Source organism: Streptomyces sp. NBC_00286 (genome assembly GCF_036173125.1).
GTDB lineage: Bacteria > Actinomycetota > Actinomycetes > Streptomycetales > Streptomycetaceae > Streptomyces.
This window is the reverse complement of the sequence record NZ_CP108054.1, coordinates 3,091,616-3,205,525: the sequence shown is the minus strand read 5'-3', so window position 1 is coordinate 3,205,525 and position 113,910 is coordinate 3,091,616. Positions and strand designations below refer to the sequence as shown.

Annotated in this window: 104 protein-coding genes, 1 tRNA gene and 10 pseudogenes (1 of these 115 running past the window's edge); 75 read left to right on the top strand and 40 right to left on the bottom strand. The window is 69.2% G+C overall.

Annotated elements, in window-relative coordinates; translation table 11 throughout:
- Positions 1–397: the 5' portion of a TetR/AcrR family transcriptional regulator gene (locus OHT21_RS14360; protein WP_328768675.1), read on the bottom strand. 329 nt of this gene lie to the left of the window's left edge; the window shows 397 of its 726 coding nt (coding positions 1–397); it begins with the start codon at positions 395–397; the stop codon falls past the left edge of the window.
- Between the two features lie 977 nt (positions 398–1,374).
- On the bottom strand, positions 1,375–2,313 hold the full coding sequence (locus OHT21_RS14355) for an AurF N-oxygenase family protein (RefSeq protein ID WP_328768674.1): 939 nt from the start codon (positions 2,311–2,313) through the stop codon (positions 1,375–1,377).
- A gap of 143 nt (positions 2,314–2,456) precedes the next feature.
- On the opposite strand from OHT21_RS14355, the gene OHT21_RS14350 reads away from it, so the two are divergent.
- Together OHT21_RS14350 and OHT21_RS14345 are read left to right on the top strand one after the other, a co-directional pair.
- Entirely contained in the window at positions 2,457–3,563 is a 1,107-nt protein-coding gene (locus OHT21_RS14350; RefSeq protein WP_328768673.1) for a ferritin-like domain-containing protein, read from the top strand.
- A 106-nt stretch (positions 3,564–3,669) separates the two neighbouring features.
- Complete coding sequence (locus tag OHT21_RS14345; RefSeq protein WP_328768671.1) at positions 3,670–4,269, top strand: Uma2 family endonuclease; 600 nt, start codon at positions 3,670–3,672, stop codon at positions 4,267–4,269.
- On the opposite strand, the gene OHT21_RS14340 is transcribed toward OHT21_RS14345, so the two are convergent.
- The gene (locus OHT21_RS14340) at positions 4,266–4,772 is read right to left on the bottom strand and encodes a DUF3291 domain-containing protein (RefSeq protein ID WP_328768670.1); all 507 of its coding nucleotides are present in this window, start codon (positions 4,770–4,772) and stop codon (positions 4,266–4,268) included. The two genes, OHT21_RS14345 and OHT21_RS14340, sit on opposite strands and share 4 nt — an antisense overlap.
- Before the next feature lie 205 nt (positions 4,773–4,977).
- Between OHT21_RS14340 and OHT21_RS14335 the strand changes: the two genes are divergently transcribed.
- Positions 4,978–6,939 (top strand): sensor histidine kinase, encoded by a 1,962-nt coding sequence (locus OHT21_RS14335; RefSeq protein ID WP_328768669.1) that lies wholly within the window; start codon positions 4,978–4,980, stop codon positions 6,937–6,939.
- A 30-nt stretch (positions 6,940–6,969) separates the two neighbouring features.
- Here OHT21_RS14335 and OHT21_RS14330 read toward each other — a convergent pair whose 3' ends face one another.
- Both OHT21_RS14330 and OHT21_RS14325 read right to left on the bottom strand, forming a co-directional pair.
- Positions 6,970–7,851: an SH3 domain-containing protein gene (locus tag OHT21_RS14330; protein ID WP_328768668.1), complete on the bottom strand. Its 882-nt coding sequence runs from the start codon at positions 7,849–7,851 to the stop codon at positions 6,970–6,972.
- A gap of 156 nt (positions 7,852–8,007) precedes the next feature.
- Complete coding sequence (locus tag OHT21_RS14325) at positions 8,008–8,439, bottom strand: protein-tyrosine phosphatase family protein (protein WP_443050634.1); 432 nt, start codon at positions 8,437–8,439, stop codon at positions 8,008–8,010.
- A 164-nt stretch (positions 8,440–8,603) separates the two neighbouring features.
- Here OHT21_RS14325 and OHT21_RS14320 point away from each other — a divergent pair, with 164 nt between their 5' ends.
- A complete protein-coding gene (locus OHT21_RS14320) occupies positions 8,604–9,407 on the top strand; it encodes a nuclease-related domain-containing protein (protein WP_328768666.1) in 804 nt (267 codons plus the stop codon).
- 19 nt (positions 9,408–9,426) lie between these two features.
- On the opposite strand, the gene OHT21_RS14315 is transcribed toward OHT21_RS14320, so the two are convergent.
- Complete coding sequence (locus OHT21_RS14315) at positions 9,427–10,635, bottom strand: erythromycin esterase family protein (protein ID WP_328768665.1); 1,209 nt, start codon at positions 10,633–10,635, stop codon at positions 9,427–9,429.
- A gap of 58 nt (positions 10,636–10,693) precedes the next feature.
- On the opposite strand from OHT21_RS14315, the gene OHT21_RS14310 reads away from it, so the two are divergent.
- Positions 10,694–11,401, top strand: a complete 708-nt coding sequence (locus OHT21_RS14310; RefSeq protein WP_328768664.1) for a TioE family transcriptional regulator — start codon at positions 10,694–10,696, stop codon at positions 11,399–11,401.
- Here the strand turns inward: OHT21_RS14310 and ligD are convergent.
- A complete protein-coding gene (gene ligD / locus OHT21_RS14305; RefSeq protein WP_328768663.1) occupies positions 11,398–12,279 on the bottom strand; it encodes a non-homologous end-joining DNA ligase in 882 nt (293 codons plus the stop codon). The genes OHT21_RS14310 and ligD overlap by 4 nt on opposite strands.
- A gap of 50 nt (positions 12,280–12,329) precedes the next feature.
- Here ligD and ku point away from each other — a divergent pair, with 50 nt between their 5' ends.
- The 7 genes and pseudogenes from ku (at position 12,330) to OHT21_RS14270 (ending at position 16,862) form a co-directional block, all read left to right on the top strand.
- On the top strand, positions 12,330–13,343 hold the full coding sequence (ku, locus tag OHT21_RS14300) for a non-homologous end joining protein Ku (RefSeq protein ID WP_443050364.1): 1,014 nt from the start codon (positions 12,330–12,332) through the stop codon (positions 13,341–13,343).
- 595 nt (positions 13,344–13,938) lie between these two features.
- Positions 13,939–14,097: pseudogene (locus OHT21_RS14295) on the top strand (potassium-transporting ATPase subunit KdpA); the annotation flags it as partial.
- Between the two features lie 64 nt (positions 14,098–14,161).
- A pseudogene (locus OHT21_RS14290) lies at positions 14,162–14,575 on the top strand (potassium-transporting ATPase subunit B); the annotation flags it as partial.
- Positions 14,576–14,579: 4 nt separating this feature from the next.
- Positions 14,580–15,212, top strand: coding sequence for a potassium-transporting ATPase subunit C (locus OHT21_RS14285; RefSeq protein WP_328768661.1), 633 nt, complete (start codon positions 14,580–14,582; stop codon positions 15,210–15,212).
- A 77-nt stretch (positions 15,213–15,289) separates the two neighbouring features.
- Positions 15,290–15,970: a response regulator gene (locus tag OHT21_RS14280; protein WP_328768660.1), complete on the top strand. Its 681-nt coding sequence runs from the start codon at positions 15,290–15,292 to the stop codon at positions 15,968–15,970.
- 56 nt (positions 15,971–16,026) lie between these two features.
- Positions 16,027–16,641: pseudogene (locus OHT21_RS14275) on the top strand (histidine kinase); the annotation flags it as partial.
- Positions 16,642–16,682: 41 nt separating this feature from the next.
- The gene (locus OHT21_RS14270) at positions 16,683–16,862 is read left to right on the top strand and encodes an ATP-binding protein (RefSeq protein ID WP_328768659.1); all 180 of its coding nucleotides are present in this window, start codon (positions 16,683–16,685) and stop codon (positions 16,860–16,862) included.
- 223 nt (positions 16,863–17,085) lie between these two features.
- Here the strand turns inward: OHT21_RS14270 and OHT21_RS14265 are convergent.
- Positions 17,086–18,231, bottom strand: a pseudogene (locus OHT21_RS14265) (PP2C family protein-serine/threonine phosphatase); the annotation flags it as partial.
- Between the two features lie 125 nt (positions 18,232–18,356).
- The gene (locus OHT21_RS14260; protein ID WP_328768657.1) at positions 18,357–19,115 is read right to left on the bottom strand and encodes an IclR family transcriptional regulator; all 759 of its coding nucleotides are present in this window, start codon (positions 19,113–19,115) and stop codon (positions 18,357–18,359) included.
- A 917-nt stretch (positions 19,116–20,032) separates the two neighbouring features.
- Here OHT21_RS14260 and OHT21_RS14255 point away from each other — a divergent pair.
- Positions 20,033–21,277 (top strand): globin domain-containing protein, encoded by a 1,245-nt coding sequence (locus OHT21_RS14255; protein WP_328768656.1) that lies wholly within the window; start codon positions 20,033–20,035, stop codon positions 21,275–21,277.
- Positions 21,278–21,283: 6 nt separating this feature from the next.
- Here OHT21_RS14255 and OHT21_RS14250 read toward each other — a convergent pair whose 3' ends face one another.
- Entirely contained in the window at positions 21,284–22,513 is a 1,230-nt protein-coding gene (locus OHT21_RS14250; protein ID WP_328768655.1) for a PP2C family protein-serine/threonine phosphatase, read from the bottom strand.
- A 559-nt stretch (positions 22,514–23,072) separates the two neighbouring features.
- Between OHT21_RS14250 and OHT21_RS14245 the strand changes: the two are divergent.
- Together OHT21_RS14245 and OHT21_RS14240 are read left to right on the top strand one after the other, a co-directional pair.
- A pseudogene (locus OHT21_RS14245) lies at positions 23,073–24,416 on the top strand (RNA-guided endonuclease InsQ/TnpB family protein).
- Positions 24,417–24,688: 272 nt separating this feature from the next.
- Positions 24,689–25,471 carry a polysaccharide lyase family 7 protein gene (locus OHT21_RS14240; RefSeq protein ID WP_328768654.1) on the top strand — a complete coding sequence of 261 codons (783 nt, stop codon included), beginning with the start codon at positions 24,689–24,691 and terminating at the stop codon, positions 25,469–25,471.
- Between the two features lie 81 nt (positions 25,472–25,552).
- Here OHT21_RS14240 and OHT21_RS14235 read toward each other — a convergent pair whose 3' ends face one another.
- Complete coding sequence (locus OHT21_RS14235) at positions 25,553–25,969, bottom strand: arsenate reductase ArsC (protein ID WP_328768653.1); 417 nt, start codon at positions 25,967–25,969, stop codon at positions 25,553–25,555.
- Between the two features lie 112 nt (positions 25,970–26,081).
- Here OHT21_RS14235 and OHT21_RS14230 point away from each other — a divergent pair, with 112 nt between their 5' ends.
- Together OHT21_RS14230 and OHT21_RS14225 are read left to right on the top strand one after the other, a co-directional pair.
- A complete protein-coding gene (locus OHT21_RS14230) occupies positions 26,082–26,390 on the top strand; it encodes an ArsR/SmtB family transcription factor (protein ID WP_328768652.1) in 309 nt (102 codons plus the stop codon).
- Positions 26,387–27,166, top strand: coding sequence for an aquaporin (locus OHT21_RS14225; RefSeq protein WP_328768651.1), 780 nt, complete (start codon positions 26,387–26,389; stop codon positions 27,164–27,166). The genes OHT21_RS14230 and OHT21_RS14225 overlap by 4 nt, the downstream gene beginning before the upstream one ends.
- 24 nt (positions 27,167–27,190) lie before the next feature.
- On the opposite strand, the gene OHT21_RS14220 is transcribed toward OHT21_RS14225, so the two are convergent.
- Positions 27,191–27,568: an ArsR/SmtB family transcription factor gene (locus OHT21_RS14220; protein ID WP_328768650.1), complete on the bottom strand. Its 378-nt coding sequence runs from the start codon at positions 27,566–27,568 to the stop codon at positions 27,191–27,193.
- 257 nt (positions 27,569–27,825) lie between these two features.
- On the opposite strand from OHT21_RS14220, the gene OHT21_RS14215 reads away from it, so the two are divergent.
- A complete protein-coding gene (locus tag OHT21_RS14215; RefSeq protein WP_328768649.1) occupies positions 27,826–29,208 on the top strand; it encodes an NAD(P)-binding domain-containing protein in 1,383 nt (460 codons plus the stop codon).
- 28 nt (positions 29,209–29,236) lie between these two features.
- On the top strand, positions 29,237–29,641 hold the full coding sequence (locus tag OHT21_RS14210) for an ArsI/CadI family heavy metal resistance metalloenzyme (protein WP_328768648.1): 405 nt from the start codon (positions 29,237–29,239) through the stop codon (positions 29,639–29,641).
- A gap of 18 nt (positions 29,642–29,659) precedes the next feature.
- On the opposite strand, the gene OHT21_RS14205 is transcribed toward OHT21_RS14210, so the two are convergent.
- The 8 genes from OHT21_RS14205 to OHT21_RS14170 all read right to left on the bottom strand — a co-directional run bounded on the left by OHT21_RS14205 (position 29,660) and on the right by OHT21_RS14170 (position 36,911).
- Complete coding sequence (locus OHT21_RS14205; RefSeq protein WP_328768647.1) at positions 29,660–30,073, bottom strand: PIN domain-containing protein; 414 nt, start codon at positions 30,071–30,073, stop codon at positions 29,660–29,662.
- Positions 30,070–30,333: a CopG family transcriptional regulator gene (locus tag OHT21_RS14200; protein ID WP_328768646.1), complete on the bottom strand. Its 264-nt coding sequence runs from the start codon at positions 30,331–30,333 to the stop codon at positions 30,070–30,072. Before OHT21_RS14200 ends, OHT21_RS14205 begins: the two co-directional genes overlap by 4 nt.
- A gap of 10 nt (positions 30,334–30,343) precedes the next feature.
- On the bottom strand, positions 30,344–31,408 hold the full coding sequence (locus tag OHT21_RS14195; RefSeq protein WP_328768645.1) for a LacI family DNA-binding transcriptional regulator: 1,065 nt from the start codon (positions 31,406–31,408) through the stop codon (positions 30,344–30,346).
- Between the two features lie 72 nt (positions 31,409–31,480).
- Complete coding sequence (locus OHT21_RS14190) at positions 31,481–32,998, bottom strand: alpha-N-arabinofuranosidase (RefSeq protein ID WP_328768644.1); 1,518 nt, start codon at positions 32,996–32,998, stop codon at positions 31,481–31,483.
- Between the two features lie 170 nt (positions 32,999–33,168).
- Positions 33,169–34,257 (bottom strand): ankyrin repeat domain-containing protein, encoded by a 1,089-nt coding sequence (locus OHT21_RS14185; protein ID WP_328768642.1) that lies wholly within the window; start codon positions 34,255–34,257, stop codon positions 33,169–33,171.
- A 57-nt stretch (positions 34,258–34,314) separates the two neighbouring features.
- Positions 34,315–34,932 (bottom strand): hypothetical protein, encoded by a 618-nt coding sequence (locus OHT21_RS14180; protein ID WP_328768641.1) that lies wholly within the window; start codon positions 34,930–34,932, stop codon positions 34,315–34,317.
- A 177-nt stretch (positions 34,933–35,109) separates the two neighbouring features.
- Positions 35,110–35,766, bottom strand: coding sequence for a response regulator transcription factor (locus tag OHT21_RS14175; RefSeq protein ID WP_328768640.1), 657 nt, complete (start codon positions 35,764–35,766; stop codon positions 35,110–35,112).
- 2 nt (positions 35,767–35,768) lie between these two features.
- The gene (locus OHT21_RS14170) at positions 35,769–36,911 is read right to left on the bottom strand and encodes a sensor histidine kinase (RefSeq protein ID WP_328768639.1); all 1,143 of its coding nucleotides are present in this window, start codon (positions 36,909–36,911) and stop codon (positions 35,769–35,771) included.
- 254 nt (positions 36,912–37,165) lie between these two features.
- On the opposite strand from OHT21_RS14170, the gene OHT21_RS14165 reads away from it, so the two are divergent.
- Complete coding sequence (locus OHT21_RS14165; RefSeq protein ID WP_328768638.1) at positions 37,166–37,810, top strand: hypothetical protein; 645 nt, start codon at positions 37,166–37,168, stop codon at positions 37,808–37,810.
- On the opposite strand, the gene OHT21_RS14160 is transcribed toward OHT21_RS14165, so the two are convergent.
- The 3 genes from OHT21_RS14160 to OHT21_RS14150 all read right to left on the bottom strand — a co-directional run bounded on the left by OHT21_RS14160 (position 37,801) and on the right by OHT21_RS14150 (position 40,336).
- Positions 37,801–38,694 carry a hypothetical protein gene (locus OHT21_RS14160; protein ID WP_328768637.1) on the bottom strand — a complete coding sequence of 298 codons (894 nt, stop codon included), beginning with the start codon at positions 38,692–38,694 and terminating at the stop codon, positions 37,801–37,803. The two genes, OHT21_RS14165 and OHT21_RS14160, sit on opposite strands and share 10 nt — an antisense overlap.
- 387 nt (positions 38,695–39,081) lie before the next feature.
- The gene (locus OHT21_RS14155) at positions 39,082–39,819 is read right to left on the bottom strand and encodes a DUF1963 domain-containing protein (RefSeq protein WP_328768636.1); all 738 of its coding nucleotides are present in this window, start codon (positions 39,817–39,819) and stop codon (positions 39,082–39,084) included.
- Positions 39,820–39,946: 127 nt separating this feature from the next.
- A complete protein-coding gene (locus tag OHT21_RS14150; protein ID WP_328768635.1) occupies positions 39,947–40,336 on the bottom strand; it encodes an AQJ64_40280 family protein in 390 nt (129 codons plus the stop codon).
- Between the two features lie 526 nt (positions 40,337–40,862).
- On the opposite strand from OHT21_RS14150, the gene OHT21_RS14145 reads away from it, so the two are divergent.
- The gene (locus OHT21_RS14145) at positions 40,863–41,570 is read left to right on the top strand and encodes a potassium transporter TrkG (protein ID WP_328768634.1); all 708 of its coding nucleotides are present in this window, start codon (positions 40,863–40,865) and stop codon (positions 41,568–41,570) included.
- Positions 41,462–42,001 carry a potassium transporter TrkG gene (locus tag OHT21_RS14140; protein WP_328768633.1) on the top strand — a complete coding sequence of 180 codons (540 nt, stop codon included), beginning with the start codon at positions 41,462–41,464 and terminating at the stop codon, positions 41,999–42,001. Before OHT21_RS14145 ends, OHT21_RS14140 begins: the two co-directional genes overlap by 109 nt.
- 170 nt (positions 42,002–42,171) lie before the next feature.
- Here the strand turns inward: OHT21_RS14140 and OHT21_RS14135 are convergent, their stop codons facing one another.
- Together OHT21_RS14135 and OHT21_RS14125 are read right to left on the bottom strand one after the other, a co-directional pair.
- A complete protein-coding gene (locus OHT21_RS14135) occupies positions 42,172–42,732 on the bottom strand; it encodes a hypothetical protein (protein ID WP_328768632.1) in 561 nt (186 codons plus the stop codon).
- Between the two features lie 932 nt (positions 42,733–43,664).
- Entirely contained in the window at positions 43,665–45,182 is a 1,518-nt protein-coding gene (locus OHT21_RS14125) for an AAA family ATPase (RefSeq protein ID WP_328768631.1), read from the bottom strand.
- Between the two features lie 452 nt (positions 45,183–45,634).
- On the opposite strand from OHT21_RS14125, the pseudogene OHT21_RS14120 reads away from it, so the two are divergent.
- Positions 45,635–46,367, top strand: a pseudogene (locus tag OHT21_RS14120) (SWIM zinc finger family protein); the annotation flags it as partial.
- A 1,562-nt stretch (positions 46,368–47,929) separates the two neighbouring features.
- Positions 47,930–49,840 (top strand): P-loop ATPase, Sll1717 family, encoded by a 1,911-nt coding sequence (locus OHT21_RS14115; protein WP_328768630.1) that lies wholly within the window; start codon positions 47,930–47,932, stop codon positions 49,838–49,840.
- A gap of 841 nt (positions 49,841–50,681) precedes the next feature.
- Here OHT21_RS14115 and OHT21_RS14110 read toward each other — a convergent pair.
- The 3 genes from OHT21_RS14110 to OHT21_RS14100 form a co-directional block, all read right to left on the bottom strand.
- Positions 50,682–51,167, bottom strand: coding sequence for an NUDIX hydrolase (locus tag OHT21_RS14110; protein WP_328768629.1), 486 nt, complete (start codon positions 51,165–51,167; stop codon positions 50,682–50,684).
- Positions 51,168–51,186: 19 nt separating this feature from the next.
- Entirely contained in the window at positions 51,187–52,407 is a 1,221-nt protein-coding gene (locus OHT21_RS14105) for a helix-turn-helix domain-containing protein (protein ID WP_328768628.1), read from the bottom strand.
- A 235-nt stretch (positions 52,408–52,642) separates the two neighbouring features.
- Entirely contained in the window at positions 52,643–53,008 is a 366-nt protein-coding gene (locus OHT21_RS14100; RefSeq protein ID WP_328768627.1) for a winged helix-turn-helix domain-containing protein, read from the bottom strand.
- Positions 53,009–53,161: 153 nt separating this feature from the next.
- Here OHT21_RS14100 and OHT21_RS14095 point away from each other — a divergent pair, with 153 nt between their 5' ends.
- The 14 genes from OHT21_RS14095 to OHT21_RS14030 all read left to right on the top strand — a co-directional run bounded on the left by OHT21_RS14095 (position 53,162) and on the right by OHT21_RS14030 (position 61,149).
- On the top strand, positions 53,162–53,518 hold the full coding sequence (locus tag OHT21_RS14095) for an SCO3933 family regulatory protein (protein WP_328768626.1): 357 nt from the start codon (positions 53,162–53,164) through the stop codon (positions 53,516–53,518).
- Between the two features lie 2 nt (positions 53,519–53,520).
- The gene (locus OHT21_RS14090; RefSeq protein ID WP_328768625.1) at positions 53,521–54,858 is read left to right on the top strand and encodes an FtsK/SpoIIIE domain-containing protein; all 1,338 of its coding nucleotides are present in this window, start codon (positions 53,521–53,523) and stop codon (positions 54,856–54,858) included.
- Positions 54,859–54,940: 82 nt separating this feature from the next.
- Entirely contained in the window at positions 54,941–55,420 is a 480-nt protein-coding gene (locus tag OHT21_RS14085; protein ID WP_328768624.1) for a hypothetical protein, read from the top strand.
- Positions 55,413–55,613, top strand: coding sequence for a hypothetical protein (locus tag OHT21_RS14080; protein WP_328768623.1), 201 nt, complete (start codon positions 55,413–55,415; stop codon positions 55,611–55,613). Before OHT21_RS14085 ends, OHT21_RS14080 begins: the two co-directional genes overlap by 8 nt.
- A gap of 2 nt (positions 55,614–55,615) precedes the next feature.
- The gene (locus tag OHT21_RS14075; RefSeq protein WP_328768622.1) at positions 55,616–55,789 is read left to right on the top strand and encodes a hypothetical protein; all 174 of its coding nucleotides are present in this window, start codon (positions 55,616–55,618) and stop codon (positions 55,787–55,789) included.
- Positions 55,790–55,866: 77 nt separating this feature from the next.
- Positions 55,867–56,529 (top strand): DUF2637 domain-containing protein, encoded by a 663-nt coding sequence (locus OHT21_RS14070; protein ID WP_328768621.1) that lies wholly within the window; start codon positions 55,867–55,869, stop codon positions 56,527–56,529.
- Between the two features lie 20 nt (positions 56,530–56,549).
- Positions 56,550–56,741 carry a mobile element transfer protein gene (locus tag OHT21_RS14065; protein ID WP_328768620.1) on the top strand — a complete coding sequence of 64 codons (192 nt, stop codon included), beginning with the start codon at positions 56,550–56,552 and terminating at the stop codon, positions 56,739–56,741.
- Positions 56,742–56,755: 14 nt separating this feature from the next.
- Complete coding sequence (locus OHT21_RS14060) at positions 56,756–56,911, top strand: hypothetical protein (RefSeq protein ID WP_328768619.1); 156 nt, start codon at positions 56,756–56,758, stop codon at positions 56,909–56,911.
- Positions 56,912–56,936: 25 nt separating this feature from the next.
- Positions 56,937–57,272, top strand: coding sequence for a SpdD-like protein (locus tag OHT21_RS14055; protein WP_328768618.1), 336 nt, complete (start codon positions 56,937–56,939; stop codon positions 57,270–57,272).
- 90 nt (positions 57,273–57,362) lie between these two features.
- A complete protein-coding gene (locus OHT21_RS14050; RefSeq protein WP_328768617.1) occupies positions 57,363–57,557 on the top strand; it encodes a hypothetical protein in 195 nt (64 codons plus the stop codon).
- Positions 57,550–58,206 (top strand): SAM-dependent methyltransferase, encoded by a 657-nt coding sequence (locus OHT21_RS14045; RefSeq protein WP_328768616.1) that lies wholly within the window; start codon positions 57,550–57,552, stop codon positions 58,204–58,206. The genes OHT21_RS14050 and OHT21_RS14045 overlap by 8 nt, the downstream gene beginning before the upstream one ends.
- A complete protein-coding gene (gene repSA, locus OHT21_RS14040) occupies positions 58,203–59,594 on the top strand; it encodes a replication initiator protein RepSA (RefSeq protein WP_328768615.1) in 1,392 nt (463 codons plus the stop codon). The genes OHT21_RS14045 and repSA overlap by 4 nt, the downstream gene beginning before the upstream one ends.
- A gap of 11 nt (positions 59,595–59,605) precedes the next feature.
- A complete protein-coding gene (locus OHT21_RS14035; protein ID WP_328774078.1) occupies positions 59,606–59,779 on the top strand; it encodes a helix-turn-helix transcriptional regulator in 174 nt (57 codons plus the stop codon).
- Positions 59,776–61,149: a tyrosine-type recombinase/integrase gene (locus tag OHT21_RS14030; RefSeq protein ID WP_328768614.1), complete on the top strand. Its 1,374-nt coding sequence runs from the start codon at positions 59,776–59,778 to the stop codon at positions 61,147–61,149. The genes OHT21_RS14035 and OHT21_RS14030 overlap by 4 nt, the downstream gene beginning before the upstream one ends.
- Positions 61,150–61,381: 232 nt before the next feature.
- Here the strand turns inward: OHT21_RS14030 and OHT21_RS14025 are convergent.
- A tRNA-Arg gene (locus tag OHT21_RS14025) sits at positions 61,382–61,453 on the bottom strand.
- 154 nt (positions 61,454–61,607) lie between these two features.
- Here OHT21_RS14025 and OHT21_RS14020 point away from each other — a divergent pair.
- The 29 genes and pseudogenes from OHT21_RS14020 to OHT21_RS13880 all read left to right on the top strand — a co-directional run bounded on the left by OHT21_RS14020 (position 61,608) and on the right by OHT21_RS13880 (position 93,487).
- Positions 61,608–62,090, top strand: coding sequence for a response regulator (locus OHT21_RS14020; RefSeq protein ID WP_443050363.1), 483 nt, complete (start codon positions 61,608–61,610; stop codon positions 62,088–62,090).
- Between the two features lie 167 nt (positions 62,091–62,257).
- Complete coding sequence (gene nrtL / locus OHT21_RS14015; protein ID WP_328768612.1) at positions 62,258–63,562, top strand: ArgS-related anticodon-binding protein NrtL; 1,305 nt, start codon at positions 62,258–62,260, stop codon at positions 63,560–63,562.
- A 22-nt stretch (positions 63,563–63,584) separates the two neighbouring features.
- Positions 63,585–64,976 (top strand): diaminopimelate decarboxylase, encoded by a 1,392-nt coding sequence (gene lysA / locus OHT21_RS14010; RefSeq protein WP_328768611.1) that lies wholly within the window; start codon positions 63,585–63,587, stop codon positions 64,974–64,976.
- A 178-nt stretch (positions 64,977–65,154) separates the two neighbouring features.
- Positions 65,155–66,447, top strand: coding sequence for a homoserine dehydrogenase (locus OHT21_RS14005; RefSeq protein ID WP_328768610.1), 1,293 nt, complete (start codon positions 65,155–65,157; stop codon positions 66,445–66,447).
- 6 nt (positions 66,448–66,453) lie between these two features.
- Complete coding sequence (gene thrC, locus OHT21_RS14000; protein WP_328768609.1) at positions 66,454–67,512, top strand: threonine synthase; 1,059 nt, start codon at positions 66,454–66,456, stop codon at positions 67,510–67,512.
- 263 nt (positions 67,513–67,775) lie between these two features.
- Positions 67,776–68,693, top strand: a complete 918-nt coding sequence (thrB, locus tag OHT21_RS13995) for a homoserine kinase (RefSeq protein WP_328768607.1) — start codon at positions 67,776–67,778, stop codon at positions 68,691–68,693.
- Positions 68,694–69,079: 386 nt separating this feature from the next.
- A complete protein-coding gene (gene rho, locus OHT21_RS13990) occupies positions 69,080–71,131 on the top strand; it encodes a transcription termination factor Rho (RefSeq protein WP_328768606.1) in 2,052 nt (683 codons plus the stop codon).
- A gap of 409 nt (positions 71,132–71,540) precedes the next feature.
- Complete coding sequence (locus tag OHT21_RS13985; RefSeq protein ID WP_328768605.1) at positions 71,541–72,674, top strand: LCP family protein; 1,134 nt, start codon at positions 71,541–71,543, stop codon at positions 72,672–72,674.
- Positions 72,675–72,941: 267 nt separating this feature from the next.
- The gene (gene rpmE / locus OHT21_RS13980) at positions 72,942–73,163 is read left to right on the top strand and encodes a 50S ribosomal protein L31 (RefSeq protein WP_151478101.1); all 222 of its coding nucleotides are present in this window, start codon (positions 72,942–72,944) and stop codon (positions 73,161–73,163) included.
- Positions 73,164–73,264: 101 nt separating this feature from the next.
- Positions 73,265–74,341 (top strand): peptide chain release factor 1, encoded by a 1,077-nt coding sequence (gene prfA, locus OHT21_RS13975; RefSeq protein WP_328768603.1) that lies wholly within the window; start codon positions 73,265–73,267, stop codon positions 74,339–74,341.
- A gap of 97 nt (positions 74,342–74,438) precedes the next feature.
- Positions 74,439–75,278, top strand: a complete 840-nt coding sequence (prmC, locus tag OHT21_RS13970) for a peptide chain release factor N(5)-glutamine methyltransferase (protein WP_328768602.1) — start codon at positions 74,439–74,441, stop codon at positions 75,276–75,278.
- Between the two features lie 80 nt (positions 75,279–75,358).
- Positions 75,359–76,006, top strand: a complete 648-nt coding sequence (locus OHT21_RS13965) for an L-threonylcarbamoyladenylate synthase (RefSeq protein WP_328768601.1) — start codon at positions 75,359–75,361, stop codon at positions 76,004–76,006.
- A complete protein-coding gene (locus tag OHT21_RS13960) occupies positions 76,003–76,698 on the top strand; it encodes an arsenate reductase/protein-tyrosine-phosphatase family protein (RefSeq protein ID WP_328768600.1) in 696 nt (231 codons plus the stop codon). Before OHT21_RS13965 ends, OHT21_RS13960 begins: the two co-directional genes overlap by 4 nt.
- A gap of 106 nt (positions 76,699–76,804) precedes the next feature.
- Positions 76,805–77,032: pseudogene (locus tag OHT21_RS13955) on the top strand (protein-tyrosine-phosphatase); the annotation flags it as partial.
- Between the two features lie 311 nt (positions 77,033–77,343).
- Positions 77,344–78,594 (top strand): serine hydroxymethyltransferase, encoded by a 1,251-nt coding sequence (gene glyA, locus OHT21_RS13950; RefSeq protein WP_328768599.1) that lies wholly within the window; start codon positions 77,344–77,346, stop codon positions 78,592–78,594.
- Between the two features lie 130 nt (positions 78,595–78,724).
- Positions 78,725–80,134, top strand: coding sequence for an MraY family glycosyltransferase (locus OHT21_RS13945; RefSeq protein ID WP_328768598.1), 1,410 nt, complete (start codon positions 78,725–78,727; stop codon positions 80,132–80,134).
- Between the two features lie 258 nt (positions 80,135–80,392).
- The gene (locus tag OHT21_RS13940) at positions 80,393–80,830 is read left to right on the top strand and encodes a hypothetical protein (protein ID WP_328768597.1); all 438 of its coding nucleotides are present in this window, start codon (positions 80,393–80,395) and stop codon (positions 80,828–80,830) included.
- A gap of 273 nt (positions 80,831–81,103) precedes the next feature.
- Positions 81,104–81,874 carry a F0F1 ATP synthase subunit A gene (gene atpB, locus OHT21_RS13935; RefSeq protein WP_328774077.1) on the top strand — a complete coding sequence of 257 codons (771 nt, stop codon included), beginning with the start codon at positions 81,104–81,106 and terminating at the stop codon, positions 81,872–81,874.
- Between the two features lie 78 nt (positions 81,875–81,952).
- On the top strand, positions 81,953–82,183 hold the full coding sequence (gene atpE / locus OHT21_RS13930) for an ATP synthase F0 subunit C (RefSeq protein ID WP_165265056.1): 231 nt from the start codon (positions 81,953–81,955) through the stop codon (positions 82,181–82,183).
- 44 nt (positions 82,184–82,227) lie between these two features.
- A complete protein-coding gene (locus tag OHT21_RS13925; RefSeq protein WP_328768595.1) occupies positions 82,228–82,776 on the top strand; it encodes a F0F1 ATP synthase subunit B in 549 nt (182 codons plus the stop codon).
- Positions 82,773–83,594, top strand: coding sequence for a F0F1 ATP synthase subunit delta (locus tag OHT21_RS13920; RefSeq protein ID WP_033323861.1), 822 nt, complete (start codon positions 82,773–82,775; stop codon positions 83,592–83,594). Before OHT21_RS13925 ends, OHT21_RS13920 begins: the two co-directional genes overlap by 4 nt.
- A gap of 147 nt (positions 83,595–83,741) precedes the next feature.
- Positions 83,742–85,334: a F0F1 ATP synthase subunit alpha gene (gene atpA, locus OHT21_RS13915; RefSeq protein ID WP_328768594.1), complete on the top strand. Its 1,593-nt coding sequence runs from the start codon at positions 83,742–83,744 to the stop codon at positions 85,332–85,334.
- Between the two features lie 20 nt (positions 85,335–85,354).
- Entirely contained in the window at positions 85,355–86,272 is a 918-nt protein-coding gene (locus OHT21_RS13910; protein ID WP_328768593.1) for a F0F1 ATP synthase subunit gamma, read from the top strand.
- Entirely contained in the window at positions 86,272–87,708 is a 1,437-nt protein-coding gene (gene atpD / locus OHT21_RS13905; protein ID WP_328768592.1) for a F0F1 ATP synthase subunit beta, read from the top strand. The genes OHT21_RS13910 and atpD overlap by 1 nt, the downstream gene beginning before the upstream one ends.
- Positions 87,709–87,901: 193 nt before the next feature.
- The gene (locus OHT21_RS13900; RefSeq protein WP_328768591.1) at positions 87,902–88,276 is read left to right on the top strand and encodes a F0F1 ATP synthase subunit epsilon; all 375 of its coding nucleotides are present in this window, start codon (positions 87,902–87,904) and stop codon (positions 88,274–88,276) included.
- A gap of 129 nt (positions 88,277–88,405) precedes the next feature.
- On the top strand, positions 88,406–88,852 hold the full coding sequence (locus OHT21_RS13895; protein ID WP_328768590.1) for a DUF2550 domain-containing protein: 447 nt from the start codon (positions 88,406–88,408) through the stop codon (positions 88,850–88,852).
- Between the two features lie 619 nt (positions 88,853–89,471).
- Positions 89,472–90,581 carry a right-handed parallel beta-helix repeat-containing protein gene (locus OHT21_RS13890; protein WP_328768589.1) on the top strand — a complete coding sequence of 370 codons (1,110 nt, stop codon included), beginning with the start codon at positions 89,472–89,474 and terminating at the stop codon, positions 90,579–90,581.
- 473 nt (positions 90,582–91,054) lie between these two features.
- Entirely contained in the window at positions 91,055–91,801 is a 747-nt protein-coding gene (locus OHT21_RS13885; RefSeq protein ID WP_328768588.1) for an IPT/TIG domain-containing protein, read from the top strand.
- 150 nt (positions 91,802–91,951) lie between these two features.
- Entirely contained in the window at positions 91,952–93,487 is a 1,536-nt protein-coding gene (locus OHT21_RS13880; protein ID WP_328768587.1) for an IPT/TIG domain-containing protein, read from the top strand.
- A gap of 76 nt (positions 93,488–93,563) precedes the next feature.
- On the opposite strand, the pseudogene OHT21_RS13875 reads toward OHT21_RS13880, so the two are convergent.
- The 3 genes and pseudogenes from OHT21_RS13875 to OHT21_RS13865 all read right to left on the bottom strand — a co-directional run.
- Positions 93,564–94,682, bottom strand: a pseudogene (locus OHT21_RS13875) (glycoside hydrolase family 18 protein); the annotation flags it as partial.
- A gap of 273 nt (positions 94,683–94,955) precedes the next feature.
- A complete protein-coding gene (locus OHT21_RS13870) occupies positions 94,956–95,597 on the bottom strand; it encodes a response regulator transcription factor (RefSeq protein WP_328768586.1) in 642 nt (213 codons plus the stop codon).
- Positions 95,594–96,832, bottom strand: a complete 1,239-nt coding sequence (locus OHT21_RS13865; RefSeq protein WP_328768585.1) for a sensor histidine kinase — start codon at positions 96,830–96,832, stop codon at positions 95,594–95,596. The genes OHT21_RS13870 and OHT21_RS13865 overlap by 4 nt, the downstream gene beginning before the upstream one ends.
- Positions 96,833–96,984: 152 nt before the next feature.
- On the opposite strand from OHT21_RS13865, the gene OHT21_RS13860 reads away from it, so the two are divergent.
- Both OHT21_RS13860 and OHT21_RS13855 read left to right on the top strand, forming a co-directional pair.
- Positions 96,985–97,572, top strand: a complete 588-nt coding sequence (locus OHT21_RS13860) for a hypothetical protein (RefSeq protein ID WP_328768583.1) — start codon at positions 96,985–96,987, stop codon at positions 97,570–97,572.
- Positions 97,569–97,766: a DUF5708 family protein gene (locus OHT21_RS13855; RefSeq protein ID WP_328768582.1), complete on the top strand. Its 198-nt coding sequence runs from the start codon at positions 97,569–97,571 to the stop codon at positions 97,764–97,766. Before OHT21_RS13860 ends, OHT21_RS13855 begins: the two co-directional genes overlap by 4 nt.
- A 7-nt stretch (positions 97,767–97,773) precedes the next feature.
- Here the strand turns inward: OHT21_RS13855 and OHT21_RS13850 are convergent, their stop codons facing one another.
- Positions 97,774–98,346: a cob(I)yrinic acid a,c-diamide adenosyltransferase gene (locus tag OHT21_RS13850; protein WP_328768581.1), complete on the bottom strand. Its 573-nt coding sequence runs from the start codon at positions 98,344–98,346 to the stop codon at positions 97,774–97,776.
- A 13-nt stretch (positions 98,347–98,359) separates the two neighbouring features.
- Positions 98,360–98,491: pseudogene (locus OHT21_RS44660) on the bottom strand (ABC transporter permease); the annotation flags it as partial.
- 8 nt (positions 98,492–98,499) lie between these two features.
- On the opposite strand from OHT21_RS44660, the pseudogene OHT21_RS13845 reads away from it, so the two are divergent.
- From OHT21_RS13845 to OHT21_RS13830, 4 genes and pseudogenes are all read left to right on the top strand, one after another.
- Positions 98,500–98,892 (top strand): annotated as a pseudogene (locus OHT21_RS13845) (TetR/AcrR family transcriptional regulator); the annotation flags it as partial.
- 134 nt (positions 98,893–99,026) lie between these two features.
- On the top strand, positions 99,027–99,875 hold the full coding sequence (locus OHT21_RS13840; RefSeq protein ID WP_328768580.1) for a 3-hydroxyacyl-CoA dehydrogenase family protein: 849 nt from the start codon (positions 99,027–99,029) through the stop codon (positions 99,873–99,875).
- 165 nt (positions 99,876–100,040) lie between these two features.
- Positions 100,041–100,364, top strand: coding sequence for an STAS domain-containing protein (locus tag OHT21_RS13835; protein ID WP_165340644.1), 324 nt, complete (start codon positions 100,041–100,043; stop codon positions 100,362–100,364).
- A 295-nt stretch (positions 100,365–100,659) separates the two neighbouring features.
- Positions 100,660–103,239, top strand: coding sequence for an ATP-binding protein (locus tag OHT21_RS13830; protein WP_328768579.1), 2,580 nt, complete (start codon positions 100,660–100,662; stop codon positions 103,237–103,239).
- 130 nt (positions 103,240–103,369) lie between these two features.
- On the opposite strand, the gene nucS is transcribed toward OHT21_RS13830, so the two are convergent.
- The gene (gene nucS, locus OHT21_RS13825) at positions 103,370–104,041 is read right to left on the bottom strand and encodes an endonuclease NucS (RefSeq protein ID WP_328768578.1); all 672 of its coding nucleotides are present in this window, start codon (positions 104,039–104,041) and stop codon (positions 103,370–103,372) included.
- A gap of 280 nt (positions 104,042–104,321) precedes the next feature.
- Here nucS and OHT21_RS13820 point away from each other — a divergent pair, with 280 nt between their 5' ends.
- Positions 104,322–104,714, top strand: coding sequence for an SCO5389 family protein (locus tag OHT21_RS13820; protein WP_165340641.1), 393 nt, complete (start codon positions 104,322–104,324; stop codon positions 104,712–104,714).
- 151 nt (positions 104,715–104,865) lie between these two features.
- Here the strand turns inward: OHT21_RS13820 and OHT21_RS13815 are convergent, their stop codons facing one another.
- Positions 104,866–105,894 (bottom strand): LLM class flavin-dependent oxidoreductase, encoded by a 1,029-nt coding sequence (locus OHT21_RS13815; RefSeq protein WP_328768577.1) that lies wholly within the window; start codon positions 105,892–105,894, stop codon positions 104,866–104,868.
- 238 nt (positions 105,895–106,132) lie between these two features.
- Between OHT21_RS13815 and OHT21_RS13810 the strand changes: the two genes are divergently transcribed.
- The gene (locus OHT21_RS13810) at positions 106,133–106,462 is read left to right on the top strand and encodes an ATP/GTP-binding protein (protein ID WP_328768576.1); all 330 of its coding nucleotides are present in this window, start codon (positions 106,133–106,135) and stop codon (positions 106,460–106,462) included.
- 29 nt (positions 106,463–106,491) lie between these two features.
- Here the strand turns inward: OHT21_RS13810 and OHT21_RS13805 are convergent, their stop codons facing one another.
- The 4 genes from OHT21_RS13805 to scy form a co-directional block, all read right to left on the bottom strand.
- On the bottom strand, positions 106,492–107,355 hold the full coding sequence (locus OHT21_RS13805) for an ABC transporter permease subunit (protein ID WP_328768575.1): 864 nt from the start codon (positions 107,353–107,355) through the stop codon (positions 106,492–106,494).
- Positions 107,352–108,539 carry an ABC transporter ATP-binding protein gene (locus tag OHT21_RS13800; protein ID WP_328768574.1) on the bottom strand — a complete coding sequence of 396 codons (1,188 nt, stop codon included), beginning with the start codon at positions 108,537–108,539 and terminating at the stop codon, positions 107,352–107,354. Before OHT21_RS13800 ends, OHT21_RS13805 begins: the two co-directional genes overlap by 4 nt.
- 266 nt (positions 108,540–108,805) lie before the next feature.
- Complete coding sequence (locus tag OHT21_RS13795) at positions 108,806–109,741, bottom strand: cellulose-binding protein (protein WP_165340636.1); 936 nt, start codon at positions 109,739–109,741, stop codon at positions 108,806–108,808.
- A gap of 184 nt (positions 109,742–109,925) precedes the next feature.
- A complete protein-coding gene (gene scy / locus OHT21_RS13790) occupies positions 109,926–113,687 on the bottom strand; it encodes a polarized growth protein Scy (RefSeq protein ID WP_328768573.1) in 3,762 nt (1,253 codons plus the stop codon).
- Positions 113,688–113,910: the final 223 nt, after the last annotated feature.

Here is a 113,910-nt window from a genome sequence, read left to right as displayed (position 1 = left end):
CGCGGCGGACTCCGTCCACGATGGCGGTGGTCCTTGACGTCTCGATGACGCTTCCGCCCTGGAGGAGGGCGCTGAATCCCGCGTCGTGCTCGTCCACGAAGGCGAGGTAGCGGTCGAGCGCGCTCGCCAGTCTCTTCGTCAGCGGGCCCTCCGGGGGCTCGGCGAAGCAGTGCTCGAGCTCTTCGGCGGCGGAGCGTAGGGCGGCCTCGTACAGCTGCGGTTTGCCGCCCGGGAAGTACCGGTACACGAGGGGCCGCGACACCCCCGCGGCCTCCGCCACATCGTCGAGCGACACGTCCTCCGGGACCTGCCGGGCGAACAGCTCCAAGGCCGCGTCCAGCAGCTGGCCGCGCCGCTGCTCGACGGTGAGCCGCCGGTATGTGCGGGCGGTGGTCATATCGGTCAGGGTACTGGGTTCGTTGTCGGCTGCGGGTTGCCTCCGGCGGTTGGGCGGTTGGGTTCGTTGTCGGCTGACGGCGCCGTTGTGGCTGGTCGCGCCCACGCGGGGTGCCTCCGGCGGTTGGGCGGCTGACGGTTCGTCGTGGCTGGTCGCGGCCACGCGGGGGAGCCGCATATGTCACAGCCTCGCGCCGCTTGGGTGGGTGGTGGGTGCGGGGCCGCGTCGGGGGTGTCCGTCCTCGGACCGGCGCGCGTTGCTGTTGGCTGGTAGGGGGTGCCGGTGTTGGCGCGCCGGCCGCTGCGGGCGCACACCCCCGCCCCGTCCCCTTGCCGCCGTGGGCGGCTGCGGGGCCATGGGGGCGCGGGCTCCCCCCCCGGCGGCCTTTCCGGACCGCGGGCATGCTCGGGACGCAGGCGCCTTCCGGGCACGGGCTGCCCGGGTGCGGGCGCCTTCCGCGCACGGGCTGCTCGGGCGCGGGCGCCTTCCGGGGTGCGAACTATTTCGGGTCGCTTGCTCGTCGGGATGCCGGCAGTCGCAGGCTTTTCAGGGGCGCGGGGAACTGCGCGACCAGCCCCAACGCACCCGCAGCCGCGACACGAAGTGTCACCAACCACCCCCTGGCGGGGGCCTGGGGCGCAGCCCCCCACGCGGCGGAGCCGCAAATTGTTACAGCCGGGAAGGGGCGGGACTGGGGAACAGCGCGAAGCCACGACGCACCCGCAGTCGCCAACGAACCGAACCCACCCACCCGGTAGGCACCCCACCCACCCGGTAGGCACCCCACCCACCCGCGGTAGGCACCCCACCCACCCGCGGGAGGGCCCCACCCACCCGCGGGAGGGCCCCACCCACCCCACAAACCCGCCGAAGGCGCCGGGGCCTGGGGGCGCAGCCTCCCCACGCGGCGGAGCCGCACATTGTTACAGCCGGGAAGGGGCAGGGCTGGGGAAAGGAAACGCCTGGCCCGCGCCGCGTCACGGCAGCAACCCGGACGACCTCCACAAGCGCCGCCCGGCACCTCGCAACACCCCGATGTCATCGAGAAAGTCCGTCAACCGCCGAGCCCCCGTCTGCATGACCTCCCGCCGATGCGCACTGGCCCGCACCTGAGTCAACGCCTCGCGACGATCGAGCCCGACGTTCGTATAGACGTCGGGATTGACGAACGCGACAGAGAAGACGCGCGCGAACTCCCCGGAGGAGACACGCGTGAACTCCCGCGACCAGCGCGGCGCGGTCACCATCTGGCGCCGGAGCTCCTCACGGGCGTAGCGCACGTGACGGGACTCCTCGACGACGTGGATGCGGGTGACGCCGCGGATCAGGGGCTGGACGCGTTCGTCCGGGAACGTCAGGCGCTGCATCCAGTCGAGGACCTCCTCGCCGAGCAGCGTCGCCGTAAAGGAACCGGGGGTGGTGGAGATCGTCTTGAAGAGGCGCCCGAGGTTCTGGTGGACGCGGCTCACCGGGTAGTAAGGGGTGCCGCCCCGGCTGATGAGGCGGGCGAACATCTTCGAGTGACGGCACTCGTCCTCGATCTCGGTCAGCGCATAGCGCACATGCGCGCTGGTCGCCGCCTTGTCATAGATATGCCGTACGAGCAACTGCATCAGGATGATCTCGAACCAGATCCCCAACGAGGCCAGCGCCGCCGCCTCATGCCGGGAGAGCAGGAAGCGCTGCTCCTCGGACATCCGCCGCCACAGAGGCGTGTCGTACAAAGACACCAGCTCAGGCGGCCAGAACCACTTGCCGTCCTCGAAGGGCGCGTCCCAGTCCAGCTCCTCGTCGGGGTCGAAGGAGTGCTTCGCGGACGCGTCGAGCAGTCGTGCGGCCACCTGTTCCCGGTCCCTGAGCAGGCCGAGGGCATCGCGCACCCCTTCGAGCGCGTCGGCTTCCGTCACGGTCGTCATGGCCGAGCCACCTCTTCGAAGATCCGGACAGGCAACGGGAGTTACCGGTGGTCAACGCTTATGAGACCGCCTGTCAGCAAGCGCGTCAATCCCTTGCGTGAGACTTGTTGACACTTCGTCTAGCACGCGGGAGCCTGCGCACCATGCCGACGTATGACCTCTATGCCCAGGACCCGGGAGACCCCCTCTGGCAGGTGCCCGCGAGCGGTGCGGCACGGTTCAGCTGGGAGTACGACGACGGACGCGAACGGCTGCTCGCCCTGTATCAGAAGGGCAAGGACAAGCAGTGGGACGGACAGCGACGTATCGAGTGGGACCTGGAGGTGGACCCGTACGACCCGCTCGGTATCCCCGACGAGTCACTCACCCTCTACGGCACGCGGCACTGGGCGAAGATGACGGAGCGGGACAAGGGCGAGTTGCGCAAGCACTACGCCTCCTGGCAGTTCAGCCAGTTTCTGCACGGCGAGCAGGGCGCGATGGTGTGCGCGGCGCGGATCGTCGAGTCCGTGCCCGACCTGGACGCCAAGTTCTACTCCGCGACCCAGACGATGGACGAGGCCCGGCACGCGGAGATCTACGGACGTTTCCTGCACGAGAAGATCGGGCTGGTCTACCCGGTCAACGACAACCTCCAGTCCCTGCTCGGCGACACTCTGCGCGACTCGCGCTGGGACATGCCGTACCTCGGAATGCAGGTCCTGATCGAGGGCCTCGCTCTTGCCGCCTTCGGCATGATCAGGGACACGACCGACAAGCCGCTGCCGCGGCAGATCCTCGCGTACGTCATGCAGGACGAGGCCCGTCATGTGGCCTTCGGCCGCATGGCGCTGCGCGACTACTACAAGCAGCTCTCCGACGCCGAACTGCGCGAACGCGAGGAGTTCGTCATCGAGGGCTGCTACCTGATGCGCGACCGGCTGCGCGGCGTCGAGGTCCTGGAGAACTTCGGCATCCCCAAGGCGGAAGCCGAGGAGTACAGCGAACAGTCCGAATTCCTCGCCCTCTTCCGCCAGTTGCTCTTCAGCCGCATCGTCCCCTGCGTCAAGGACATCGGTCTGTGGGGCAAACGCCTGCAACAGGCCTACGTCGACATGGGCGTCTTCGAGATGGGCAACTCGAATCTGGATCTGCTGATGGCGCAGGACGAGGAGATCGCAGAAAAACTGGACGCGGAACGCTTCGCGACGGAGGAGCGGGAGCGGGTGGCGGAGGTGGAGGGGGCGATCGAGGCGGGGGCGGACGGCTGAGGCGGGTCAACGCCGCGCGGGCTGATCACTCGAGCGTCGGGCGAATCGGCATATTCCCCCGAGTACGCTGACTGTGCCCGGCAGACTCCGTCACATGGGAGCGATCATGAGCGCCGCACGCGACTACGGGGTGGACGACGACTACGAGTGGGTCCGTCCGCCGCAGGGTGGCTGGACGGCCGACGACCTGGACGAGCTTCCCAACCTTCCTCCGCACACGGAGCTGATCGACGGGAGCCTTGTCTTCGTGAGTCCGCAGACGTCGTTTCACATGCGCACGATTCGAATGCTGGACAATGCACTGCTCGACCAGGCACCGGACGAGTTCGACGTCTACCGTGAATTCACCGTCACCCTCGGTCGCCACAACCGCCCGGAGCCGGACGTCCTGGTGGCCCGCGCCGGCGCTGATACCGGGCCCAAGGACACGCGGCTTCTGCCGGAGGATGTCGTCCTCGCCGTCGAGGTCGTGTCCGAGGACTCCGAGGAGCGCGACCGTGAGACCAAGCCCCGGAAATACGCCAAGGCCGGCATCAGTAACTACTGGCGGATCGAGCAGAACGACGGACTCCCCGTGGTCTACGTCTACGAACTCGACCCCGCTACCACAACGTACGTCCCGACCGGCATCTTCCACGACAAACTCGAACTGACCGTCCCCTTCCCCGTCGAAATCGACCTCACCGCCATCAACCGCCGTCGCTAGACCGAGCAGCCCAACCCCTCCGGTACCTCGCCGAGGACCGGCTCCGAGGCTCCCGGTGAGAACGACGTCCGGAGAGTGAATGCGTAGGGCGTGGGGCCGTGTGTCCGCAGGTGGAGTAGGCGGGACTCTGCTTCCGCGACCGTCGGGCGGTGGCCGGCCGGGACCCACCACAGGGCCGTGACCGCTTCCTGAAGCCGCTCGAACCACTCGCGGCGGCGGGACAGCAACTCACGGTGCCGGCCCTGGTACATGAAGGCCGTGAGGGCGTTGGTGTCGCGCCATACCGACATGTTGACGATGAGCCAGTCGTCGCCGAAGACGGGGACGTCCGTCGCGTTGCCCGAGTCGCTCTGCAGGCGCCAGACGAAGCCGTCCGAGGTGTCGGCGACCGCGTTCACCGGGTCGAGGGCGTCGACGAAGTCCTTCAACTGCGGGGAATCCAGCGGGGCCTTGAGACGGGCGATGTTGACCTGGGCGAGTTCGTACGCGGCGGGTTCAGGCATGGACCGAACGTTAGGTCGGCTCGGCGGTGCGCTCAAGGCCTGTCTCAACCCTTGAAAGCGGAACCCGTGCTGCCGGGGGCCGCGCCTCCCGTCCCCTTACCTCCGCTTCTCACAACTGCCGCTGGCGCAGGGTGAGTTCCTGTGCACCGATGTCTTACGGGTGGGAAACCACCGCCTCACCGGCCCGTCCGTAGCCTCGCGGGGCATGACGGGGAACGTGCTGACCAAACTTCCCACCCTTCCAGCCCTTCCCGGCTGGAACTCCATCCGTGGGCGCATGGCCATCGTGCTGGCCGTGCCGACTTGCCTGCTGCTCGTTCTGACGGGGCTCGGCGTCGCCGACCGCGCCGCCGACTGGTCCGCCGCTCAGGAGACCGAGGCGCAGGTGGGCGTGCTGCTGCGGGTGCAGGATCTCGTACGGGAACTGCAACGCGAACGCGGGCTCACCAACGGGCTGTTGGGCGGTGCGGAGGAGTACCAGGACGACGTACGGAACCAGCGGGACCGTACCGACGACGCCTCCGCCGCACTGCGAGCGGTGCTCTCGGAGGAGAGCGGTGATCTGCCAGGTGCCGCCGCCTCCGCCCTCGACGATGCCCAAGTGCCCCTCGTCGATCTCGCCGTCACCCGTGCCGAGGTCGACGGCGGTACCGCCGACCGGGCCGGCACCCTCGCCTACTACACCAAGGCCGTCACCGCCCTCATCGACGCCGAGTCCGCGGGCGCGGCACACGGCGAGCGCCGTATCACCGAGGGCGTCCAGGCCCTGCAGGCCCTGGCCCGCGCCACCGAGGCCGTGGCCCTCGAACGCGGCTCGCTCAACGGGGTGTTCGCGGCCGGGCGCTTCCGCGGTGGCGAGTACCTCGACTTCACAGAGATCCGCGCCACCCGCCTCGCCGCGCTCGGCCAGTTCCGCCAACTCGCCACGCCCGCCCAGCGGTCCGACCTCGACGCGGCCTTCAAGACGGCCGCCGCCCGGCGCGTCAGCGGCTACGAGACGCTGGCCGAGCGCGGGGCGGACGGCTCACGGCTGGACGTCGCCCCGGCCCGTTGGTGGCGGGACATGACGACCCTCGTCGACGATCTGCACGACGCACAGCGCACCGTTGGCGACGACGTACGCGCCGACGCCGACGACAGCGGCGCCGCCGCCACCCTCGAGCTCGGCGGCTTCCTCGGCCTGGGCGCGCTGATCGTCGTCGTGGCCACCGCGCTCGCCGTCATCTCCGCGCGCTCCATCACCCGTCCCCTCGGCGCCCTCGCCGACGAGGCCGACGCGGTCGCGGGCACTCGGCTGCCGACGGTCGTCAAACGCATCCAGGAGGCGGACCCGGACACGTCCCATCTGGACGGTCCCGACGATCCACGTCGGCCCCAACTCCCGGGCACCGCACGGGAGATCACCCGCTTGGCCGCCGCCCTGCGCAACGTCGAGCACACCGCCGTGGGTCTCGCCGCCGAACAGGCCGTTCTGCGCCGTAACAGCACCGAGTCCCTGGCCAGTCTCGGTCGCCGCAACCAGACGCTGCTCAGGCGGCAGCTCGGCCTGATCACCACCCTGGAGAGCCAGGAACTCGACCCGGACGCCCTCGCCGAGCTCTTCGAGCTCGACCATCTGGCCACGCGGATGCGTCGCAACGCCGAGTCCCTGCTCGTTCTCGCCGGCGAGGAGGCTCCCGCCCGGTCCCTGCCGGGCATGGTCACCGTCGCCGAGGTGGTGCAGTCGGCCGTTTCGGAGGTCGAGCAGTACCGCCGGGTGGCGGCCGTCGACGTCGAGGCCTGCCGCATCCGCGGCCATGCCGTCGCCGAGCTGTCCCATCTGCTGGCCGAACTCGTCGAGAACGCCCTGATGTTCAGCCCGTCCCAGCAGGCGGTCGAGGTCTACGGCTGGCGGGACGGCGCCGAGTACTGCCTGGCGATCGTCGACCGCGGTATCGGCATGACCCAGGAACGTATGGCCGAGGCCAACGCCCTGCTGTCCGGCAGCGGTTCCTTCCTCACGGCACCCACGCGCTTCCTCGGCCACCATGTGGTGGGTGCGCTCGCCTCCCGTCTCGGCGCCCATGTGGAGTTGCGGCCGACTGCCGGTTCAGGTGTCACGGCGTACGTGGCGCTGCCTGCCGCGCTTGTCCGGGAGCCGTCGTCAACGGCCGTGGTGAGCGGGTGAGTCGGGCACCGTTGTCCCGTTGGGCCGGGCTCAGCAGGAGCGGGGCTCGTGGCCGAAGGTGTCGATGTAGCGGGCGGAGCCCCAGGCCCAGACGCCGTCGGCGAGGAGGTACCAGAAGCGGTTGCCGTCGACGGTGGCTCCCGGCGTCTGGCAGAAGATGCGTACGGTCGAGCTCTGGGGGGCGAAGCCGATCTGCCTGCTGTCGGCGGTCGGCCTGTCGCGGAGGGTCAGCCCGCCGGCCGCGGTGACACGGCCCTCGGTGAACTCTTGGTTGCTGTCGGGGCGGCCGGAGTTGTTTGCGTTGTTGTCGGGGCGGTTCCAGTTGCCGTTGTCGGGGCGGCCCGAGCTGTTGGTGTTGTTGGTGGGACGGCCCGAGCTGTTGGTGTTGTTGTCGGGGCGGTTCCAGTTGCCGTTGTCCGGGCGGCCCCAGTTGTTGCCATTGTTGTTCGGGCGGCCGGTGTTGGTGCCGTTGTTGTCGGGACGGCCCCAGTTATTGCCGTTGTTGTTGGGGCGACCTGGGTTGTTCGTGTTGTTGGAGTTGTTGTTGGGCTGATCCGTGTTGTTCGCGTTGTTGTCCGGGCGACCCCAATTGTTGCCGTTGCTGTTGGGCCGACCTGTGCTGTTCGCGTTGTTGCCGGGGCTGTCCGTGTTGGTGCCGTTGTTGTTGGGGCGCCCCCAGTTATTGCCGTTGTTGTTGGGGCGGCCCATGTTGTTCGGGTTGTTGGAGGTGTTGTTGTTGGGCCGGTCCGTATTGCCGGCGTTGTTGTCGGGGTTGTCCTGGCGGCTTTGCCGGCCGCCCCAGTCGTTGCCGTTGTCATCGCCGGTCGCGAAGGCGGGGGCGGGGGCTGTGAGGGCGAGGGTGACGGCGGCGGTGGCTATGCCGAGGCGGGTTGCAGTGGAACGCAGGGACATGGCGGGGTCCTCCTGAACGGTGCAGGGGTGACTGTTGGTGACTGATCGCCACGCTATGAGTCGACCTTGGGGAGTCGCCTCTCCTGCTGCGCCATCGGGGTGCGTTCCGGTATCAGCCCGTCGTTCAGCCGGTCGTTCAGCCGGTCGTTCGGCTGCTCATTCGGCCAGCTCTTCGAGGACTCGGACCGTGTCGAGGCCGGTTCTCAGGTACTCCACGAAGAGATCGTTGTGCAGCGCCCACCGGGAACGGCGGCTGCGGATCAGACGGATCGCCTCGTCGGCGGTGTGGCCCGCGCGGATCAGGGCGTGGGCGACGACCAGGCCCGAGCGGTTGTAGCCGTGGTAGCAGCGGACCAGGACCCGGCGGCCCTGCGTCAGCCCCTCGCCGGCGGTCCGTGCGAGCCGCAGGACGCCGGCGAGCTGCGTACCGTCGAGAGGGCCGTCCGGGATCGGCCATACGTGGTGTTCCACGTGGTCGTCAGGGCCGTGGCCGGGTAGTCGGAGCAAGGTCAGGACGAGGTCGAACTCGTCGCGTACGACGGCAAATTTCAGCCCGCCGGAGCCGTCCGCGTACTCGTGGCCGCCCATCCACAGGCCGGGCACGATCTCACTCCACGGGTCGTCCGGAGCCGGCGCATCGGGTCGCTTGCTAGTGGGCCGCAACGGCACCTCCCGCTCAAGTCGTGACAAAGGTAACCGGGTTCTTGCCCCTGGAGTACCCCGCCTGTTCCCATGGTCTGGGGTGATGGTGCATGAGCGGACTGCGCGTTGTACCGACCTGGCGGCACGGTCAGGAACGGCTGTACGTCTGTCACACCGACGGCAGGAACGTCGCCTGGTACGACAGGGATGCGGGCCGGGTCAACCTGCTCAGCGACGACCGGCGCGAGGACGTTCTCGACGCGCTCGGTCCGTTTCTGACCGGCCCGGTGACCGTGGGGCCGCCGCCGGTCCCCACCCCCGCGGAGCTCGCCCGGCTCACCCTGCACCCGGACGACGACCTCGCCCCCAACCGGCCCGGTGAGGCCCTCCAGATCGCCCTGGACCGCGATCCCGCCGCCCCGCACCGGCTGCGTCCCGATCCCCGGCGGCGGGCGCTCGCCGCGGAGCTGGCGGTGGGGGAGGCGCTGGACGAGCTGGAGGGGGCGGGGTGGCATGCGCTGCATTCCGTTCCGCTTCCTGGAGGCGACCGGCTGCACCACCTGGTGATCGGGCCGGGTGGCTTGTTCGCCGTCCATTCGCTGTACGCCCGTAAGCAGCGGGTACTGGTGGCCGATCCCATGGTGACGGTGGGCCGCCGGGAGCCGTCGCCGTTGCTGCGCCGGGTCCGGTCCGTCGCGGACCGGGCGTCGTACGCGCTGACGGCGGAGGTGCATCCGGTGCTGGCCCTGTTCGGGCCGTCGAAGGTTTCGGTCGAGCCCCCGCCGCGCGAGGTACGCGTCCTCCAGGACACGGACGTCTCGTCCCTGGCCCGTACGGGAGGTGTGCTCAAGCCCGCGGACGTCGAGGCGCTCCATGCGATGGCGCGGGCCCGGGGGACCTGGGGGCGGGTCTAGGGCTTGGTCTAGGACAGCTCTAGGCCTGGCTTCGCTGGGCGTCCTTGACGAACACGATGCCGTCGGTGCCGGTCAGGTGTGCCGGGTTCAGCGGGGCGTAGCCGTACCAGGGGGACTCGCGGGGAGCGGGCGGTGCGTCGGCGAGCGTGGTGGCCAGTTCGCGGGGGTCGACCAGGCAACGCTGCTGGGGGAGTGCGTACAGCAGTCCCTCGACGGTGTCCGGAGGTGGGGTGTCCACCCCTTGGTGGCGGATCGTGCCGAGGGCCGTGGCCAGGAAGGCGTATGACTCTCCCAGCCGGGCGCTGACCATCGCGCCGGCGCTCCACCATTCGCCCGGCAGGTCGCCCATCCGCATCGAGCCCTCGCGCTGGAGGTGGCTGTTGTGGGCGTTGACCAGGGTCGGGCCTCGTTCGGCGAGGGCGAGCAGGTTGGCGGCCATCATCGAATCCCGTAGGCCTCCCAGCCGGGCCATGCGATTCGGGGATGTGTCGGCCATCCAGTAGTGGTAGCGCAGCAGGCCGGTGGCGGTACGGGCGTACAGGCGTGCCCGGTGCCAGTCCTCCCGCGTGGACGTCGCGATCAGGTGCGGCGTCTGCGCGTCGAGGAGGGCCACCAAGTCATCCGCGAGCAGCCGCAGTTGCTTGGCCTCGGGCGTCCGGCCCAGGGACTGGGACGGGTCCGTCATGGCGGCGGGGTTGGTCCAGCGGTCGTCGGCGCCGAGCAGGCGGTCGAGCGTTTCCGCGGTGCAGGGAAGCAGGTCGGCGTCCACTCGGGCGGCGAGGTAGGCGTGGAGTGCGGTGAGGGACTGGCGGGGGCTCTCTGCGTGGGTCATCTCCAGTGGGGCGTCGAAACCGGCGAAGCGGAGCCGTTCGGACGGGGGCCGGCCGTCGTTGTACGCGCGCATCCAGCGCACCAGCTCGCGGTTGGCGGCGGATGCGTTGAACCACTCGTGGCTGAAGCCGCGCTTCATGACCTCGTCGAGGGTGCCGGTGCCCGAGGTGACGTAGTCGTCCACGACCAGGCCCATCAGGCAGTCGCTCTCGATCGCGATGGTCCGGTAGCCCTCCTGCTCGACGAGTTGCCGGAAGAGGCCGTTGCGCAGGTCGAGGAGGGTGTCCTCGCCGTGGGTGGGTTCGCCCAGGGCGAGTAGGCGTGGCTTGGCGGGGAGCAGCCCCATGACGGTTGCGGGGTCGACGGCACGGGCGGCGGCTGTGACATCAGCAGGCATGCCTTCAACGGTATCGTTGAACCAACGGTGGAAACTTCTCGTCGATATCGGCAGGACAGTGCGGCAAAACCTTCAAAGCGGTGGTCGGCTCAGGCCGGTCGACCTGGCGCGAGCGCACGGACTGTCCACGCAGGCGGTCCGCAATTACGAGGACGCCGGGATCCTTCCGGCCGCGGAACGCACCTCGCACGGCTACCGCGCCTACACGCCCCGGCACGCGCAAGCCCTGCGTGCGTTCCTCGCTCTCGTGCCCGGACACGGCCACCAGACGGCCACGGCGATCATGCAGGCGGTCAACCGGGACGCCACCGAGGACGCACTGCGGCTCATCGACGAAAGTCACGCCCAACTGCTCGACGACCGCCGCACCCTCCAGTCGGTCGAAGCCGCCCTGCGCGACCTCGAGCCCGTACCGCAGGAACGCGGCGAGATGTTCGTCGGCCCCCTGGCGAGAAGGCTCGGCATCCGCCCGGCCACCCTGCGCAAATGGGAACGCGCCGGCCTGGTCCGGCCGCGCCGTGACCCACAGACGGGCTACCGCGTCTACAGCGCGGCCGACGTACGCGACGCCCTCCTGGTCCACCAGCTCCGACGGGGCGGCTACCTGCTCGAACAGGTCGCCCCGCTGATCGCCCAGGTCCGTTCCGCCGGAGGCATCGCGCCGCTCGAGTCGGCGCTGGACGACTGGCACGCCCGCCTCTCGGCCCGTAGCCGCGCCATGCTCAGCGGCGCCGCCGCGCTGGATGCCTACCTCACCGATGGCTAAGGAAGCGGGTGGGCCTGGGCCGGGTCGAACAGCGGGGACAGCAGGTCGCCGTGCTCATCCAGCCGGGCGGCCAGGTCCGGGGCGTGGAACGTCAGGTCGGCGGGGCGGGTGCAGTTCGTGACTTCCGGCCAGGTCACCGGCGTGGAGACCGTGGGTGCCTGGCGGGCCCGGAGGGTGTACGGGGTCGCCGTGGTCTTGCGGGCGGCGTTCTGGCTGAAGTCGACGAAGACCTTCCTGGGGCGAAGGCTCCGCGTCATGCGATGCGTGACCAGAGGGGCAAGCTCCGCCTCGGCTTCCACCGCCAGCGACTTGGCGTATGACGTGACCTCGGAGGACGGCGTCGGCTCCAGCGCGGCGAGGAGGTGCAGGCCCTTGGAGCCGGAGGTCTTCGCGTAGGCCTGCAAGCCGTCCGCTGCCAGGCGGTCCCGGAGCCACAGGGCCACCCGGCAGCACTCGACGATCGTGGCGGGCGCGCCCGGGTCGAGGTCGAAGACCAGACGGTCCGCGAGGTGAGGGGAGTCCGCACGCCACTGGGGGGTGTGGAACTCCGTGACCAGGTTCGCCGCCCACATCAACGAGGCGAGGTTCTGTATCAGGACCATACGGGCCGCCCCCTCCGACCGGGGCACCTCCGTCGTACCGACCCACTCGGGCGTACCCGGCGGAACGTTCTTGGCGAAGAAGACCTGGCCGTCGGGTCCGTCGGGGTAGCGCAGGAAGGAGAGGGGGCGGTCGCGGAGGTGGGCGAGCAGCGGGTCCGCCACCGTCGCGTAGTAGTGCAGCACCTCGCCCTTGGTGAAACCGGTCGCCGGATAGAGCACCTTCCCCAGGTTGCTCAGCGCGAGCTTTCGCCCCTCCACCTCCGTGATCGGCGTCATACGATGAGAATCCCACGTATCGGGACAAAACGACCTGAAAGGTGACGGACGTGAGATCCATCTGGAACGGCGCCATCTCCTTCGGCCTGGTCAGCATCCCGATCAAGCTGGTGAACGCCACGGAGCATCACTCGGTCTCCTTCCGCCAGATCCACACCGAGGACGGCGGCCGTATCCGCTACCGCAAGGTGTGTGAGCTGGAGGAACGGGAGGTCGCGTCCGACGAGATCGGCAAGGGCTACGAGGAGCCGGACGGCACGATCATCCCGATCACCGACGACGATCTGGCCGCGCTGCCCCTGCCGACCGCGAAGACGATCGACATCGTGGGGTTCATCCCGGCCGAGCGCATCGATCCGCTCCAGATGGACGCGGCGTACTACCTGATGGCGAACGGAGTTCCCGCCGCCAAGCCCTACACCCTGCTGCGTGAGGCGCTGAAGCGGAGCGGGCGGGTCGCCATCGCCAAGTTCGCGCTGCGGGGTAGGGAGCGGCTCGGGATGCTGCGGGTCGTCGACGACGTCATCGCCATGCACGGGCTGCTGTGGCCGGACGAGGTCCGCGCGCCGGAGTCCGCGACGCCGGATGCGAGCGTCACCGTCCGCGACAAGGAACTCGACCTCGCGGACGCCCTGATGGACACCCTCGGCGAGGTCGACCTCGAGGAGCTCCACGACGACTATCGCGAGGCCGTCGAGGAACTCATCGCCGCGAAGGCCTCCGGCGAGAAGATCCCCGCCGCGCCTGCCGCCGACCGGGGCGGCAAGGTCATCGACCTCATGTCCGCGCTCGAGTCCAGCGTCCGCGAGGCCCGCGCCTCGCGCGGCGAGGAGGGGGAGGCAGGCGAGGAGGCCGAGATCAGTCGGCTCTCCGCCCGCCGGACCGGCGCCCGTAAGACGGCCCGTACGTCTCCCAAGGAGACGGGCGGCAAGAAGTCGACCTCGACGGAGAAGAAGCCCGCGTCCGCCTCCGGCGAGAAGGCGGCAGCCAAGAAGACCACCGCCAAGAAGGCGGCCACGAAGAAGACAGCCGCCAAGAAGACGACGGCTCGCAAGCGGGCTTGAGGGGTGTCGGCTCCGGCGCCGTCGTGGCTGGTCGCGCAGTTCCCCGCGGGGTGCCTCCGGCGGTTGGGCGGGTGCGGGTTGTGTGTGGCTGTTCGCGCAGTTCCCCGCGCCCCTAAAAACCTGCGATTGCCCGCGCCCCGAAGAACAAGCGAACCGAAATGGCCCGCGCCCCGTACCCGCCCGCGCGGAAAAACCAGCGCCCGGGGGGAGCCCGCACCCCGACGAAACCGGCACTCTCCCTCCGGGGGGAGGGGACGTGGGCCGGTGCGTCCTATGCCCGTCGCTTAGCTCCGGTCTGGGCACACCAGAACCCCGTGCAAGCAAGGGGCCGTATGCCCCGTTGGCGACGGGCTGACGCACCGGCCCGCGGCCCCGCACCCACCAACCACCCAAGGGGCGCGGGGAACTGCGCGAGCAACCACAACCCACCCGCAGCCGCCCCACCGCCGGAGGCACCCCGCGGGCTGCGCGACCAGCCACGACGTGCCCGCAGTCGAAAACGAACCCAACGGCCCAAGCGAACGCAGTGCCGCCGTAAGAGAAGCGTCAAAGGCGCACGCCCCCGCGTAAGGGACCCGTCAACGGCGGCCGCATCCTCGCCGAGCAGACGCCGGTGCCGGCCACGGCAGGCACCCTGCGGACCGAAAAGCCGCTGTTCACCGGGCTGTTGGTGGGCGCGATCCTGATCATCACCGGTCTGACCTACTTCCCGGCACTCGCGCTGGGCCCGCTCGCCGAGGGGCTGGCGACATGACCACCGACATCACGAAGCAAGAAATCAAGGAGGCAAGAAGAGGACTCGATGTCCACAGCCACTCAACATGGTCGACCTCGACTCCAACCCGACCAAGTTCATCGAGATCGTCGAGATCGGCAAGCAACTCCTCATCACCCGGGGCGCGTTGACGACCTTCTCGATCGCCAACGACGTGGCGAAGTACTTCGCGATCATCCCCGCGCTGTTCGCGGCGGTCTACCCGGGCCTGGACAAGCTCAACATCATGGGCCTGGCCTCGCCGGACTCCGCGATCCTCTCCGCGGTCATCTTCAACGCGCTGATCATCATCGCGCTCGTGCCGCTCGCCCTGCGCGGGGTGCAGTACCGGCCGATGAGCGCGGACAAGATGCTCCGCCGCAACCTCGGGATCTACGGCCTCGGCGGGCTGATCGCCCCGTTCATCGGCATCAAGATCATCGACCTGCTCATCTCCCTCATCCCAGGAATCGGCTGACCCCATGAACAACTCGGTTACGAACACTGCCCGGTTGCTGGGGGCAGGCCTGCGGGCGCTGCTCGTACTGACGCTGGTGTGCGGTGTGCTCTACCCGCTGGCCGTCACCGGTGTCGCCCAGGCGCTGTTCAACGACAAGGCGAACGGCTCGGAGATCAAGGCGGACGGCAAGGTCGTCGGCTCCTCGCTGATCGGCCAGCAGGGCTACAGCCTCGACTACTTCCAGCCCCGGCCGGCCAACGGGCTCGGTGAGAACTCGGTCAACACCCAGTACAAGCTGATCCTGTCCGGCGCCACCAACCGTGCCGGCGACAACGCCGAACTCATCAAGTGGGTACGGGAGGCCAAGGCCGAGGTCGTCAAGGACAACTCGACCGCGGACTACAAGGTGAAGCCCTCCCAGGTCCCCGCCGACGCCGTCACCTCATCCGGCTCCGGCCTCGACCCGGACATCTCCCCGGCGTACGCGAACCTCCAGGTCCACCGCATCGCCGAGCGGAACGGGCTGTCCGTCGCCCAGGTCCAGAAGCTCGTCGACGAGCACACGGAGGGCCGCACCCTCGGCTTCATGGGCGAGCCCCGCGTCAACGTCCTCGAACTCAACATCACGCTCAAGGAACTCGTAACGAAGAGCTGACACCCAACTCCCCATGGAAAAGCCCCCGATAGCCCCAGATGCGTAAGCCCCTGATACGAGAGGAAGGGCGTACGCCGATGACGCGGGTACTGGTGGTCGAGGACGACCCACAGCTCGTACGCGCCCTCGTGATCAACATGCAGGCCCGCCAGTACGGCGTCGACCCGGCCCCCGACGGCGCCACCGCCCTCCGGCTCGCCGCCATGCGCCGGCCCGACGTGGTCGTACTCGATCTGGGGCTGCCCGACATGGACGGCGTGGACGTCATCAAGGCCCTGCGCGGCTGGACCCGCGTACCCATCCTGGTGCTGTCCGCGCGCCGTGCCTCCGACGAGAAGGTCGCCGCGCTGGACGCGGGCGCCGACGACTACATGACCAAGCCGTTCAGCATGGACGAGCTGCCGGCGCGGCTGCGGGCCGCCGTCCGCCGTACGGAGGCCGTGGCGCCCGAGACCGTCGAGGTGATCACGGAGGACTTCACCATCGACCTCGTCGCGAAGACGGCGATGCGCGCGCCGGGCGTTTACGTACGGCTGACGCCCACGGAGTGGCATCTGCTGGAGATCCTGGTCAGCAATCCGGGACGTCTCATCACGCAGAAGCAGCTGCTTCAGGAGGTGTGGGGCGCCTCGCAGAGCAACAAGACCAATTACCTACGTGTCTATATGGCCCAACTCCGGCGGAAGTTGGAGTCCGATCCCGCGCATCCCCGCCATCTCATCACCGAACCCGGCATGGGTTACCGCTTCGAGCGCTGAGACTTCGCGACACCGAGACCTCGCGAGACCGAGACTTCGAGAACTGAGACGACACCATGGCACGCGGCAGACTTCGGATTTACCTCGGTGCGGCGCCGGGCGTCGGCAAGACGTACGCGATGCTCTCCGAGGCGCACCGCCGCGTCGAGCGGGGCACGGACTGCGTGGTCGCCTTCGTCGAGCACCACGCCCGGCCGCGCACCGAGGTGATGCTGCACGGCCTGGAGGAGATCCCGCGCAAGGAGTTGGAGTACCGGGGCTCGTCCTTCACCGAGATGGACGTGGACGCGGTGCTGGCCCGGCGCCCCCAGGTGGCGCTCGTCGACGAGCTCGCCCACACCAACATCCCCGGCTCCCGCAACGACAAGCGCTGGCAGGACGTCGAGGAACTGCTCGCGGCCGGCATCGATGTCGTCTCGACGGTCAACATCCAGCACCTGGAGTCGCTGGGTGACGTGGTCGAGTCGATAACGGGCGTACGGCAGAAGGAGACCGTGCCGGACGAAGTCGTCCGGCGGGCGGATCAGATCGAGTTGGTCGACATGTCGCCGCAGGCGCTGCGGCGGCGGATGGCACACGGCAACATCTACAAGCCGGACAAGGTCGACGCGGCCCTGTCCAACTACTTCCGGCCCGGCAACCTCACCGCCCTGCGCGAACTGGCGCTGCTCTGAGTCGCCGACCGGGTCGCGACACCCCGCGCGGCGCCGGCGTGGGCCTCGGGCTCGCGGTCGCCCGCGGCTTCGCCGAGGCCATGGGCGGCACGCTCGACGCCGAGGACACCCCGGGCGGAGGCCTGACGATGGTGCTTACGTTGCCGACGGCGCCGGTGGCGGTGGGCGCGACCGGAGCGACGGTGGAGGGGGACGTATCGGCGGCGATCACGTCGTAGCGGTGTCGGTGCTGCGGCCCGCGCCCTCGTCCGCGCCCTCGTCCGCGCCCTCGTTCTCGGCGGAGGACCGGGCGTGAGGCGGGACGGTGCGCGAGGTGCTCTCGGCGTGCGAGGTGGAGGCTGCCAACTGGGGAGCCGTGGCCGTCTCGGGAGCCGTGGCCGTCTCGGGAGCCGTGGCCGTCTCGGGAGCCGTGGCCGTCTCGGCAGGCTTTTCGGTGGCGGTGGCCTTCTCGGCAGCCGTCGGCTTGCGGAGCAGCAGCAAGGCCGCGTCGTCGTGCAGTCGGCCGCCCACGTGGGTCAGTAGTTCCTGGTGGAGGGCGGTGAGGGTGCGGTCCGGGTTCTCGGTCAGGTGCCGTTCCAGGCCCTTGGCCACGGGATAGAAGTCGCGGTTGTGGTCGCGGGCCTCCGTGACACCGTCGGTGTAGAGGAGCAGTTGGTCGCCGTCCGTGAAGGGCAGGACCTGGAGGGTGGGGGCCTCGCCGGTGAGGGCGCGCAGGCCCAGGGGCGGTGTCGGGTGCGTGGGCTCGGCCGGGACGGCTTTGCGGTCGCGTACCAACAGGGGAGGCGCGTGGCCGCAGTTGACCACCTCCAGGCGGCCTTCGCGGGGGTAGCCGGCGACGACGGCGGTGACGAAGTCGTCGCCGCCGAGGTTCCGGGCCAGGCTCCGCTCGATCCTGTCGACGACGGCGAGGAGATCGGGTTCGTCGTAGGCGGCCTCGCGGAAGATGCCGACGACGAGGGAGGCGGTGCCCACGGCCGGCAGGCCTTTGCCCCGCACATCGCCGACGATCAGACGCACCCCGTACGGCGTCGGCACCAGCGCGTAGAGGTCCCCGCCGATACGGGCCTCCGCCGCCGCGGCGCTGTAGCGGACGGCCGTCTGGAACGGCCCGACCGTCGCCGGCACGGGCTTGAGCAACGCATGCTGCGCGGCCTCCGCCACCGAGCGAACGGCGGCGAGCACCTTCTCCCGGCGCCCGCGCAACGCGCTGGCCAGCCCGCTCGCCAGCGTGACGGCCGCCAGGGCGGACAGCACGACCACCAACTCATGGCTCGGCACACCGTCACGGACGCCGAGTGCGGTGCCAAGACCCACGGCGAGCAGCCCGACACCCAGGACCCCCAGCGGCCCACTGGTGGTGGCGGCCAGCGCGGGCCCGACGGCCAGCAGCGGCAGCCAGATCATCCCCGAGCCGCCGAGCAGATCGACGAGCACGATGACGAAGACGACGAGTACAGGCAGTACGGCCGTACTGGCGACTACGTGCGCGGCGGTACGTAGCCGGGCCCTCGCCCCAGGACTTCCCACTCGCTTGCTGAACGGCCGTATCGGCCAGTGGTCGCCACCGTGGTGTCGGGCCTGAATCATGTGGTGTCCGCACTCCTCACCTGTCGTGGGGTCGCCCCCAGGAATGTCCGGTTCATCCAGGAAACGGGCTGGATGGGGGCTGCCGCAAGGAGTGCGTTTTCAGATGATGAGCAAAGGGTCCACGGTCACGTGGTGAGCGAAAGCCCCCTGGTCACCCGGCTCGCCGTCGGGATCAGCCGCGCCCGGATCTCCTCGAGCTTGGAGAGCCGGTCCTTCGGCAGAGAGACGCCGAGTGAGCCGAGCGTGTTCCCGCTGTAGACGGGCACCGCGACGCAGACGGTGCCGAGGGTGTACTCCTCCAGATCCGTGACGGCCGGCGCCACGGGCGAGGAGTCGACGCGCCGGAGCAGTTCCGGAGGGCTGGTGATGGTACGGGGCGTGAGGTCGGACATGGTGTGCCGGGACAGGTAGTCCTTGCGTGACTCGTCGTCCAGTTCACGCAGTACGGACTTGCCGAGCGCGGTGGCATGCCCGGCGTCCTCGAACCCCACCCAGAGATCCACCCGGGGCGCCCGAGGTCCGTCGACGATCTCGGCAACCCGGATCTCGCCGTCCTCATAAAAGGTGAGGTAGGCGGCAGTAGAAAACTCATCCCGCAACGCCGCAAGCGTCGGCCGAACCCGACTGAGCAGAGCCTGCCCGCGCCCAGCGGTATGCAACGTCTTCAGCTTGTCGCCCAGGATGTACCCGCCGTCATCCAGTTTCCGCACGTACCCGTCATGCACCAACGTCCGCAACAGGTGATAAGCGGTAGCCAACGGCAACTCAGTCTCCCGAGCCAACTGCTTGGCAGGCGCCCCATTCTCATGCGCACCAACAGCCTCCAGCAGCCGCAAAGCCCGCTGTACGGAGTTGATGAGGGTAGGCCCTTCGCCTCCAGCCATAAGCCCAGCGTGCGCCTGGCACACGGCACAGGCAAACGTCGGGCCACGTAAAGGGCGCCCCGTAAGGGGCGCGGGGCTGTGACATTTGCGGCTCCGCCGCGCGGGCGCGACCAGCCACAACGCACCCGCAGCCGCGACACGACTGTCACCTCCCACCCCGGTAGGCGCCCCACCCACCCGCCGAAGGCGCCCCACCACCCCAAGAACCCACCCACCCGCCGAAAGCGCCCACCCACCCGCGGTAGGCGCCCATCCCCCCCGCAGGCGCCCCACCCACCCCAAGAACCCATCCACCCGCCGAAAGCGCCCCACCCACCCGCGGTAGGCGCCCACCCCCCCCGCAGGCGCCCCACCCACCCCAAGAACCCACCCACTCGCCGAAAGCGCCCACCCACCCCGGTAGGCACCCCACCCACTCGCCGCAGGCGCCCCACCACCCCAAGAACCCACCCACTCGCCGCAGGCGCCCCACCACCCCAAGAACCCACCCACTCGCCGAAAGCGCCCCACCCACCTTCGCGGTAGGCGCCCACCCCCGCAGGCACCCCGCCCACCTCGCAAACCCACCCACCCGCCGAAAGCGCCCACCCACCCGCCGGAGGCAGGGGGCCTGGGGGCGTAGCCCCCAGTTTCGGGAAGGGGCGGGGCTGGGGAAGGAACCCCCCTGCCCGACCGCCGGAGGCAAGTCGCTGTCCAGGGCCAGTCGGCCCTGATCCGCACCGTCCCCTTGGGCCGGAGGCCCTCACTCCCGGGGCCGGTGGTCCCCGCTTGGGGCGCGGGGCCCCGTTACCCCGCGAAACGGCACCCTCCGCTTGCTATACAGGATCAGCGGACGCCAAGTCGGCGACACCGCAGCCGAGTTCACCCTCAGCTTCGCGAACCCCCTCATCCAACCCACCCCGCCGCCGGGAGGCTTCATGCTGTCCGAAGAGTCCGCCGCCGTCATACGCGCCACCCTCCCCGTGGTGGCCGAGCACCTCGACGAGATCACCACCCGCTTCTACGGCGCCATGTTCCGCGACCGCCCCGAACTGCTGGACGGCATGTTCAACCGAAGCAACCAGGCCAGCGGAGCACAGCGCCGGGCCCTGGCCGGCTCCATCGCGGGCTTTGCGACCGCCCTCCTCGCGGACCCCGAGGCCCGCCCCGACGCCCTGCTGGCCCGCATCGCCCACAAGCACACCGCAGTCGGCGTCACCGAGGACCAGTACGTGATCGTGCACAAGTACCTGTTCGGCGCGATCGCCGAGGTACTGGGCGACGCGGTCACCCCCGAGGTCGCGGCCGCCTGGGACGAGGTGTACTGGCTGATGGCCGGCGCGCTCATCGCCCGCGAGACCCTGCTGTACCAGGAGGCAGGCGTACAGCCGGGCGAGATCTGGCGGCAGTGGACGGTCGTCGAACGTCACGAGGAGACGGCAGACGTGGCCTCCTTCCTCCTCCGCCCCGCCGACGGCGAGCCCGCTCCCCGGGCCCGCGCGGGCCAGTACGTCAGTGTCCGCGTGCGCATGCCGGACGGAGTGCGCCAGCTGCGCCAGTACAGCCTGTCCTCCGACCCGGGCGGCGACCTGCGCCGTATCACCGTCAAACGCGTGGCGGGCGCCGACGGCACCCCGGACGGCGAGGTCTCCACGCTGCTGCACGAACGCATACGGCCCGGTGACGAACTCACCCTCTCCGCCCCGTGCGGCGACGTGGTGCTCGACGAGGACGACACCCCGGTCGTCCTGGTCTCCGCGGGTATCGGCTGCACCCCGATGGTGGGCATGCTCGACCGGCTCGCCGCGACCGGTTCCGAGAGGCCCGTACTGGTCCTGCACGCCGACCGCTCCCCGGCCGAGCACGCGCTGCGCGCCCAGACCCGGTCGCTGGCCGCCCGGCTGCCGCGGGCGAGCACCCGCTTCTGGTACGAGCAGCCGGGTCCTGGCAACACGGCCCCCGGTGACCGTTCCGGCCTCATGGACCTCGCCGACGTCGACATCCCGGCCGACGCCACGGTCTATCTGTGCGGCCCGCTGCCGTTCATGCGCTCCGTACGTACGCAACTCCTGCGCGCCGGAGTCCCGGCCCGCAACATCCGTTACGAGGTCTTCGGCCCGGACCTGTGGCTGCCCGGCACCGCGGAGCCGGCCGACACTGCAGGTACGGCCGACGCTGCTTGAGCCTGCCTAGAGGCGGATGACGACCAGGGCCGTGTCGTCCGTGCTGCCCGTGGACGGGAGCAGGTCCGCCAAGAGTGCGTCGGCCAGGGGCTCGGGGTCGGACTTGCGATGGCGGGTCAGGGAGTCGGCGAGGCGGGCCAGGCCGGTGTCGATGTCCTCGGTGCGGCGTTCGACCAGGCCGTCCGTGTACAGGACCAGGGTGGCGCCTTCGGCGAAGGGCAGGTCGGCCTGGGGGCGGGGGACATGTTCGGGTCTGGCGCCGAGCGGCGGGTCGGTGGCCCCGTCGAGGAAGGTCACGGTGCCGTCGGGGTGGAGCAGGGCCGGGGGCAGGTGACCGGCACTGCTGTAGGTGATGGTGTGGCTGTCCCAGTCGACGTAGGCCTTCACCGCGGTGGTCGACTCGGCTCCGTCCACGAATCGGGCGTACAGGCTGAGGACCTCCAGTGCCTGCGCCGGGCCGTCGGCGACTCGGGAGGCCGCGCTGAGCGCACTGCGCAGCTGTCCCATCACACAGGCTGCCGCGAGCCCGTGGCCGACGACGTCGCCCACGGCGACCGAGATGCGGTTGCTGGGCAGTTCGACCAGGTCGTACCAGTCGCCGCACACGTTCAGGGCCCCGATGGCGGGCCGGTAGCGCACGGCCGCTCGGTGGTTCCCGAGCGGGCGGGGAGTGGGCAGCAACGCCGCCTGCAGGGCCAGAGCGACCTCACGTTCGCGGGCGTGCGCCCTGCGGAGGCGTTCGTTGACCTCCTGCAGTTCACGGGAACGGGTGTAGAGCTCGGCCTCCAGCACACGGGCCTGCGGGTCGCCGCCCGGGCCGCCGCGGGCGCGGATGAGTTCGGTGACCTCCTCCACCCGGTGCACGATCAGCACTACGTTCCCGTCGGGGCCGTGGACGGGTGCGTTGACCGGGCTCCAGTAGTGCTCCTGCCAGTGGCCGGGGCGCTCGGGGTCCTCGATGTCGTAGCGGAGCAGCGCCATGGTGTCGCGCTCCCCGGTTTCCACCACCCGCAGCATCGACTCCCTGGTCTCCCGCATACCGGCCGCCGCCGGATCGTTCGGGTTCTCCGGGAAGACGTCGAAGATATAGCGGCCCAGCAACTGCTCACGGGTACGCCCGGCCAGCCGCAGAAAGTCCTCGTTGGCGTCGACATACACAAGGTCCGGCGTAAGCAGCGCCACCATGCCGGGAAGCGCCCGGAAAACGGCCGCGTAATCGATCTGCGGTTCCCTCATGAGCTGCCCGCCTCGACGCCGACCGTTCAGTGTGCTTCCACGATAGAAGCGAACACTGCGAGCGGCCCGGTCACGGCAGCGGACGGTTCCACCGGCTACCGCTGTGGGCAATCGTTCCGCAGGGCGATGGGGGTCCCCCCGCTCGAGCGAAGCCGAGAGTGGGGGAGGGTGGGCACAGCACACCAGCACCGGTGACCGGTGCCAAGTCCGGTGCGGTACGGCGCCCTCTGGGGGCGCGGGGAACTGCGCGACCAGCCACAACGGACCCGCAGCTTAGGCCGCTCCGGCGAGTCCGGGTCGTACCTGCGAACTACGCCCCGGAACGCGCGTACGGCGACCGAAGCAGCCCAGTACCAGCACAGGCACGACGACGCGAGGCCCCCGCACGGGGAGCCTGAGGCGGCATGAGAACCCGTACCCAGCTCACCCTGGCGGCAGCCATCTCGTGCGCGGGGCTCGTCCGGTCGAGGCGTCGACGTACGGCCTGCGTGTCACTCGTTCAGGTGGTCGACTTCGAACGTACGGTTCTGCCTCGCGCAGGTGTGTACTTTCGGTGCTTGTGAAGCTGGTGGTGCAGGTCAAGCTGCTGCCGACGCCCGTGCAGGCGGCGGCACTCGAGGCGACCCTGCACGCCTGCAACCAGGCCGCCACCTGGGTGAGTGGGGTGGCCTTCGAGCACGAGGAGTTCAAGAACTTCCCCTTGCGCAGCCGTGTCTACGGCGAGGTCAAGTCCCGCTGGGGCCTGGGAGCGCAGGCTGCCCAGCACGTCATCAAGAAGACCTGCGACGCGTACACCACGCTCAGGGCGAACCGGAAGGCCGGAAATCTGGGCCGGCCCGGCTCCAAGCGCTACCGCCGGGCGACCGAGAAGCCGATCGCCTTCCGCCCTCAGGGCGCGCAGCCGTACGACGACCGCATGCTGTCCTGGCAGATTCCGGATCGGACGGTGTCGATCTGGACGGTCTCCGGGCGGGTCAAGGGCGTGGCGTTCACCGCCTCGCCCGAGCAGCTGGCCACTCTGGCGCTGTACCGCAAGGGCGAGTCCGACCTGCTGGAGCGGGACGGCATGTGGTTCCTGAACGCGACCTGCGAGGTCCCCGAGGCCGAGCCGAACACCGACCCGGTGGACTTCCTCGGGATCGATCTGGGCATCGTGAACATCGCCACCACCTCGGACGGCGAGATCATGGCCGGACGTGAACTCAACCGCGTCCGGGTCCGGGAACGCGGCTTGCGCACCAAGCTGCAGAAGAAGAACACCCCGTCCGCCAAGCGCCGGTTGAAGAAGCGGCGGCGCAAGGAGGCCAGGCGGGCGAAGGACATCAACCACAAGATCGCGAAACATGTGGTGGCCGAGGCGATGGGGGCACCTCCCGCGCGAGCGAAGCCGAGCGTGGGGGAGCACCGGTCGCGGGATCGCCCTGGAAGACCTCACAGGCATCCGCGAGCGGGTACGGCTTCGCAAGCCTGGGGGCACCTCCCACGCCCTTGAGGCAGTGGGGGAGGGCCACCCTGCACAGCTGGTCCTTTCATCAGCTGGGACAGTTCATCGCGTACAAGGCACGCAAGGCCGGGGTACCGGTGGTGCACGTCGATCCGGCGTACACCTCCCGCACCTGCGCCGAGTGCGGCCACATCGACAAGGCGAACCGGGTGAGTCAGGCCTGGTTCGCGTGCCGGAACTGCGGATTCGTTGATCACGCGGACCGATGGGGGCACCTCCCGCTCGAGCGAAGCCGAGAGTGGGGGAGGCTCCCGCAACATCCGCGCACGCGCGTGGGAGTTGTGGCGACGCGGGGCCCAGTCAACGGCCCCTGCCCTACCCCGGACACCCCGGGGTGGGACCGGACGCAAACGCAGCATCACACCCAGTGATGCCCGTTGTGCAAGCCCAGCGCTTTAGCGATGCTTTAGCGACGGGTAGTTGACTAGCCGCAGTCGCAGTAGCCGCACAACGATGAGCCGGTCCCTGCGGGGACAGCCTTGGTGGGCCGCCCGCGACCGCGCCCAACTCGTCGTCATCGCCTACCAGACGGGCCTCGTACGACCTGAATCGTCCAGGTTCTGACGTGAGTTGACGGTCTGTAGGGCAGGGGTTCGGGGACCGGTCCCGGGCGCGACGGCTTAGGGTGCGCGTCGGCGCGTACCGAAGTCCCCGACCGTGAGGAACCCTTCATGCCCAGCACCCGGACGCTCGTACTGGCGGGCATCACCGCGGCCGTCTCGACCGCCGCGTTCACGCTGTCCGCGCAAGCCGCCACGTCGCCCTCGTACGAGCCGGCCGGCGCCCGGTGCGCGTACCCGGCGGACGTCCTCGACCTGACGAACTGGAAGCTGACCCTGCCCACCGGCGAGGACGAGGACCCCACCGAGATCACCCAGCCCAAGCTGGCGACCTTCTCCGCCAAGCCCTGGTTCCGGGTCGAGGACGGCTGTGACGCGGTCCTGTTCCGGGCCGCCGTCAACGGTGTGACGACCGGAGGCTCCAGTTACCCGCGCTCCGAGCTGCGGGAGATGACCGACAACGGGGCGGACGAGGTCGAGTGGTCCACCACGGAGGGCAAGCACACGCTCGTGGTCAACGAGGCGTTCATGAAGCTGCCCAAGGAGAAGCCGCAGCTGGTCGGTGCGCAGGTGCACGGCGGGGACGACGACGTCACGGTCTTCCGTCTCGACGGTAAGAAGCTCTACATCACCGACGGCGACGACAGCCGCCACCACCTCGTCACCGAGAGCTACCAACTGGGCACCGAGTTCGAGGCCAAGTTCGTGGCGCAGGACGGGGAGATCGACGTGTACTACAACGGCAAGCTGGAGACCACGATCGAGCACGACGGCGACACCAACTACTTCAAGGCCGGCGCCTACACCCAGGCCAACTGCGACAACTCCGACCCGTGTGCCAAGGGGAACTACGGCGAGGTCCGCATCTCCGACATCAAGGTCACCCACTCCTGACGGACGGACGCACGGGAGGGCGGACAGACGGGCGGACGGGAGGGAGGGCGGACGCGGCGGTGGGGTCCGTCTCGCCGCCGCTCAGGCCGTCTTCTGCTCCGGGGCGATCTCCTCGATCAGGCCCTGGATGAGCTTCTTGATCTCGTCACGGATGGGCCGTACGGCCTCGACGCCCTGGCCCGCCGGGTCCTCGAGCTCCCAGTCCAGGTACCGCTTGCCGGGGAAGACCGGGCAGGTGTCGCCGCAGCCCATGGTGATGCAGACGTCCGACTCCTTGACGGCGTCGACGGTGAGCATCTTGGGGACCTCGGCGGAGATGTCGATGCCGACCTCGCGCATGGCTTCGACGGCGGCCGGGTTGACCTGGGCGCCCGGGTTGGAACCGGCGGAGCGGACCTCGACACGGTCCCCGGCCAGGTGGGTCAGCCACGCGGCGGCCATCTGGGAACGGCCGGCGTTGTGGACACAGACGAAGAGCACGGAGGGCTTGTCGGACATCAGGAGGTCTCTCTTGTCTCTTGTTCTCTTGTCTTGTCTCGCGTCGACATCAGGCGAGGCTGACATCAGCACCTGGTGGTGTCAGCCCCCGCTGATGTGACAGTATCAGCCCATGATGACGTCAGTCGACACTGACCTGATCCGGGTGCTGGCCGACCCGCTCAGGCTCCGGATCGTGACCCTGCTCGCCAAAGAGACGCTGTGCACCACGCACCTCGTGGAGGAGACCGGTGCCCGGCAGACCAACCTCTCCAACCACCTGAGAGTGCTGCGTGAGGCCGGGGTCGTCGAGACGGAGCCGTGCGGCCGGTTCACCTACTACCGGCTCAAGCCCGACGTCATCGCCCAGCTCGCCGGTCGGTTCGCCGACCTGGCCGAGTCCGCGCGCAGCGCCGCTCAGAACAAGCGGGCCTGCCCGTGACCGCCGCTGAGGCCGCCACGAACGCGGAGGCCGCGACGCCCGCCGCCGACGCCGCCTCTGTCGCGCCCGCGCCGGGTGCCACCCCGCCCCGTAACCCCTTGGTGTCCCGGGCGGCCGCCGAACTCGTAGGAACGGCGCTGCTGGTGGCGATCGTGGTCGGCTCCGGCATCCAGGCCGCGGACCTGACCGACGACGTCGGCCTCCAACTCCTGGCCAACTCCACGGCCACCGTCTTCGGCCTCGGCATCCTGATCCTCCTGCTCGGCCCGGTCTCCGGCGCACACTTCAACCCGGTGGTCACGCTGGCCGAGTGGTGGACGGCGCGACGCGGCGGCGCCGGCGTCACGCCGCGCGAGGTTGCCGTGTACGTACCCGCGCAGATCACTGGCGCGATCGCGGGCGCGATCCTGGCGGACGCGATGTTCGGCGAGCCGCTGGTGAAGTGGTCCACGCACGACCGCTCGGCGGGCCATCTGCTGCTGGGCGAGGTCGTCGCCACGACCGGCCTGATCCTGCTGATCTTCGGCCTGGCCCGCGCCGGCCGGCTGCAGTACGCCCCCGTGGCCGTCGCCTCCTACATCGGCGCCGCGTACTGGTTCACCTCGTCGACGTCCTTCGCCAACCCGGCCGTGACGATAGGCCGCGCCTTCACCGACACGTTCGCGGGCATCGCGCCCGGCTCGGTCGCGGGGTTCGTCGCGATGCAGGTCGTCGGGGCGGTGGTCGGGCTGGCGCTGGTGGCGCTCATCTTCATGCCCGGACGCTCGGCTGAATGAGCCGCAGAACGCGGGGTGGGTGGGTCAGGCCATGGGGGCGGCCGCGGTCAGCATCTGCCCCATCGCGGCCATGACCGACGGCTCCACCCGGTAGTACACCCAGGTGCCGCGCCGCTCGGAGGTGAGCAGTCCGGCTTCCTTGAGCTTCTTCAGGTGATGGGACACGGTCGGCTGGGAAACGCCGACGTCAGAGATGTCGCATACGCACGCCTCGCCACCCTCGTGCGAGGCGACGAGCGAGAACAGGCGAAGGCGGACGGGGTCGCCGAGCGCCTTGAACATCGCGGCGGTCCGCTCGGCTTCCTCGGCCGTCAGGGGCCGCTCGGTGAGCGGCGGACAGCACGGCACGACACCCTCGGCGACCACGGGGTCCAGCAGCGGCAGCGCCTTGACGTTCGACATGCGTCTATGTTGACACATGTCGAACCAGGCACCCAGCTGGCCCTTTCGAAGTCCGGTGCGATGCAGCGCCCCGTTAGGGGCGCGGGGCTGTGTCAATTTGCGGCTCCGTCGCGCGGGCGCGACAAGCCACGACGGACTCGCAGCTTCGATCCGGCCCTCCGGTGGCACTGCTTCGATGGCTGTCTATGTTGACGCTCATCGAACCCGGTGCCATGCTGGGCACAAGAGATTGACACCTATCGATATAGGGGAACCCCGTGCCTGCGCCCACCAGCAACGCGCCAAGCGCCGACCAGCTGCCCGTCGCGATCATCGGCGCCGGCCCCATCGGCCTGGCCGCCGCCGCCCACCTCGTGGAGCGCGGCATCGAACCCCTCGTCCTGGAAGCCGGCCCCGCCGCGGCAAGTGCCGTACGGGAGTGGTCGCACGTGCGGCTCTTCTCGACCTGGGGCGAACTCGTCGACCCGGCCGCCGAGAAGCTGCTCGCCCCGACCGGCTGGGTCCGCCCCGACGCCGCGGCCTACCCGACCGGCGGCGACTGGGCCGAGCGCTACCTCCAGCCGCTCGCCGACCTCCTGGGCGACAGGGTCCGTTACGGCGCCACGGTGACCGGCGTCGCCCGGGCCGGCCGGGACCGCATCGTCGACGCGGGCCGCGACGAGCAGCCGTACACGGTGCACGTCCGGGCCGCCGACGGCGCCGAGGCGCGGCTCACCGCCCGCGCCGTCATCGACGCTTCCGGCACCTGGGCGGTCCCGAGCCCCGTCGGCGCGAACGGCCTGCCCGCCCTCGGCGAGAAGGCGGCCGCCGACCGCATCTCGTACCGAGTCCCGGACCTCAACGACCCATCCGTACGCACCCGTTACGCGGGCAAGCGCACCGCCGTCATCGGCTCCGGTGCCTCGGCCTTCACCGCGCTCGCCCTCCTTGCCGACCTGGCCGGCGAGGAGGCGGGGACACATGCGGTGTGGATCCTGCGCCGGGGCCTCAGCGCGAGCACGTACGGCGGCGGCGAGGCCGACGAACTCCCCGCTCGCGGCGCCCTCGGCCTGCGCGCCAAGGCGGCGGTGGAGGCCGGCCACGCGAGCGCGGCCACGGGATTCCGTACGCAGGCCGTGGAGCGGGAGGACGACCGGCTCGTCCTCGTCGCCGAGGACGGCCGCCGTCTCGACCCGGTCGACGAGGTGATCGTCCTGACCGGCTTCCGCCCCGACCTCTCCTTCCTCTCCGAGGTCCGCCTCGGCCTCGACGAACGCCTCCAGGCCCCGACCGCCCTCGCCCCGCTGATCGACCCGAACGTCCACTCCTGCGGCACGGTCTACCCACACGGGGTGCGCGAGCTCTCCCACCCGGACCAGGGCGTCTACCTGGTCGGGATGAAGTCGTACGGCCGTGCCCCCACGTTTCTCGCGATGACCGGCTACGAGCAGGTCCGCTCCATCGCGGCGTCCATCGCCGGCGACCAGGAGGCCGCCGAGCGCGTCGAACTCACCCTCCCCGAGACCGGAGTGTGCGGTGGCGCGGGCCTCTTCGACGAGCCGGAGAACACCGAACAGTCCGGCGGCGGCTGCTGCGCCCCGGCCCCCGCCACCCTCCAGATCGGCCTCGGCGCCCCGGCCGCAACCACCGGTGGCTGCTGAACTCCCCGCCCACGCCAGGAGGTTCGTCATGACGTCCCGCGTACAGCTCGCCCTCCGTGTCCCCGACCTCGCCGAATCCGTCGCCTTCTACAGCAAGCTCTTCGGCACCGAGCCCGCCAAACTCCGCGACGGCTACGCCAACTTCGCCATCGCCGAGCCCCCGCTCAAGCTCGTCCTGATCGAAGGAACGGCGGGCGAGGCGACCCGCATGGACCACCTCGGCGTCGAGGTCGAGACGACCGAAGCGGTCCACGCCGCCACCGCCCGCCTGAGCGAGGCGGGCCTGCCCACCGCCGAGGAGAACGACACCACCTGCTGCTACGCCCTCCAGGACAAGGTCTGGGTCCACGGCCCCGGCCAGGAACCCTGGGAGGTGTACGTGGTCAAGGCGGACGCCGGCTCTCTGGCCAAGCAGGTCACGGACCGGCCTTGATCGCCTTTAGCGTCAGAGTCAGATCTTGATCACCGTTACGCGTGCGCCGCACAGGGAGGTGAGGTCCTCGGGGTCGGAGCTGAGGATCGTGACGGGGCCCGGGGCGGCCAGGGCGGTCGCGCTGAGCATTGCGTCGATGGCGTACTTGTGGCCGTGCAGTCCGGCGTCGGCGAGGAGGGCGGCCGCGTGGCGGGCGATCGGCTCGGTGACCGGTTCGACGACGAGGCGGGACAGCGTCCATTCCAAGGCCGGCCGGTTGATCCGAGGGTGTATCACCTCGACCAGTGTGGCCGCGGACGTGATCACCCGTAGGTCGTCGGCGCGTGCGAGGGCGAGCCAGCCGGTGACTGTGCGATCGCGTAGCACGGCCTTGGCCAAGCCTTCGCTGTCGAGGACAAGGGTGCCGCCGGGAACGGCAGGGGACCGGGTCACGCGGCGTTCGCCCCACCTTGTGTCTGCTGCCGCCGGGCCTGGTGGAGCTGGTCACGCAGAGCCTGGACCTCTTCGTCCGTGATGGGTCCGTGCTCGGCCTCGGCGACCTGGATGAGTTCGTTGAGGTTGTCGCGTTCGATCTGGCGGGCGACGGCGGCGGCAACGTAGGCGGACATGCCAGAGGGCCCGCCGCGGGCCTTGGCGGCTTCGGCGATGTCGCGCGGCATGGTGATCGAATACTTCCCGGTAGGCTCACTCATGCCACCAATCCTACCTTCTATCCTCCCACTCGGTCGGGTTGTTGCCGCCCGTCGACTCCCGTACCACCACGGAGAAGTGGCTCACGAACTCCTCGCGGCCCGCCCCCGGCTCCCCGGGCTCCGTCTGCTCGATCCGGCCGGCCAGCAGCTCGACCGCTCGTCGTGCCATCGTGTCGTGGTCCGGATCGATCGTGGACAGCGAGGGGATCAGGAACTCGCTCTCCTGGACGTTGTCGAAGCCGATCACCTTCACCTGCTCCGGCACCCGCACGCCGGTGTCGGCCAGCCCGCGCAGTACGCCCATCGCCACGGTGTCCGTCACGCAGAACACCCCGTCGAAGTCGAGCCCACTCCGCACCATCTCCCGCGCACACAGCGCACCCGCGCGCATCGTGAGCGTCTCCAGGCTCTGTACGAGGCCGGGGTCCGCGGGCAGGCCGGCGCTCCGCAGCGCCCGCTGATGGCCCGTGAAGCGGAGGCTGGACACATCGACTTCCTCTTCCCCTTCCCCCGAGTCTCCCCCCGGCCCCCTCACGATCGCGATGCGGCGGCAGCCCCGCTCGATCAGATGGCGGGTGGCCGCCTCCGACGCGTCGACGTTCGGCATGGCCACGTGGTCGACGGGACCGCCGAAGATCCGCTCGCCCAGGATGACCACCGGGTAGTCCACCTTGAGCAGTTCGACATCGGCCGGTCCCATGCCGACCGTGCTGAGGATGAGCCCGTCGTAGAGCCGGTTGCGCGACAGGGACAGCGCGTCCAGTTCGTTCTCCCGCGAGGCGCCGGTCTGCTCGATGCACACCCGCAGGCTGTGCCGCTCGGCGGCGGTGATGATGGCGGCGGCCAGGCGACCGTAGTAGGGGCTGTTCACCTCTGGGACGGCCAGACCGACCGTGCCGGTGCGGCCCTTGCGCAGATTGCGGGCCGCGACGTTGACGCGGTAGTCGAGCCGGGCCATCGCGGCGAGGACCTTGTCCCGCGTCGCCTTGCGCACATTGGGATGGTCGTTGATGACGTTGGAGACGGTCATCGCCGAGACTCCGGCCGCCTTCGCCACGTCCTGAATCGTTGCCACGCTCACCCCAGGTCTGCGGTACGCCCCCACCGGGCCCCATTACACCGCAGACCTGGTCACTCGCCGCCGGGGTCAGACCAGCGGAGCCTGGACGGTGAGGAACGAGTGGGGCGGCAGCGTCAGCGTGAGACCCCCGTCGGTGACCTTCAGAGAGTCGTACGGGCGTGGGCAGACCGCTTCCGGCGCCTCCGCGGTGTTGTGGTCCTGGAGCCGGTCGGCCGTCAGGATGCGGGCGGTCGCCTCCCCGACGGAGCGGCCGCGCAGGTCGAGCGTCACCTCGGCGGGCTCCTCGGCGTCGAGGTTGGACAGCGAGATCAGTACCGTTCCGTCCTTGACGCTGGCCGAGGCGGACAGGGTCTCCAACTCGGCGTCCCCGACCGGGCGGCGGGCGTCCTCCGTACGCAGATGGACGCCGAGCGAAGCGGCGTCCTGGTGCCCCTTGTTCATCTCGAACACGTGGTAGGTCGGAGTGAGGACCAGGGCGTCGCCTTCGGTGAGGACCATCGCCTGAAGGACGTTGACGGTCTGGGCGATGTTCGCCATGTACAGGCGCTCGGCATGCCGGTGGAAGATGTCGAAGTGCGTGCCCGCCACGAGCGCGTCACGCATGGTGTTCTGCTGGAACAGGAAGCCCGGGTTGGTGCCCGGCTCGACGTCCCACCAGGTGCCCCACTCGTCCAGGACGAGGCCGACCTTTCGGCCAGGGTCGTAGATGTCCATGACGGTGGAGTGGCCGGTGAGGATGCGGTCGATCTGCCGGGCGGAGAGCATCGTCCGGTAGTAGTCGTCCGTGTCGAAGCCGGTGGCGCTGCCCTTCGCCTCCCAGGACCCGGTCATCGTGTAGTGGTGGACGGAGATTCCCTGGAAGAAGGTGCGCGGGGTGGCTTCGCAGCCGAAGCAGTTGATCTGCTCCATCAGCGTCCGGGTCCACTGGTAGTCGTCGCCGGACGCGCCCGAGGCGATGCGGTACAGCTTGTTGTCGCCATGATCGCGGCAGTACGTGGCGTACTGCCGGGCCAGGTCCGCGGAGTACTCGGCGCGCATGTTGCCGCCGCAGCCCCAGGTCTCGTTGCCGATACCCCAGAACTTCACGCGCCACGGCTCCTCGCGGCCGTTGGCCTTGCGCAGCCGCACCATGGGGCTGTCGCCGTCACGGGTCAGGTACTCGACCCACTCGCTCATCTCCTGCACGGTGCCGCTGCCGACGTTTCCGCTGATGTACGGCTCGGCGTCGAGCAGTTCGCACAGGGCCATGAACTCGTGGGTGCCGAAGTGGTTGTTCTCCTCGACGTTGCCCCAGTGCGTGTTCACCATGCGGGGCCGCTGGTCCCGCGGGCCGATGCCGTCCTTCCAGTGGTACTCGTCGGCGAAACAGCCGCCCGGCCAGCGCAGGTTGGGGATGTTCAGAGCGCGCAGGGCCTCGACGACGTCGAGACGGATACCGCCCTCGTTGGGAATCGTCGAGTCCTCGCCGACCCAGAAGCCGCCGTAGATACAGCGGCCGAGGTGCTCGGCGAAGTGACCGTAGACATGACGGTTGATCTTCGGGCCCTCGATGTCGAGGTTGATGATCGCGGTGGCGTTGGCCACGGGGGTACTCCCGGGGGGATGGTGGGCGCTGGGTAAGTTTGTATCGATAAAAAGCTGCCTCCTGTGCGGCATGAGTGTCAAGAGAGGTGCGGGAACTGTCTGGGCGTCACGTCGTCGTGGCGGCGCGACGGATTCCGACGCGAGCGTGAGCAACGACTGAAGGAAGTCACTCAGCGCTGAAGCCCCGCAGGCAGTGGCACCCAGCGGCGTGGGGCGCGGCGGTCTGCCGCTTTCCGGCCGTCGCTGATCCGCAGGCCGGCCGCGGCGCAGGCATAGGCGAAGGTGTCGGCGTCGTGGGGGAAGGGGTGCTTGCGCTGCCAGAAGCGGAAGTGCCAGTGGGCGGGTGGATCCGGCTCGTACGGCGGGAGGCCGATCTCCTCGCTCTCGACGACCTCTCCGTCGCGGGCCAGGGTGCCGAACGTCCCGCCCTTGGCGTTGAAGCAGATGCCGTACGCGCTGGTGTCCGCCGTGATCGCCCGCAGCACGGCGTCGTCGCTCGGCGTGTAACCCTCCTGTGTGATCACGCAGCCGCCGGGGTCGCCGGGCACGCTTGTCACGCCCACATAGCGGAGGGACTCGTCGTACTCGTTCAGGTCGAAGGGCGCGTCCTCGAGCTCTGCTCTCGGGCACTGCGCGGGATCGGCGCCCAGCCGTCGGATCACCTCGTCCTCGCTCAGCCCTCGCACGAAGGCGATGCCAAGCCCTTCCGTCCACATTTCCTGGTCGCCGAAGGCCGCTATGAGCGCGTCCGCCGCCCGGAAGGCGGCGGCCTCCTCGGCGGGCAGCTCCACTGCCCCCGGCAGGCCGGCGACGAGCGGCGCGAGCGGCGTGGTCAGCAGCAGCCGGCCCGGTGACCAGGGCCCTGTCTGTGGCGTCCACACATCGGCCCCGGCGTCGATCAGCGCGCGGACGCTGCCCTCGTCCGCGTTACAGGCGGCGTACCACAGCGGTGTGTGCTCCTCTTCGTCGCGCGCGTCGGGCTCCGCGTGGTGCGACAGGAGCGCGGCCACCGCCTCCGCCGATCCTTGTTCCGCCGCCAGGTGCAGTGGGGTGGTGCCGGGCCATCTGATGACGGCGTCGGGTGGCGCACCCCCGTCGAGCCGGGCCCTGATCAGCGCCGCGTCTCCCCAGTCGCGGTAACCGATGTGCTCCCAGTCGGCCCGCGGCACGTAGCGCAGGCGCTCTTCCTCCTGACGGCGCAGCATCTCGCGCTGGCGCCGGGACAGCGGCGGCGCCAGAAAGTCGGGCGGCCCGCTCATCCCCAGGACCGCGAAGGAACTGGGCTGCTCCGACGGATCGGGTGGCCCGATCCCCGGTCAGACCTCGAGTGACCGTGCCGACGCGGCATGCAGTGCCGCCACGTCGATCGGGGTGCGCGTCTCGGATATGCCCTCGTCCGGCCACTCGACGACCAACTGGGCCTCACCGGGCGGTGGGAGTTCCGCCAGATACAGGTCGACGTCGGTTTTGAAGAGGGACCAGCGGGCCCCGCGTGACTGGTGCAGCCGCGGATCCAGCGGAATCAGCCCGACCGCCTGCCGCGTCGACGCCTCGGCCACCCGCCCCGAGGGCGTCGTGTACTGCACCCCCCGCTGCACCGTGCCGTCCAACGAGGTCACCCGGCGGCCGTCGGAGAACAGCAGGCCGACCCGCAGCCCGGACTGCCGACGCGAGTCCTGGCTCTGCCAGCGGGTCTTGCGGAAGACCGACAGATGCAAGGTGGCCGTACGCGGCCACAGCGACCACCCCGTCAGCAGCACCCGCGTGTCCGGACCGGCCCCGGCCACCCCGAGCTGCGACAGCAGCACCGGCGCAAACCTGTCGACGGGCGGCTCGTACTTCCCGTCGTCTTCCCCCGGCGGTCCCAGCCGGACCAACACGGCCCGCTCAGCGACCGGCTCCTCCGGCAAGACCAGATCATCGAAGAATCCCATGCGCCGATCGTGGCAGAGGGGTCTGACATCGCCTCGGCCACTGATTGCTCCGGGGCGTTCGGCCCCGTGGCCGGACACAGATTCACCCGGCGTCGCCTCCCTCAGGTGGGCTCCGGCCGAGCCCGTCAGCCTTTGCGATCCGCGCCGCTTCTGTGCAGGCCGGGGCAGGCCAGGGCCTCACAGCAGGCCCAGGTCCCGGGCGCGGAGTGCCGCCTGGGTGCGGTCGCGCAGGGAGAGGCGGGTGAGGATGCGGGAGACGTGGTTCTTGACCGTGCCCTCGCTGAGGTACAGCCGCGCGGCGATCTCCCGGTTGGTGTGGCCCTGTGCCACGAGCCGCAGGATGTCCGTCTCGCGCGGGCTCAGGACGACAGCCGGGGACTCGGTGGGGCGTGGCGTCGGAAGAGCGGCGGTGAGGTGGCGGGCCACCGAGGAGTCGAGCTGGGTGACGCCCGCGTGTGCCAGGCGGACCGCGTGCGCGAGTTCCTCGGCCGGCAGGTCCTTCAGCAGGTAGCCGTGGGCGCCGGCCCGCAGCGCCTGTACGACGTACTCCTCGTCGTCGAACGTCGTCAGCATCACCACCCTGCACTCCGGCGCCCGGCCCCGCAGGACGGCCACCGCTTCGACCCCGTCCATCTCCGGCATCCGTACATCCATGAGCACGACGTCCGGGCCCAGTTCGAGCGTTTTCGCCACGGCGTCCCGGCCGTCCACGGCCGTGCCGATGACCACGATGCCCGGCCGGATGGAGAGCAGGGAGGCGATGCCGTCCCGGATGAGCCGCTGGTCGTCCACCACCAGCACCCGTACCGGCGGCACCGGCTCCTGATCGTCCATGGTCATCTTTCCCCCGTCTTCCCGCGCGGAACGGTCACCGTCAGCCGGGTGCCGGAGTCCGGGCCGCTGTCGATGTCCATGCTCCCCGCCACCAGGTGCACCCGCTCCCTCATCCCGAGCAGCCCGAACCCGGTGACGGTCGCGTCCCGCGCGAAGCCGCGGCCGTCGTCGGTCACTTCCAGCCGCGCGGCGTCCTCGGCCAGGCGGACGGCCACCGTCACCCGCGTGGCCCGCGCATGGCGGCGCGCGTTGGTCACGCCCTCCTGCGCGGCCCGGTACAGGGCGGTCAGCTCGGCCGTGCCGTAGCCGTCCTCGTCGCCGCTCACCTCGACGGTGACCCGCGGCGATGCCGCGCCGCTGTGTGCCAGGCCGGCCAGCGCGGCCGTGAGCGTGGGGTGCGCCGTCTCGTCCCGCAGCGCGCGGACCGACTGCCGGACGTCGCCCAGCGCGAGTCGCACCGAATGCCTCGCCTCGTTCAGGGCCCGCTGGGCCGCCTCGGGGTCCAGGTCCCGGAAGTCCGAGGCCATCTCCAACTGGACGGACATCGCGGTGAGATGGTGGCCGAGGCTGTCGTGGATGTCCCGGGCCAGCCGATTGCGCTCGGCGGCGGCGGACAGCTCGGCGACCTGCGCGGCGTAGGCCTCCAGTTCGCGCCGGGCGCGCTGTTCGCCGACGGCCACGGCGGCCATCGAGATCGCCAGCACCAGGCCCACGGAGAGCATCAGCAGGTCGGACACGCGCTCCAGATCGCGGTACCAGCCGGGTGCGGTCAGCACGTACGCGATGAGCGGCCCGGCCAGGCACAGCGCGCCCAGCGCGATCGCCGTCGTCCGGCCGAAGGCGAAGTAGGCCGTGAACGGCAGCAGCACGAACAGCACTTGGGACAGGCCCGAGGCGTCGAGGAACACCACTGTGCCGATCAGCCCGCACCGGGCCAGCAACAGCGGCACCCGCGCCGCGGGCCAGCGGCGTCCCGCCGCTTCCAGAGCGAACAGCGCCCCGATCGCGGCCACAAAACCCGACACCCGCCAGGCCGCCGGTGCAGGGCCGTCGCCCAGGCCGGCCACCGCGTAGTACACACCGCCGACGAGCACCGCGCCGTACAGCAGCGGCGCCACCCACCGCACGGGCCCATACGCCACCATGCGCACCCCCTCAACCCGCTGCAGCCAGGCTAAGCGCCGCCCAAGCGGAACACGACCGCCGAGAGACACCGGCGCGAAACTCCAGCCGGTTCGGGCCGATCGGCACATGCCGAACGGCACAACACGGCCCGTAGAACGGTGACTTCCGGCTGCCGACAGCCGACTTCCCGCACCTCCCGCCACCTGCTCGCCGCTCCCTACGGTGACGGCCCTGACCCACTGTCCGAGCCAGACCGAGAACCCGGAGCGGCCTCATGTCCTCATCCATCACCTCACCGACATCGACGTCGGCATCGTCACCGGCATCGGCATTTACGTTTCGTGCCGGCGCCCTGTGCGGGCTGCTGTCCGGCCTGCTGATCGCCCTGCCCGGGCTGGTCGAGGCGTTCACCGGGGAGACTTCCGCGACGAGCGTCCCCCTCGCCCTCTCCACCGCGTTCGCGCTGCCGCTGCTCACCGCGCTGCACCGGCGGCAGGGCCCGGTCGGCGGGCGCTTCGGGGAGGTCGCCCACGCCGTGAACCTCGTCGGGCTCGGCCTGTTCGGCGGTGCCGCGTTCGCCGCGAACCTCGTGCTGTTCTACTTCGACGACGCCGTCATCGAGGAGACCCTGACCGGGCCCACGATCCCCGCACTCGTCGGCTCCGCCGCGGTCTTCGCCGTGGGCTGCGCCCTGTTCGGAGCCGGGATGGTCCGGGCCCACGTCCTGCCGACGATCCCCTCGTGGGGGTACGCCGTCGTCCTGCCGTTGTTCGCGTTCCTGACCTCGCTGCCCGACTCCCTGCTCACCAGTGCGCTGCACGTCCTGGTCGGCGTCATCCTGATGTGGCTCGCGGCCGCACTGTGGCGGACAGCCGGAGGTAACGAGCACCCCGCGGGCGTGATGGGTGCCTATCGCTGATCCGGCGGCAGTTCCGCGAGGAGATCGACACTGGACAGTTCCGCGAGCCGGGCGGCGATCCGCGTGAGGGGAAGACGCAGCCGGTCGAGGTCCGTGCGCATCTCGGCTGCCCGGTCCCAGGTGTGCTCATGCGCCGTAGGACTGGTGCCGTCGGGGCGTCGGGCCTCGTGCTGTTGGAGGGCGGGGTGCCAGTACGAGAGGAACGGCCGGAGGTGCTCGTTCGCCAGGGTGGCCGCGATGTGAGGCAGTACGAGCCCTGCCGCGGTCTCGGCGGCGACCCGGTGGAGTACCTCCCGGGTGGTGCTGAAGAGAACGTGCAGCGAGGTGAGGGCTTCGCGTAGCGAGCCTTGGTCCGGGGCGAGCGGCTGGACGCCGACGCGGGTGACCAGTTCGATCTGGAGGTCAAAGGCCGCGGCGCGCTCGACGGGCCCCGGACCGCGGCGCTCGGCCGACGTACCGGTGAGGGGCTGAGTGGCGGGAAGCGGGGGAGGGGCGGTCGTGGCGGGGACGGCGGCCAGGGTGTGCAGGAGCAGCCGGCGGAGATCCTCCTGGCGGGCGGTGTCGGCGTCGTGTCGCCGCACGGCGCGGGCGAGCAACGGGTGGATGGTCCACGTACGCGACAGGCCGGGGTCCGGGGGCAGGGCGCCGGAGCCGAGCAGGGACTCGACGGCTTCCGCCACCAGGGGACCGGCTTCCCAGGGATCGTACGGAGAGACTGCCGAGAGCACGTTCTCCAGGGTGGACTGGTGCAGCGGTGCCGGGCAGGCCAGCGCGAGCAGACGCAGGACGTCGTCGACCGGACCGTGCCTGGTCAGCGGGCGGGTGAGGAGCGACACCGCGAGCCGCCCGTTGGTCCGGTCGCGGGGCGGTGAGCCGGTGAGCACATCGACTCCTGGGGCGTGCAGCCTGTCGCGTGCATGGCCAAAGCCGGCGCCAACACGGCCCGCGCTCCCGCACGCAGCACGTTCCGCCACCGCACCGACGCGGTCCCGCCGTCCATCATGACCCCTCCCGTTCCCCGCCCCGCCCAGGCCGGTTCCCGCCCGCCCAACAGGCGTACGCCGTACGACGCTCGCGGCATGCGCCCGTCCACGATAGTGATCAACACCGTTGCCGCGCACGGCCCCCGACACGCTCACACATCGCGGTAGGCCCTCGGCGGAGAACGGCCCTGGTCGGCTGAGGGGGTAGGGGCTGTTGCGGGAACTTGTGACACTTGCACGTGCAAGTGTCACAAGTTCCCGCAACAGGGTGCGTCAGCACAGGGTGCGTCAGCTCATGTCGAAGCAGGCCCGGGCCTGGTCGAAGCGGCGGGCGGCCAGGTCGTCTCGGCGGATCACCCAGTCGACGATTCCCAGGTCACCTTCCGTCAGGTCCTCGCCGCCGATTTCGGCGAGCAGCACCCAGTCGCCGGGGCCGTGGTCGTAGTCCGTGGTGGGATCCGCGTTCCAGACCCAGGGGTAGCCGCCCACCTGCACCGATCCGTCCGCCTGCATCTCGTCGCAGGTCTCCCACCACACCTCGCCCAGGTCGCCGGCGTGCGGGAACTCCTCGGTTTCGTAGCCGCGGTTGGGCAGCGAGGGCTCGATCATCAGATGGAGATCTTGGGTGGGGTGGACCCGAGGCTGGTACTCACCGTCCGGACCGCGTTCGGAGACGGGCGTGCCGACCGGGACGTAGACGAGCCGGGACCATTCGCGGCCGCTCCACGGGTCCTCCGTGAACGCGAAGAAGAGCAGCGTGCCGTCCTTCGGGAGCGGGAGGTCCGTCGCGCCGGGCGGGATGGCCGCGAGGTCGACCGAGGCGAGGAACGGCAGGCGAGGAACGGGTTCGCCCTTGGGCATCGGCGGCACCCCGCCGAGCCGTCCGGCCAACGGGCTGCCGGGAGGCGCCTCATCAGCGGTGCCCAGCTTCGCGCAGGGACGGACTGTGCCGAGCCACCGCTCGACCTCGTCCCCCGGTAAGTCACGGCTGCGGGCTTCTTTGCGGAACGGGTCCATCGATCCCATGCCGCAGAGTATGTCAGCGGCGATCATGCCCACCTGCCACGATGAAGCGAACCGATCGCGGACCTGACGACCACCGCCGCCCCGACCGACCCGGCCCGCACCGGCGGCGTTTCCCGACACCAGTGGGTCAGGTGGCGGGACGAGCGCTCCACGCGTTCTGGAGAGCCGGCTGCACATCTTCCCCGAGAACGCCGTGCGTCGTCCCGCCCGGCAGGGTGGGCAGCTCAGCCCAGTGAGTCACGGTTTCACCTTCATCAGAGCCGAGGCCGTAGGGGAAAAGGACAAACCCGTCGGAGTCGACGAAGCAGTCCCTGTGCTGTACCCCGTCCTCACTGAAGTGCCGATTCTTGAACACCATTGGCCTTACGAGCCAAAATTCCTCACCCAACGCCGCATCGGACTCGGTGGCGCTGTCAACCGGATACCGGCCCATGGTCGCTGCCGCCACCGGTGCACCGCTCGGAGGCAACCCCTCACGTGCGTCAACCCACGTCACCACGGTGTTCAGACGCGTCATCTCCACCTTCACCCAAGCACTCGGCACATCGTCTTCTGGCCCTGAGCCGGAGCATCAGCAAGTGCACTGACCCGACCTCGGCATCTGGAAAGACGGACTGACCCTCACGAGGGTTGCTCGAGCCGGAACGAGCACGGCACCAAACGGCCGCGCCGATCTCTACGCTTCCTTGACGACGTGCCGCGTTCCTCAAGGCCCATCCCGGCAGTGATGCTGTCCGGGGGCGGCCGTGTCCACTGGCCGTGTCGTGCGACGAGCCGCTGTCGGACCGCGGCCTCGAGGTAGGGGAGGGGGCTGGTGGCGGTGGTTGCGGCGACGCGGACTCGGTGGTTGTGGCTGGCCGCCCACCCCACCCGCGGCGTCGCCTTGGCTTTCGCGGTCGTCCTCGCCCTGATCCAGGTCGGCGGCTTCGGCATCATGACGCTCGCCTCGCTGCTGGCCCTGCTCGTATCCGGTCGGCTACGGATGCGGACCCAGCTCACCCCACAGGCGGAAGGGGGAGTCTGGGCGCGGGCGACATCCGCCGGTGGTCCTGGGAGTCGCCCGCACCACCGTCGCCATCGAGCTCGCCACCGCAGCGGTACTCGCGGTCCGCTTCCACTTCGGCTACGGCCTCGGGGCCGGCGTGGCCCTCTACCACGGGGTCTTCCACGGGATCTCCGCTTTCAACAACGCCGGATTCGGACTGCGCGACGACAACCTCGTCGGCTATGCGACAGACCCCTGGATCATTGTGCCTATCGCCGTCGCGGGCGTGCTTGGCGCCCTCGGCTTCCCTGTGCTGCTGGAACTGCTGCGCAGCCGCCCGGCCGTACGGGGCAGAGCCCGGCACCTGCGGCCCCTGCACACCCGCCTCACCCTCGTCACCTCCGCGATCCTGCTCGCCGTCGGCACCCTGCTGACCTGCGCGCTGGAGTGGAGCAACCCCGGGACCCTCGGCCCCATGGAGTGGGGGGACAAACTGCTCAACGGCTTCTTCACCGCGGCCAGTGCGCGCACCGCGGGCTTCAACACCGTCGGCACCGGCTCCATGGAACCCGCCACGCTGCTGGGCATCTGCGTACTGATGTTCATCGGCGGCGGCAGCGCGGGCACCCCGGTGGCAGCAAGGTCACCACGTTCGCGGTGCTGGGAGCGGCGATCCTGGCGGAGATCCGCGGGCACGCCCACGCGGACATCATGGGCCGCCGGACCTCCTCAGCGACGCTGCGTCAGGCGCTGGCCGTGGCGCTGATGGGCGTGGGTCTCGTCATGTCGGGCACGCTGGTACTCCTCGTCGTCACCGCGGTGCTGGCCGAGGCGGCCCTGCTCGAGGCCGTCTCCGCCTTCGGCACGGTCGGCCTGAGCACCGGCATCACCGCCGACCTTCCCGCGACGGGCCAACTCACCATCATCGCCTTGATGTTGATCGGCCGCGTGGGCCCGATCAACATCGCGAACCCCGTATCACGAATAGTCCACGGACGCCGACACAGAGCCGCTCAGCGCTACATACGACTCCACACACGCAAAGACCCCGCACACAGCGAACGCGCTGGTCACGGGGTCTTTGGGCACCTCATACAGGGTGCCCCCGGCGGGGGACACGGGACATGGGAACGAGGGAAGCCGCCGGTCGGGGGCGGGCAGTTGGTGATCCACACCGTTGTCCGGTTGAACCGGTAGCCGTTGAGGCCAGGTCGCAGGTGCGAGTCCCCGGGGGGCTTGAATCATTCATCAACCGAGTGCTGGCGACGGGCGAACTGCACGTGCGGTAGGTGCGGTCGCCGGTGGCACACCGGGCCGGAGCAGGTGGCGAACCGACTGCCCGCCCGTCGAATCCGTGCTGGGGTGGCTCAGCCCCAGGGAAACGGCTCGTCGGCCACGTCGGGGCAGTCGCCGCGATGGACCACCCAAGTGTCGTGATTGTCGGGATCGACGTCGGCCCAGCGCAGCGCCGCCAGTTCGACGGGGAGAAGCATCTCGGCCGCCGGGCCGCCGCACAGCGGCCCGCAGCACCGCACCAGTTCCTTCGATGCCCGGAACGCGATGTCCTCGGCGATCAGCTCGGCATCGTAGCCCGAGGGGATCGGCTCTCCGGAGAGCAGCCGCCGCTCGACCGTGTCCCGCAGGAGCAGCAGGAGGTGCTCCTGCTCCAGGGCACCGCGCTCCCTCCTGACCTGCAGCTGCGCCGCACGTACGGCCACCTCGGTGAAGAGTGGGGTCAGCCATTCCGGAGCGCTTCCTGGTTCTTGCCGCCATTGCCGGGCATGCGCCGCCGTCAGTGGCTGTGTGACACCGTGGGTGCGCATCGCCCGGGCGACGTCGTGGACCTTCAAGCCGAGCAGGTGCGAGACCTGCACGGGACACAATGCGCGGTCCGCCTGCTTCTGCGCGCTGAGCCTGCGTTTCGCCACTTCCGCCCCTGGTGCTCCAGTACTTGCATGCCCCTAGCCGTACGCCCTGCCGGGTTGGCACCTTTCCAGCCTTTCCGTCAGCTGTCCCCCGAACATGAAGCGATCACCCGAACAGGTGAACTCCAGGGCGCCCCAGGGGACTTGATGCCACGCGCGCTGCCGCCACTCAAATCCTTCCCGCTGCAGATCGTCCTTGTGCCCGGTCATAGGCAGCATGGCGCGGAAGTCACGCGGTCCAGCCTGAGCACCGCGTCCGTCTCGTACTCCTCGGCCAGGGCCACATTCACCGCGTCTGCGAGGTCCAGCTCCAGGCCTGCGTGGTCGTGCTGCCGCTGCCGGCCGTGACCACCACCCGCGACCCATTTGCCGTCAGTGCCCTGACGGCCTGTGAGCGGCGCGGGGGAAGGAGTGCTTTGTCCGGGCGAATGGCGGGCGGCCGCCAGTTCCTCGGGGAACGCTTCGCGCCGCTACTCCCGCTGTCGTACGCACGGGTTTGGTCCGGCCCATACGGTGATGGCGTGACGAGCTTCGACGGGATGCTGGAGCGCGTGCGGACGCTGTCCCCGATGACCATTGATCTGCTGGTGGTGGCCTGGTGGGCTGGTTCACGGCGTCCGACGCGGCGTGGAACGATCCCGGCGGTGATCGCATTGGGCATCGGGACGATGCCTGCCCAAGCGACGATCCGGCACGTGAAGTGGAGAGCAACTTGTGGGGGAGGACCACTGTCATGGACTGAGTGGCTCGTGTGTACACAACGGAGCCGGTCGTTCGGGGCGTGCCGGATGGACCGCCACCGTGCTGGATCCGCAGTGGGAGCTCTGCGGTCGACGTTCCGCTTCAACGTTTGGCGGCTTCTTCAGCATCGAATTTTTGATCTGGTAAACATCCAGGCCACCCGGCAGTAGATGATCAGGCGGCCCTGGCGCAGGTCAACTCAGGCCGCGGATGGGTCCGTTGCCGTACAGCCCGCCGATGTCGACCAGGAGGACATCGCGGCGGCGCCCGGCGGCGTCGATGACGTCGGGATGGAAGCCGTGCAGGGAGAACAGGGCGAGGGTCGCGTCATCGGGCCGGTGCCCCTGGTCGGCGAGGAGGACCCGGATGTGTTCGAGGCGCTCGAGGTCCTTGAGCCCACGGGGCTGGATGGTGGCTTTGGCCTCGCCGATCAGGGTGATGGCGGCCCGCGGGTTTTGCGGGCGCTCGCCGGGGGCCAGGGCGAGCAGGTCGACCTCGTGCTTGGTCCGGGCGGCAGGGTCGGCGATCTCCGCCGTGCCCACCGCGCCGAGCGACAGTCCCGTCTCGTCGATGGCGAAGGAGCGGGTCCACTCGCGTGCGGTCTCCTCGAAGTGCGGGCCGAGGATCTTCGAGTGGTACGTCGGCCGGGACGATTGCCACACCTGGGCTCCGCGCCGACGTTCCACCAGATCTACCATGGGCAGTGTGATCAGCTGGTTGAAGCGGATCACCGGGTCCGCGACGCTGATGACCGGGTGCCGTGCCTTGAGCAGGTCCTGTTCCTTGCGGACGTAGCCGGTGGACTCGAGCACCTCCAGCGGGGCGACCATGGCGGAGCGGGAGCGCTCCAGCATCGAGCCGACCTTCGCCGGGGTCGAGGCGCCCCGGGCCACGGCGGACAGCACGTCGTAGTACAGCGTGCGGTGGGTGATCCGCGGATCCTCGCGCAGCAGGTACTCCGCCTCCACGCGCGAGTACAGGGCCCGCCCCGGGTCCAGCAGAGTGCGTTCGACCCAGGGAGGGAACTCCACCTCGCTCTGCGGCACCGGCCCAGCAGCCAGCGGCCGGTAGCCGGGGGCGCCGCCCAGCACGGCGTCGACCTGCAGCGCCACCGCTGGGTCCTCGATCCCCCAGTGGGTGCGGGCGGTGCGGTAGTCGAAGGCCGGCAGGCGCAGGTCCAGTACGGCCCGGCCGCGCAGTGGCTTGGTGCCGGACAGCAGCTCGGACATCACGCTCATCGCCGAGCCGCACAGCACGATGCGACCGCCGGGCGCCTTGCCGGACTGCGACTGGTCGTACAGCAGTTGCAGGAACCCGGGGATCTCCGGGGAGTGCTGGAGCAGGTACGGCAGTTCGTCGATGACGATCAGCGGTGTCCCCGGCGCCCGGTTCACCACCTCCAGCGCGGCGGTGAGCACATCCCGCCAGTCGTCCAGCCGCATCGCCCCGGGCCGCACTCCCGCGTGCGCGGCGATCGCCTCGGTGAACCGGTGCAGCGCGGGCACCCGGCCTTCCTCCTGCACGGCGGTCAGATACAGCCCGCCCACTGCTTCTGTGAGTGCCTCCAGCAGGAACGACTTCCCGTTTCTCCGGCGCCCCGAGACGATGGCCAGTCGCAGCTCGGTGGCTGGATCGGCGAGGAAGTCGTTGAGCAGCGCCCATTCATGATCACGGTCCAGCAGCCGCTCCGGTTTGCCCAGCAGTACACCCATGGCTTCTCCAAATCCGTTTAGGCCAACCCTAACTGATTCCGTATGTCTGAACCTTACCTATGTGCGGCCGTGAGTGTAACGCTTCGGGTGGGCACTCCTGCGGATTCATCTCGCTGACGGTGTCGCCGCTCCGCATGGGCTCCGGCCGGAGCAGGTCACAGACCGGGGGACGAGGTGCGGTGGCGGCGGCAGTCCCACCGCATCCGGCAGACCGGGCGCCTGACGGAGCCGGCGGACTGCGAGAGCCAGAGCCTCGGGGAGTCACCGTCTTCGGGGTGGCAGCCGAGGACCGTGAACTCCATGAGACCCGGGGAGGGGAGTGTGACCCGCCGACGATCCCTGGCACCGGTCGAGTTGGAGGTCAAACCCACCGAAGTTGTCGGCTCGCGCTCTCGGGCTCCCTAGGCTGGCGGAGTATCAACTGCACAACCACAGCAGGGCGGATAAGAATCATGCGCGGCCTCACCGAGGCGAACCTCAAGACGCTGGCCGGTGCCCGTTCCTTCGAACGCGGCCTCGGGTATCTCGACGCGGTGTCGGGGGTCGAGGTGGGTGACGGCTGGGTCACCGCGAGCGTCCACGGCACCCAGCGGTACGAGGTGGAGCTGACCCTGGACGGGCCCGGCGGGCTGTCCGGCGAGTGCGACTGCCCATACGGCATGGAAGGCAACTTCTGCAAGCACCTGGTCGCTCTCGGCCTGACGGTGCTCGCCCAGCGGGAGAGCCTGCCGCGGCAGCGGAAGGCGGCCCGGGAACGCGCGCAGGATCTCGAGGGCTGTCCGCCCTGTCCAAGGCCGAGTTGCTCGCCCGCTGCGGGAACAGCTCGACGAGGACCGGCAGTTGCGGCGCCGCCTGGAGCTGCGGGCCGCGAGCGCTCGCGGGGACCTCACCGCGGTTCGGTCCCGTATCCGTGATCTGTTCGACACCGGCCCCTTCGCGCAATACGAGTATGTCGAGTACGCCGACGCCCGCGCCTACGCCGACCAGGCGAGGCAGGCAGTGTCCGCGATCGGCGCGCTGACCGGCTCGGGCCGGGTCGCCGACGCGATCACCCTGGCGCGGGAGGCGATGCGGCTGCTGGCCGAGGCGGTAGAGAGTGTCGACGACTCCGACGGCTGGCTCGGGCAGATCAGCGCAGACCTCGCCGACGCCCACCTCGGGGCGTGCCGCACGGCACGCCCCGACCGAGCGGGCAGCGCCACGGTGCAGAGTATGAAGAGTGAGTCGCAGAGAACCGCCCAAGGTCGTCATCGAGTACGTCGTTGTGGATGGGCCCGAAGGTGAGCGGCTGGCGATGAGGCAGGGTGAAGCCATTCGCGAGGTCCTCGCGTGGCTGTACACGCACCACAGCTGCGAGGAGCGCAACAAGGAACCAGACGGCAACACAGAGTCACCGCCCCGCCCTCGGGTCCGAGCGCATAAATCAGCGCGCCAAGACGCGCGAAAGCAGCGTTCCCATGTCCTGGGCACCCCCGGGGCACCCACCTGCGCGGAAAACCGGACCGGCCCCGACCTGCGCAAAAGCGGAACAGCTGAGGGTCAGCCAGGAAAACCTGACTGACCCTCAGCTGTCGAGTTACTCCAAAAAGCGCACTGACCTGCAATTATGCCGCGCAGGCGAGTGCCCCCGGCAGGATTCGAACCTGCGCACACGGCTCCGGAGGGCGCTTCACCTCGCGGCTAACGTGCTGGTCAGAGGCTCTATCGCGTCAACTTGTCGGGGATCTGTCCATAAATAGTCCAGAGTCTGGAGACCCCGTTCAAGGCCCTCACCAGGTTCGATGCGGCACCGACGGAAGCGTGCCAGATCTGACGTTGATGGCTCAACCTTGCTGTTGTTGGTGACCTGCGCCCGGAGCGCCCGCTGTGCGCCCTTGCGGCGAGCCTCACTGCGCGTCATCTTCGGTGTTCGTAGTTGCCTCTGACAGTGCCATGAGTGCGAGGGGGAACGGGATGGCGGAGCGCAGCACAAACGTGTCATGGTCGCACAGCGTCTTTGGTGAGTTGGCTCCCCCGTTGTCGAAGCTGATCCCAGAGTGCATTGTCAGGGCGCACGAACGGGCACGGGACGGCCACCGGGGAGTGGGTACGCAGACTCTGGAAGCGTACGGACACGGTCTTCACGCTTCCCAGTACGAGGAGTTGGCAGTTGGGCTCGCTGGCCTTCCAGGCGCTACGGCGGTACGTCTGCAAGCCCGCACGGTGATGGTTGTTGCCGGCCAGGTGTTGTACCCGATCCGCTACGCCAAACGAGACGTACCGGTCACGGTGGCTCGCCTTCGACGCGCGGTGGGCCTCCGGGCCGATCTGATCCGCCGTCATGGTCCAGAGCCCCTTCAAGGTGAATTGGATCTTGGGCTTGAGGCCCTGCAAGAACAGGAGTTCCACAAGGACTTAAGCCAACTCGACCCGGACGTCGGCTTGGTGCTCCTGGCGTACGCGTGTGCCATGGCTACAGGGGTTATGCGTCTTGAGTGGGGAGACGCAGAGCTGCGCCGCGGTGACCGCCACATACTGTGGCATCACCATGAGCCGCTTGAACTCCCTGATGCTAGGCGATCTGCGTAGTGCCCGAGCACCTAGCGGGCTTGATGTATATCGACCCGGGTGCCAACTAGGCGGCGCGACTGCTGTGGGCTGTACTACGGCCCACTCATACGTGTTCCAGCGTGCGCAGCTATGGCCTCAGATGTAGCGTCGTAAGAGGGGCCCCAAGGGTTCAGGATGCGCTACATCAGAAGCGGGCGATGACGATGAGTAGCGACCAAGCCTTCCCACTTGCCAGCCTTTACTTTGGCAAGGACGACGCCGAATCTGACATTGCTGCCGGAGGACTGCTGAAAGCAGGCTTCTTGGAGACTGCCGCCTATAAAGCCGTCCTTGACGGCAGAAAGATGCTCATTATTGGCAGAAAGGGCTCTGGCAAGAGTGCCATCTGCGTGACCCTAGCATGCGACCAAAATCTCCCCTTCCATGCCTGCCTGGTCACTCCAGATGAAATATCCGCTGATGAGCTCAGGCGCTTTGAGCTGCCTGGAATACGTTCACCTCTGGCAAAGGAATTGGTCTGGCGCTACATACTCGCCGTGCAGACAGCGAAATATGTTGTAGCTCACGCCCGGGATGCGCATAGCGAGTCACAGCCTTCATCCGTGGCTGCCGTAAGGAAGTTTCTTCTCGAAAACGGCGAAGCAGATGACTTGAACTTTCATGAAAAATTTTGGAAAGTAATCAAGAAGCTGAGCTCTTCACTTTCGCTAGAAGCATTTGGCGTGAAGGTTGGGGTAAATGATCAGCCGACACCTGGGGGTGCGCCGCCTGAAGGTGTTCGAGCGTCTGGCCAGCTTGATGTACTGGAGGAAAACATCAAGATTGCCTTGGATGAGTTGCAGTGTCCGGATGGGCACCCACCAATAGTGCTGCTTATTGATCAGATCGAGAAGGTTTGGTCTAACGACGAGGATTCCGATGCGCTGGTAGTGGGCCTTCTACAGGCAGCTAAGCATGTGTCGCGTGCGTTTCCCCAAGTCCGCTGCGCAGTATTTCTTCGCACCGACATCTACGACTTCTTGCAGTTCGGCGATCGGGATAAGTTTCGCGGGGACGAGATGCGTATCGATTGGACGCCAGCTCGACTCTTGGAGCTCGTTCGCGCTCGTGCGACTGCCTCGTTGAGCAGGGAAGTCACGCATGATGACCTGTGGAGGGCTGTCTTCAGTGAGCGCGTCGGTAAGGCTAAGTCGGACAAATATGTGATTGCGCGCACCCTCATGAGGCCTAGGGACCTCATCCAATTCTGCAACCTTTGCCGCGACACCGCAGAAAAGAATGGGAACCGGATAATTGAAAGTTCTGACATAATAGAGGCGACGACGCAGTATTCCAATTGGAAAATAGCGGACCTAGTTAATGAATACCTGGTCAACTATCCTTTCCTTGGGGATCTTTTTGTCCTTTTTCAAAACACGGGCTATCTATTCTCTCGAAGGACCCTCGCGAGTCGCTTTGAGGCCATGCAAGCTTCATTTGTCGGACGTTATCCGCAGTTTAGCAGTGCACTTACCGTCGATGGAATCCTGGACGTGCTTTACGCGGTAGGGTTTATAGGAGTTCGACGCAGGGGTGCCATTGTCTACTCATATGAGGATCCTGATCGCATCGAGCCGCACGAGACAAATTTGGTGCTACATCCCTGCTTCCGAGAAGCTCTGCGATCTGTCTCTGCCGCTGATCTGCACCCCTATCGTCCTACTATTGTGGGTGAACGATTTATATCCCAGCGTCGTAGCCGCGCGGGCTCTCCAGTACTCCGTGGTAGCGCAGGGTTTGAAGCCGCAGAATCCCTAATCAAGGGCTGCAAGCGGGTTCGAGCTGTCGTGGGATCGTCAAACCTTCCGCCCGAGATTGCCGAAGAGATATACGGCAACTTGGATCTGCTTCTCCGGGATCTCGATACTTCGTTTGTAGGCCACGATGACTTCGCGTTGTTGCTTGACTTGATACCTAGGGCTCAGGAATTTTTTAGCGAGTTGGCGGCTCGCTTGACGGAAACTGACTTGATAGAAGATGCCTCGAAGGCCAGAGTGGCAAGGACGCTGCTTGACGTGTCCGATCGAGTAAGACATGACGCATCGGGTTGGGCAAGGCGGTACGCTTAATGGACTTCATTTGGCTGGCGTTGGATGGCCGTTCAGGGAATCGCTCCATCTCTTTCCCCCAACGAGCCCTGGCATGACCCCCGGTCGGTGGAGCGACTTTGGCCGGGAGCTGCTTTGGCGCGAGTGATCATGGCCCCTTAAGCTTCCGGCGAGTCGGGCAGTCTGTGGACCTGCCCGTTAAAGCACGACGTTGGGGCCATGATCTTCGAGGCTCGCGCCAAAGTGGCTGGCTAAAGTCGTGGAGCCGACCGCCCCAGCCACGACGGGGTTTCTCCCCCTCTCATGGTCGCGCTCGCCGGCCGGTGGCCTGGTGTGGGATCAGCGGGCCGTATGAACGCCCGCGCATCTGGCAGCGTTGGCCCGCATGCCGCCGCCACCATGATCCGGCCTCTTTCGGTAACACAAAGCATCTGTGGCCTGCACCGTTGGGGATCACCGTTCGTCCCCGTGCCCGTGTTGGAATGTGGCCGCTGCGTGCGGCGACGGGCGGGCGGTGACGTGCGCCGGTGGCGAAGACATGGAGGCGGCGCGGCGGCGACCGACCGGCGCCGCCGCGCTTGGCGCGGCCCTCGGTTTGATCCGACCTAACGGTGTTAGGCAACCGGGTGGAAAGGGGTGCGTGGTGGCCCCGGAAGCGGGGCGCTGAGGTCTAACTGCGGTTGGATCTTTCCCCTCCCGAGGCCGGTCGTGGTGGCGGCGGCATGCTGGCCGCGAGCGGCCGTTGATGCGCTTGGGCGGAGTCCGCGGCGGCCGGGTTGGCGATGATCGACAAGCGCCGTCGGCCGCCGGATGAGCGAGCGCAGCGAGCCTTGATGAAGTAGGGAAAGTCTGACCGCGTGCTCTATGCGGCAGCCGGATCAGGCGTCTGGCCGTGTTCGAGATAGACCGGAGCTGCGGCCGTGCGGGCATCGATCGCCGCATGGATGCGTCGGGCAAGTCGCGGGATGGTGCGCTCGTTGATCTCTGCGGGCGCGAGGAACGCGAAGCTCGTCAGCTCGTCCGGTTGGAGGGTGATCCTGGCCAAGTCCTCGGGCGTGAGCCGGCTCCCCTCGAAGAGGTACAGGATCTTGTCGCCTTCGCTTCTGTTCGGGGCCCAGTCGACGGCAAGGAGTCGGCCCAGACGTGGAGTGATCCCCAGCTCTTCGCGCACCTCGCGCGCGGCAGCTTGCAACGGGGACTCGCCTGTCTCCACGTACCCGCCGGGGATGTCCCAGTAGTCCTTGTAGGACGGCTCGACCATGAGGACGCGTCCGGCCTGATCAAAGAAGAGCGCACCCGCGGCCACACGCGGATGCGCCATCTTCGCTTCGTGCTCGTTGGCTGCCATGCAGTCGAGCGTACCTACGTCATACGACGTGCAAGCGCTGGGCCAGGTCGGCAAGACTCGGGCTTGGCCGGCCCCGCTGGTTCCGCACCCATGTCAGGACCAGTTCACGGGCGAGATAGTGGCTGCGCACCTGTTCAGGGGCCCAGCTCTCGGCTTCGAGCAGCGTGGCGAGCGCGTCGTCTGTGCGGTTGCTGAGGCTCAGCGCGCGGGCTACTTCGATGTTGTGCCGTGTACGACGCTCGGTCGGTAGACCGCTGGTGTCGATCTCCGGTCCGAGATCCATCGCGACTTGCACGTCTCCCAGCTCGGCAGCCGTGGCGACGCGGTGGATTGCGACGTTGGTCGGCCCGAATGCGGTCCACATGTGATTGGCGTCAGCGCCGAGCTGCTGGGCGACGCGATCGGCCTGGTCGAGGAAGTCTCGGGTAGCTGCGCGATCATCGGCGCGGGCGGCGGCCATCGATCCGGTGAGGAAGAGCGTTCCGTAGATCGACAGGAACCCCGGCGACACGTCTACTCGGTCGAGCTGGGGACGAAGGTAGTCGGCTGCGTCGCTGACGAGTTGGACGGCTGCACCGAACCGGCCGTTGGAGAGCAGGCAGTGAGCGACTGATCGGAACAGAGACCCGGTCACGACCGGATTCCCCGTCTGCTGAGCCGAGTTAAGTCCACGGTCGGCAGCGATCCATGCAAGGTCAGTTTCGCCGAGCTTGGTGAGCACCATGGCCGCGCCCTGGTAGGTCAGGGCGGTGAGATCATGGGCTGTCTCCTGCTCTTGGCCGTCGTACGACTGCGCCGCGATGAGCGCATCCGTCAGAAGAAGAGGCAGGCGGTGGGTCGCGAAGCCGAACCGGGAGTCTTGGTACGCCTCCCAGACCTCGATCACGTTCGTACGCAGTTCACCGAGCGGCGTCGGCTCGCCCTCGGTCGGCACGCCCAACAACGGAGTGAGCTGCCGGTAGTTCATAAGCGCTGATCGCAGGGCGGGTACGGTGCGCGTGCCGCTGTCGGGCGTCCAGTCCATGAGCGTCGGTTCGGCAAGCAGATCGCCAAGGGACACGTCCAGGGCGTCCGCCAGGGACTTGATGACCGACAGTCGGTCCAGCTCCAAGCGGTTGTTCTCGGCCTTGCTCAGCCAGTCGACCGTACGGCCGATCCTGCCGGCCAGAACTTCTTGGGAGATTCCGCGCCGTCGGCGGTACCAAGCGACTCGCTCGCCGATCGTCAGGTTCGTTGTCATTCCTCGCATGGGAAGAGCGTCCCCCTGCCTCTTCTGAGGACCCCGGAAGAATTTTCCGGGGTGTCGTTGCGAACCGGACCTAGCGTTGCTGACACCCGAGGGGTTGTCAGTCCGAGCTTGCGACGAAGGGGGCCAACGATGGCACTGACCCCGGAAGAACGGCTGGAACTGGTCCAGCGGATCAGGGGAGTTGGGAGGGAGGTGGCCGACCTTGAACGTCGCGTCAACGCGATCTCTAGGACTTTGGCCCCTGCTGACGCACAAGCTCCTCAAGTTGATCCATCCGAGCCGTCAACTTCCGGACGTCCCGGAGGACTTCGTCCAGGTGCTCCGTGATCTGCGTGAACTCGGGGCTTCGCCGCTCGCGGTCTTCCGACGGCACGGCGACGAAGCTGCCCTTGCCCTGGTGGGATATCACGTAACCGTCCTCACGGAGTCGCGAGATCGCTTGCCGGGCGACGGTGCGGGAGACGCTGTGATCCGTCATCAAGGTCGCCTCTGACGGGATCTTGTCTCCAGGGGACAACTTCCCATCGTGGATCCGTTGCTTGATCTCGTCGGCGATCTGCAAGTACGCCGCGCGTCCGGTGAACTCGGCCATAACCCTTCTCCCCAGTTGTCGCACCTAGTGCATCACAAGGTGTCGACAGGAGTCGAGACCAACTACTTGACACACTAAGTAGGACATGTGCATTCTGGACTCTCCAAACTGACGTACTAAGTACGTCAAGTCATCTGATCGAGGAGTGAACTCATGCGTCAGATCCCCGTCGACACGAACGGCGCGACCCTGATGGTCGCCCAGCCTCCGCAGGTCAAGATGCGTGACAAGCGCAACGGCGTGATCGCCACCGATGGCGACAACGGACCGAAGCTGATGACCGTCGACGTGCTGTTCGTGATGAACGGCAACGCCGAGGTCGTGACCATCACGGTCGCCGAGCCGGACATCTCCGGTGAGCTGGAGATGGGTACCCCGGTGGCGCTCACCGGGCTGATCGCCCGGCCGTGGGAGAACGAGTTCAACGGCCAGAAGCGGCACGGCATCAGCTTCCGCGCGGTCGCGGTCACCTCGCTCGCGGCCGGCGCATCGAAGCCGAAGGCGGCCTGATCATGACGCGAGTACTGATCGCGCTGGCGATCGTGGCCGGGCTGGCACTGCTGCTGAAGTGGCGCCGCCCCGCCTGGTACTGGCTGACCTTCGGCATCGCGTTCTCCGTCCTGCGCATACGGCTGCGGTATGCGGCCGTGATGGACGCCTGCCACCTGACCGTTCCGGCCTCCCGGTGGCGGCTGGCACTGGCCCGCTGGTCCAAGCGGCCGGCTCCGCAGCAGCGGGTGCCCCGACTGCTGTGGATCAAGCCGACACGGACCGGGGTCCGGCTGCGGATCAAGATGTGGCCCGGCCAGGACGCGTTCGAGTTCTCCGCCGCCGCCGACCGGCTGCGCCACTCCTTCGCCGTCCACCAGGTCACCTCACGCGAGATCAAACCGGGCGTCATCGAGATCACCCTGACCGGCTACGACGTGCTCAAGCACGTCCAGATGCCCGCCAAGACCGGCCGTGGCCTGCTGCGCATCCCGGTCGCGCTGGTGGAGGACGGCAGCGTCCACTACCGCGACTACCGGGAGGTGCCGCACTCGGTGACGGTCGGCGCCACCCAGTCCGGCAAGTCCGTCTTCCAGCGCACCGTGATCAAAGAACTGGCCGCACAACGCGTGGCGCTGGTCGGCATCGACTGCAAGACGATCGAACTGAGCCCGTTCGCCCGTCGGCTGTCCGCGCTGGCCGACAACCCCGACGATGCGGCCGATCTCCTCGAAGCGCTCGTGTCGAGGATGGCGGGCATCTACGACGTGATTCGCCGTGAGCAGCGGATCAGCGCGGACACCCCGGATGCGGAGATCGCCGCGAACATCTGGGACCTGCCCGAAGCGCTGCGCCCGGTGCCGATCGTGGTCACGATCGACGAGATCGCCGAACTCGCCATGAGCAGCAAGCGGAACGATCCGCGCCGGGACCGGATCATCACCGCCCTGATCCGCCTCGCCCAGCTCGGCCGCGCGGCCGGCATCTTCCTGGACCTCTACGGGCAGCGCTTCGGCTCCGAACTCGGCGACGGCATCACCATGCTGCGCGCCCAGTTGACCGGTCGGACCGTGCACCGCGTCAACGACGAGTCCACCGCCAAGATGGCCTTCGGGGACATCTCCCCGCACGCGGTGTTCGCCGCTACCCAGATCCCCAACACGCGCCGGGGCATGGCCGTGGTCGGCTACTCCACCGGTGAATGGACCCGCATCCGCACCCCGCACACCTCTATGCGGCAAGCCGTGTCCGCCTGCAACCGGTACGCGCACCTGACCCCAGAACTGCCGGAGTTGGCCCGCTTCAGGCCGGTGGTTGATCTCGCGCCCGTCGAGGCGCCTGCGGTGGCCGAAGCCGCCTGAACCATCCCCGCTCACCGGTCGGCGTGACCGCCTCGCGCCACGTCCCTACCCGAGCCATGCCCGAAACCGGAAGGAGACCGCGATGTTCTGCGAACACTGCGGCGACACCAACGGCGAAGAGACCGGCATCGACCACGACGAACGCGACTGCCCCTGGTACGACGACGCAGGCAGTTGGACCGCAGACGAACTGGAAGCCGTCCTGAGGGAGACCGCAGAGGGCAGCCCGCACCGGACGGCCGCAGTCGAGCTGCTCACCGCGCACGGGGTCTGGCTGCCCCGCCTCGCCGAGCGCGAAGACCTGATGGCGACCGATGCCGAGACGAGTGAGGTGTACGACCTCGACTGGGCCGCGCTCGCCGAAGCCGCGAACGGCGCGCAGTTGGCCGCCTCCGGCAGTGAACTGGGCATCCTGGCCATCGCCGCTTCGCTGGCAGACAGCAGTGTCCCGGTGCGCCTCGGTGACGCGCTCAGCAGTCTGGACGCCACCAACCTCGACCGGGTGCTGACGGCCATCGCCACCGCCAACGGTCGCCCCGAGGCCGGTGAGCGGCATGTGTGAGCACTGCGAGGACTTCCACCGCACCGTAGTGATGCTCGGCTCTGTGGTCCTGTACGCCGAATGCCCCGGCGCCGATCAGGACTTCGCGGACGTGGTCGGCGGCGCTCTGGCCACCTCGCTGCCGGAGCCGCCGCCCGGCCTCGTCCCGCCCGGCCCCGACGAGGGCCCCGAGTACCCCGGCCAGGGGTGGTGACCATGGCCGTTCGCAAGCGTCCCGCCCGCAAGCCCCCGGCGCCGAAGAAGTGCGAGCCGTGCAACGGCACCGGCGAAGTCACCCGCACGGTCCGCGTCGGCCGCAAGCAACGCGTCGTCGGCCAACAGGCCGGCATTTGCCTCGCCTGCTTCGGCTCCGGCGAAGCCACCGACTGAACCCCACCAGGGGCCGGGCGGCCGGACACCGCTCCCCGCCCCGCCCCTGGCCCAACACCCCTGAAGGAGGTGAGGACATGACCCGCTCGATCCGCCCGGACGCCGTGCTCGTACAGGCCGTGATTGCCGGGGCCCTGTCCTTCGCCCACCTGCACGACCTGGCCGCCGCCGCCGGGCAAGACGGCTGGAAGGCCTGGGCCTACCCGATCAGCGTTGACCTGCTCTTGGTCGCCGCATGGCGTCGGCTGCGCTCGGATGGCCCGTCCCGGCTGGCCTGGTGCTGGTTCCTGATCGCCCTGGTCGCTTCGCTCGGCGCGAACGTCGCCACCGCCGGATTTCTCGACCTCGAACACCCCCCGGCCTGGCTGCGGTTCGGCGTCGCCGGCTGGCCCGCGCTGGCCTTCCTCGGCGGCACGCTGCTGGCCCACTCGCCCACGACCGGTGCATGGACGCCGACACCGCCGACGCCCAACGCTCCGAGCCCCGCACCCGACATCGAGCCGGACCCTCCCCCCGAGCCGCAAGCCGCACCGCTGACCGCCGCCGAGGACGTCCCGGCTCTGCCCGCCGCCGATCCCGAGCCGGTTCCGCCGGTTCCGGCCGCGCTGGTCGCGCACGCCCGCAAGGTCGCCGACGACCACCACGCCCGCACCGGATCCCACATCGACACCGACACCCTGCGCGCCCGTCTCGGCGTGCCCGCCTCGATGGCAGACGCCATCGCAGCTCAGCTCACCTGATTCCGAAAGGAGCACCACCCATGGGCCTTTACCAGATCTGGCGCGAGTTGCACCGCGTCGGCAAGGTCACCGTCGGCACCGCCCACGGACGCCAGGGACAGATCAAATACGTCGCCGCCTGCGCCGCCGAGAACTGCGGCTGGGGCGCCGAGTACGACGACGTCAGCCCCGCCATGATCGCCGCCCAGGGCCACCGCTGCCCGGTCCGCTGATGGGAGATCAGGTCATGTCCGTGCCGCTGTGGTTCTTCATCGCCTGCGTCGGCCTGGTCGGCATCAAGCTCGTCCGCCCGCCGCTCTGGCTCGTCGTCGTCCTGCTGATCGGCGGCTACCTGCTGGCTGACAGCTTCCTGGCCCCGGCCATCGACACCGCCACCAAGTAACCCCACACAGAAGGGAGTTCAGCCCATGTTCCAGCCCCGTATCCCGGTCAACCCCACCCCGACCGCTCAGGTTGTGCCGGTGGTCACCCCGACCGCCATCGAGCACCACCCCGGAGCGTCGGCCCCTTGCGGCTGCTCGCACCACATCCCGGCCCCCGCGGCCCCGGAGCCGTCCCGGCCCGCCGTTCAGCTCACGCCCGGCGGCGTCGTGGCGGTGGCCGGTGCCGGTGTCGCCGTGGTCCTGGTCGTCGGCGCGGTTCTGGTCTCCATGTTGCTGGCCGTGGCCATCACCGGCGCCTCGCTCGCTATCTGCGCCCTGGTCATCCGCTCCCTGATCACCACCGACGCGAAGCGACGCTGACCGGCCCCCGGAGCGGCCTCGGTCGCCAAACTTCCGCCGCTCCGGGTGCCGTCCCTGCCCGATCCCACTGAACCGGAAGGAACCTCCATCATGTCTGACTGCGCCCCTGTCCTGGCTGCCCCGGCACGGACCTGCCCCAACTGCGACGGCTTCGCCACCGCCGCCGTCACCTCCGGCGGACGCGACCAGCACGGCCACCTGCACACCATCACCGTGCACTGCACCACCTGCCACGGCACCGGCACCGTCCGCCCGGCCCGCGTGCGGGAGGTGGCCCGTGTCTGATGTCCGTCTCAGCGTCCTGGATCTGTTCTGCTGCCAGGGCGGTGCCGGCAAGGGCTACGCCGACGCCGGATTCGACGTCACCGGCATCGACCTCGCCCCGCAGCCCCGCTACCCGTTCCGGTTCATCCAGGCCGACGCGATCGACTACGTCCGCGAACACGGCGCCAAATTCGACTTCATCCACGCCTCACCGCCCTGCCAGTTCGACAGCGACTGCCAGCGACTCCAGGGCAACACCCACCCCGACCTGATCGGCCCGACCCGCGCCGCGCTGGAAGCGACCGGACGACCCTTCGTCATCGAAAACGTCCGGGGCGCGCTGCCCAAGCTCCGTACACCGGTGCTGCTGTGCGGCGGCATGTTCGGTCTGGCCACCTACCGGCACCGCTACTTCGAGACCGGCGGCGGCTTCGCCTTCGTCCAGCCCCGCCACCTGCGGCACACCGCACCGCAGGCCAAGATGGGCCGCCCCGTCCCGCCCGGCCACTACGGCCAGTTCATCGGCAACTTCTCCGGCGTCCCCCTCGCCCGCACCGTGATGGGCGTGCCGTGGATGAACCGCGACGGCATCCGCGAGTGCATCCCCCCGGCCTACACCGAGCACCTTGGCCGAGCCTTTCTTACCTCCCGTTTGGAGGTGGCCGCGTGACCGACACCGCCACTATCGCGGGCCTGGCCCCGGACACCCTCGCCGACATGCTGCGGGTGGCCGGGACTCCGGGCTTCGACCGCTGGCAAGACCAGATCAAGCGCACCGGCGGCTGCGCCGACCCCATCCACCTCACCGGCTGGACCCTCACCAAGGACAAGACGACCGGTGAGACGCTGCACCGCTACAGCACCGAGCACGAGCCGGGCGGCCGGCTGCGCATCGCCTGCGGCAACCGCCGCGCGTCCCGCTGTCCGGCCTGCGCCTGGACGTACGCCGGGGACACCTACCACCTCATCCGGGCCGGACTCGCCGGCGACGACCGTTACGAGATCCCGGCCACCGTGCGGGAGCGTCCCCGCGTCTTCGCCACCTTCACCGCCCCCTCGTTCGGTCCGGTCCACAACCGGCCCGGCAACCGCCCCTGCCGCTGCGGCGCCCGGCATGCGGAGGACGATCCCGCCCTCGGCACCGCGCTCGACCCGGCCACCTACGACTACGCGGGCGCGGTGCTGTTCAACAACCACGCCGGGGACCTGTGGCACCGCTTCGTCAAGCGGCTGCGCCGGGAGATCGCCGCACGGGCCGGCATCACCCAACGCGAACTCGCCGACACCGCACGGGTCTCGTACGGCAAGGTCGCCGAGTTCCAAAAGCGCGGCGCGGTCCACTTCCACGCCGTGATCCGCCTCGACGGACCGGACGGCCCCGACGATCCGCCGCCGTCCTGGGCCACCGTGGAACTCCTCACCGATGCGATCCGAGCCGCTGCGGTGCACCGGTACGCCTCGGTGTCCGTGCCCGCTGCCGGTGACGAGCCGGCTCGTACCTTCCAGTGGGGCGCTCAGCTCGACATCCGGCCGGTGAAGGCGTTCGGCGACGGCTCCGACCTCACGGAGCAGGCGGTGGCCTCCTACGTCGCCAAGTACGCCACCAAAGCCGCCGAGAACACCGGTACTCTCGACCGGCCGATCGGCAACCGGGAGGCGGCCGTCTTGCTCGGCGTGCCCGACCATGCCCGCCGGCTCATCGACGCCTGCTTTGACCTCGAACCGCTCTACCCGGACCGGCGGCTACGTGCTTGGGCTCACATGCTGGGCTTTCGCGGGCACTTTTCCTCCAAGTCCCGCCGCTACTCCACCACCCTCGGCGCGCTCCGGCAGACCCGAGCCGACTACCGCGCCGGCCAGGAACGCCAAACGCTCGGCCTCGACGGCACCGAGCCGGACACCGTGCTCGTGCTCACCTCCTGGCAGTACGCAGGACACGGCCACACCCCCGGCGAATCCGCTCTCGCGGCGTCCATTGCCCGCGATCTCCAGCTCAACCGCGAAACCGCCCGCGAAGCCCTACGTGACGAACTCACCTTGGAAGGAGAACCGGCGTGAAAGACGAGCTGATGACCGTTCCGGAAATCCTTGCTGAGCTCAAGGGAGTCTCACGACGGACCTTCTATCGCTGGCGCGAATTGGGGCAGGCTCCTCAGGCTTTCAAGCTGCCCAATGGTGAACTGCGGGTGTGGCGGAGCGACTTCATGGCGTGGCTGAACAGCCGAGAGAGGGCAGCGGCATGAAGTCACTCGACGTAAAGGTCTGGGGCGTTCGGAAGAGGAACACCAAGAAACCGTCCTATGACGTCAGGTGGATCGTTGCCGGGAACGTGTGCTCCGAGCAATTCCGCACCAAGGGACTTGCCGACAACTACCGTTCCAAGCTGCTCCGTGCAATGCGCGATGGCGAGGAATTCGACACGGCGACTGGGCTGCCTGACTCGATGGTCGAAAAGGCGCCCTCCATGACGTGGTACGCGTTCGCGCTGAAGTACCTCGCCATGAAGTGGCCGCACGCTGCACCAAACACACGCGACGGGATCAACGAGGCGTTGACCGCTGTCACGGTGGCTCTCCTCGACGACCGTCCCGGACGGCCAGCCGACAATCTGCTCAGGAAGGCGCTTCGCAACTGGGCCTTTGTCCTCCCCGGCCCTGATGACCGCGAGTTGCCGACAGAGATCGCGAACACGCTGCACTGGGTGGCCAAGGCGTCGCGTCCGCTCTCGGACCTCACTGATGCAGCACTCGGCCGCGCCGTTCTCGACTCCCTGAAACTCAAGCTCGACGGAACGGCGGCTGCGGCGGAAACCGTACGGCGCAAGCGGCGGACGCTGGTCAACGCGATGCACTATGCGGTGGATCTCGGTGAGTTCAAAGAGAATCCGATCACTGCGGTTCGCTGGAAGAAACCGAAGGTGGTCAAGGAAGTAGATCCCCGAGTCGTGGCCAACCCCGAACAGGCTTGCGCTCTGCTGACTGCGATCTCGTACGTTGGTGGATATGGCCGTGCGCGTGGCCGTCGACTCGTCGGGCTGTTCGCCTGCATGTATTACGGCGCCTTTCGCCCGGCTGAGGCTGTCGGCCTCAAAGAGGCGGACCTGAAGCTGCCGGAAACGGGTTGGGGAACCGCTCTGCTGAACCGCACTCGCCCCAGTGTCGGCAAGCGATGGACCGACTCGGGAGAGACGCACGATGACCGCGGGCTCAAGAACCGGCCCGTCGAAGAGGTCCGGCCCGTACCGATCCCGCCCCAGCTCGTGGCGATCCTCCGGGACCACCTCGACACCTTCGGCGCTGCGCAGGACGGGCGGCTGTTTACCAACGAGCGCGGGGGAGTGGTCGGCTCGTCGACGTACTACCGCGTCTGGCAGGAGGCTCGCGCACTGGCACTCCCGCCGGCCGTTTTCGCCTCGCCGCTCGCTGCCCGCCCGTACGACCTGCGGCACTCGGCGCTGTCGACCTGGCTCAACTCCGGCGTCGACGCGACCGAGGTTGCCGAGCGTGCGGGGAACAGCGTCGAGGTCCTGCTGAGCCGCTACGCGAAGTGCATCGACGGACGACAGGAGATCGCCAACCGCAAGATCGAGGAGCTGTTGCGCGAGTACGAGTGACGACCGCGCGTGAGTAGCGTGTGAGCCGAGCTAGGCTTCAGGCCCCTGGATTCGTCCGGGGGCCTTCGCCGTTCCTGGGGCTGACCAGGGTAGATGCCTCAAGATCCTGTCCACGAATAGTCCACGGGCGCCGACACAGGGCCGCTCAGGGCTGCATACGGCTGCACACACGCAAAGACCCCGCACACAGCGAACTCGCTGGTCACGGGGTCTTTAGGCACCTCAGAAAGGGTGCCCCCGGCAGGATTCGAACCTGCGCACACGGCTCCGGAGGCCGTTGCTCTATCCCCTGAGCTACGGGGGCGTGTCGGGCGCGGTGTGTGCGGCGACGGGTAGAACCCTACCAGCTCTTTCGGGGGGTACAGGAACCGGTTTTGGGGTGGGGGTGCGGGGTCGCGGGCGGGGTGGAAGTGGGGAAAAGCCGGACGCGGGCGGGGGTGCGGACCTAGTCTCGAGTTGTGCCAGGCGCGTCGGGTCGGGTGCTTGTTGTGGACGACAACAAGGTCATCCGGCAGTTGATCAGGGTCAACCTCGAGCTGGAGGGCTTCGAGGTCGTGACCGCGGCTGACGGTGCCGAGTGTCTGGATGTCGTTCATCACGTGCGGCCCGATGTCGTCACCCTCGACGTGGTGATGCCCAGGCTCGACGGGCTGCGCACCGCCTCCCGGCTCCGTGCCGATCCGCGGACCCGGAATCTGCCCCTCGCCGTCGTGAGCGCCTGTTCGCAGTACGAGGTCGAGAGTGGGCTCGATGTGGGGGTGGACGCCTTTCTGGCCAAGCCCTTCGAGCCTGCCGAACTCGTCCAAGTCGTACGGCAGTTGATGGAGCGGCGAGGGGGTGGGCGGCAAGGTGGTGGAGCGTCCCTCGGGAGTCCGCTCGGGCCTTCGGGACCCACCGGCGGGACCGAGCGCGCGGAGCGTGCGGGGCGCGCCGGCGGTTGAGGGGGAAGTGAGAGGGAGGGGTGACGGTCCAGCCCCGGCGGGTCGGCGCTCCAAGAATTCGTACGCTGACGCCCTGGACCAGTGCCCTCCACGTCTCCCGTCCACATCCCGGACCCTCCCCAAATCAGCTCGCTTGCCCACCCCCCTCCTCCCATACGCTTGTCCCCGTGACCCCCGTCGAGCTCTCCCGTACCGTCCTGTGCGCCGTGCGCCGTGCCGTGGACGCCGGTGAGCTCAGTGTGGCCGTGCCCGCGCGGGCCGTGGTGGCGCCGCCGGGGCCCGGAGGGTGTGGGGACTACGCCACGAATGTCGCCCTGCAGCTGGCCCGGCCCGCCGGGCGTCCGCCGCGTCACGTCGCCGAGATCCTGCGGCCGCTCATCACCGAGGCCGAGGGCGTCGCAAGCGTCGAGATCACCGGGCCCGGCTTCCTCAACATCACGCTCGACGGTGGAGCGGAGGCCCTGGTCAGGGACATCTTGCGGCGCGGCCATCGGTACGGGCACGCCGAGGAGCCGAGCGGGCAGGTCGTGCGATTGCACCACCCCTGCGAGGTGCGGGCAGCGGTCACTGGGCAGGTGCTCGCCCGCATCCTCCGCTCACAGGGCGCCCTCGTCCACACGTCCTGCGAGGCCGAGCCGGACCCCGCACGGGCCGAACCCCTCGGAGTGACCGTCGACACCCCCAGCCGACCCGGCGCTCCCGCCCCCGTCGACGTGACCCTCCGCCCGGCACCGGCATTCGAAGCCCCCGCCCCCCTCGCCGTGACCGTCGACACCCCCAGCCGACCCGGCGCTCCCGCCCCTCTCGACGTGACCCTCCGCCCGGCACCGGCATTCGAAGCCCCCGCCCCCCTCGACATAACCCTCCGCCCCACACCCGCCCCCAACGACCCCACCCTCCTAGGCCCCGACGCCGCCCGCTGGGCCCTTCTCCACCCCGCTCCCCACGACCGGCCCCGTATCACCGCCGACCACCTCGTGCAGCGCGAGACCAACCCCCTCTTCCGGGTCCGTTACGCGCACGCCCGCGCCCGAGCCCTCAGCCGCAACGCCGCTGACCTGGGCTTCGGCAGCGCCCCCAGCGACGTACGCCCAGAACGCCCAGAACGCCCAGAACACCCCACCAACCCGCACCACCCCAACAACTCGCACCACCCCAACAACTCGCACCACCCCAACAACTCGTACCACCCCGATCACGCGGGCCCACCCCCCCTCCTCACCGCCCTCGCCGACTACCCCCCGGCCCTCGCCACCGCAGCCACCCGCCGCGCCCCCGACCACCTGGCCCGCCACCTCGTCGTCATCGCCGACGCCTTCCTCCGCTACCAGGAGGTCACCCGCGTCCTCCCCCTCGGTGACGAGAAACCCTCGGCCGCCCACCGGGCCCGGCTGGCGCTTGCCGAAGCCGCCGGGACGGTGCTGGCCGGCGGCCTGACCCTGCTCGGCATCGACGCACCCGAACACCTCTGAGAGAGCCGAAGAAAGACAAGTCATGAGCCGTTCCGCACATCCCGCCGGGCCCCGTCACGCCGATGTTCTGCCCGAGGGGCACTACACCGCGCCGCCCACCGATCTCAACGCCCTGGATTCGAAGGTCTGGGCGCAGACCGTGACCCGTACGACCGACGGGGTCGTCAGCGTGGGCAGCATCGACGTGAAGAAGCTCGCCGAGGAGTTCGGTACGCCCGCGTACTTCATCGACGAGGCCGACTTCCGTGCGCGGGCGCGCGCCTGGCGCACCGCCTTCGGGGACGACGCCGATGTCTTCTACGCCGGCAAGGCGTTCCTGTCGCGCGCCGTCGTGCGCTGGCTGCACGAGGAGGGGCTCAACCTCGACGTCTGCTCCGCGGGCGAACTCGCCACGGCCCTGTCCGCCGGTATGCCGGCCGAGCGCATCGCCTTCCACGGCAACAACAAGTCCACCGCGGAAATCACCGAGGCCATCAGCAGCGGCGTAGGGCGCATCGTCCTCGACTCCTTCCAGGAGATCGTCCGTGTCGCGCACATCGCCGAATCGCTCGGCAAGCGGCAGCGCGTGCAGATCCGGGTGACGGTCGGCGTCGAGGCGCACACGCACGAGTTCATCGCCACGGCCCACGAGGACCAGAAGTTCGGCATCGGGCTCGCGGACGGGCAGGCCGCCGAGGCCGTACGACGGGCCCTCGCCCTCGACGGGCTCGAACTCATCGGGATTCACAGCCACATCGGCTCGCAGATCTTCGACATGGCCGGTTTCGAGGTCGCCGCGCGCCGGGTGGTCAAGCTGCTCGCCGAGATCCGCGACGAGCACGGCGTCGAGCTGCCCGAGATCGACCTCGGCGGCGGCCTCGGCATCGCCTACACCAGCGAGGACGACCCGAGCGAGCCCCACGAGATCGCCAAGGCGCTGCACGAGATCGTCACGCGCGAGTGCGAGTCCGCGAAGCTCCGCACCCCCCGCATCTCCGTCGAGCCGGGGCGCGCCATCGTCGGCCCGACCGCCTTCACCCTGTACGAGGTCGGCACCATCAAGCCGCTCGACGGACTGCGTACGTACGTCTCCGTGGACGGCGGCATGTCGGACAACATCCGCACCGCGCTGTACGACGCCGAGTACACCGTCTCCCTCGTCTCCCGTGTGAGCGACGCCGAACCCATGCTCGTACGCGTCGTCGGCAAGCACTGCGAGAGCGGCGACATCGTCGTACGCGACGCCTTCCTGCCCGCCGATCTCGCGCCCGGCGACCTCATCGCCGTGCCGGCCACAGGGGCGTACTGCCGCTCCATGGCCAGCAACTACAACCACGCGCTGCGTCCGCCCGTCGTCGCGGTCCGGGACGGCGAGGCCCGGGTGATCGTGCGCCGGGAGACGGAGGAGGACCTGCTGCGCCTCGATGTCGGATGAGCCACTGACGTACGCAGCCGGATGACCCGCTGACGTACGCAGACAACCGGCGGAAGATCTCCTGTGGTCGGCCGCCGGAGAAATGAAATAGACATCTCACGATCCGGACATGGCATAGAAAGTCCCGTCCGGTGAGTGAGACTGGATCCACCGTGACGGTAAGAGGAAACGAGGTCGGATGATGCGTACGCGTCCGCTGAAGGTGGCGCTGCTGGGCTGTGGTGTTGTCGGCTCAGAGGTGGCGCGCATCATGACGACGCACGCCGACGACCTCGCCGCCCGTATCGGAGCCCCCGTCGAGCTGGCGGGCGTCGCCGTCCGGCGGCCCGACAAGGTGCGGGTGGGCATCCCGGCCGAGCTCATCACCACCGACGCCACCGCCCTCGTCAAACGGGGGGACATCGACGTGGTCGTCGAGCTCATCGGCGGTATCGAGCCCGCCCGCTCCCTCATCACCACCGCCTTCGAGCACGGCGCCTCCGTCGTCTCCGCGAACAAGGCGCTGCTCGCCCAGGACGGCGCGGGCCTGCACGCCATCGCCGAGGAGCAGAACAAGGACCTCTATTACGAGGCGGCCGTCGCCGGTGCCATCCCGCTGATCCGGCCGCTGCGCGAGTCCCTCGCCGGCGACAAGGTCAACCGCGTGCTCGGCATCGTCAACGGCACCACCAACTTCATCCTCGACAAGATGGATTCGACGGGCGCCGGCTACCAGGAGGCCCTCGACGAGGCCTCCGCGCTCGGGTACGCGGAAGCCGATCCCACCGCGGACGTCGAAGGCTTCGACGCCGCCGCCAAGGCCGCGATCCTCGCCGGAATCGCCTTCCACACGCGCGTGCGGCTCGACGACGTGTACCGCGAGGGCATGACCGAGGTCACCGCCGCCGACTTCGCCTCCGCGAAGGGGATGGGCTGCACCATCAAGCTGCTCGCCATCTGCGAGCGGGCCGCCGACGGGGAATCCGTCACCGCGCGCGTGCACCCCGCGATGATTCCGCTGGCCCACCCGCTCGCCTCCGTGCGCGGCGCGTACAACGCCGTGTTCGTCGAGTCGGACGCCGCGGGGCAGCTGATGTTCTACGGTCCCGGCGCGGGCGGTGCGCCGACCGCCTCCGCGGTCCTCGGTGACCTCGTGGCCGTCTGCCGCAACCGGATCAACGGCGCCACCGGACCCGGCGCCTCCGCGTACACCCAGCTGCCCGTCTCGCCGATGGGCGAGGTCGTCACGCGATACCACATCAGTCTCGATGTGGCGGACAAACCGGGTGTTCTCGCCCAGGTCGCGACCGTTTTCGCCGAGCACGGCGTTTCGATCGATACGGTTCGCCAGCAGGGCAAGGACGGCGAGGCTTCTCTGGTCGTCGTCACCCACCACGCGTCCGACGCCTCCCTGAACGGGACCGTCGAGGCGCTGCGCAACCTCGACACCGTGCGGGGTGTCGCCAGCATCATGCGGGTTGAAGGAGAGTAACCAGCAATGACCCACCAATGGCGCGGAATCATCGAGGAGTACCGGGACCGGCTGCCGGTATCCGACAGCACACCGGTCGTGACGCTCCGTGAGGGCGGTACGCCGCTCGTGCCCGCGCAGGTGCTCTCCGAGCGCACGGGCTGTGAGGTTCACCTCAAGGTCGAGGGCGCGAACCCCACCGGGTCCTTCAAGGACCGCGGGATGACCATGGCCATCACCCGGGCCAAGGAAGAGGGCGCGAAGGCCGTCATCTGTGCCTCGACGGGGAACACGTCGGCTTCCGCCGCCGCGTATGCCGTACGGGCCGGAATGGTCTCCGCCGTGCTCGTCCCGCAGGGCAAGATCGCGCTCGGCAAGATGGGCCAGGCACTCGTGCACGGCGCGAAGATCCTCCAGGTCGACGGGAACTTCGACGACTGCCTCACGCTCGCGCGCAATCTGTCCGACAACTACCCCGTGGCGCTGGTGAATTCAGTCAACCCGGTGCGTATCGAGGGCCAGAAGACAGCCGCGTTCGAAATCGTGGACATGCTGGGTGACGCACCCGACATTCACGTCCTGCCGGTGGGTAACGCGGGCAATATCACGGCCTATTGGAAGGGCTACACGGAGTACGCGGCCGACGGAGTCGCGCAGCAAACCCCTCGAATGTGGGGTTTCCAGGCCTCCGGTTCCGCTCCGATCGTGCGCGGAGAGGTCGTCAAGGATCCGTCGACCATCGCCACGGCAATCCGTATCGGCAACCCGGCCTCATGGAAGCTCGCGCTGGCCGCGCGGGACGAATCCGGCGGTTTCATCGACGAAGTGACGGACCGTGAGATTCTGCGCGCCTACCGGCTGTTGGCCTCCCAGGAGGGCGTCTTCGTCGAGCCCGCCTCCGCCGCGTCCGTCGCCGGCCTGCTGAAGGCCGCCGAGCAGGGCAAGGTCGACCTGGGCCAGCGCATCGTCTGCACGGTGACCGGAAACGGCCTCAAGGACCCGGACTGGGCCGTCGCGGGCGCCCCGCAGCCCGTCACGGTCCCGGTGGACGCGGCAACGGCGGCGGAGCGCCTGGGCCTCGCGTAAGCGCGGCGCTCGGCTTCGCCGGCCTGCAAATCCTGACAGGGGGTGCACAAGGGGCTTACGACACGCATCGTGCGCCTCCCGTGCGCCCTATGTCGCCACGGAACCTTCCTTCGATAGGCTGTACGTAACCCGCCCGCCGCATATGCCGCGGTGCCGCGCCGTCTCTGCGGCCGCCGGGTCTTCCGTGATCTTCCGTTCGTCTCGCAGGATTTCGACACATCTCGACAATCTCGCAGCTCAAGCTCAAGGAGAGTCATCGAGCGATGGCCGGTCCAGCGTTCCGCGCCGCCGCCGTCCGGGTGCGCGTCCCCGCCACCAGCGCCAACCTCGGCCCGGGCTTCGACGCCCTCGGCCTGTCGCTGGGGCTCTACGACGACGTGGTCGTCCGGGTGGCCGACTCCGGACTGCACATCGACATCGCAGGTGAGGGCAGCGAGACACTCCCGCGTGACGAGACTCACCTTCTTGTACGTTCCCTCCGTACCGCCTTCGATCTGCTGGGCGGACAGCCGCGCGGACTCGAAATCGTCTGCGCGAACCGCATCCCGCACGGCCGTGGCCTCGGCTCCTCGTCCGCCGCGATCTGCGCGGGCATCGTCACCGCGCGCGCCGTGACCATAGGCGGCGATGCGAAGCTCGACGACGAGGCGCTTCTCGAGCTCGCCACCGAGATCGAGGGCCACCCCGACAACGTCGCGGCCTGCCTGCTCGGCGGTTTCACGCTGTCCTGGATGGAGAGCGGCGCTGCGCGCGCCATCAGGATGGATCCCGCCGAATCCATCGTTCCGGTGGTTTTCGTACCCGGAAAGCCCGTCCTCACCGAGACCGCCCGCGGACTGCTGCCGCGCACCGTGCCGCACGTCGACGCCGCCGCCAACGCGGGCCGTGCGGCCCTGCTCGTAGAGGCCCTCACCAGGCGCCCCGAGCTGCTGCTGCCCGCCACCGAGGACCGACTGCACCAGGAGTACCGGGCTCCGGCCATGCCGGAGAGCGCCGCCCTGGTGGAGCGGCTGCGGGCCGACGGAATCCCCGCCGTGATCTCCGGCGCGGGCCCCACCGTGCTCGCACTGGCCGACGAAGCCACCGCCGACAAGGTCTCCCGCCTGGCCGGCGAGGGCTGGGCGGCCAACCGGCTGAGCCTCGATGCCCAGGGAGCGAGCGTGCTGCCGCTTGCCACCTGACACACGGTTGCCGGATTTGGAGAGGGGGAATGTTTGTTGGATCCGGTAGTGTTAATCTCAAGTCTGCACCCGACCCCACCATGGCGAGGTGCTTCGTGTCCCCGTCCGGGACAGACCTCTTTCCGGGAGCCTCCCAAACTGCTTTGTGCAACGCATTGGACGCTATGCGCTGAGCAGTCCTGAGCACGCTCCGGAACCGGCGTGACCGAGCCGGCCGACACCGCACCTCAGTGTCACGGCACCCGGAAACGCCATCACCAGATATGCCCTCCGCCTCTTTGGCGGACCACCGCCCCGGCACGGTCCACATCACAGGACCGAAGCCGGACAGCACAACCGGTCGCCGAGCCAGACAGGCCGACGTCCGCTCCAGGGAAGGACCCTTCGTGAGCGACACCACCGATCTGATGGGCGCACGTGTCGAGGAGACCGCTGCCGCGCCCGCCACGGACGCCTCCGCCGCGCCTGCCACCGGTGCTTCAGGCTCCCGTCGGCGCCGCGGCAGTGGCCTTGAGGGCATGGTGCTGGCCGAGCTGCAGCAGGTCGCATCCGGCCTCGGCATCAGGGGCACCGCGCGTATGCGCAAGAGCCAGCTGATCGAGGTCATCAAGGAGGCGCAGGCAGGAGGGGGCGCCCCGGCGAAGACCGCCGAGGCAGCCACCGAGACCAAGCCGAAGCGCCGGGCCACCTCGAAGGCTCGTACGGGGGACGACTCCGCAGCGCCCGCCGAGAAGAGCGAGAAGAAGGCCGACAGCGCGGGCAAGGCAGACAAGGCCGAGAAGGCTGAAAAGGCCGTGGCCCAGCAGCAGATCGAGATTCCCGGTCAGCCCGCCAGTGACGATGCTCCGGCCGAGCGTCGGCGTCGTCGGGCCACCGCCGATGCGGGCAGCCCCGAGACGGTCACCGCCGAGGCGAAGAGCGAGCCGAAGACCGAGGCTCCCGCTCAGGCCCAGCCCCAGGGCGAGGCCCGGGCCGACTCCGGTGACCAGGGTGGCGAGGGCCGCCAGGGCCGCCAGGGCCGTGACCGGGGCAACCGTGACCGCGACCGGGGCGACCGGGGCGACCGAGGCGGTCGGGACCGGGACCGCGGCCGCGGCAAGGGTGACGACCAGCAGGGCGGCGGCAACCAGCAGCGTGGCCAGCAGCAGGGCGGCGGCCGCCAGGACCGCCAGCAGCGGGCCGACGAGGACGGGGACGACTTCGAGGGCGGCCGTCGCGGCCGTCGCGGTCGTTACCGGGACCGCCGTGGCCGCCGTGGCCGCGACGAGATCGCCGAGCCGCAGGTCGCCGAGGACGATGTCCTGATCCCCGTCGCGGGCATCCTGGACATCCTCGACAACTACGCGTTCATCCGTACGTCCGGCTACCTGCCCGGTCCGAACGACGTGTACGTCTCCCTCGCCCAGGTCCGCAAGAACGGTCTGCGCAAGGGCGACCACGTCACCGGCGCGGTCCGGCAGCCGAAGGAGGGCGAGCGCCGCGAGAAGTTCAACGCGCTGGTCCGGCTCGACTCCGTCAACGGCATGGCGCCCGAACTCGGCCGTGGCCGCCCGGAGTTCAACAAGCTGACGCCGCTCTACCCGCAGGACCGGATCCGTCTGGAGACCGACCCGGCGGTGCTGACGACGCGGATCATCGACCTGGTCGCGCCGATCGGCAAGGGCCAGCGCGGTCTGATCGTGGCCCCGCCGAAGACCGGCAAGACCATGATCCTGCAGGCGATCGCCAACGCGATCACGGTCAACAGCCCCGAGTGCCACCTGATGGTCGTCCTGGTCGACGAGCGTCCGGAAGAGGTCACCGACATGCAGCGGTCGGTCAAGGGCGAGGTCATCTCCTCGACCTTCGACCGCCCGGCCGAGGACCACACCACGGTCGCGGAGCTGGCCATCGAGCGCGCCAAGCGCCTGGTGGAGCTGGGCCACGACGTGGTCGTACTGCTCGACTCGATCACGCGTCTGGGCCGTGCGTACAACCTCGCCGCCCCCGCCTCCGGCCGCATCCTGTCCGGTGGTGTCGACTCGACCGCGCTGTACCCGCCGAAGCGCTTCTTCGGTGCCGCGCGCAACATCGAGGACGGTGGCTCGCTGACCATCCTGGCCACCGCGCTCGTCGAGACCGGCTCGCGGATGGACGAGGTGATCTTCGAGGAGTTCAAGGGCACCGGCAACATGGAGCTCAAGCTCGACCGGAAGCTCTCCGACAAGCGCATCTTCCCGGCGGTGGACGTGGACGCGTCCAGCACCCGTAAGGAAGAAATCCTGCTCGGCAGCGACGAGTTGGGCATCGTCTGGAAGCTGCGCCGGGTGCTGCACGCGCTCGACCAGCAGCAGGCGATCGAGCTGCTCCTGGACAAGATGAAGCAGACGAAGTCGAACGCGGAGTTCCTGCTCCAGATCCAGAAGACGACGCCTATGCCGGGCAACGGCAACGACTGACGCCGGCGTTTTCTGATCGCTCGAGGGGCTGCCCCCGTCACGAACGTGACGGGGGCAGCCCCTTTTTGCGCAGGGCATGAGCAGGTGCTGGCAGGGCTGGCCCTGAAGTCTCCCGGCTGTACGGCCCTGAAGGCTCCCGGCGCGAGACCTTCGCCACACCTGTGAAGATCGCCACCCGCCGTGAACAGGACGCAGACTTGGCCTGAAATCGCAGGTGAGCGGGCGAACTTCGTCCTCGTAGGTCACCGGTTGCTCACATTCGCCCACAGAGTGGTCGCAGTGCGTTGTGCAACCCTTTTTTCGGTTTCAACGTCTGACGTGACGGGTCCTGACATACCAGTCATGACTGACGTGCCATGCCTGACCCTGCACACAGGGGGTAACCGACCGGACGAGGACTGAGGAGCACATGTCTGCCGAGAGCACGCCTGATTCCGGCAACCCGGATGCCTCTGGCCCCGGCGGCCCGCGCCGCCGCGCCAAGGGCCGCCGCCGCAAGCCGCGCAGCACGCGCGGCAAGGCCCTCTTCGTCACGGCCTGGGTCGCGGCGGGCGTCGTGGTCCTCGGCGGTACCGGACTCGGCTACATGTACTTCAGGCTGAACAACAACCTCGACAGCGTCGACATCAACCAAGCCCTCGGCACCGACCGGCCCCTGGACGTCGACAACGGCTCGCAGGACATCCTCGTACTCGGCTCCGACAGCCGCGCCGGCAGCAACAAGAAGCTGGGCGGCGGTGCCGACGACGGTTCTGCCCGTGCGGACACGGCGATGATCGTGCACGTCTACAAGGGCCACAAGAAGGCCAGCGTGGTCTCCATACCCCGCGACACCCTCATAGAGCGGCCCGAGTGCACCGACACCGAGGGCAAGACCCATGAGGGCTCGTCTGGCGCGATGTTCAACTCCGCGTACTCCACCGGCGGCGCCGCCTGCGCGGTGAAGACCGTCGAGTCGATGACCAGCATCCGCATGGACCACTACATGGAGGTCGACTTCAGCGGCTTCCAGAAGCTCATCGACGACCTCGGCGGCGTCAAGGTCACTACGAACAAGGACATCTCGGACCCGGACAGCCACCTGGACCTCAAGGCCGGTACCCATCAGCTCACCGGTGAGCAGGCCCTCGGGCTGGTCCGCACCCGGCACGGCGTCGGTGACGGCTCCGACCTCGGCCGTATCCAGCTCCAGCAGGCGTTCATCAAGGCGCTGGTCGAGCAGGTCAAGGAGATCGGCGTACTGACCAGCCCGAAGAAGCTGTGGGATCTCGCCGACACTGCGACGAACACCGTGACCACCGACTCCGACCTGGAGTCGGTCCAGGACCTGGCGTCGTTCGCCAACGGGCTCAAGGGCATCAGCTCCTCGAACATGACCATGGTGACGATGCCGGTCCAGTACGACCCGGCCGACGGGAATCGGGTCCTCATGCTCAAGTCGAAGGCCGACATGGTCTGGAAGGCCCTGAAGAACGACCGCCCGATCCCGAAGGCGGCGACCGAGGACACGGCAACGGGCACCGCGAAGGGCGTCGTCGGCTAAGGCTGACTTTCCCCCACCCCGCCCCTTCCCGTAACCAGGGGCTCCGCCCCTGCACCCCGCTGAGGGCTACGCCCCCAGACCCCATCGGCCTGAACGGCCTCGTCCTCAATCGCCGGACGGGCTGCTGGATGCCAGCCTGGAATAGAAGCGCCCCGCCCCCTGTTTTGGGGGATGACGCCAGTCGATGGCAGACTGGTACGTCGGCCCCGGTTCACGCTCCGCACCCCGCGGCAGCGACCCGGTGCCCTCCCGAAACTAGGAGACACCTTGAAGCGCGACATCCACCCCGAGTACGTCGAGACGCAGGTCAGCTGCACCTGCGGCGCGTCGTTCACCACCCGCAGCACGATCCAGAGCGGTTCCATCCGCGCTGAGGTCTGCTCCGAGTGCCACCCCTTCTACACGGGCAAGCAGAAGATCCTCGACACCGGTGGCCGTGTGGCCCGCTTCGAGGCCCGCTTCGGCAAGGCTGCCGCTGCCAAGAAGTAGCGACCTCACAGCGCCGGTCCTCGTTGTCCCCGCAAGGGGACTTCGGGACCGGCGCTTTGCATGGTGCAGCCCCTTAAATTCGTACGTCATTGGAGCGGGAGATGTTCGAGGCGGTCGAGGAACTGATCGGCGAGCATGCCGATCTTGAGAAAAGGCTTTCCGACCCGTCGGTGCACGCGGACCAGGCGAACGCGCGCAGGCTCAACAAGCGCTACCACGAGCTGACCCCGATCATCGCGACGTACCGCTCCTGGAAGCAGACCGGCGACGACATCGAGACGGCCCGCGAACTCGGCGCCGACGACCCGGAGTTCGCGGCCGAGGTCAAGGAGCTGGAGAAGCATCGCGAGGAGCTCACCGAGAAGCTGCGGCTGCTGCTCGTCCCGCGCGACCCCAGCGACGACAAGGACGTCATCCTCGAGATCAAGGCCGGCGCCGGCGGCGACGAGTCCGCGCTGTTCGCGGGCGACCTGCTGCGCATGTATCTGCGGTACGCGGAGCGCGTCGGCTGGAAGACCGAGATCATCGACGTCACCGAGTCCGAGCTCGGCGGCTACAAGGACGTCCAGGTCGCGGTGAAGACCAAGGGCGGCCAGGGCGCCACCGAGCCCGGTCAGGGCGTCTGGGCCCGGCTGAAGTACGAGGGCGGGGTGCACCGGGTGCAGCGGGTGCCCGCGACCGAGTCCCAGGGCCGGATCCACACCTCCGCGGCCGGTGTCCTCGTGACCCCCGAGGCCGAGGACATCGACGTCGAGATCAACCCCAACGACCTGCGGATCGACGTCTACCGCTCCTCCGGCCCCGGCGGCCAGTCCGTCAACACCACCGACTCCGCGGTGCGCATCACGCACATTCCCACCGGAGTCGTCGCCTCCTGCCAGAACGAGAAGAGCCAGTTGCAGAACAAGGAGCAGGCGATGCGTATCCTGCGCTCCAGGCTTCTCGCGGCGGCCCAGGAGGAAGCGGAGAAGGAAGCGGCCGACGCCCGGCGCAGCCAGGTCCGTACCGTCGACCGCTCCGAGAAGATCCGAACGTACAACTATCCGGAGAACCGCATCTCGGACCACCGCGTCGGCTTCAAGGCGTACAACTTGGACCAGGTGCTCGACGGCGACCTCGACGCGGTGATCCAGGCCTGCGTGGACGCGGACTCGGCCGCGAAGCTCGCCGCAGCGTAACGGCCGCCCAGCGCCTCGTAGCGACAGAACAACAGCTCAGCCCCGGAGGACCAGCGTGCAGCAACATTTTGGGGGGCGACCCCCGAACCCCCGCAGCGTGCTGCTCGCGGAAGTGGCCCAGGCCACCCAGCGACTCGCCGATGCCGGCGTGCCCTCGCCACGCAATGACGCGGAGGAGCTCGCCGCCTTCGTGCACGGCGTGAAGCGGGGCCAACTGCACTCGGTCAAGGACGCCGACTTCGACGCCCGCTACTGGGAGGTCATCGCCCGCCGCGAGGCCCGCGAGCCGCTCCAGCACATCACCGGGCGGGCCTTCTTCCGGTACACCGAACTCCAGGTGGGGCCAGGGGTGTTCGTGCCCCGCCCGGAGACCGAGTCCGTCGTCGGCTGGGCCATAGACGCCGTACGCGCGATGGACGTCGTCGAACCGCTCATCGTCGACCTGTGCACGGGTTCCGGAGCGATCGCGCTCGCCCTGGCGCAGGAGGTGCCGCGCTCCCGCGTGCACGCCGTGGAGCTGTCCGAGGACGCGCTCCAGTGGGCCCGTAAGAACGTCGAGGGATCCAGGGTCGAATTGCGCCAGGGCGACGCCCTGTACGCCTTCCCCGACCTCGACGGGCAGGTGGACCTCGTCATCTCCAACCCGCCGTACATCCCGCTGACGGAATGGGAGTACGTACAGCCCGAGGCACGGGACTACGATCCTCAACTCGCCCTGTTCTCGGGCGAGGACGGACTCGACCTGATCCGCGGCCTCGAGCGCACCGCCCACCGGCTGCTGCGGCCGGGCGGCGTCGTCGTCATCGAGCACGCCGACACCCAGGGCGGGCAGGTGCCGTGGATCTTCACCGAGGAGCGGGGCTGGGCCGACGCCGCCGACCACCCCGACCTCAACAACCGGCCGCGGTTCGCCACCGCCCGCAGGGCGATGCCGTGAACTCGGCGCGCGGCATTGCGTTCGGCACGCCTTGTTCGAAGACTTCAAGCCAGCAGTACGTGTACGAGGAGGCTCCCTAAATGGCACGGCGATACGACACCAACGACGCGACCGACCGCTCTACGGGGCTGCGCGAGGCCGCGTCCGCCGTACGCCGGGGCGAACTCGTGGTGCTGCCCACGGACACCGTGTACGGCATCGGCGCCGACGCGTTCAGCTCGGAAGGCGTGTCCGATCTGCTGCAGGCCAAGGGCCGTGGGCGCAATATGCCCACGCCTGTTCTCATCGGTTCCCCGAACACGCTGCACGGCCTTGTCACGGACTTCTCCGAGATGGCGTGGGAGCTCGTCGACGCGTTCTGGCCGGGTGCGCTGACCCTGGTCGCCAAGCACCAGCCGTCCCTCCAGTGGGACTTGGGGGACACCCGTGGCACCGTCGCCGTGCGCATGCCGCTGCACCCGGTCGCCATCGAGCTGCTGACCGAGGTCGGTCCCATGGCCGTGTCCTCGGCGAATCTGACCGGCCATCCGGCGCCGGAGGACTGTGACGCCGCCCAGGAGATGCTCGGCGACTCCGTCTCGGTCTACCTGGACGGCGGGCCCACGCCCGGCAACGTGCCCTCCTCGATCGTCGACGTCACGGGCAAGGTGCCGGTTCTGCTGCGTGCGGGTGCGCTGTCCGCCGAGGAGCTGCGCAAGGTGGTACCCGACCTCGAGGTGGCGAATTGACGGCCCCTGACGCGGGGCGTGGCATAGGCAACGGGGACGATACGGGGACCTTCACAGGGCTACCCCGGGACACCTTCCGCATCCTCCACGTCAGCACCGGCAACGTATGCCGCTCGCCGATCACCGAGCGGCTGACCCGCCATGCCCTGGCGGACCGCCTCGGCGACCCTCCCCCTGGCTTCGCCGGGGGGACCCCCAGGGGCGGTCTGATCGTGGAGAGCGCCGGCACCTGGGGGCACGAGGGCGCCCCCATGGAGGCCAACGCGGAAGCGGTCCTCGCCGACTTCGGCGCGGACGCCTCCGGCTTCGTGGGCCGGGAACTCCTGGACGAGCACGTCATCCGAGCGGACCTGGTCCTGACGGCCACCCGCGACCACCGTGCCCAGGTCATCTCCATGGGCCACTCGGCGGGCCTGCGCACCTTCACCCTCAAGGAGTTCACCCGCCTGGTGAAGGCCATAGACCCGGCGACCCTGCCTCCCCTGGAGGACGGTGTGGTCGCTCGCGCAAGGGCCCTGGTCCGCGCCGCGGCGGCTCTACGCGGGTGGCTGCTGGCGCCGACGGTGGAGGCGGACGAGGTGTACGACCCGTATGGGGCGCCGTTGCCGTTTTTCCGCTCGGTGGGGGACGAGATTCAGCAGGCGATCGATCCTGTGGTGACGGCGTTGACGGGAGTGCCGGCCCGCACTTGACCCGGCCGCGGGACCACCTCCGACGGCCGGAGGCAGGCGCAGCGGCGCGAAGCTTGGGAGGCCCGCCAGGGCCGAGCAATGCGAGCGGCGCGTTTGGGATGGTGCCCCGGCGACCCTGCCTCCCTTGGAGGACGGTGTGGTCGCTCGCGCAAGGGCCCTGGTCCGCGCCGCGGCGGCTCTACGCGGGTGGCTGCTGGCGCCGACGGTGGAGGCGGACGAGGTGTACGACCCGTATGGGGCGCCGTTGCCGTTTTTCCGCTCGGTGGGGGACGAGATTCAGCAGGCCATTGATCCTGTGGTGACGGCATTGACGGGTGTGCCGGCTCGCACTTGACCTGGTAGCGGGACGACCTCCGACGGACGGCCCGTCGCGGAGCGACTGATGTCGCAGCGGCGCAGCGGCGCGAAGCTTGGGAGGCCAGCCAGGGCCGAGCAATGCGCGCGGCGCGTGGGGGAGGGGGCTTCAGCAGGCCATCGATCCGGTGGTGACGGCGCTGACGGGTGTGCCGGCCCGCACCTGACCGCTCCTGGGGGTCCCCGGGTCGGGCGTAACAACGGGCACAGCAGGGGACGCGGTTCTACATTGGACTTACTTCCCGCCGATATCAGGCCGCCCCGCAGGGGGTTGCCGGTCCGGAGTCCACCATGGTGGTCGCACACACGCTTGACGGCCTGCTGCCTGCCGATGTGCTCGCTCGGCAGGATCCCGAGCTGGCCGAACTCCTCATCGGGGAACTGGACCGGCAGTCGACGACGCTTCAGCTGATCGCCGCCGAGAACTTCACCTCGCCCGCCGTGCTGGCCGCCCTCGGCTCACCGCTCGCGAACAAGTACGCCGAGGGCTACCCCGGCGCCCGCCACCACGGCGGCTGCGAACTCGTCGACGTAGCCGAACGCCTCGCCGTCGAGCGCGCCAAGACCCTCTTCGGCGCCGAACACGCCAACGTGCAGTCCCACTCCGGGAGTTCGGCCGTACTCGCCGCATACGCCGCCCTGCTGCGCCCCGGCGACACCGTCCTCGCCCTCGGCCTCCCGCACGGCGGCCACCTCACCCACGGCTCGCCCGCCAACTTCTCCGGCCGCTGGTTCGACTTCGTCGGCTACGGAGTCGACCCGGAGAGCGGGCTCATCGACTACGAGCAGGTGCACGCGCTCGCCCGTACCCACCGCCCGAAAGCCATCGTGTGCGGCTCCATCTCCTACCCGCGGCACATCGACTACGCCGCCTTCAGAGCCGTAGCCGACGAGGTGGGCGCCTATCTCATCGCCGACGCCGCCCACCCCATCGGCCTCGTCGCCGGGGGAGCGGCGCCCAGCCCCGTGCCGTACGCCGACGTCGTCTGCGCCACCACGCACAAGGTGCTGCGCGGCCCGCGCGGCGGAATGCTGCTGTGCGGCGCGGAGTTGGCCGAGCGCGTCGACCGGGCGGTGTTCCCGTTCACCCAGGGCGGCGCCCAGATGCACACCATCGCCGCCAAGGCCGTCGCGTTCGGCGAGGCGGCGACGCCGGCCTTCACGGCGTACGCCCATCAGGTGGTCGCCAACGCCCGGGCGCTCGCGGCGGGTCTGACCGCCGAGGGCCTCGCCGTCACCACGGGCGGCACCGACACCCACCTGCTGACCCTCGACCCCGCCCCCCTCGGCGTGGACGGCCGCACCGCCCGCGGCCGGCTGGCCGCCGCCGGTCTGGTCCTCGACACCTGCGCGCTGCCCCACCCGGACGTGCGCGGACTGCGCCTGGGCACGGCCGCCGTGACCACGCAGGGCATGGGCGAGGCCGAGATGGCTCGGATCGCCGTACTGCTCGGGCGGGCGCTGCGCGAGGAACCGGCCGGGCGGCTTGTGCGTGAAGAAGTGCGGGACCTGACCGGAAGATTTCCGCCCTATCCGGACTAGAGGTGGGTAGGCGCAAACCCGCACACAGCATCGCGTGCAACCATCTGCTCTACCCGGAAGCTCCCAACCGTATGCGCCGAAAGCTAGGGTGTGGGGCTGAGATGGCCAGCGAGACCTGTGGGGACTGCCTGTGCGTGAATACCTCCTGACGCTCCTCGTCACGGCCGCGGTGACGTACCTGCTGACCGGGCCGGTGCGGAAGTTCGCGATCGTGGCCGGAGCGATGCCGGAGATCCGGGCACGTGACGTGCACCGGGAACCCACGCCCCGGCTCGGCGGCATCGCGATGTTCTTCGGGCTCTGCGCGGGCCTGCTGGTCGCCGACCATCTGACCAACCTCAGCGAGGTCTACGAGAACTCGAACGAGCCGCGCGCCCTGCTCTCCGGGGCCGCGCTGATCTGGCTGATCGGCGTCCTGGACGACAAGTTCGAGATCGATGCCCTGATCAAGCTCGGCGGCCAGATGATCGCCGCCGGTGTCATGGTGATGCAGGGCCTGACCATCCTCTGGCTGCCGGTGCCGGGCGTCGGCTCGGTCTCGCTGACCCAGTGGCAGGGCACGCTGCTGACCGTCGCACTCGTCGTCATCACCATCAACGCCGTGAACTTCGTCGACGGCCTCGACGGCCTGGCCGCAGGCATGGTGTGCATCGCCTCCGCGGCGTTCTTCATGTACGCCTACCGCATCTGGTACGGATACGGGCTCGAGTCCGCGGCCCCCGCGACCCTGTTCTCCGCGATCCTCATGGGCATGTGCATCGGCTTCTTGCCGCACAACATGCACCCGGCGCGCATCTTCATGGGCGACTCGGGCTCGATGCTCATCGGCCTGGTGCTCGCGGCCGGCGCCATCTCCATCACCGGGCAGGTCGACCCCGACGCGATGAACCTGTTCGCCGGGTCCGAGAGGGAGGCCGTGCACCAGACGGTGCCGGTCTACATCCCGCTGCTGCTGCCGCTGACGATCATCGCCGTACCGGCCGCCGACCTGGTGCTCGCCATCGTGCGGCGGACCTGGCGCGGCCAGTCCCCGTTCGCCGCCGACCGCGGGCATCTGCACCACCGCCTGCTGGAGATCGGGCACTCGCACAGCAGGGCCGTGCTCATCATGTACTTCTGGTCGGCCCTGATCGCCTTCGGCGCCCTCGCGTACTCGGTGAACTCGGCGTCCATGTGGATCGTGCTCGGCGTCGTGTTCCTCAGCGCGATCGGCCTGGTGCTGCTTCTGCTGCCGCGCTTCACGCCGCGTACACCGGCCTGGGCCGAGCGCTTCGTACCGCCGCGCTACCGCCGTCGCGGGCCGGTGGCCGAGGAGACGGCGGAGGCCGTGCAAGGGGCGCCTGCGGTCGCGTACGCGGGTGCCGCCGGCGCCTCGACCGGCAGCGCGCCCAGTGAGGCCGGGGAGGCCGGGGAGGCCGCTGGGACTGGTGAGGAACGGCGCACGCCAGTCACCGCGGGCGTCTCTGGGGTCAACGGAGCGACGGCTCTCGGGCATCGTCCGCATGCCCTTGACGGACGTAAGGCCGGATCGTCTCGCTGACGATTTCGCAAACCGCCCCTATACCAGACAAACTCGGCGGCGTACGTGCACAGACGGGCGGGTTCACTCTCATGTGTGACGCCGAGCACACCAGCCAGGTAAAGACCTCATCAAATAGTTTGTGATACGGTTCACGAGACTCGGGGATGAGCCGAAGGGCCGCAGTGCGACGGCCCATTGGCGTGAGGTTCCCTCCCCACCCGGGACTACGCTCGTCCATGACGACACCCTGCCCCCTTAGTAAGCGGAGCTGCCGCCATGCCGTCCAATGACGCCCGGATTCTCCTTCAGGCCGCCGTGCCCACGGCTGGCGTTGGCGCTATTGCTGCCGTCGTCAGTGGGGTGGTCGTCGGGGGCAAGGGGGCGGTTGGGGCGGTCGTCGCGACGCTGGTCGTGATCCTCTTCATGGGGCTCGGGCTCTACGTTCTGCAGCGCACCGCCAAATCGCTTCCGCATCTTTTCCAGGCCATGGGTCTGATGCTCTACACGGCACAGATTCTGCTGCTGTTCATGTTCGTCGCCGCGTTCAAGGACACGACCCTGTTCCACCCCAAGGCCTTTGCGTTCACGCTGGTCGCCGGCACGCTCGCGTGGATCGGCGCCCAGGCCTGGGCCCAGATGAAGGCCAAGATCCTCTACGTCGAACCCGAGTCCTCGAAGGGCGACAAGCCCGAGAAGACAGGGCACTCGTCGTGAGAGGTAGGGCCGGGATAAGCGCACGTAAGACCTCCTGCTATCGTCCGGTGCCAACTGCGGCATCGCGGGCGCGGGCATCCGAGCTGACGCCTGCTCTAGCGCGAGGCTCAATGCCCCACAGCCGCCCCCACATCCGTAAGACCAGTCCAGTGCCGAACCGCGGCTGCGTGCCGCGCCGACACAACGAGGTTGCCGTACCTATGCGTCACGCCGAAGGAGCCCGTGGTGAGTGCTGAACAGACCCAGCTCGCCTTTGACTGGAGCTGTCGGATCATGTCCGACAACGGCTGCGGCTTCCCGGCTCCGGGCCTGCACTCGTTCCTCTTCAAGCCGATCGCCACGGTCGGGGGGTTCGAGTTCAACAAGGTGATGCTGCTCGCCCTCATCACCACCGGGCTCGTCATCACCTTCTTCTACGCTGCTTTCGGCAATGCCAAGGTGGTCCCAGGCAAGCTGCAGATGGTCGGCGAGGCCGGGTACGACTTCGTGCGCCGCAGCATCGTGTACGAGACCCTCGGCAAGAAGGAGGGCGAGAAGTACGTCCCCTTGATGGTCTCGCTGTTCTTCTTCATCTGGATCATGAACATCTGGTCCGTGATCCCGCTGGCCCAGTTCCCGGTCTCGTCGATCATCTCGTTCCCGTTCGTGCTGGCCGGCATCGTCTGGATCGTCTGGGTCTCGCTGACCTTCAAGCGGCACGGCTTCGTCGGCTTCTTCAAGAACGTCACCGGCTACGACAAGTCGCTGGGCGCCGTCCTGCCGCTCGTGATGTTCATCGAGTTCTTCTCGAACCTGCTGGTCCGCCCCTTCACGCACGCGGTGCGACTGTTCGCCAACATGTTCGCCGGCCACCTGATGCTGGTCATGTTCACCGTGGCCTCGTGGTACCTGCTGAACAGCTGGTTGATTCCGGCGGCCGGTGTCTCCTTCGTGATGACCATCGCCATGATCGGTTTCGAGCTTTTCGTGCAGGCCGTCCAGGCGTACGTCTTCGTACTCCTCGCCTGCACGTACATCCAGGGCGCTATCGCCGAGCACCACTGAGCCCCGCCCGCCCCGCAAGTCCCAAGAACGTCCGGTGGCCAACCCCCGCCGGTTCATGAAAGAGAAGGAAGAATCAGCATGGCTGCCATGGAGACCCTCGCCGCCCTTGAAGGCAACATCGGTGCCGTCGGCTACGGCCTTGCCGCCATCGGCCCCGGCGTCGGCGTCGGCATCATCTTCGGTAACGGCACCCAGGCCCTCGCCCGCCAGCCCGAGGCGGCCGGCCTGATCCGTGCCAACCAGATCCTCGGTTTCGCGTTCTGTGAGGCGCTCGCCCTCATCGGCATCGTCATGCCGTTCGTCTACTAGGCCGACGCTCTGACGATCGAAACCTTTCAAGGAAAGGCACTGATGTGATCGCCAACCTGGTACAGCTGGCGACCGAGGATAAGCAGAACCCGCTTATGCCTCCCGGTCCCGAGCTGCTCGTCGGCACCATCGCCTTCGCCATCGTGTTCTTCTTCTTCTGGAAGAAGCTCCTCCCGAACATCAACAAGGTTCTGGAAGAGCGCCGCGCGGCGATCGAAGGCGGCATCGAAGAGGCCGACGCCATGAAGACCGAGGCCCAGAGCGTGCTGGAGCAGTACAAGGCTCAGCTCGCCGAGGCCCGGCACGAGGCCGCGCGGCTGCGCCAGGAGGCGCAGGAGCAGGGCGCCACGCTCATCGCCGAGATGCGCGCGGAAGGCCAGCGGCAGCGTGAGGAAATCATCGCCGCCGGTCACACCCAGATCGAGGCCGACCGCAAGGCTGCTGCCTCCGCGCTGCGTCAGGACGTGGGCAAGCTCGCCACCGACCTGGCCGGCAAGCTCGTGGGCGAGTCCCTCGAGGACCACGCCCGGCAGAGCCGCACCATCGACCGCTTCCTCGACGAGCTCGAGGAGAAGGCCGAGGCGGCTCGATGACAGCGCACGGAGCGAGCCGCGAGGCGACCGCTGCCGCACGTGAGCGTCTCGACGCGCTGACGGACAACACGTCCGTGGACGCGCTCGCGCTCGCCGACGAGCTGGCCGCCGTCACCGCGCTGCTCGACCGCGAGATCAGCCTGCGTCGGGTCCTCACCGACCCGGCGCAGCCCGGCGAGGCGAAGGCCGAGCTGGCCGGACGGCTGTTCGGCGGCCAGGTCGGCGGGACCACCGTCGACCTGGTGTCCGGCATGGTGCGCTCCCGCTGGTCGCAGCCGCGCAACCTGGTGGACGCGATCGAGGAACTGGCCAACACGGCCGACCTCACCGCGGCCCAGCGGGCGGGCACACTCGACGAGGTGGAGGACGAGCTGTTCCGGTTCGGCCGGATCGTCTCCTCCAACACCGAGCTGCGTGCCGCGCTGACGAACCGCGCCGCCGGCACCGCCGCCAAGACCGAGCTGCTGCGCAGCCTGCTCGGCGGCCGGGCCAAGGCCGGGACCGAGCGGTTGGTCACGCGCCTTGTGACCGCGCCGCGGGGACGTAGCCTGGAGGCGGGACTCGAGTCCCTGTCCAAGCTCGCTGCCGAGCGCCGAGACCGCATGGTCGCCATCGTCACCTCGGCGGTCCCGCTGAGCGATCCGCAGAAGCGGCGCCTGGGTGCCGCCCTCGCGAAGCTCTACGGGCGTCCGATGCACCTCAACCTCGACGTCGACCCCGAGGTCGTCGGAGGGATCCGGGTGCAGGTGGGCGACGAGGTCATCAACGGCTCCATCGCGGACCGGCTCGAGGACGCCACTCGCCGCATGGCGGGCTGACAGCAACTCAATACACGTACCAATACACGCACGTACGAAGACAGGCAGTACTACGGCCCTGGTTGGGCCGTGCAGAGGATTCCTGGGGGTCGCCCCCAGACCCCCAAGTTGAAACTTCGGGCCCAACAAGGAGAGCAGGGAACCCAGATGGCGGAGCTCACGATCCGGCCGGAGGAGATCCGGGACGCGCTGGAGAACTTTGTCCAGGCGTACAAGCCGGACGCGGCCTCGCGCGAGGAGGTCGGTACGGTCACCCTTGCCGGCGACGGCATCGCGAAGGTCGAGGGCCTGCCCTCGGCCATGGCCAACGAACTGCTGAAGTTCGAGGACGGCACCCTCGGCCTCGCGCTCAACCTCGAAGAGCGCGAGATCGGCTGCGTTGTCCTCGGTGAGTTCAACGGCATCGAGGAGGGCCAGCCGGTCAGCCGTACCGGCGAGGTCCTGTCGGTCGCCGTGGGCGAGGGCTACCTCGGCCGCGTCGTCGACCCGCTCGGCGCCCCGATCGACGGCCTCGGCGAGATCGAGACGTCAGGCCGCCGCGCCCTGGAGCTGCAGGCCCCGGGCGTCATGGTCCGTAAGTCGGTGCACGAGCCGATGGAGACCGGCTACAAGGCCGTCGACACGATGACCCCGATCGGCCGTGGCCAGCGTCAGCTGATCATCGGTGACCGGCAGACCGGCAAGACCGCGCTGGCCGTCGACACGATCATCAACCAGCGCGACAACTGGCGCACGGGCGACCCGAAGAAGCAGGTCCGCTGCATCTACGTCGCCATCGGTCAGAAGGGCTCGACCATCGCCTCCGTGCGTGGTGCCCTCGAAGAGGCCGGCGCCCTGGAGTACACGACCATCGTCGCCGCCCCGGCGTCCGACCCGGCCGGCTTCAAGTACCTGGCGCCGTACACCGGTTCGGCCATCGGCCAGCAGTGGATGTACGAGGGCAAGCACGTCCTCATCGTCTTCGACGACCTCTCGAAGCAGGCCGACGCCTACCGCGCCGTGTCCCTGCTGCTGCGCCGTCCGCCGGGGCGCGAGGCCTACCCCGGTGACGTCTTCTACCTGCACTCCCGTCTGCTGGAGCGCTGCGCGAAGCTCTCCGACGACATGGGCTCGGGCTCGATGACCGGTCTGCCGATCGTCGAGACGAAGGCCAACGACGTCTCGGCGTTCATCCCGACCAACGTCATCTCCATCACCGACGGCCAGTGCTTCCTGGAGTCGGACCTGTTCAACGCCGGTCAGCGCCCCGCGCTGAACGTCGGTATCTCCGTCTCCCGAGTCGGTGGCTCCGCCCAGCACAAGGCGATCCGCCAGGTCTCCGGGCGGCTCCGCGTCGACCTCGCCCAGTTCCGTGAGCTGGAGGCCTTCGCAGCCTTCGGTTCCGACCTGGACTCCGCGTCGAAGGCGCAGCTGGAGCGCGGTCAGCGCATGGTCGAGCTGCTCAAGCAGCCGCAGTACCAGCCGATGGCCACCGAGGACCAGGTCGTCTCCATCTGGGCCGGCACCACCGGCAGGATGGACGAGGTGCCGGTCGCCGACATCCGCCGCTTCGAGAAGGAGCTGCTCGAGTACCTGCACCGCAAGGAGCAGGGCCTGCTGACCTCCATCAAGGAGGGCGGCAAGATGTCGGACGACACGATCACGGCCATGAGTGACGCCGTCGCGGAGTTCAAGAAGCAGTTCGAGACCTCGGACGGCAAGCTGCTCGGCGAGGACACCCCTGCCGCTGCGGGCAAGTGACGACGGAAGGGACCTGACTCATGGGAGCCCAGCTCCGGGTCTACAAGCGTCGCATCAAATCCGTCACCGCGACCAAGAAGATCACCAAGGCGATGGAGATGATCGCCGCCTCGCGCGTCGTCAAGGCGCAGCGCAAGGTGGCGGCCTCCACGCCGTACGCGACCGAGCTCACGCGCGCGGTCACGGCGGTCGGCACGGGTTCTAACACCAAGCACCCGCTGACCACGGAGGCGGAGACGGCGACCCGCGCCGCGGTGCTGCTCCTCACGAGCGACCGCGGGCTGGCCGGCGCCTTCAACTCCAACGCCATCAAGGCGGCGGAGCAGCTGACCGCCCGTCTCGAGCGCGAGGGCAAGGAAGTCGACGTGTACATCGTCGGCCGCCGCGGTGTCGCCCACTACAACTTCCGTGAGCGCAAGATCTCGGAGCAGTGGACCGGCTTCACCGACGCGCCCTCGTACGGGGACGCGAAGGAGATCGCGGCCCCGCTGATCGAGGCCATCGAGAAGGAGACGGCGGACGGCGGCGTGGACGAACTCCACATCGTCTACACCGAGTTCGTCTCGATGATGACGCAGACGGCGGTCGACAGCCGCCTGCTGCCGCTCAGCCTGAAGGAAGTGGCGGAGGAGACCCACACCAAGGGCGAGATCCTTCCGCTGTACGACTTCGAGCCGTCGGCGGAGGACGTCCTCGACGCCCTGCTGCCGCGCTACGTCGAGAGCCGTATCTACAACGCGCTGCTCCAGTCGGCTGCCTCCAAGCACGCCGCCACGCGCCGCGCGATGAAGTCGGCGACCGACAACGCCGGGGATCTCATCGAGAACCTCACCCGGCTTGCCAACGCGGCCCGCCAGGCCGACATCACCCAGGAAATCAGCGAGATCGTCGGTGGCGCGAGCGCCCTGGCCGACGCGACCGCGGGGAGTGACAAGTAATGACGACGACAGTTGAGACGGCCGTTGCCACGGGCCGCGTCGCCCGGGTGATCGGCCCGGTCGTCGACGTGGAGTTCCCCGTCGACGCCATGCCGGAGATCTACAACGCCCTTCACGTCGAGGTGGCCGACCCGGCCAAGGCCGGCGAGAAGAAGATCCTGACCCTTGAGGTCGCCCAGCACCTGGGTGACGGACTGGTCCGTACGATCTCCATGCAGCCCACCGACGGTCTGGTCCGCCAGGCCTCGGTCACCGACACCGGCACGGGTATCACCGTTCCGGTCGGTGACTTCACCAAGGGCAAGGTTTTCAACACCCTCGGTGAGGTGCTGAACTCCGACGAGCAGTTCGAGGGCGAGCGCTGGCCGATCCACCGCAAGGCCCCGGCCTTCGACCAGCTCGAGTCGAAGACCGAGATGTTCGAGACGGGCCTGAAGGTCGTCGACCTTCTCACCCCGTACGTACGAGGCGGCAAGATCGGTCTGTTCGGTGGTGCCGGTGTCGGCAAGACCGTGCTGATCCAGGAAATGATCATGCGTGTGGCCAAGCTGCACGAGGGCGTTTCCGTGTTCGCCGGCGTCGGTGAGCGCACCCGTGAGGGCAACGACCTCATCGACGAGATGACCGAGTCCGGCGTACTGGACAAGACCGCGCTGGTCTTCGGCCAGATGGACGAGCCCCCGGGCACCCGGCTCCGCGTGGCCCTGGCCGGTCTGACCATGGCGGAGTACTTCCGCGATGTGCAGAAGCAGGACGTGCTGTTCTTCATCGACAACATCTTCCGCTTCACCCAGGCCGGTTCCGAGGTGTCGACCCTGCTCGGCCGCATGCCGTCCGCGGTGGGCTACCAGCCCAACCTCGCGGACGAGATGGGTCAGCTCCAGGAGCGCATCACCTCGACCCGTGGTCACTCGATCACCTCGATGCAGGCGATCTACGTCCCCGCGGACGACCTGACCGACCCGGCCCCGGCCACCACCTTCGCCCACCTCGACGCGACGACGGTGCTCTCCCGTCCGATCTCGGAGAAGGGCATCTACCCGGCCGTGGACCCGCTGGACTCCACGTCCCGCATCCTGGACCCGCGTTACATCTCGCAGGAGCACTACGACTGCGCCATGCGCGTCAAGACGATCCTGCAGAAGAACAAGGACCTCCAGGACATCATCGCGATCCTCGGTATCGACGAGCTCGGCGAGGAGGACAAGCTCGTCGTCCACCGTGCCCGTCGCGTCGAGCGCTTCCTGTCGCAGAACACCCACGCCGCCAAGCAGTTCACCGGCCTGGACGGTTCGGACGTGCCGCTCGACGAGTCCATCACCGCGTTCAACGCGATCTGCGACGGCGACTACGACCACTTCCCGGAGCAGGCGTTCTTCATGTGCGGTGGCCTGGAGGACCTCAAGGCGAAGGCCAAGGAGCTCGGCGTCTCCTGAACCTGGTGTTCTCGGTGAGGGGGCGGGCGCGTCCCGCCCCCTCACTCACGCCGCTGCGTCATTGCGGGGGGCGACCCCCGCACCCCCAGCCGAGAGGCGGGGTGGGCCCGAGCACTTCGGCGCTCGGAGCCCTACTAGACTTATGAGCCAACACCCGGTACCAAGCACCGGGTGGTGACCCGAGGAGCCCACCTTGGCTGCTGAGCTGCATGTCGAGCTCGTCGCCGCGGACCGCAGTGTCTGGTCCGGCGAGGCCACCCTGGTCGTCGCGCGCACCACGTCCGGCGACATCGGCGTCATGCCCGGTCACCAGCCGCTGCTCGGTGTGCTGGAGTCGGGCCCGGTGACCATCCGTACGAGTGAAGGTGGAACGGTCGTCGCTGCGGTGCACGGCGGTTTCATCTCGTACGCGGACAACAAGCTGTCGCTGCTGGCCGAGATCGCCGAGTTGTCGGACGAGATCGATGTCCAGCGTGCGGAGCGGGCGCTCGAGCGCGCGAAGTCGGACGCGGACGCGTCCGCCGAGCGTCGCGCGGACGTCCGACTGCGAGCGGTGGCGGCACGCTGAAACCAGCGCGCCACAGGACTTGACTCAGCCGCGGCCAGGACCGGAGCCTTCTCCGGACCGGGCCGCGGCTGCGGCAATGCGGGTGCTTTTTCCCTTTCCGTTACCTAGGAGACGAGGAGGTCGGTGTCGATGGTCCTCGCTCTGACTGTGTGCGGCTTGGTGGTCCTGCTGGCGGCGGCCGGACTCTTCGTCTTCGGTGTGCGCCGCAGACTGATCCAGCGCTCCGGCGGCACCTTCGACTGCAGCCTCCGCTGGAACACCCCCGAGAAGAGCGACACCAGCGGCAAAGGCTGGGGCTATGGAATCGCCCGCTACAACGGCGACCGCATCGAATGGTTCCGCGTCTTCTCGTACGCTCCTCGCCCGCGCCGCATCCTGGAACGCTCGGCCATCGAGGTGGCCGGCCGCCGCGCCCCCGAGGGCGAGGAGGAGCTGGCGCTGCTCTCCGACGCGATCGTGCTCGCTTGTCTCCACCGGGGTACGCGCCTCGAACTGGCGATGAGCGAGGACGCGCTGACCGGCTTTCTCGCGTGGCTGGAGGCGGCTCCACCGGGGCAACGAGTCAATGTGGCTTAGAAGATCGGCAGCGCAATCGTGGGTGAGAACCTCGCCACGTTTGCAGTTTTGCGTCAGTGAGAGTTGCTTGGCATGTCGGAGTGTGAGGCGAGGGGCGGGCTGGTGTGACCCGGCCGCCGAATCAGCCGGCGCCGCGCACGGCGCCGGCTGATCGGGATCCAGTTTCTGCACCGGGGGTGCCCATCGCGGTATGTCGGCGCTGTAACCCGTGCTTCTGCAGAAAAGCCGCAGGTGGTCCGACTGCCGCATCCCCCGGTGAGAATGGGCGGCCCACCGGCCAGATCCATTCCAGAATCCACGCTCGCCCCGGTAGTCGTGGGGGGTTGTTGAATATGTCACTCGAATGGTCCAGCGCTCTCGCGGCTTCCTGTCGCTGAGGCGTACCGGCTCCCCCCAGTACGAACCCCTCCCACTGTGTGCCGGTGCGAAGGGTCAAGTAGTCGCTGCGGCAGGCGAGTTGGCGTTCCGTGGAGGCTTTGGCGACGCGGCAGTCGACGAACCACCTGCTCGTCGCGTTGCTGGGTCACATCGGCGTACTCCTTCACCCGTCCAGATCTCACTGGGTGCCAACGACCGATTCTCCCGATCAAGTTGAACCACAACGACGACGGGAGAACCAGTGCTGACCTTGAAGAAGGCTCGTGCCCTAGCCGTGGCTGTACTGCTGAGCGTATCCGTGGCCGGTATCGCCATACCGGCCACTGCCAAGTCCCTGCCCGCGCGTCAGAGGCTACCGGTGCCGTGCGAGGACGTCGCCGAGTTGATCAAGCAGGTGAACGAGGCGAACACTCGTGGGCGGGGCACCATCGTGCTCTCGTCGGGATGCAGCTACGAGCTGACTGCTCCGGCCGTTCCGGACGGCACCAACGGCGCCACCGGGCTGCCGATCATCACGGGGCAAATCACCATCACTGGTAGTCGAGCAACCATCACCCGTCAGTCGGCCACGGCGTTCCGTATCGCCGAAGTCGCTCAGCAGGGATCCCTCACCCTCAACGGGATCACCGTGTCGGGCGGCAGCGCGACCGGGGGTTCCGGCACGGTCGGCGGCGGCATCCTCACCGAAGGGACGCTCCGCCTGGTCGCGAGCCGGATCACCGGCAACACCGCTTCCGTCCTCGGCGGCGGGATCGCGGTCGTGTCCGGTGCCACCGCGAGACTTGCCGGCAGCATCGTGTCGGACAACAGGGCCGACGACGGCAACACTGCGGGCGACGGTGGCGGCATTCACGTGGGTGACTCCGCCCGGCTGACTGTGCAAGGGGGATCCATCCAGAGCAACACGGCGGCGTCCACCGGCGGTGGACTGGCCACCTTCGGCACCACGGTCCTCGGCGGTACAACGGTCCGGGGCAACAGAACCGAGAACTTCGAAGGCGGCGGCATCATCACAGCGTTCGGTCCCCTCACCCTCAACGGCGGCCGCGTGACGGGGAACGAGGCCGCCACGTACGGCGGAGGCATCGCCAACCTCGGCCTCGGCAGCACCCTGCGACTGCGGAACACCACCGTGGACTACAACGTCAGCAAAATCGACGGTGGCGGCCTCTACCACCAGGCCGGTACTTCCGTTCTTGTCGGCGGCAGGGTCTTCAGCAACCACGCGGGCGGCCAGGGCGGTGGGATCTTCCGCGTCGGCGGCTCGGTCGTCCTGACCGGAGCGCCCGTCGTCCAGAACACGCCTGACAACTGCGCACCGTCCGGAGACGTCCCCGGCTGCACGCAGTAACGACTGGTCGGCCAAGCGCCAGGGGTGCCCGGGCTTGGCCGACCGGTTCGACAGAAAAGAGATGAGATGTAGTGAAAGCGGCCAAAGGCAAGGGTTACTCCTTTTGGGTGACTGGATAGGTGATGTCTTGTCACTCGATTGGATGTATGGGTCACTAAGAGTGTGAACCGGCGGGCTGCCCATCCCCGAGCCGGGGGAACGTTCGGACAGGCAGCGCTCGCCGGTTTTTCCTTGCCCAGGGGGAGATGGCGAAGGCTGCTGCGCGCCCGGCTGGGTGTGCGGGGGCGCCTGTGTCGGTTCGTTCACCCGGGCGTGGCCGCACTGCTGATCGGCGCTTGCCGCATCGGCGGAGTTGAGCAGGGCGTACGTGCGTGCCTGTTGGCGGCGGTCCCACTCCTGCGACGTGGCAGTCGATGGCTGGCCATTCCTGCCGGTTCCTCGCATGTCCCCATCAACGAGCGAGGAGCGTCCGCATGCCAATCTCTCCGAATCAGGGTTCCACCGGGGGCGGGACCCCGGTGACCATCACGGGCACGAACCTGTCCGACACCAGCGCGGTGACGTTCGGCAGCAAGCCTGCCACGAGCGTCACCAACGTCTCCCCGACCCAGGTCACCGCCGTCTCTCCCTCGGGAACCGGCACGGTCGGCGTCACGGTGACCACCCCGGGCGGGACCAGCAACCCGCTGTCGTACTTCTACGTCGGCGCCCCGTTCAAGTCGTCCCTGGGCGCCACCTCCGGGCCGCTGGCCGGCGGCAACACCATCGCCATCAACGGCACCGGCCTGTCGACGGCCACCAGTGTGTCCTTCGGCGGGGTGACCGCCACTCCGACGGTGACCAGCGACAGCTCGCTCAGTGTCACGGTTCCGGCGGGCGCGGCGGCCGGGCCGGTGGCGGTGAGCGTCACCACCGCAGGCGGCACCAACAACGGCCTCAGCTACACCTACGTCGACACCCCCACGATCGGGACCATCAGCCCGACGTCGGGTCCGACCTCTGGGGGCACGGCGGTGACCATCACCGGCACCAACCTGGACAGCACGGACTCGGTCACCTTCGGCGGCACCACGGCGCCGTTCTCGGTGATCAACGCGACCACGCTGTCCGTGGTCACTCCGCCTGGGGTCGCGGGAGCGGTCGACGTGGTCGTGACCAACCCCGCCGGATCGGCGACCGCCGTCGCCGGCTTCACCTACGTCGCAGGCCCCGGCATCTAGCCGGTCCGATCGCCTCCGTATCACGGAGGCGATGAACCCCCGTCCGGGCGGCAGTCCCCCCTCCGCCCGGACGGGGCTCAACCCTGAGGCCACGCCCCGACGCGGTCGCACGGGTGTCGACCCCCCAGTCCTGCGTGAAGGAGTACAGCCATGGCTGCCCCTGTCGTCACTTCGGTCAGTCCCAACGAGGGGCCGGCCGCGGGTGGTACCACCGTCACCGTGAACGGAACCGGCTTCACCAACGTGACAAGCGTCCGGTTCGGAACCAAGCCCTCCCCGTCGTTCACCGTGACCACCGTCAATGGCGTTCCCAAGCTCACGGCGGTGACTCCCTCGGGCACCGGCACCGTGAACGTCACCGTCACCACGACCCAGGGCACCAGCACCCAGTTCGTGCCGTTCACCTATGGCAGCCCGGCTCCCTCCCTCACGGACCTTACGCCGTCTCAGGGCTCGTCCTCCGGAGGGACCACGGTGACGCTGACGGGCTCGAACCTCTCCGGTGCGACGGCGGTGCTGTTCGGCGGGGTGGCGGCGGCCTCGTTCACCGTCGTCAGCAGCACCCAGATCACCGCTGTCAGTCCGGCCCACGCATCCGGCCCGGTCAACGTCACGGTGACCACTCCGGGTGGCACCAGCAACGCCCTTGCCTTCACCTACCTCGCGGCACCTTCCGTCACCGGCCTGTCGCCGTCTCAGGGCCCGGTCTCCGGAGGGACGACGGTGACGCTGACGGGCTCGAACCTCTCCGGTGCGACGGCGGTGCTGTTCGGCGGGGTGGCGGCGGCCTCGTTCACCGTCGTCAGCAGCACCCAGATCACCGCTGTCAGTCCGGCCCACGCATCCGGCCCGGTCAACGTCACGGTGACCACTCCGGGTGGCACCAGCAACGCCCTTGCCTTCACCTACCTCGCGGCACCTTCCGTCACCGGCCTGTCGCCGTCTCAGGGCCCGGTCTCCGGAGGGACGACGGTGACGCTGACGGGTACGGGCTTCTCCGGTGCGACGGCGGTGCTGTTCGGCGGGGTGGCGGCGGCCTCGTTCACCGTCGTCAGCAGCACCCAGATCACCGCGGTGTCCCCCGCCCACGTGGCCGGCGCAGCGGCGGTCACGGTGACCAGCCCCAGCGGCGTCAGTAACCCGGACGACCCGAACGCGTTCTTCTTCTACGCCGAGTCGCCCTCGCTGGCCACGCCGGCCCCTCCCTCCGGACCCACCGCGGGCGGCACCACCGTCACGTTCAGCGGCAGCAGCCTTCTCGGTGCGACGGCGGTGCTGTTCGATGGGACGGAGGCGGCCTCGTTCACGGTCGACTCGGCCACGCAAATCACCGCGGTGACCCCGAGCCATGCCCCCGGTGTCACACAGATCACGGTGACCACCCCCGGCGGCACCAGCAACCCCGTCGACTACGTCTTCCTGGATGCCCCCGTGCTGGTCTCCCTCGCGCCTGACCAGGGACCGGCGCACACCGCCACGGTCGTCACGCTGACCGGCGACAATTTCGCGACCACCACCGGTGTCCAGTTCGACGCCGTCCCCGCGTCGTTCACCGTGGTCTCCCCGACGCAGATCACCACCGTCGTGCCGGCAGGCACCGCCGGGCCGGTCTCCGTCACGGTGACCACACCCGCCGGCACCAGCAACGGCTTGACGTACACGCGAGTCGCCGCGCCCGGTATCTGATGAGCCGCGAGTTTCGCGAACCGCGCGTGAGGTCCCCCCGGAGGAAGTCCTGGGGGACCTCAACGTGGCCCAGCAGTTACTTGAGGCCGCTGTCGATGGCCTTCACCAGCTCGCCGTTGCTGGTGTCACCGCTGAACTCCCAGAAGAACGCCCCGCCCAGGCCCTGCTTCTTGGCCCAGTTCATCTTCCCGAGGACCGTCGCCGGGGTGTCGTAGGACCACCAGTCGCTGCCGCAGTGCGCGTATGCGGTTCCGGCGATCGTGCCGGTGGCCGGGCAGGACGCCTCGAGGACCTTGTAGTCCTCGAAGCCCGCCTCCCAGGTCCCCGCCGCGGGCCCGGTGGCCGTGCCGCCCGGTGCGTCCTGGGTGACGCCGGTCCAGCCGCGGCCGTAGAAGCCGATGCCGAGCAGCAGCTTGTTCGCCGGTACGCCCGCTTTCTTGTACTTGGCGATCGCGGCGGCCGAGTTGAAGCCCTTCGCCGGGATGCCCTTGTACGAGGTGAGCGGGGAGTGCGGTGCGGTCGGGCCGTTCGCGGCCCAGGCGCCGAAGAAATCGTAGGTCATCACGTTGTACCAGTTGAGGTACTTCGCGGCGCCCGCGTACTCGGCCGCTTCGATCTTGCCGCCGTCGGAGGCGTCAGCGGTGACGGCCGCGGTGACCAGGTTCTGCGAGCCGAACTCGGCGCGCATGGCCTTCATCATGTCCTTGATGGCCGTGGCGCCGCTGGTGTCGCAGGTCAAGCCGCAGGCGTTCGGGTACTCCCAGTCCAGGTCGATGCCGTCGAAGACATCGGCCCAGCGCGGGTCCTCGACCAGGTCGTAGCAGGACTGGGCGAAGGCCGCCGGGTTCTTGGCCGCTTCCGTGAAGCCGCCGGACCAGGTCCAGCCGCCGAAGGACCAGAGGATCTTGATGTCCGGGTACTTGGCCTTCAGCTGGCGCAGCTGGTTGAAGTTGCCCTTCAGAGGCTGATCCGCGGTGTCGTCCTGGCCGTTGACCGACTGGTCCGCGGTGAACGGCTTCTCGTAGTCGGCCCACGAGTCGCCGATCGCGCACTTGCCGTCGACGACGTTGCCGAAGGCGTAGTTGATGTGGGTGACCTTCTCGGCGGAGCCGGAGGTAACGAGGTTCTTGACGTTGTAGTTGCGGCCGTAGATGCCCCACTGGATGAAGTAGCCGAGTTTGACCTTGGCGCTGGGACCGGGAGCGACCACACCGTTCGAGGCGGAGATGGCGGACGTGGTGGTCGCGGGCTGGGCGGGGCTCGCGAGGCCGACCAGGCCGGCGAGCGGCAGCAGCAGGGTGGCGAACCCTGCCGCGGCTCTGTGTCTGAAGCGCATGCTGCGCCTCCTTGAGGTTGTTGGTGCATGCGTGAACGCAGTGCCGCGAGAATAGAAAGGTCTGGACCATCGGTCAATAGGTCTGGACCAGTGTTACTCGGGCATGCCGCCCCCGGGTGCCCATCCCTGGAGTCAGACGCCCAACTCCTGTGCCAGTACGGCGGCCTGCACCCGGCTGCGCAGTTCGAGCTTGCCGAGGAGCCGGCTGACGTGGGTCTTCACGGTCGCCTCGGCCATCGCCAGCCGGTCCGCGATCTCGGCGTTGGACAGCCCGTCGCCGAGGCAGGACAGCACCTCGCGTTCACGGCGGGTGAGGGATTCCAGGACCGCCGGGTCGGGCCCTGGACCCCGTACGGGCTTCGCGGCGAACTCGGCGATCAGGCGCCGCGTGACCGCGGGCGCGATCAGGCCCTCGCCGCGCGCGACCGTGCGGACCGCTTCGATGAGAGCCTGCGCCTCGGTGTTCTTCAGCAGAAAGCCGGAGGCACCGGCCCGCAGGGCGCCAAAGACGTACTCGTCGAGGTCGAAGGTCGTCAGCACGAGCACGTCGGCGAGGCCCTCGTCGACGACCTGACGGGTGGCCGAGACGCCGTCGAGGCGGGGCATCTGGACATCCATCAGGACGAGGTCCGGCCTCAACTCCCGCGCCAGGGCGACCGCTTCCTCGCCGTCCGCCGCCTCGCCGGCCACCTCGATATCGGGCGCGCTGCGCAGGATGAGGACGAGCCCGGCGCGTACGGCGGACTGGTCCTCGGCGACGAGCACGCGGATCATTCGGTTCCTCCCAGGGTGGTCGGCAGGGTGGCGTGTACGGTCCAGATCTTGCCGCCGCGTGAGCCGTGCGAGCCCTGCGCGTCGTGTGAGCTGCCCGAGGCGTCCGCGTCGGGTGCGCTTTCGGGCCCGGCCTCGAAGGTGCCGCCCAGCAGCGCGACCCGCTCCTGCATGCCGACGAGGCCGGCTCCCGAGCCGGGGGCGCTCGGGCCGTCGCGGTCCCCGTACGGGCTGGTCACCCGCAGGCTCAGGGTGCCGTCCTGCTGGGCGAGCGTCACGGTGACCCGGCCTGGGGAGGCGTGCTTGAGGGCGTTGGTCAGGGACTCCTGGACGATGCGGTACGCGGCGAGTTCGACCGGCGCGGGGAGCTTCATGGGCATGCTGTCGAGCGTGACGTCGAGGCCGTTGGCGCGGGCGGTGTCGACGAGTGCGCCGAGCCCGTCGAGGGTGGGCGCGGCCGAGGGCGCGGTGTCGCCACTGGAATCCCGCAGGATCCCGATGAGCCGCCGCATCTCCGCCAGGCCCTCGACGCTGTTCACCCGGATGATGCCGAGGGCCTGCTTCGTCGTGTCCGCGTCGTCGAGGGACAGCGCGGCCGTGGAGTGGATGGCGATGGCGGACAGGTGGTTGGCCACCATGTCGTGCAACTCCCTTGCCATCCGGGCGCGTTCGGCGGTGACCGCCTGGGTGCGGTCGATCTCGGCGAGCAGGGCGGTCTGTTCGGCGCGCAGCCGGGCGGCATCGGCGGCGTCGCGGTGGTTGCGGACGATCAGGCCTGTGGACGCGGGCCCGAACGCAAAGATGCCGACTGCCAGCCCGATCAGGAGCGCCAGCGGCACGCGCCACACCGCGAACGGCACCACCGACGAGGCCGCGGCGAGCAGTCCAGTGATCCGCGGGAGGCGGCGGGCCCACACGGGCGGGCCGTACAGGACGGCCGCGTACATGAGGTCGGTGAACATCAGCAGTGTGATCAGGTTGCCCTGAGTCATCGTGTCGACGGTCAGGGCGGCTGTGCCGATCAGCAGCGCCGTGAGCGGGGCGATCCGCCGCAGCAGCTCGCAGCCGGCCATCACGACGAGCGGCAGCAGGAGCGCCCAGCGCCCCGGCCAGAGCACGATCGGCTCGTCGTGCGGCCGCGTGGCCGCGCCGATGCCCCACAGTGCGAGCCCGCCGAGCAGGCCCGCCAACGCGACGTACACGTCGAAGCGGTGCGGGCGGGGGAGTCGTACGGCCATGGCCCCATCCAACACGGGCCGGGCGCTCTCCGCGTGATGCCCGCGGAGGGTCCCGGACTGCATCCTTCGATGTACCGCGAGTTCGTCACCGGCGACGACGAAAGCCGCTCCTCCCGGCAGGAGCCTTGAGGGGTGACCGAAAGGAGTGAGCCGTGATCGTCGGCTTGATCATCGCCTGCGAGGTCGGGTTCTGGGTGCTGCTGGCGCTGGGCCTGTCCGTCCGCTACCTGCTGAAGTGGCGCCGTACGAGTGTGGTGCTGCTGCTGTGCGAGCCGGTGCTGGAGCTGGTCCTGTTCGCCGCGACGGCGATCGACCTGAAGAACGGCGCCGAGCCGAGCTGGGAGCACGGCCTGGCGGCGCTCTACATCGGCTACACGGTGGCGTTCGGCCACTACACGATCCGCTGGCTCGACGGCCACGCGGCCCATCGCCTGGGCGGCGGCCCGCCCCCGACGAAGCCGCCGCGCTACGGCCGTGCCCGCGCTCGCCACGAGGCGAAGCTGTGGCTGCGGGCGGTGTTCGGGGGCGCCGTGGCTCTGGCGCTCCTTGAGCTCGCGGTCTGGTACGTCGGCGACTCCGGCGACGTCAGCTCCCTGCGGGCCTTCCAGGGGGTGGCGGTGCGCGCAATCGGCATCTACGGCCTGATCGCCCTGTCCTACACGATCTGGCCGAGGAAGGCGCCCGCCGCTACCGAGGAGGAGCACCCGCTCACGACGAGGAAGGAGAGTGCCCGGTCATGAGCCAGGCGTCGAAGAACCTGCTGGAGGGGATCGTCACCTTTGCGATCGGCCTGCCTCTGTGGCTGTTCACCGGGGATGTGGAGACCCCGGTCGTCACCCTGACGAAGGTCGGCGTGGTCATGATGTGCGTCGGGGGCGCGCTCGTCCTGACGGGCCTCTACCAGACGGCCCGCACGTCGGCAGGGAACCGGTAGGGGCGCCTCAGCGCTCCCCGCCCGGCACCCACAGCACGTCCCCGACCTCCTTGTTGGCCGACCTGGCAAGGATGAACAGGAGGTCCGACAGCCGGTTGAGGTAGGTGGCGGTGAGCGGGTTCATGGTGTCCCCGTGGACCTCCAGAGCCGCCCACGTCGAGCGCTCCGCACGCCGTACGACCGTGCACGCCTGGTGCAGCAGTGCCGCGCCGGGTGTGCCGCCGGGGAGGATGAAGGAGCGGAGCTTTTCGAGTTCGGCGAGGAATCGGTCGCAGTCCGCCTCCAGTTTGTCGATGTAGAACTGCTCGACCCTGAGGGGCGGGAACTCCGGGTTCTCGACGACCGGCGTCGACAGGTCCGCACCCACGTCGAACAGGTCGTTCTGTACGCGGGTGAGGACCTTGACGATCTCCTCGTGCAGCCCTCCGAGGGCGATCGCCGTACCGATCACCGCGTTCGCCTCGTTGGCGTCGGCGTACGCCGCGATCCGCAGATCGGTCTTGGCGACCCGGCTCATGTCGCCGAGGGCGGTGGTGCCCTGGTCGCCGGTCCTGGTGTAGATGCGCGTCAGATTGACCATGTGACCAGCCTAGTTACGCTCCGGCCTTCCGGAACACTCGTGTGCCCACCGTCACGGCGTGTGCCGCGAAGTAGAGGGCCACGAGCACGCCGTACAGCATCGTGGTGGTCGGGGCGCTCCGCCCCGACACCTGATCCCGTTCCGCCGCCGGAGGCGCCCGCCGCCGTACTGCGCGAACTGCGTGAGGAGGTTGAGACCGTCTCGCCCAAGGTGGGCCTCGTCGAGGGCTACGGAGACTTCCTTCGCGTCATCCACGGGGCGGACACGCTCAAGGCCCGGCTGTGGCGCGTGCAGCAGGAGGCGTTGGAGCACCTCGAACAGACCCTCAGGGAGGAGACGGCCGCGGCCCCCGACGACCCGCTGCCCACCCTGATGGCGGGACAGATCAGCTGGGTGCAGTCGACGCTCATGGCCCTGATCGGCCGCGAGACGGTCGCGGGCCGGAAGCCCGCCGAGGTGTCCCGCGAAGCCCTCGCCCTCCTCGACGACATGGAGGACCTTTTGAGCGAGAAGGTCCTCAACTACGCCGTACGAGCGCCGGAATGACCCCTCCCGGTGTGATGTCCGTCCATTGAGACGTGACGCGCATTACTAACTAGTCACACAGCCCTTAACGAGCGCTAAGGTCCGCCGGAGAGGCAGATATAAGCAGCGTGTTAGTGGGTTAGGGGAGTCGGACTGTGGCGCGGAAGCTTGCCGTCATCGGAGCCGGACTGATGGGTTCCGGTATTGCCCAGGTATCCGCACAGGCCGGCTGGGACGTCGTCCTACGGGACGTCACCGATGAGGCGCTGACCCGTGGCACCGACGGCATCAAGGCCTCGTACGAGAAGTTCGTGAGCAAGGGGAAGCTGGACGCCGGTGCGGCCGAGGAGGCCTTGGGGCGCATCACCGCCACCACCGATCTCGACGCGGTCGCCGACGCCGACATCGTCGTCGAGGCCGTCTTCGAGAAGCTGGACGTCAAGCACGAGATCTTCCGTGCGCTCGACAAGCTGGTGAGGGACGAGGCCGTCCTCGCGTCCAACACCTCCGCCATCCCGATCACCAAGATCGCGGCGGCCACCGAGCGCCCGGAGCGGGTCGTCGGCGTCCACTTCTTCTCGCCGGTCCCGATGATGCAGCTGTGCGAGCTGGTGCGGGGCTACAAGACGAGCGATGAAACGCTCGCCACCGCACGGGAGTTCGCGGAGTCCGTCGGCAAGACCTGCATCGTCGTCAACCGTGACGTCGCCGGCTTCGTCACTACGAGGCTCATCTCGGCGCTCGTCGTCGAGGCGGCGAAGCTGTACGAGTCGGGCGTGGCCAGCGCCGAGGACATCGACGTCGCCTGCAAGCTGGGCTTCGGTCACGCGATGGGGCCGCTGGCCACCGCCGACCTGACCGGCGTGGACATCCTGCTGCACGCCACGAGCAACATCTACACGGAGACGCAGGACGAGAAGTTCGCGCCTCCGGAACTGATGCGCCGGATGGTCGACGCCGGTGATATCGGACGCAAGAGCGGGCAGGGCTTTTACGCCTACTGACGTTCTGTCGTCCCCTACAGTGATCACCCTTCGGGGTGGTTTCGGTATCGGTTCGCTTACAGACGGCAACTTCTGCCCCGGTACGGCAGTCAGTCCTGGCACAAACACAGGACACGGAAGAGCACGAAAGACGCTGAACACGAAACGCACTCTCGGGGAGCGCATATGCACATCAGGGGCGACCACGCCGAGCTGGCCGTCGGGGGCCGCCTCGACGTCGTCAGCGCGGCGGACGCCCGTACGGTCCTGCACTCGGCCGTCGACGACGGAGCCGGCGACCTGGTGCTCGACCTGTCAGAACTGGACTCCTGGGACGCCACCGGACTCGGTGTCATCATGGGGGCCCACCGACGGGCGGGGAGGTGTGGCCGGAGGCTTGTGCTGCGCGGCGTTCCGCCGCAGATGCAACGCCTGTTGGTGGCGACCCGGCTGCACCGGATCCTGGCGATCGAGGGCGGCATCGGAGTCGAGTCGCTGCCCCGGGTATGAGCCGGACCGCCGCCTCCAGAAGGAACGTACCGCCGCTCACTCGAGAACCGGCTTTCGCAAGGAACCGGACCGCCGTCTCCTGCATGAAAAGCACAGCGAACACAATCCTCATGAAGCTGTGACGTCTCGGACGGCGCCGTACCCCGTCTGTTCGTAGATACTGTGCGAAGGTTTAGGGTTCGGCTGCCCGCTATACCCTCACCAACCCGTAAGCGGGCACCGGACCAGAAGCGACAGCGCAGTGTGCAGCAGGCCGGGGGGCTCGGCACACAACGCTTTTGGGGGGCTTGGACCTATGGACCCGACGAACAACCGAGGACCCGAAGAGCACGTCCGTGACGACGACGTCCGGACGCCTCGACAACGTCCGCCGCGCGATCCGCTCACGCAGGCGCTCGCACCGGGAAACAGCCAGAACGCGCCGGCACTGGCGCGCACCGTCCAGCTCGTGTCCGGTGACTTCCTGCTCACCGTCAATCCCGTCGACGGCAGCGAGATAGAGCTCTGCCCGCCGGGCGAGCGGCCGGGCAGACCGGTGAAGTTCACGCCCGCGGAGCGCGCCGAGCTGGCGCGCGCCTCGCGGCCGCCCGTACCACCGGGGCACTCGCTGCCCCGGATGCCGCTCCTGGAGCGGCAGGAGGAGCGTGAGCGGCTCGTACGCCTGCTTGCGCGCGGGCGCTCCGTACGGCTCACCGGGCCGTCGGGATCGGGCCGTACGGCGCTTCTGGACGCCGTCGCCGAGGACTGCGCGGATCTCGCACCGGACGGCGTCGTACGTCTCAGCGGCTACCGCCGCACCGTCGGCGATCTGCTGCACGACCTCTTCGCGGCCGTCTACAGCGCGCCGCTGTACCGGCCGGAGCCGGACGAACTGCTCGCGCTCATCCGGGAGATCGGCGCGGTCGTCGTGCTCGACGACATCGAGTTCGGCGGTGGCGCGCTCGACGAGCTGCTCGACGCGACACCCGAGTGCGCCTTCCTGATCTCCGCGACGCCCGAGGTCGCCGCGCCGTCCGCCGACTCACTCCTCGAAGAGGTGTTCCTCGGGGGCCTGGGCCGGGCCGGCGGGCTCGAACTGCTCGAGCGTGCCGTGGGCCGCGTACTGACCGAGGACGAGGCGAACTGGGCGGGCGACCTCTGGTTCGAGTCCGAGGGGCGGCCGCTGCGCTTCGTGCAGGCCGGCGCCCTGCTGCGGCAGCGCGACCAACTGCGCGCCGACCCGAACGCCTTCGACGAGTACGGCTACTACGAGGACGCGCCCGTGGACGCGCCCTTCGACGCCGACGACCTCCACGACGTACCGCTGCCCTCGCTCGCCGACGGCGCCGCGCCCGCCGCGCTGCTGGCCTCCCGGCTCAGTGAATCGGCGCGCGCCACGCTGCGGTTCGCCGTCGCGCTGGGCGGCGAGGTGCCGCACCAGGCGCATCTGCCGGCGCTGGTCGGGGACACGCACGCGGACGCGGCGCTCGCGGAGCTGGTCGGCTGCGCGCTCGTCACGCCGGTCGGCTCGCACTACCGGCTCGCGGCGGGCGTGCACACCCAGCTGACGGCCAACGGGTACGCCTCCGACGCGCATGAGCGGGCGCAGACCGCCGCCCAGCACTACGCCTGGTGGGCCGGGCATCCTTCGGTCACGCCGGAGCGGGTCGCCGCTGAGGCGGACGCCGTGCTCGCGGCGCTCACCGGGCTCGTGTCGGTCGCCGAGCCGCCGGTGGAGGGCGAGGAGGAGAGCGTCGCCGTAGCGCTGGCCCGTGCGGTCGCGCCCGCGTTCGCCGCGAGCCTCGACTGGGGTTCGTGGGAGCGCACACTCCGGGCTGGAGCCGAGGTGGCCAGGGTCGCCGGTGAGGTCTCCGAAGAGGCCTATTTCCACCATGAGTTGGGGATACTGGCGCTCTGCAGCAGCCAGTACGACCGGGCCCGCGCCGAGCTGGAGGCCTCCGTCGGGCTGCGCGGCGCCGTCGCCGACAAGCGCGGTAGCACCGCCGGTCGGCGTGCCCTCGCGCTGGTCGACGACCGTACGGGTGTCACGCCGGCCGGCGGGTTCGGGGCGACGACGGGCGAGGAGGTGCCCGACGCCCGGTACGAGGAGTCGGCGTCGCCCCCTGGTGGCGTACCGGCTACGTTCGCGTCGGCCTCGCCGCCCACGCCACCCCAGCTCACAACGGTGATCACGCGTCGAACCGGGCCTCCGGCTTCGCACCGGCCCAGCGGCGTCAAGCGGCTGGTGAACGGCACCAAGCGCAATCTGGTGGCCGCGGGCGCGGGCGCGCTCCTCGTCGCCGTGCTCGGCACGGTGGTGACGCTCGGCGCCACGTCGGACGGCGAGAACCCTCCGCCTTCGGAAAGGGTCGGCGTCAACCCGTCGGCCAGTCCGGGCGAGAACGGCGGCGGGCTCGGCGCCGAGCAGCCGGTGAAGGACGACGACTCCGACTCCACGAGCCGTCCGACGGAACCGGACCCGGGCGAGGACGGCATCGTGGGCACCGCGGACGATCCGACGCCGACGCCGAGCAAGAAGCCGTCGAAGGACGACCCGACCGGGACGAAGGACCCGGACGACCCGACCAAGTCCCCGTCGAAGCCGCCCACGAGCAAGCCGCCGGCGGACGACCCGAAGCCGACGCCACCGGACGACCCCACACCGACACCGCCGGACGACCCGACGCCGACGCCGCCGGACGACCCGACGCCGACACCGCCGGACGACCCGACGACTCCGCCGACCGTCGAACCGCCGGACGACCCTACGCCGCCGGACAACTCGGCCAGCGGCCCGGCGCCCAGCACACCGGTGTCCAGCCCGCCCGAGACCACCGCGAGCGCTCCGGCGGAGAGCGACGAGCCGACGGGCGGAGATCTGACGACGGTGATCTGACGCCGGGGATCTGACGCCGGGGATCTGACAGCCACGTACGACACGGCAGTTGTACGTCACGGCAGAGGGCCGGGTCCGCTTCATGCGGACCCGGCCCTCTGCCGTCGTAAGCCTCGGAACGTCCCGGCCGTCAGAACAGCCGCAGCTTGTCGTCCTCGATGCCCCGCAGCGCGTCGTAGTCGAGGACCGTGCAGCCGATGCCGCGGTCGGTCGCGAGGACGCGGGCCTGCGGCTTGATCTCCTGTGCCGCGAAGACGCCGCGTACCGGAGCGAGATGCGGGTCGCGGTTCAACAGCTCCAGATAGCGCGTGAGTTGCTCCACACCGTCGATCTCGCCGCGGCGCTTGATCTCCACGGCGACGGTCTGGCCCTCGGCGTCCCGGCAGAGGATGTCGACCGGGCCGATGGCCGTCATGTACTCGCGGCGGATCAGCGAATAGCCCTCGCCGAGGGTCTCGATGCGGTCGGCGAGCAGTTCCTGGAGGTGTGCTTCCACGCCATCCTTGATCAGGCCCGGGTCCACGCCGAGTTCATGTGAGGAGTCGTGGAGGACTTCCTCCATCGTGATGATGAGCTTCTCGCCCGCCTTGTTGGTGACGGTCCAGACGCCCTTCTCGTCCCCGTCCCCCTCTTTCAAGGTGCAGGGCGGAGACATCCAGTTGAGGGGCTTGTAAGCCCGGTCGTCCGCATGAATCGAGACGCTGCCGTCCGCCTTCACCAAGATCAGACGGGGTGCCGACGGGAGATGGGCGGTGAGCCGGCCGGCGTAGTCGACGGAGCAGCGGGCAATGACGAGACGCATGGTCGGCAACGCTACTCGACGGGCGCTGGTGAACGCGATTCGCCCATCGTCAACGCCTCTTGCCAATGGCACATGCTGTTCGTAAGTGGCCGGTTGTGTGCGCATTGGTGCCCTGCTGTGTTCCAGATGTCCTGGTGCGATCAAGAACAGTTGCCTACCGTATGAACGGGAGGTCGTGGTGCGCGTACGCAGCGTGTCCGTTGTCAGCTTGTCCGTTGTCGCGGTCTCCCGCCCTGTCCGTCAACCCCCTCTGTCGGGAGGGGGTGCGAGAGGAGAACCCATGTCGCTGGACGTCTCACCGGCCCTACTCGAACAGGCCGAGCGAGGCGAGGTCGACGAAGCGGAATTCGTCGACTGCGTCCGGACTTCCCTGCCTTACGCATGGGAGATGATCAGCTCCCTGGTGGCCCAACTGAAGGTCGACGGCGGAAACTTCGCCGACAACCAGACGCCGCCGCCGGACGAGCAGGCACGGGGCCAGTTGCTGCGAGCGCTCGCGAGTGACGCGATACGCGGCGCTCTGCAGCGGCACTTCGGAGTACGGCTGGCCTTCCAGAACTGCCATCGGGTGGCGGTGTTCCCGCTTGACGCGTCGGTTGACGACACGCTGGCCCGCTTCACCTCGGTGCGCAGCCAACTGCTGAACCAGTCCCCGGAGTTCCGGGACTGCTGAGGCAGCGACGCCGCAGGCTTGCCGCCCCGTACGCGGGAGGTGCATTTTTTGCACGGGGCGGCAAGCTCCCCGCGAGGCGGGCGCATTGAACCCCGCCCGCCGCCGACCGGCCGGGCACACCAACAGCCGTACCCGTCCCGGCGCCAACTCCTCACCGCAGCCGTGGCAGCACCTCCGCCCCCAGCCGCCGTACGTTCTCCTCCGTCGCCGCCAGGTCACCCGAGCCCTCCACCAGGAGCGCGAAGCGGGTGATGCCCGTACGCTCCGAGGTCGCCGCCAGCCGGTCCGCGCACAGCCGGGGCGGGCCCACCGGGTGCAGACCGCAGAGCAGTTCGGTGTACGCCAGCGGGTCCCGCATCGTGCGGGCGCGGCCGTCCACCGTCACATGGGCCTCAAGACCCTGCTTCAGCCAGCCCGGCATCGCCTTGACGAGCGTCTCGACCGCGTCCGTACGACGGTCCGCTATCTGTGTGATGCCGGCCGAGACATGCGCCGCGCCCGCGATCTCCTCGGGGGAGCGGCCCGCGGCCCTGGCGTGCGTACGCCACAGCGCGACCATCTCCGCCTTCTCCTCGTCGCCCACATGCATCCCCAGCAGCATCGACAGACCGCGCTCGGCGGCCAGCCGGACGCTCGCCGGCGAGGTGCAGGCGACGACGACCTCCGGACCCTCGGCGCCCGTCAGATCCTCCGACGGCCTTGGTACGACCGGGACTTCACGGAAGTTGAAGCGCTCGCCGGTGCTGGAGACGGAGGGTTCGCGCAGCCAGCGCACCAGCAGATCGAGTGATTCCGGGAACCCCTTCTCGTACGCCTCGAGGCCCGCTCCGAAGACCTCCAGATCGACCCAGGGACCTCCGCGTCCCACGCCGAGCATGAAGCGTCCGCCGGACGTCACATGCAGCAGTGCGGCCTGTTCGCCGAGCGCCACGGGGTGTGTGTTGGGGAGCACGCTGACCGCCGTGCCGACGCGGATACGGCGGGTGCGGCCGAGCAGCAGCGCGGCGAGCGTGACGGCCGACGGGCACGTCCCGTACGGCACGAAGTGGTGCTCGGCCAGCCAGACCGCGTCGAGCCCCGCCTCCTCGGCGACCTCCGCCGATCGCACCGCGCGATGCAGTGCCTCTCCGTGGCCCTGTCCCGGGAACTGGGCCGCCAGTACAAAACTTCCTATACGCATCGCACTCCTGTCCTCCTTGGCGCCGAGGCGGCTCCCTGCCCCGCATAACCGTCTGACACGTGCCAAAGACACGGCTTGGCGGGGAGATTGGCGGATTGTCTGCAGAATGGGCCGGTCACGCCGGAAGGTTGAGCCGGTCACGCCGGAGTCTGTGGGGGCTTTGTGGTACGTGTACCCATGGCTGCGCCGCGTAGGCTGGATGCGGCCCGTGCTCCCTGTAAAGCCCGTGAGGTGTCCTGTGTCCCCGCGCCGCAATCGTCCCAAGGGCGCCCCCAGCGCGTCCGCGGAACAGAGCGACCGGTCCGACCGCTACGGCGGCTGGCAGACCTCGGAGAGCTGGCAGGGCGAGGTGTGGAGCGTGCGCCATGTGGCGGGCGCGAGTGCCGAGGGCAAGACGTATCGGTGCCCTGGCTGCGCGCAGTTGATCCCCTCGGCGGTCCCGCATGTGGTGGCCTGGCCGGAGCACGCGGGCGTGGACGACCGCCGCCACTGGCACAAGGCCTGCTGGAACGCGAAGGACCGCCGCACCACTCGGGTGCAGCGGTCCCGCAACGCGCCACGTTTCTAAGGCCCTTCGGGCCTTCTAGTCATGAAGGCTCACACGTCCCGCTTCTCCAGCAGGACGTAGGCGCCGACGAACGCGGCGGCCGTCACGCCCAGCATGATCCACAGCGGGTCCCAGCCGGACGGGCCGGTCTCGCTGAGGGACTGGGAGTAGAAGACGCTGAGCTGGTTCGGGATCGAGTACTCGAGGAGTGCGTCGCGTACGTCTTCGAGGGACTCCGTGAACATGAACATCGCGATGACCAGCGGAGCGAGCAGTGCCCCGATCATGATCGTGATGGCGCCCGCCGAGTGCCGGACGAGCGAGCCGACGATGAGCGAGAGCAGTCCGAGCAGCGCGATGTAGAGGCTGATCCCGACCGTGCCCTTCAGCCAGTCCTCACCGGTGGGATCGCCCGCGCCGTTGCCCTCCAGCATGACCACCTGGGCGAAGCCGACGATCGTGGCGGACACCACCGTGACCACGAACGCGACCAGGAAGAACACGATCGCCTTGGCCACCAGCACCCGCGCGCGGCTGGGGCACGCGGTCATCGTGGTCCGGATCATGCCGGTGCCGTACTCGGAGGCGGTGGTGAGCACGCCGAGCGTCATGATGCACATGCTGCCGAGGAGCAGCCCGAAGAAGCCCAGCGACAGCGGGGGCTCGCCGTCCAGATCCGTCGAGGAGGCGGCGACGGCCGCACCGGCGGCCAGCCCGATGCCGACCACGAGCAGGATGAAGACACCGAGCGTCCACATGGTGGACCGTACGGACCTGATCTTCGTCCACTCCGAGGCGATGGCATGCCCCAGGTGCGTACGCGTGATGGGAATCGGCGAGGTGTACGAAGGACCGGGCGCCGCCTGCCAGTTGGGCGCGGCCTGCTGCTGCATCTGTGGCTGGGGCGTACTCATCGGGCGTCCTCGGGCTTGGTCATGTCAGGAGCGGCGGGCTGCGCGGGAGCGGCCTGGGCGTACGGGTTGGGCTCGCCGGGGCCGCCGGGCGCGGCCGGCGCCCCGTACGGGCCCGCAGGCTGTCCCTGCGGCATCGCGAACGGCTGGCCGCCCTGCTGGGGCGGCGGCGGGGCGTACCAGCCCGGCTGGCCCTGCCCGGGCACCGGCATCTGCGGCGGTGGCATGGCACCCGGTGGCATCTCTTGCTGGAGGCCTGCACGCTGGTCGTCGGTCGAGCGGTAGTCGACGGCGCCCTGCGTCATCCGCATGTACGCCTCCTCCAGCGAGGCCTGGTGCGGGGACAGCTCCCACAGGCGTACGTCATGGCTGTGCGCGAGGTCGCTGATGCGGGGCAGCGGCAGGCCCATGATGCGCAGCGCCCCGTCCTGCTCGGGCAGCACCTGGCCGCCCGCCTCGGTCAGCGCCGCCGTCAGCTTCTCGCGCTGCTGCGGTTCGGCATCGGGCGTCCGTACGCGCGCGAAGTCCGCGGAGTTGGCCGAGATGAACTCCTTGATGTTCATGTCGGCCATCAACTGGCCGCGGCCGATCACGATGAGGTGGTCGGCGGTCAGCGCCATCTCGCTCATCAGGTGCGAGGACACGAAGACCGTACGGCCTTCCGCCGCAAGGGACTTCATGAGGTTGCGGACCCACAGGATGCCCTCGGGGTCGAGTCCGTTGACCGGCTCGTCGAAGAGCAGCACCTGAGGGTCGCCGAGCAGCGCGGCGGCGATGCCGAGGCGCTGGCCCATGCCGAGCGAGAAGCCCTTGGAGCGCTTCTTCGCCACGTCCTGGAGGCCCACGACCCCGAGGACCTCGTCCACGCGGCGGGCCGGGATGCCGGACAGCTGCGCCAGGCACAGCAGGTGGTTACGCGCGTGCCGGCCCCCGTGCACGGCCTTGGCGTCGAGCAGCGCGCCGACCTGGCGGGGGGCGTTGGGCAGCCTCCGGTACGGATAGCCGCCGATCGTCACCTGCCCCGCGGTCGGGTTGTCCAGGCCGAGGATCATCCGCATGGTCGTCGACTTGCCCGAGCCGTTGGGCCCGAGAAAGCCGGTGACGGCACCTGGCCTCACCTGGAAGGAAAGGTTGTACACGGCCGTCTTCGCGCCATAGCGCTTAGTCAGGCCGACTGCCTCGATCATTCTCCGCACCCATCGACAGGTCAGTGACGTCGGGACGCATGCCCCCGTAAGGGTTAGGAGGATAACGGTCGGCTGACGGTTCCCACCAAGTTCGGGTAAAACACAGGCCCCCTGCCTGAGAGCAGGGGGCCTGTGAAGCGCCCCTGTAAGGGGCGCGGGGCTGTATCTATCTGCGGCTCCGCCGCGATGGGGGTCCCCCCGCTCGAGCGAAGCCGAGAGTGGGGGAGCGACCAGCGACGGACCCGCAGTGTCCCGACGAACCGAACTTACCGAGACTGCTGAGCCGGAACTCCACGAGAGATCGGCTCATCCTGCTCCGGCGTGCCCGCGGCAGCGACAGCCGCCCCGGTCAGCGTCGCGAGCATCTCGCGCACGTTCGTCAGCTGAGCGTTGATCGAATCGCGGCGGTTGGTCAGAGCCGCAAGCTCGCGCTCGGATTCCGACCGGATCCGGTCCGCCTTGGCGTTCGCGTCGGCCACGATGTCCTCGGCCTGCCGCTGAGCCGTCTCGACGGTCTGCCGGGCCCGGCGCTCCGCGTCCGTACGCAGCTTCTCCGCCTCCAGGCGCAGCTGCTCCGCGCGGTGCTCGATCTCCGCGAGGCGCTTCTCGGCCTTGGCCTGACGCGAGGCCAGGTCGCGCTCGGACTGCTCGCGCCGCTTGGCGAGGTTCGTCTCGAAGTCGGCGGCGGCCTGCGCGGCCTTGGCGCGGGTCTCCTCGAAGAGGGCGTCCGCCTCCTCGCGCTTGGACGCCGCGTCCTTCTGCGCCTCGGCACGCAGCTGAGAGGCGTCGCTCTTGGCCTTCTCGACGATCCGGACGCCTTCGTCCTCCGCCTTGGCCTTGCGGTCGGCGGAGAACGCCTCGGCGTCGTTGCGTACCTGCTGGGCGGCGGACTCGGCGAGCTCGCGGTGCTGCTCGGCCGCGCGACGGGCCTCCTCGCGCAGATCCTTCGCCTCCTCCTCGGCGAGGCGGAGGATCTTCTCGACGCGCGCGCCGAGACCCGCGTACGACGGCTCGGCGTCGTTCACCTGAGCCTGGGCGTTCTGCGTCTCGAGGTGGAGTTCCTCGATGCGCTTTTCCAGGGCGGTGATACGGGCCAGAGCGCTGTCACGGTCGGAGACGAGCTTCGAGATGCGTTCGTCCACCTGAGCGCGGTCGTACCCACGCCGCACAAGCTCGAAGCCGTAGGGGGAAGTGTCGCTCATGGGGTTCCTGTCGAATGAGACCGGTGAGGTGATAGGTGGAATCCTAGGGGTCAAGGCGGCGCGTCATCGAGCAGAAGACAGACTTGGTATGGAGAATGACGCCCTTTTTGATGGCTAACGGTCCGCAGCGCACCCAGGACACGGTGTCACAGGCCCCGAGCGAGTACGAAACCGGCCGTTTTGGCTAGCTTTCCGAGGACTTGCCACCCGAACGGGTCGCACCGGCTGCCGCGCCCGCCTTGACCCCCGAGTCCTTGCCGCTCGTGGGGGCCTCGAAAGACTCCAACGCCTCGAGGACGTCCTGGACACGGGAGATCTCCGCGTTGATGTCCTCGCGGCGGCGGACCAGCACCTCCAGCTCGCGCTTGCCCTCCTCGACCATCCGCTTGGCGTCGCGCTCGGCGTCGGAACGGATCTGCTCGGCCTCGGCGATGAGCGCGGTCTTCTTCTGCTCGGCCTCCTTGAGGAGACCCTCGGCCTTGCGCACGGCGGCGATACGGACCTTGCCCGCCTCGGAGTTGGCCTCCGAGACCATGTCCTTGGCCTTCGCCTCGGCTTCCTTCAGCTGGTCCTCGGCGGCCTTCACCAGCGCGTCGCAGCGCTCGCCGGCCGACCGCATCGCCTCGGCGGACTCACGGCGGGCCCGCTCGTGCAGCTCCTCGATCTCACCGGTGATCCGGTCGCGCAACTCCTCCGCCCGCTCCCGGATCGCTGTGGCGTCCCGGCGCGCGCCGACCAGCAGCTCGTCCGCGTCCGTACGGGCCCGCTCCACATACGAGTTGCCCTCGACGGTCGCCTCGGAGACCAGCCGCTCCGCTTCGTGGCGGGCCGCGCCCACCATCGTGTCGGCCTGCGTCTCGGCGTCCGCCGTGGTCTTCTGCGCGGTCCGCCGGGCCTCGGAGGTCAGCTTCTCCGCTTCGGCCGTCGACTCCCGGATGAGCTTGTCGACCTGCTCGGCCGCCTCGGAACGCCGCTTGTTGGCGTCCTTGCGGGCCTCGTCCATCAGGCGGTCGGCCTCCTCGCGCGCCTCCGCCCTGACCCGCTCGGCCTCCGCCTCCGTCTCGGCCTTGAGCCGCTGAGCCTCGCCGCGCACCCGCTCGGCGTGCTGCCGTGCGGAGCCGACCGTCTCGGCGGCCTCGGCGCGCAGCCGCTCGGCGTCGCCCGTCGCGTCCGAGATCAGCTTCTCGGCCTTCGCCACGGACTCGGCGCGAACCCGCTCCGCCTCCGTGTTCGTCTCTGAACGGAGCCGCTCCGCCTCGGAGCGGGCCTCGCCGATGAGGTTGTCGGCCTGGGTCGCCGCGTCGGAACGGAGCCGGTTCGCGTCCTCCCGGGCTTCCGAGCGGAGCCGGTCGGACTCGGCGATCGCCTCCGAAACCGTGCGCTCCGCAAGGGACTTGGCGGCCTCCGCCTCCTCCCGCGCCTCCCGCTTGAGACGGTTGCCGTCCTCGGCGGCCCGCTCCCGCTCGGCGTAGGCATCGGCGCGGACCCGGTCCGCCTCCTCCTGCGCCTCCGTGCGCGTACGCTCCGCCGCGTGCTCGGCGGCGCTGCGCAGGCCCGCGATCTCGTCCTGTGCCTGCTCGTGCAGCCCGGCCACGGAGTCCCGTACCTGCTGCGCGGTGTGCTCGGCGGCCGACACCATCTCGGTGGCGCGCCGGTCGGCCTCCTCGACCAGGCGCAGGGCCTCGGCCTGGGCCTCCTCCACGCGGTTGCGCGCCGAGGCCAGCAGCTCCTCGCTCTGCTCGCGGGCCCGCTCGCGCTCCTGGTCGGCCTCCTCGCGCGCGGTCCCGAGGATCTGCTCGGCCTCGCGGCGGCGCCGGGTGGCCTCCTCCTGGGCGACGGCCAGCGTCTCGGCACCCTCGGCCGCCAGCCGCTCGGCGGCGGCCTGCGCCTCCGCCCGGACCCGGTTCGCCGAGTCCTGGGCCTCCGACTTCAGCCGCTCGGCCTCGGCGGACGCCTCCGAACGCAGTCGTACGGCGATGGCCTCGCCCTCGGCCCGCGAGGCGGACGCATCGGAGGCGGCCTCGTGGCGCAGCCGCTCGGCCTCCGCCTCGGCCTGCGCCTGGAGCGCCCGGAGCCGCTCGGCGGACTCCGCGCGCAGCCGGTCGGCCTCCTCGACGGCCTCGCGGCGGATCCGCTCCGCCTCCGCGCGGGCGTCGGTCAGGGCCTCCTCGGCGGCGGCCAGACGCGCCTCGGCCTCCGTGTGAAGCCGGGTCAGTTCCTCGGCGGCCTCGGCCTGCCGGGCGGCGACGGCGCGCTCGGCCTCCTCGCGCAGCTCCAGCGCGGCCCGCTCGGCCTCTTCCTTGATGGTCTCGGACAGCTCGACGGCCTCCGCGCGATTACGCTCGGCCTCGTCGCGGGTGCGCTGCAGGGTCTCCTCGGCCTGGCGGCGCAGCGTCGTGGCGCGCTCGATGGCCTCGGTGCGGAGCTTCTGGCTCTCCGTCGTCGCGTTCGAGCGCAGCTCGTCGGCATCGGCCTTGGCCTTGGCGAGCAGCTCCTCGGCGGTCTTGGCCGCCTCCTCGATCTGCTGGACGGCCTCACGCCGTGCCTCGGCACGAATCCGCTCGCCCTCGCCGACCGCGTCGGCCCGCAGGGCCTCGGCCTCGCCGCGCAGCCGGCGCGCCTCTTCCTGCAGCTCGACGGTCTTGGCGCGGTACTCCTTGGTGTCGTCCTTCGCCGCGCCCTTGAGCTCCTCGGCGATGTCGTGCGCCTCGGCCCGCAGCCGGTCCGCCTCGGTCTCCGCCTCGCGGCGGATCCGCTCGGCCTCCTCGGTGGCCGCCTTGGTGGTCTTCTTGGCGTCCTCCGACGCCTTGTTCAGTACGTCCTCGGCGGTACGCGCGGCTGAGGACAGCTGCGAGGCGGTCTCCTCCGCGGTGGCGCTCCGGGCCGTCTCGGCGGCCTCGGCGAGGATCTTCTCGGCCTCCAGGCGGGCGTCGGTGACGACCTGCTCGGCGTCCGCCTTGGTGGTCTCCGCCTCCTTGGTGGCCTCGCTGACCAGCCGGGCGACCTGCTCCTTCGCCGTACGTGTGCGCTGCTCGTTGGTGGACTCGGCGCTGGCCAGGGCCTTGGCCGCGGCCTCCTTCGCCTCCGTGAGGACCTTGTCGGCCTCGGCCTGCGCCTCACGCAGCTTCGCCTCGGCCTCCGCCATGCGCTGCTCGGCGGCCCGGCTCAGCTCGGTGGCCTGACGGCGGGCCGACTCCGACTCGTTCGTCGTGGAGCTGCGCAGCTGCTCGGCGTGGTCGGTGGCCTCCTGCGCCTGCGTGGACGCGGCGTTCAGCAGCCGCTCGGCGTCCGTACGGGCCCGGCGCAGCAGCGCCTCGGCCTCCGCGCGGGCGGCCTCGGCATCGGCCTCCAGACGCTGCCTGGCCTCCGCGGAGATACGTTCGGCCTCGGCGCGAGCCGCGGTGAGCGCCTGCTCGGCCTCGGCGCGGGACTCGTCAAGGAGCCGGCGGGCCTGCTGCTCACTGCGGGCGCGCAGCTGCTCGGCCCAGGCGACGTTGTCGTTGACGTGCGACTCGACGGTCTGCCGGCGCTCGGCCAGCTCCTGGTCGAGCTTCTGGCGCCGGGCCACCGCCTCGGCGTGCAGCTCGGACTGGAGGCGGGCGGCCTGCTCGGCGTGCTCCTGGAGAATCCGCTGGGTCTGCGCGCGGGCCTGGCTCAGCTCCCGCTCCGCGTCCATCCGCAGCTGGTCGGCCTGGATCTGCGCGTTACGCAGCATCTGCTCGGCCTGATAGCCGATGTCGGCGCTGTCGAAGGCAGGACGGGACGCCAGATTGCGGCGCGCCTCATGCAGCTTGGCGCGCAGCACCTCGACTTGATAGCCGAGGTCCTCGGCGTGCTGGACGGCCTTCTCCCGCTCGGTCTTCAGCCGTTCCATCTCGGCCTCGAACCGAGAGAGGTGGTCGACGTCAGCCGCCGGCTCTCGCTCCTGGCGTTCGTAGCCCCGCACTGCGCGGTCCCATCCGTCCCCTGGTCGCAAGTCTCTCCAAACGAGCACCGTCCATCCGCCGAACGGGGCCCCCGGGGAATGGTGTCAGATCCACGGCGGAGCATGGGCTGCTGCCCCGACGCTCGTCCCCCGAAACCCGGACCCCGGCCCGCGGCCGCCCTCCCGGAGCGACGACCGCATCCAACCCTACCGGGCCCGATCGACCCGGGTGCCTGGCCAACCT

Bases quoted from the DNA above. Each gene is read 5' to 3' on its own strand.
- OHT21_RS13805 (WP_328768575.1), bottom strand. From the start codon at position 107,355: ATGAGTACGCCCCAGCCACAGATGCAGCAGCAGGCCGCGCCCAACTGG.
- OHT21_RS14030 (WP_328768614.1), top strand. From the start codon at position 59,776: ATGAAGTCACTCGACGTAAAGGTCTGGGGCGTTCGGAAGAGGAACACC.
- OHT21_RS14345 (WP_328768671.1), top strand. From the start codon at position 3,670: ATGAGCGCCGCACGCGACTACGGGGTGGACGACGACTACGAGTGGGTC.
- OHT21_RS14080 (WP_328768623.1), top strand. From the start codon at position 55,413: ATGTGTGAGCACTGCGAGGACTTCCACCGCACCGTAGTGATGCTCGGC.
- OHT21_RS14185 (WP_328768642.1), bottom strand. From the start codon at position 34,257: ATGAGCGGGCCGCCCGACTTTCTGGCGCCGCCGCTGTCCCGGCGCCAG.
- OHT21_RS14220 (WP_328768650.1), bottom strand. From the start codon at position 27,568: ATGTCGAACGTCAAGGCGCTGCCGCTGCTGGACCCCGTGGTCGCCGAG.
- OHT21_RS14070 (WP_328768621.1), top strand. From the start codon at position 55,867: ATGACCCGCTCGATCCGCCCGGACGCCGTGCTCGTACAGGCCGTGATT.
- OHT21_RS14150 (WP_328768635.1), bottom strand. From the start codon at position 40,336: ATGACGCGTCTGAACACCGTGGTGACGTGGGTTGACGCACGTGAGGGG.
- OHT21_RS14330 (WP_328768668.1), bottom strand. From the start codon at position 7,851: ATGTCCCTGCGTTCCACTGCAACCCGCCTCGGCATAGCCACCGCCGCC.
- OHT21_RS13940 (WP_328768597.1), top strand. From the start codon at position 80,393: ATGCCGTCCAATGACGCCCGGATTCTCCTTCAGGCCGCCGTGCCCACG.
- OHT21_RS14075 (WP_328768622.1), top strand. From the start codon at position 55,616: ATGGCCGTTCGCAAGCGTCCCGCCCGCAAGCCCCCGGCGCCGAAGAAG.
- OHT21_RS14255 (WP_328768656.1), top strand. From the start codon at position 20,033: ATGCTGTCCGAAGAGTCCGCCGCCGTCATACGCGCCACCCTCCCCGTG.
- OHT21_RS14155 (WP_328768636.1), bottom strand. From the start codon at position 39,819: ATGGGATCGATGGACCCGTTCCGCAAAGAAGCCCGCAGCCGTGACTTA.
- OHT21_RS14170 (WP_328768639.1), bottom strand. From the start codon at position 36,911: ATGGTGGCGTATGGGCCCGTGCGGTGGGTGGCGCCGCTGCTGTACGGC.
- OHT21_RS13870 (WP_328768586.1), bottom strand. From the start codon at position 95,597: ATGATCCGCGTGCTCGTCGCCGAGGACCAGTCCGCCGTACGCGCCGGG.
- OHT21_RS13880 (WP_328768587.1), top strand. From the start codon at position 91,952: ATGGCTGCCCCTGTCGTCACTTCGGTCAGTCCCAACGAGGGGCCGGCC.
- OHT21_RS14085 (WP_328768624.1), top strand. From the start codon at position 54,941: ATGTTCTGCGAACACTGCGGCGACACCAACGGCGAAGAGACCGGCATC.
- OHT21_RS13830 (WP_328768579.1), top strand. From the start codon at position 100,660: ATGGACCCGACGAACAACCGAGGACCCGAAGAGCACGTCCGTGACGAC.
- OHT21_RS14050 (WP_328768617.1), top strand. From the start codon at position 57,363: ATGTCTGACTGCGCCCCTGTCCTGGCTGCCCCGGCACGGACCTGCCCC.
- OHT21_RS14335 (WP_328768669.1), top strand. From the start codon at position 4,978: ATGACGGGGAACGTGCTGACCAAACTTCCCACCCTTCCAGCCCTTCCC.
- OHT21_RS13910 (WP_328768593.1), top strand. From the start codon at position 85,355: ATGGGAGCCCAGCTCCGGGTCTACAAGCGTCGCATCAAATCCGTCACC.
- OHT21_RS13920 (WP_033323861.1), top strand. From the start codon at position 82,773: ATGACAGCGCACGGAGCGAGCCGCGAGGCGACCGCTGCCGCACGTGAG.
- OHT21_RS14165 (WP_328768638.1), top strand. From the start codon at position 37,166: ATGTCCTCATCCATCACCTCACCGACATCGACGTCGGCATCGTCACCG.
- OHT21_RS13850 (WP_328768581.1), bottom strand. From the start codon at position 98,346: ATGGTCAATCTGACGCGCATCTACACCAGGACCGGCGACCAGGGCACC.
- OHT21_RS13965 (WP_328768601.1), top strand. From the start codon at position 75,359: ATGGCACGGCGATACGACACCAACGACGCGACCGACCGCTCTACGGGG.
- OHT21_RS14125 (WP_328768631.1), bottom strand. From the start codon at position 45,182: ATGGGTGTACTGCTGGGCAAACCGGAGCGGCTGCTGGACCGTGATCAT.
- OHT21_RS13800 (WP_328768574.1), bottom strand. From the start codon at position 108,539: ATGATCGAGGCAGTCGGCCTGACTAAGCGCTATGGCGCGAAGACGGCC.
- OHT21_RS14005 (WP_328768610.1), top strand. From the start codon at position 65,155: ATGATGCGTACGCGTCCGCTGAAGGTGGCGCTGCTGGGCTGTGGTGTT.
- OHT21_RS13895 (WP_328768590.1), top strand. From the start codon at position 88,406: ATGGTCCTCGCTCTGACTGTGTGCGGCTTGGTGGTCCTGCTGGCGGCG.
- OHT21_RS14055 (WP_328768618.1), top strand. From the start codon at position 56,937: ATGTTCCAGCCCCGTATCCCGGTCAACCCCACCCCGACCGCTCAGGTT.
- OHT21_RS14110 (WP_328768629.1), bottom strand. From the start codon at position 51,167: ATGGCAGCCAACGAGCACGAAGCGAAGATGGCGCATCCGCGTGTGGCC.
- OHT21_RS14210 (WP_328768648.1), top strand. From the start codon at position 29,237: ATGACGTCCCGCGTACAGCTCGCCCTCCGTGTCCCCGACCTCGCCGAA.
- OHT21_RS14230 (WP_328768652.1), top strand. From the start codon at position 26,082: ATGATGACGTCAGTCGACACTGACCTGATCCGGGTGCTGGCCGACCCG.
- OHT21_RS14095 (WP_328768626.1), top strand. From the start codon at position 53,162: ATGCGTCAGATCCCCGTCGACACGAACGGCGCGACCCTGATGGTCGCC.
- OHT21_RS14285 (WP_328768661.1), top strand. From the start codon at position 14,580: ATGAACAACTCGGTTACGAACACTGCCCGGTTGCTGGGGGCAGGCCTG.
- OHT21_RS13985 (WP_328768605.1), top strand. From the start codon at position 71,541: ATGTCTGCCGAGAGCACGCCTGATTCCGGCAACCCGGATGCCTCTGGC.
- OHT21_RS14320 (WP_328768666.1), top strand. From the start codon at position 8,604: ATGAGCGGACTGCGCGTTGTACCGACCTGGCGGCACGGTCAGGAACGG.
- OHT21_RS14250 (WP_328768655.1), bottom strand. From the start codon at position 22,513: ATGAGGGAACCGCAGATCGATTACGCGGCCGTTTTCCGGGCGCTTCCC.
- OHT21_RS14325 (WP_443050634.1), bottom strand. From the start codon at position 8,439: ATGGGCGGCCACGAGTACGCGGACGGCTCCGGCGGGCTGAAATTTGCC.
- OHT21_RS14260 (WP_328768657.1), bottom strand. From the start codon at position 19,115: ATGGCTGGAGGCGAAGGGCCTACCCTCATCAACTCCGTACAGCGGGCT.
- OHT21_RS13795 (WP_165340636.1), bottom strand. From the start codon at position 109,741: ATGAGCGACACTTCCCCCTACGGCTTCGAGCTTGTGCGGCGTGGGTAC.
- OHT21_RS13835 (WP_165340644.1), top strand. From the start codon at position 100,041: ATGCACATCAGGGGCGACCACGCCGAGCTGGCCGTCGGGGGCCGCCTC.
- atpA (WP_328768594.1), top strand. From the start codon at position 83,742: ATGGCGGAGCTCACGATCCGGCCGGAGGAGATCCGGGACGCGCTGGAG.
- OHT21_RS14065 (WP_328768620.1), top strand. From the start codon at position 56,550: ATGGGCCTTTACCAGATCTGGCGCGAGTTGCACCGCGTCGGCAAGGTC.
- OHT21_RS14175 (WP_328768640.1), bottom strand. From the start codon at position 35,766: ATGGACGATCAGGAGCCGGTGCCGCCGGTACGGGTGCTGGTGGTGGAC.
- OHT21_RS14060 (WP_328768619.1), top strand. From the start codon at position 56,756: ATGTCCGTGCCGCTGTGGTTCTTCATCGCCTGCGTCGGCCTGGTCGGC.
- OHT21_RS14315 (WP_328768665.1), bottom strand. From the start codon at position 10,635: ATGCCTGCTGATGTCACAGCCGCCGCCCGTGCCGTCGACCCCGCAACC.
- atpD (WP_328768592.1), top strand. From the start codon at position 86,272: ATGACGACGACAGTTGAGACGGCCGTTGCCACGGGCCGCGTCGCCCGG.
- OHT21_RS14355 (WP_328768674.1), bottom strand. From the start codon at position 2,313: ATGACGACCGTGACGGAAGCCGACGCGCTCGAAGGGGTGCGCGATGCC.
- OHT21_RS14340 (WP_328768670.1), bottom strand. From the start codon at position 4,772: ATGCCTGAACCCGCCGCGTACGAACTCGCCCAGGTCAACATCGCCCGT.
- atpE (WP_165265056.1), top strand. From the start codon at position 81,953: ATGGCTGCCATGGAGACCCTCGCCGCCCTTGAAGGCAACATCGGTGCC.
- thrC (WP_328768609.1), top strand. From the start codon at position 66,454: ATGACCCACCAATGGCGCGGAATCATCGAGGAGTACCGGGACCGGCTG.
- OHT21_RS14035 (WP_328774078.1), top strand. From the start codon at position 59,606: ATGACCGTTCCGGAAATCCTTGCTGAGCTCAAGGGAGTCTCACGACGG.
- atpB (WP_328774077.1), top strand. From the start codon at position 81,104: ATGTCCGACAACGGCTGCGGCTTCCCGGCTCCGGGCCTGCACTCGTTC.
- OHT21_RS14100 (WP_328768627.1), bottom strand. From the start codon at position 53,008: ATGGCCGAGTTCACCGGACGCGCGGCGTACTTGCAGATCGCCGACGAG.
- lysA (WP_328768611.1), top strand. From the start codon at position 63,585: ATGAGCCGTTCCGCACATCCCGCCGGGCCCCGTCACGCCGATGTTCTG.
- OHT21_RS13885 (WP_328768588.1), top strand. From the start codon at position 91,055: ATGCCAATCTCTCCGAATCAGGGTTCCACCGGGGGCGGGACCCCGGTG.
- OHT21_RS14105 (WP_328768628.1), bottom strand. From the start codon at position 52,407: ATGACAACGAACCTGACGATCGGCGAGCGAGTCGCTTGGTACCGCCGA.
- OHT21_RS14240 (WP_328768654.1), top strand. From the start codon at position 24,689: ATGCCCAGCACCCGGACGCTCGTACTGGCGGGCATCACCGCGGCCGTC.
- OHT21_RS13865 (WP_328768585.1), bottom strand. From the start codon at position 96,832: ATGGCCGTACGACTCCCCCGCCCGCACCGCTTCGACGTGTACGTCGCG.
- prfA (WP_328768603.1), top strand. From the start codon at position 73,265: ATGTTCGAGGCGGTCGAGGAACTGATCGGCGAGCATGCCGATCTTGAG.
- OHT21_RS13820 (WP_165340641.1), top strand. From the start codon at position 104,322: ATGTCGCTGGACGTCTCACCGGCCCTACTCGAACAGGCCGAGCGAGGC.
- OHT21_RS13855 (WP_328768582.1), top strand. From the start codon at position 97,569: ATGAGCCAGGCGTCGAAGAACCTGCTGGAGGGGATCGTCACCTTTGCG.
- OHT21_RS14200 (WP_328768646.1), bottom strand. From the start codon at position 30,333: ATGAGTGAGCCTACCGGGAAGTATTCGATCACCATGCCGCGCGACATC.
- ligD (WP_328768663.1), bottom strand. From the start codon at position 12,279: ATGACGCCGATCACGGAGGTGGAGGGGCGAAAGCTCGCGCTGAGCAAC.
- OHT21_RS14180 (WP_328768641.1), bottom strand. From the start codon at position 34,932: ATGGGATTCTTCGATGATCTGGTCTTGCCGGAGGAGCCGGTCGCTGAG.
- OHT21_RS14115 (WP_328768630.1), top strand. From the start codon at position 47,930: ATGACGATGAGTAGCGACCAAGCCTTCCCACTTGCCAGCCTTTACTTT.
- OHT21_RS13815 (WP_328768577.1), bottom strand. From the start codon at position 105,894: ATGCGTATAGGAAGTTTTGTACTGGCGGCCCAGTTCCCGGGACAGGGC.
- OHT21_RS14350 (WP_328768673.1), top strand. From the start codon at position 2,457: ATGCCGACGTATGACCTCTATGCCCAGGACCCGGGAGACCCCCTCTGG.
- nucS (WP_328768578.1), bottom strand. From the start codon at position 104,041: ATGCGTCTCGTCATTGCCCGCTGCTCCGTCGACTACGCCGGCCGGCTC.
- OHT21_RS14235 (WP_328768653.1), bottom strand. From the start codon at position 25,969: ATGTCCGACAAGCCCTCCGTGCTCTTCGTCTGTGTCCACAACGCCGGC.
- glyA (WP_328768599.1), top strand. From the start codon at position 77,344: ATGGTGGTCGCACACACGCTTGACGGCCTGCTGCCTGCCGATGTGCTC.
- OHT21_RS14090 (WP_328768625.1), top strand. From the start codon at position 53,521: ATGACGCGAGTACTGATCGCGCTGGCGATCGTGGCCGGGCTGGCACTG.
- thrB (WP_328768607.1), top strand. From the start codon at position 67,776: ATGGCCGGTCCAGCGTTCCGCGCCGCCGCCGTCCGGGTGCGCGTCCCC.
- OHT21_RS14280 (WP_328768660.1), top strand. From the start codon at position 15,290: ATGACGCGGGTACTGGTGGTCGAGGACGACCCACAGCTCGTACGCGCC.